92 protein-coding genes, 3 tRNA genes and 1 riboswitch (1 of these 96 running past the window's edge) are annotated in these 115,343 nt (G+C 38.9%); of the genes, 17 read left to right on the plus strand and 78 right to left on the minus strand.

The features are described 5' to 3' along the window. Window positions 1-49 precede the first annotated feature (49 nt). The 3 genes from PSH50_RS08850 to orn all read right to left on the minus strand — a co-directional run bounded on the left by PSH50_RS08850 (window position 50) and on the right by orn (window position 970). Window positions 50-125, minus strand: a tRNA-Gly gene (locus PSH50_RS08850). Between the two features lie 41 nt (window positions 126-166). Further along, window positions 167-242: transfer RNA gene (locus PSH50_RS08855), tRNA-Gly, on the minus strand. A 182-nt stretch (window positions 243-424) separates the two neighbouring features. After that, window positions 425-970: an oligoribonuclease gene (gene orn / locus PSH50_RS08860; protein WP_004589057.1), complete on the minus strand. Its 546-nt coding sequence runs from the start codon at window positions 968-970 to the stop codon at window positions 425-427. A gap of 125 nt (window positions 971-1,095) precedes the next feature. Between orn and rsgA the strand changes: the two genes are divergently transcribed. Beyond that, window positions 1,096-2,154 (plus strand): small ribosomal subunit biogenesis GTPase RsgA, encoded by a 1,059-nt coding sequence (gene rsgA, locus PSH50_RS08865; protein WP_004589056.1) that lies wholly within the window; start codon window positions 1,096-1,098, stop codon window positions 2,152-2,154. 15 nt (window positions 2,155-2,169) lie between these two features. Beyond that, complete coding sequence (gene asd / locus PSH50_RS08870; RefSeq protein ID WP_004589055.1) at window positions 2,170-3,048, plus strand: archaetidylserine decarboxylase; 879 nt, start codon at window positions 2,170-2,172, stop codon at window positions 3,046-3,048. A 270-nt stretch (window positions 3,049-3,318) separates the two neighbouring features. On the opposite strand, the gene PSH50_RS08875 is transcribed toward asd, so the two are convergent. The 8 genes from PSH50_RS08875 to PSH50_RS08910 form a co-directional block, all read right to left on the minus strand. Beyond that, window positions 3,319-4,068 (minus strand): HesA/MoeB/ThiF family protein, encoded by a 750-nt coding sequence (locus PSH50_RS08875; protein WP_273586724.1) that lies wholly within the window; start codon window positions 4,066-4,068, stop codon window positions 3,319-3,321. Next, window positions 4,061-5,587, minus strand: coding sequence for a thiamine phosphate synthase (thiE, locus tag PSH50_RS08880; RefSeq protein WP_273586723.1), 1,527 nt, complete (start codon window positions 5,585-5,587; stop codon window positions 4,061-4,063). The genes PSH50_RS08875 and thiE overlap by 8 nt, the downstream gene beginning before the upstream one ends. Before the next feature lie 13 nt (window positions 5,588-5,600). Next, entirely contained in the window at window positions 5,601-6,392 is a 792-nt protein-coding gene (locus tag PSH50_RS08885; protein ID WP_096041151.1) for a thiazole synthase, read from the minus strand. Between the two features lie 4 nt (window positions 6,393-6,396). Next, on the minus strand, window positions 6,397-6,591 hold the full coding sequence (gene thiS, locus PSH50_RS08890; RefSeq protein WP_054982299.1) for a sulfur carrier protein ThiS: 195 nt from the start codon (window positions 6,589-6,591) through the stop codon (window positions 6,397-6,399). A gap of 7 nt (window positions 6,592-6,598) precedes the next feature. After that, the gene (locus PSH50_RS08895) at window positions 6,599-7,600 is read right to left on the minus strand and encodes an FAD-dependent oxidoreductase (protein WP_273609520.1); all 1,002 of its coding nucleotides are present in this window, start codon (window positions 7,598-7,600) and stop codon (window positions 6,599-6,601) included. Window positions 7,601-7,655: 55 nt separating this feature from the next. Beyond that, window positions 7,656-9,608: a phosphomethylpyrimidine synthase ThiC gene (gene thiC, locus PSH50_RS08900; RefSeq protein WP_054982298.1), complete on the minus strand. Its 1,953-nt coding sequence runs from the start codon at window positions 9,606-9,608 to the stop codon at window positions 7,656-7,658. A 143-nt stretch (window positions 9,609-9,751) separates the two neighbouring features. Beyond that, window positions 9,752-9,857: riboswitch (TPP riboswitch) on the minus strand. Between the two features lie 94 nt (window positions 9,858-9,951). Continuing rightward, window positions 9,952-10,350 (minus strand): META domain-containing protein, encoded by a 399-nt coding sequence (locus PSH50_RS08905; protein ID WP_004589048.1) that lies wholly within the window; start codon window positions 10,348-10,350, stop codon window positions 9,952-9,954. Window positions 10,351-10,661: 311 nt separating this feature from the next. After that, entirely contained in the window at window positions 10,662-11,066 is a 405-nt protein-coding gene (locus PSH50_RS08910; protein WP_273586720.1) for a thioesterase family protein, read from the minus strand. Window positions 11,067-11,149: 83 nt separating this feature from the next. On the opposite strand from PSH50_RS08910, the gene PSH50_RS08915 reads away from it, so the two are divergent. Beyond that, window positions 11,150-13,267, plus strand: coding sequence for a TonB-dependent receptor (locus PSH50_RS08915; RefSeq protein ID WP_171038594.1), 2,118 nt, complete (start codon window positions 11,150-11,152; stop codon window positions 13,265-13,267). A 664-nt stretch (window positions 13,268-13,931) separates the two neighbouring features. Here PSH50_RS08915 and epmA read toward each other — a convergent pair. Together epmA and efp are read right to left on the minus strand one after the other, a co-directional pair. Continuing rightward, window positions 13,932-14,906 carry an elongation factor P--(R)-beta-lysine ligase gene (epmA, locus tag PSH50_RS08920; protein ID WP_273609521.1) on the minus strand — a complete coding sequence of 325 codons (975 nt, stop codon included), beginning with the start codon at window positions 14,904-14,906 and terminating at the stop codon, window positions 13,932-13,934. Between the two features lie 56 nt (window positions 14,907-14,962). Beyond that, window positions 14,963-15,529: an elongation factor P gene (gene efp, locus PSH50_RS08925; protein WP_004587956.1), complete on the minus strand. Its 567-nt coding sequence runs from the start codon at window positions 15,527-15,529 to the stop codon at window positions 14,963-14,965. Window positions 15,530-15,570: 41 nt separating this feature from the next. Between efp and epmB the strand changes: the two genes are divergently transcribed. Next, a complete protein-coding gene (gene epmB, locus PSH50_RS08930) occupies window positions 15,571-16,596 on the plus strand; it encodes an EF-P beta-lysylation protein EpmB (protein ID WP_273609522.1) in 1,026 nt (341 codons plus the stop codon). A 297-nt stretch (window positions 16,597-16,893) separates the two neighbouring features. On the opposite strand, the gene PSH50_RS08935 is transcribed toward epmB, so the two are convergent. Beyond that, window positions 16,894-17,103 carry a hypothetical protein gene (locus PSH50_RS08935; protein ID WP_024031488.1) on the minus strand — a complete coding sequence of 70 codons (210 nt, stop codon included), beginning with the start codon at window positions 17,101-17,103 and terminating at the stop codon, window positions 16,894-16,896. Window positions 17,104-17,185: 82 nt separating this feature from the next. On the opposite strand from PSH50_RS08935, the gene PSH50_RS08940 reads away from it, so the two are divergent. Next, the gene (locus tag PSH50_RS08940) at window positions 17,186-17,476 is read left to right on the plus strand and encodes a prephenate dehydrogenase (RefSeq protein WP_089346609.1); all 291 of its coding nucleotides are present in this window, start codon (window positions 17,186-17,188) and stop codon (window positions 17,474-17,476) included. A 37-nt stretch (window positions 17,477-17,513) separates the two neighbouring features. Here the strand turns inward: PSH50_RS08940 and PSH50_RS08945 are convergent, their stop codons facing one another. Beyond that, complete coding sequence (locus tag PSH50_RS08945; protein ID WP_248451360.1) at window positions 17,514-18,005, minus strand: DUF3016 domain-containing protein; 492 nt, start codon at window positions 18,003-18,005, stop codon at window positions 17,514-17,516. Window positions 18,006-18,192: 187 nt separating this feature from the next. Between PSH50_RS08945 and galE the strand changes: the two genes are divergently transcribed. Beyond that, entirely contained in the window at window positions 18,193-19,209 is a 1,017-nt protein-coding gene (gene galE / locus PSH50_RS08950; RefSeq protein WP_273609523.1) for a UDP-glucose 4-epimerase GalE, read from the plus strand. A 410-nt stretch (window positions 19,210-19,619) separates the two neighbouring features. Here the strand turns inward: galE and zapE are convergent, their stop codons facing one another. After that, the gene (gene zapE / locus PSH50_RS08955; protein WP_273609524.1) at window positions 19,620-20,729 is read right to left on the minus strand and encodes a cell division protein ZapE; all 1,110 of its coding nucleotides are present in this window, start codon (window positions 20,727-20,729) and stop codon (window positions 19,620-19,622) included. A 59-nt stretch (window positions 20,730-20,788) separates the two neighbouring features. On the opposite strand from zapE, the gene rsuA reads away from it, so the two are divergent. After that, window positions 20,789-21,487, plus strand: a complete 699-nt coding sequence (gene rsuA, locus PSH50_RS08960; RefSeq protein ID WP_273609525.1) for a 16S rRNA pseudouridine(516) synthase RsuA — start codon at window positions 20,789-20,791, stop codon at window positions 21,485-21,487. Between the two features lie 68 nt (window positions 21,488-21,555). Here the strand turns inward: rsuA and PSH50_RS08965 are convergent, their stop codons facing one another. Together PSH50_RS08965 and PSH50_RS08970 are read right to left on the minus strand one after the other, a co-directional pair. Next, window positions 21,556-21,909: a four helix bundle protein gene (locus tag PSH50_RS08965; RefSeq protein ID WP_024032429.1), complete on the minus strand. Its 354-nt coding sequence runs from the start codon at window positions 21,907-21,909 to the stop codon at window positions 21,556-21,558. Window positions 21,910-22,036: 127 nt separating this feature from the next. Then, window positions 22,037-22,810 (minus strand): YggN family protein, encoded by a 774-nt coding sequence (locus PSH50_RS08970; protein ID WP_024032430.1) that lies wholly within the window; start codon window positions 22,808-22,810, stop codon window positions 22,037-22,039. Window positions 22,811-23,830: 1,020 nt separating this feature from the next. Between PSH50_RS08970 and PSH50_RS08975 the strand changes: the two genes are divergently transcribed. Beyond that, window positions 23,831-25,282, plus strand: coding sequence for a capsule assembly Wzi family protein (locus tag PSH50_RS08975; RefSeq protein ID WP_273609526.1), 1,452 nt, complete (start codon window positions 23,831-23,833; stop codon window positions 25,280-25,282). Window positions 25,283-25,339: 57 nt separating this feature from the next. Here PSH50_RS08975 and PSH50_RS08980 read toward each other — a convergent pair whose 3' ends face one another. From PSH50_RS08980 to cysD, 8 genes are all read right to left on the minus strand, one after another. Next, window positions 25,340-26,506 (minus strand): nucleotide sugar dehydrogenase, encoded by a 1,167-nt coding sequence (locus PSH50_RS08980; RefSeq protein ID WP_273609527.1) that lies wholly within the window; start codon window positions 26,504-26,506, stop codon window positions 25,340-25,342. A 253-nt stretch (window positions 26,507-26,759) separates the two neighbouring features. After that, on the minus strand, window positions 26,760-27,680 hold the full coding sequence (gene galU / locus PSH50_RS08985) for a UTP--glucose-1-phosphate uridylyltransferase GalU (protein ID WP_273609528.1): 921 nt from the start codon (window positions 27,678-27,680) through the stop codon (window positions 26,760-26,762). 662 nt (window positions 27,681-28,342) lie between these two features. Further along, complete coding sequence (locus PSH50_RS08990; RefSeq protein ID WP_273609529.1) at window positions 28,343-29,299, minus strand: DHHA1 domain-containing protein; 957 nt, start codon at window positions 29,297-29,299, stop codon at window positions 28,343-28,345. A gap of 103 nt (window positions 29,300-29,402) precedes the next feature. After that, window positions 29,403-30,014 carry an adenylyl-sulfate kinase gene (gene cysC, locus PSH50_RS08995; protein WP_273609530.1) on the minus strand — a complete coding sequence of 204 codons (612 nt, stop codon included), beginning with the start codon at window positions 30,012-30,014 and terminating at the stop codon, window positions 29,403-29,405. A 343-nt stretch (window positions 30,015-30,357) separates the two neighbouring features. Continuing rightward, window positions 30,358-32,094 (minus strand): SLC13 family permease, encoded by a 1,737-nt coding sequence (locus PSH50_RS09000; RefSeq protein ID WP_273609603.1) that lies wholly within the window; start codon window positions 32,092-32,094, stop codon window positions 30,358-30,360. Window positions 32,095-32,360: 266 nt separating this feature from the next. Continuing rightward, window positions 32,361-33,773, minus strand: coding sequence for a sulfate adenylyltransferase subunit CysN (gene cysN, locus PSH50_RS09005; RefSeq protein WP_273609531.1), 1,413 nt, complete (start codon window positions 33,771-33,773; stop codon window positions 32,361-32,363). An 82-nt stretch (window positions 33,774-33,855) separates the two neighbouring features. After that, window positions 33,856-34,203 carry a four helix bundle protein gene (locus PSH50_RS09010; RefSeq protein WP_096739064.1) on the minus strand — a complete coding sequence of 116 codons (348 nt, stop codon included), beginning with the start codon at window positions 34,201-34,203 and terminating at the stop codon, window positions 33,856-33,858. A gap of 91 nt (window positions 34,204-34,294) precedes the next feature. Then, window positions 34,295-35,203 carry a sulfate adenylyltransferase subunit CysD gene (gene cysD / locus PSH50_RS09015; protein WP_273609533.1) on the minus strand — a complete coding sequence of 303 codons (909 nt, stop codon included), beginning with the start codon at window positions 35,201-35,203 and terminating at the stop codon, window positions 34,295-34,297. A gap of 143 nt (window positions 35,204-35,346) precedes the next feature. Between cysD and PSH50_RS09020 the strand changes: the two genes are divergently transcribed. Further along, entirely contained in the window at window positions 35,347-35,532 is a 186-nt protein-coding gene (locus PSH50_RS09020; protein ID WP_273609534.1) for a hypothetical protein, read from the plus strand. A gap of 594 nt (window positions 35,533-36,126) precedes the next feature. Here PSH50_RS09020 and PSH50_RS09025 read toward each other — a convergent pair. From PSH50_RS09025 to wecA, 29 genes are all read right to left on the minus strand, one after another. Continuing rightward, entirely contained in the window at window positions 36,127-36,996 is an 870-nt protein-coding gene (locus PSH50_RS09025) for a glycosyltransferase family 2 protein (RefSeq protein ID WP_273609535.1), read from the minus strand. Window positions 36,997-36,998: 2 nt separating this feature from the next. Further along, on the minus strand, window positions 36,999-37,904 hold the full coding sequence (locus PSH50_RS09030) for a glycosyltransferase (RefSeq protein WP_273609536.1): 906 nt from the start codon (window positions 37,902-37,904) through the stop codon (window positions 36,999-37,001). Between the two features lie 129 nt (window positions 37,905-38,033). Then, window positions 38,034-39,737, minus strand: coding sequence for a glycosyltransferase (locus tag PSH50_RS09035; RefSeq protein WP_273609537.1), 1,704 nt, complete (start codon window positions 39,735-39,737; stop codon window positions 38,034-38,036). A gap of 74 nt (window positions 39,738-39,811) precedes the next feature. After that, window positions 39,812-41,059, minus strand: coding sequence for a hypothetical protein (locus PSH50_RS09040; protein ID WP_273609538.1), 1,248 nt, complete (start codon window positions 41,057-41,059; stop codon window positions 39,812-39,814). Window positions 41,060-41,191: 132 nt separating this feature from the next. Next, the gene (locus PSH50_RS09045; RefSeq protein WP_273609539.1) at window positions 41,192-42,277 is read right to left on the minus strand and encodes a glycosyltransferase family 2 protein; all 1,086 of its coding nucleotides are present in this window, start codon (window positions 42,275-42,277) and stop codon (window positions 41,192-41,194) included. A gap of 15 nt (window positions 42,278-42,292) precedes the next feature. Beyond that, on the minus strand, window positions 42,293-43,177 hold the full coding sequence (locus tag PSH50_RS09050; protein WP_273609540.1) for a hypothetical protein: 885 nt from the start codon (window positions 43,175-43,177) through the stop codon (window positions 42,293-42,295). Window positions 43,178-43,182: 5 nt separating this feature from the next. Beyond that, a complete protein-coding gene (locus PSH50_RS09055) occupies window positions 43,183-45,201 on the minus strand; it encodes a rhamnan synthesis F family protein (RefSeq protein ID WP_273609541.1) in 2,019 nt (672 codons plus the stop codon). Next, entirely contained in the window at window positions 45,198-46,169 is a 972-nt protein-coding gene (locus PSH50_RS09060) for an HAD family hydrolase (RefSeq protein WP_273609542.1), read from the minus strand. The genes PSH50_RS09055 and PSH50_RS09060 overlap by 4 nt, the downstream gene beginning before the upstream one ends. A gap of 125 nt (window positions 46,170-46,294) precedes the next feature. Then, window positions 46,295-48,127, minus strand: a complete 1,833-nt coding sequence (locus PSH50_RS09065) for a hypothetical protein (protein ID WP_273609543.1) — start codon at window positions 48,125-48,127, stop codon at window positions 46,295-46,297. Window positions 48,128-48,227: 100 nt separating this feature from the next. After that, window positions 48,228-49,529, minus strand: a complete 1,302-nt coding sequence (locus PSH50_RS09070; protein WP_273609544.1) for a tetratricopeptide repeat protein — start codon at window positions 49,527-49,529, stop codon at window positions 48,228-48,230. A gap of 22 nt (window positions 49,530-49,551) precedes the next feature. Then, window positions 49,552-50,469: a hypothetical protein gene (locus PSH50_RS09075; RefSeq protein WP_273609545.1), complete on the minus strand. Its 918-nt coding sequence runs from the start codon at window positions 50,467-50,469 to the stop codon at window positions 49,552-49,554. A gap of 13 nt (window positions 50,470-50,482) precedes the next feature. Continuing rightward, the gene (locus PSH50_RS09080; protein ID WP_273609546.1) at window positions 50,483-51,613 is read right to left on the minus strand and encodes a hypothetical protein; all 1,131 of its coding nucleotides are present in this window, start codon (window positions 51,611-51,613) and stop codon (window positions 50,483-50,485) included. 59 nt (window positions 51,614-51,672) lie between these two features. Continuing rightward, window positions 51,673-52,413, minus strand: a complete 741-nt coding sequence (locus PSH50_RS09085) for a sulfotransferase (RefSeq protein WP_273609547.1) — start codon at window positions 52,411-52,413, stop codon at window positions 51,673-51,675. Window positions 52,414-52,421: 8 nt separating this feature from the next. Further along, window positions 52,422-53,480, minus strand: coding sequence for a glycosyltransferase (locus PSH50_RS09090; protein WP_273609548.1), 1,059 nt, complete (start codon window positions 53,478-53,480; stop codon window positions 52,422-52,424). A gap of 14 nt (window positions 53,481-53,494) precedes the next feature. Then, complete coding sequence (locus tag PSH50_RS09095) at window positions 53,495-55,978, minus strand: glycosyltransferase family 2 protein (RefSeq protein WP_273609549.1); 2,484 nt, start codon at window positions 55,976-55,978, stop codon at window positions 53,495-53,497. 102 nt (window positions 55,979-56,080) lie between these two features. Beyond that, window positions 56,081-57,199: a hypothetical protein gene (locus PSH50_RS09100; protein WP_273609550.1), complete on the minus strand. Its 1,119-nt coding sequence runs from the start codon at window positions 57,197-57,199 to the stop codon at window positions 56,081-56,083. Further along, the gene (locus PSH50_RS09105) at window positions 57,196-58,350 is read right to left on the minus strand and encodes a glycosyltransferase family 2 protein (RefSeq protein ID WP_273609551.1); all 1,155 of its coding nucleotides are present in this window, start codon (window positions 58,348-58,350) and stop codon (window positions 57,196-57,198) included. The genes PSH50_RS09100 and PSH50_RS09105 overlap by 4 nt, the downstream gene beginning before the upstream one ends. A 15-nt stretch (window positions 58,351-58,365) precedes the next feature. Next, entirely contained in the window at window positions 58,366-59,436 is a 1,071-nt protein-coding gene (locus PSH50_RS09110; RefSeq protein WP_273609552.1) for a hypothetical protein, read from the minus strand. Next, on the minus strand, window positions 59,429-62,248 hold the full coding sequence (locus tag PSH50_RS09115; protein WP_273609553.1) for a glycosyltransferase family 2 protein: 2,820 nt from the start codon (window positions 62,246-62,248) through the stop codon (window positions 59,429-59,431). Before PSH50_RS09115 ends, PSH50_RS09110 begins: the two co-directional genes overlap by 8 nt. Before the next feature lie 9 nt (window positions 62,249-62,257). After that, window positions 62,258-63,343 carry a dTDP-glucose 4,6-dehydratase gene (rfbB, locus tag PSH50_RS09120; RefSeq protein ID WP_273609554.1) on the minus strand — a complete coding sequence of 362 codons (1,086 nt, stop codon included), beginning with the start codon at window positions 63,341-63,343 and terminating at the stop codon, window positions 62,258-62,260. Between the two features lie 63 nt (window positions 63,344-63,406). Further along, on the minus strand, window positions 63,407-64,303 hold the full coding sequence (gene rfbD / locus PSH50_RS09125; RefSeq protein ID WP_273609555.1) for a dTDP-4-dehydrorhamnose reductase: 897 nt from the start codon (window positions 64,301-64,303) through the stop codon (window positions 63,407-63,409). A gap of 22 nt (window positions 64,304-64,325) precedes the next feature. Next, window positions 64,326-64,871, minus strand: a complete 546-nt coding sequence (rfbC, locus tag PSH50_RS09130; RefSeq protein WP_273609556.1) for a dTDP-4-dehydrorhamnose 3,5-epimerase — start codon at window positions 64,869-64,871, stop codon at window positions 64,326-64,328. Between the two features lie 12 nt (window positions 64,872-64,883). Then, window positions 64,884-65,795, minus strand: a complete 912-nt coding sequence (gene rfbA / locus PSH50_RS09135; RefSeq protein ID WP_273609557.1) for a glucose-1-phosphate thymidylyltransferase RfbA — start codon at window positions 65,793-65,795, stop codon at window positions 64,884-64,886. A gap of 54 nt (window positions 65,796-65,849) precedes the next feature. Beyond that, the gene (locus PSH50_RS09140) at window positions 65,850-67,283 is read right to left on the minus strand and encodes a lipopolysaccharide biosynthesis protein (RefSeq protein WP_273609558.1); all 1,434 of its coding nucleotides are present in this window, start codon (window positions 67,281-67,283) and stop codon (window positions 65,850-65,852) included. 2 nt (window positions 67,284-67,285) lie between these two features. Then, window positions 67,286-67,936 (minus strand): ABC transporter ATP-binding protein, encoded by a 651-nt coding sequence (locus tag PSH50_RS09145; RefSeq protein ID WP_273609559.1) that lies wholly within the window; start codon window positions 67,934-67,936, stop codon window positions 67,286-67,288. 21 nt (window positions 67,937-67,957) lie between these two features. Beyond that, window positions 67,958-68,743, minus strand: a complete 786-nt coding sequence (locus PSH50_RS09150) for an ABC transporter permease (RefSeq protein WP_004585804.1) — start codon at window positions 68,741-68,743, stop codon at window positions 67,958-67,960. Beyond that, window positions 68,744-70,471: a polysaccharide biosynthesis/export family protein gene (locus PSH50_RS09155; protein WP_273609560.1), complete on the minus strand. Its 1,728-nt coding sequence runs from the start codon at window positions 70,469-70,471 to the stop codon at window positions 68,744-68,746. An 8-nt stretch (window positions 70,472-70,479) separates the two neighbouring features. Further along, window positions 70,480-70,866: a DVU3141 family protein gene (locus PSH50_RS09160; RefSeq protein WP_273609561.1), complete on the minus strand. Its 387-nt coding sequence runs from the start codon at window positions 70,864-70,866 to the stop codon at window positions 70,480-70,482. Between the two features lie 47 nt (window positions 70,867-70,913). After that, complete coding sequence (gene wecA / locus PSH50_RS09165) at window positions 70,914-71,951, minus strand: UDP-N-acetylglucosamine--undecaprenyl-phosphate N-acetylglucosaminephosphotransferase (RefSeq protein ID WP_273609562.1); 1,038 nt, start codon at window positions 71,949-71,951, stop codon at window positions 70,914-70,916. 322 nt (window positions 71,952-72,273) lie between these two features. Between wecA and PSH50_RS09170 the strand changes: the two genes are divergently transcribed. Beyond that, window positions 72,274-73,653 carry an MBL fold metallo-hydrolase RNA specificity domain-containing protein gene (locus tag PSH50_RS09170; protein WP_273609563.1) on the plus strand — a complete coding sequence of 460 codons (1,380 nt, stop codon included), beginning with the start codon at window positions 72,274-72,276 and terminating at the stop codon, window positions 73,651-73,653. A 217-nt stretch (window positions 73,654-73,870) separates the two neighbouring features. On the opposite strand, the gene PSH50_RS09175 is transcribed toward PSH50_RS09170, so the two are convergent. The 15 genes from PSH50_RS09175 to PSH50_RS09245 form a co-directional block, all read right to left on the minus strand. After that, window positions 73,871-75,805 (minus strand): nucleoside-diphosphate sugar epimerase/dehydratase, encoded by a 1,935-nt coding sequence (locus PSH50_RS09175; protein ID WP_273609564.1) that lies wholly within the window; start codon window positions 75,803-75,805, stop codon window positions 73,871-73,873. A gap of 163 nt (window positions 75,806-75,968) precedes the next feature. After that, window positions 75,969-77,144 (minus strand): DegT/DnrJ/EryC1/StrS aminotransferase family protein, encoded by a 1,176-nt coding sequence (locus PSH50_RS09180; RefSeq protein WP_273609565.1) that lies wholly within the window; start codon window positions 77,142-77,144, stop codon window positions 75,969-75,971. 3 nt (window positions 77,145-77,147) lie between these two features. Further along, a complete protein-coding gene (locus PSH50_RS09185) occupies window positions 77,148-77,993 on the minus strand; it encodes a 3-hydroxyacyl-CoA dehydrogenase family protein (RefSeq protein ID WP_273609566.1) in 846 nt (281 codons plus the stop codon). Next, window positions 77,993-78,628 carry an acetyltransferase gene (locus PSH50_RS09190; protein WP_273609567.1) on the minus strand — a complete coding sequence of 212 codons (636 nt, stop codon included), beginning with the start codon at window positions 78,626-78,628 and terminating at the stop codon, window positions 77,993-77,995. The genes PSH50_RS09185 and PSH50_RS09190 overlap by 1 nt, the downstream gene beginning before the upstream one ends. After that, window positions 78,625-79,224 carry a sugar transferase gene (locus tag PSH50_RS09195; protein WP_273609568.1) on the minus strand — a complete coding sequence of 200 codons (600 nt, stop codon included), beginning with the start codon at window positions 79,222-79,224 and terminating at the stop codon, window positions 78,625-78,627. Before PSH50_RS09195 ends, PSH50_RS09190 begins: the two co-directional genes overlap by 4 nt. After that, window positions 79,217-80,443: a glycosyltransferase family 4 protein gene (locus PSH50_RS09200; protein ID WP_273609569.1), complete on the minus strand. Its 1,227-nt coding sequence runs from the start codon at window positions 80,441-80,443 to the stop codon at window positions 79,217-79,219. Before PSH50_RS09200 ends, PSH50_RS09195 begins: the two co-directional genes overlap by 8 nt. Continuing rightward, window positions 80,443-81,312 (minus strand): glycosyltransferase family 2 protein, encoded by an 870-nt coding sequence (locus tag PSH50_RS09205; protein WP_273609570.1) that lies wholly within the window; start codon window positions 81,310-81,312, stop codon window positions 80,443-80,445. The genes PSH50_RS09200 and PSH50_RS09205 overlap by 1 nt, the downstream gene beginning before the upstream one ends. Next, window positions 81,302-82,525: a hypothetical protein gene (locus PSH50_RS09210; protein ID WP_273609571.1), complete on the minus strand. Its 1,224-nt coding sequence runs from the start codon at window positions 82,523-82,525 to the stop codon at window positions 81,302-81,304. Before PSH50_RS09210 ends, PSH50_RS09205 begins: the two co-directional genes overlap by 11 nt. Next, window positions 82,522-83,637, minus strand: a complete 1,116-nt coding sequence (locus tag PSH50_RS09215; RefSeq protein ID WP_273609572.1) for a hypothetical protein — start codon at window positions 83,635-83,637, stop codon at window positions 82,522-82,524. The genes PSH50_RS09210 and PSH50_RS09215 overlap by 4 nt, the downstream gene beginning before the upstream one ends. Next, window positions 83,627-84,766: a glycosyltransferase gene (locus PSH50_RS09220; RefSeq protein ID WP_273609573.1), complete on the minus strand. Its 1,140-nt coding sequence runs from the start codon at window positions 84,764-84,766 to the stop codon at window positions 83,627-83,629. Before PSH50_RS09220 ends, PSH50_RS09215 begins: the two co-directional genes overlap by 11 nt. Beyond that, complete coding sequence (locus PSH50_RS09225) at window positions 84,767-86,185, minus strand: lipopolysaccharide biosynthesis protein (RefSeq protein ID WP_273609574.1); 1,419 nt, start codon at window positions 86,183-86,185, stop codon at window positions 84,767-84,769. A gap of 10 nt (window positions 86,186-86,195) precedes the next feature. Next, a complete protein-coding gene (locus tag PSH50_RS09230; protein ID WP_273609575.1) occupies window positions 86,196-87,128 on the minus strand; it encodes a Wzz/FepE/Etk N-terminal domain-containing protein in 933 nt (310 codons plus the stop codon). Between the two features lie 466 nt (window positions 87,129-87,594). After that, window positions 87,595-90,216, minus strand: a complete 2,622-nt coding sequence (locus PSH50_RS09235) for an SLBB domain-containing protein (RefSeq protein ID WP_273609576.1) — start codon at window positions 90,214-90,216, stop codon at window positions 87,595-87,597. Between the two features lie 178 nt (window positions 90,217-90,394). Continuing rightward, a complete protein-coding gene (locus PSH50_RS09240) occupies window positions 90,395-91,177 on the minus strand; it encodes a YdiY family protein (RefSeq protein WP_121636916.1) in 783 nt (260 codons plus the stop codon). A 190-nt stretch (window positions 91,178-91,367) separates the two neighbouring features. Then, window positions 91,368-92,186, minus strand: coding sequence for a mechanosensitive ion channel family protein (locus PSH50_RS09245; RefSeq protein WP_024032471.1), 819 nt, complete (start codon window positions 92,184-92,186; stop codon window positions 91,368-91,370). A gap of 263 nt (window positions 92,187-92,449) precedes the next feature. On the opposite strand from PSH50_RS09245, the gene PSH50_RS09250 reads away from it, so the two are divergent. The 7 genes from PSH50_RS09250 (at window position 92,450) to PSH50_RS09280 (ending at window position 108,099) form a co-directional block, all read left to right on the plus strand. Continuing rightward, window positions 92,450-92,525 (plus strand) — tRNA-His (locus tag PSH50_RS09250). Between the two features lie 234 nt (window positions 92,526-92,759). Next, the gene (locus PSH50_RS09255; RefSeq protein WP_273586681.1) at window positions 92,760-94,088 is read left to right on the plus strand and encodes a hypothetical protein; all 1,329 of its coding nucleotides are present in this window, start codon (window positions 92,760-92,762) and stop codon (window positions 94,086-94,088) included. Window positions 94,089-94,099: 11 nt separating this feature from the next. Then, window positions 94,100-95,230: a FecR family protein gene (locus tag PSH50_RS09260; RefSeq protein ID WP_273586680.1), complete on the plus strand. Its 1,131-nt coding sequence runs from the start codon at window positions 94,100-94,102 to the stop codon at window positions 95,228-95,230. Between the two features lie 86 nt (window positions 95,231-95,316). Further along, complete coding sequence (locus PSH50_RS09265) at window positions 95,317-103,386, plus strand: Ig-like domain-containing protein (RefSeq protein ID WP_273609577.1); 8,070 nt, start codon at window positions 95,317-95,319, stop codon at window positions 103,384-103,386. 3 nt (window positions 103,387-103,389) lie between these two features. Further along, on the plus strand, window positions 103,390-104,238 hold the full coding sequence (locus PSH50_RS09270; protein WP_273609578.1) for an MBL fold metallo-hydrolase: 849 nt from the start codon (window positions 103,390-103,392) through the stop codon (window positions 104,236-104,238). Window positions 104,239-104,297: 59 nt separating this feature from the next. After that, entirely contained in the window at window positions 104,298-106,466 is a 2,169-nt protein-coding gene (locus PSH50_RS09275) for a CHASE2 domain-containing protein (RefSeq protein WP_273609604.1), read from the plus strand. Beyond that, window positions 106,438-108,099 (plus strand): HD family phosphohydrolase, encoded by a 1,662-nt coding sequence (locus tag PSH50_RS09280; protein ID WP_273609579.1) that lies wholly within the window; start codon window positions 106,438-106,440, stop codon window positions 108,097-108,099. The genes PSH50_RS09275 and PSH50_RS09280 overlap by 29 nt, the downstream gene beginning before the upstream one ends. A 260-nt stretch (window positions 108,100-108,359) precedes the next feature. Here the strand turns inward: PSH50_RS09280 and PSH50_RS09285 are convergent, their stop codons facing one another. The 8 genes from PSH50_RS09285 to iscR all read right to left on the minus strand — a co-directional run. Continuing rightward, window positions 108,360-109,787, minus strand: a complete 1,428-nt coding sequence (locus tag PSH50_RS09285) for an NAD-dependent succinate-semialdehyde dehydrogenase (RefSeq protein ID WP_273609580.1) — start codon at window positions 109,785-109,787, stop codon at window positions 108,360-108,362. A gap of 227 nt (window positions 109,788-110,014) precedes the next feature. Further along, window positions 110,015-110,353: an ISC system 2Fe-2S type ferredoxin gene (gene fdx, locus PSH50_RS09290; protein ID WP_004585776.1), complete on the minus strand. Its 339-nt coding sequence runs from the start codon at window positions 110,351-110,353 to the stop codon at window positions 110,015-110,017. A 10-nt stretch (window positions 110,354-110,363) separates the two neighbouring features. Then, on the minus strand, window positions 110,364-112,226 hold the full coding sequence (gene hscA / locus PSH50_RS09295; RefSeq protein WP_273586676.1) for a Fe-S protein assembly chaperone HscA: 1,863 nt from the start codon (window positions 112,224-112,226) through the stop codon (window positions 110,364-110,366). Between the two features lie 41 nt (window positions 112,227-112,267). Continuing rightward, complete coding sequence (gene hscB, locus PSH50_RS09300; protein ID WP_273609581.1) at window positions 112,268-112,795, minus strand: co-chaperone HscB; 528 nt, start codon at window positions 112,793-112,795, stop codon at window positions 112,268-112,270. A 96-nt stretch (window positions 112,796-112,891) separates the two neighbouring features. Next, a complete protein-coding gene (gene iscA / locus PSH50_RS09305; protein WP_004585773.1) occupies window positions 112,892-113,215 on the minus strand; it encodes an iron-sulfur cluster assembly protein IscA in 324 nt (107 codons plus the stop codon). 9 nt (window positions 113,216-113,224) lie between these two features. After that, window positions 113,225-113,608, minus strand: coding sequence for a Fe-S cluster assembly scaffold IscU (iscU, locus tag PSH50_RS09310; protein ID WP_004585772.1), 384 nt, complete (start codon window positions 113,606-113,608; stop codon window positions 113,225-113,227). Between the two features lie 42 nt (window positions 113,609-113,650). Next, the gene (locus PSH50_RS09315) at window positions 113,651-114,868 is read right to left on the minus strand and encodes an IscS subfamily cysteine desulfurase (protein WP_004585771.1); all 1,218 of its coding nucleotides are present in this window, start codon (window positions 114,866-114,868) and stop codon (window positions 113,651-113,653) included. Between the two features lie 25 nt (window positions 114,869-114,893). Then, window positions 114,894-115,343, minus strand: the 3' portion of a protein-coding gene (gene iscR, locus PSH50_RS09320) for a Fe-S cluster assembly transcriptional regulator IscR (RefSeq protein ID WP_004585770.1). The gene runs 42 nt beyond the window's last position; 450 of the gene's 492 nt are visible here — the last part of the coding sequence; its start codon lies beyond the right edge, outside the window — the gene reads right to left on this strand; it ends in the stop codon at window positions 114,894-114,896.

Consider the following 115,343-nt stretch of genomic DNA (forward strand, 5'->3'; position numbering starts at 1 on the left):
AGTGCCGCTTTATATTTTATTCGATACTTCAATTTCTTTGGTGAGAAATTGGAGCGGCACACGAGGCTCGAACTCGTGACCTCGACCTTGGCAAGGTCGCGCTCTACCAACTGAGCTAGTGCCGCTTTATATTTTATTCGATACTTCAATTTCTTTGGTGAGAAATTGGAGCGGCACACGAGGCTCGAACTCGTGACCTCGACCTTGGCAAGGTCGCGCTCTACCAACTGAGCTAGTGCCGCTTCATATTTAGTCAGTAATTTGTCCGTTGGTGCGCGACAGGTCGCGTCCTACGTTCTGGCAACCAAGCTAGTGCCGCAATTACTGATGGTATTTAAACCACTCAAACACACCAACCCCGCGAGGGTTATCGTCTTGAGCGGGGCAGGATTCTACAATAATCTAATGTGTTTGCAAGTGTTTTTTACAAATTAAAGAATTTTTCTCTATACACCTTTAATTCCATAATAGAATCTTTAATGTCATCGAGAGCTAAATGAGAGCCTTTTTTATTTACCTGTTCTAGTACCTCAGGCTTCCAACGTCGGGCAAGCTCTTTAATTGTGCTTACATCTAAATTTCGATAATGAAAAAAGTCTTCAAGCTCGCGCATATACTTATTCATAAAGCGTCTGTCTTGACCTATTGAGTTACCACACATCGGTGATTTACCAGCAGGAACCCACTGCTTTAAAAAATTAAGCGTTTGTTCAACCGCATAAGCTTCATCATATGTACTGGCTTTACAACGGGCCGTCAAACCTGATTTCCCATGCTGTGTAGTACACCATTCGTCCATGCCATCTAACAACTCATCACTTTGATGAATAGCTATAGTAGGCCCTTCCGCGAGTATATTTAAATCGGCATCAGTTACTACTGTCGCAATTTCGAGTATTTTATCTGTGGCCGGCTCAAGTCCAGTCATTTCCAGATCAAGCCAAATTAAATTAGATTCATTAATAGTCATAGTAACCTTAAACAGTGCTTTTCTTTAGATCCAACGCATTTCGATATATCATATTAGCATCAACCGTCGAGCTAAAGCTTTTTTATACGCAAAGCCGACATTTAAACCAAGGTTATAGGCCAAAAGTGGCAAAACAGAAAAAATTAAGTAAAGGCCAATCTCGCAGGATCAAGGCTAATCATCAAAAGCGCTTAAATAATGCCGATACAAAATTGGCAAAAGGTGGCGCACAAGAGTGGCAAACAGATAATCTGGGCGCAACCGAAAACGCTGTCGTGATCAGCCGTTTTGGCCAACACGCCGATGTAGAAACACAAGAAGGTGACGTATTACGCTGTAATATTCGCCGTACCGTTACTAACTTAGTGTGTGGTGATGAAGTACTATTTCGCCGCGCAAAAGTAAGTGAAGGCGACTTAGCAGGCGTTATTGAAGCAACACAAGAGCGCCGCTCTCAGCTTACGCGTCCCGACTTTTACGATGGCGTAAAAGTAATCGCTGCAAATATTGACCAAATTTTAATGGTCTCAGCGGTACTGCCAGAGTTTACGCCCAGTATTATCGACCGTTACTTAATTGCCTGTGAAGACATGGGTATAGAACCTATTTTAGTACTTAATAAAATCGATTTAATCGACGACGAAGGCCTAAATGAAATTCAAAAAGTACTCGATATTTATCGAGGCCTTGGTTATCAGGTACTGCTTGTAAGTAGTGTAACCGGCGAAGGCATAGATGATTTAAAAAACGTACTGGTTGATAAAAATAATATTTTTGTTGGTCAAAGTGGCGTAGGTAAATCAACCTTAGTTAACACTGTGCTTCCTGATGCCGAAATATTAACTAAAGAAGTATCAGAAAACAGTGGCTTAGGGCAACATACCACCACTGTATCGCGCTTACATCACCTACCAAGTGGTGGTAACCTAATTGACTCACCGGGAATACGTGAGTTTGGTTTATGGCACTTAGATGTTGAACGGGTAACTTGGTGCTTTAAAGAATTTAGAGAGTTTATAGGTGGATGTCGTTTTAGAGACTGTAAGCATTTAAACGACCCTGGCTGTATAATTCAACAAGCGGTAGCCGATGGCGATATTTCGCAATTGCGATTCGACAGCTACCACCGTATTTTAGAAACAATGGCCGATGGCCGTGCTGGTGCACGCGCACCTCGCGTTTAATTTAGGAAACAATCTGTGAGCTTAGACAAATTTAAAATTGCAATGCAGTATGCAATGCCAAAGCACTTTATTTCACGCGTAGTAGGTAAATTAGCAGCAGCAAAAGCAGGTGCTTTAACTACAACGCTTATTAAACTATTTATTAAACAATATAAAGTAGACATGAACGAGGCTTTGTATGAAGACCCAGCGCACTACAAAACGTTTAATGAATTTTTTACTCGCCCATTAAAAGATGGTGTGCGTCCAATGGCGCAAGGCGAGAACGTAATTACTCACCCTGTTGATGGTGCTATTAGCCAACTGGGCGACATTGTTGATGGGCAGCTAATACAAGCAAAAGGTCATGACTACAGTCTACAAGCACTATTAGGTGGCTCTGAAGATGATACAACACCATTTTTAGGCGGAAAATTTGCTACCATTTATTTAGCGCCAAAAGACTACCACCGTATTCATATGCCTATAGACGGCACACTAAGTAAAATGATTTACGTACCGGGCGACTTATTTTCGGTAAACCCGCTTACAGCGCGCAATGTCCCTAATTTATTTGCTCGTAACGAACGTGTAGTGGCTATTTTTGAAACCGAAATTGGCCCACTTGCTATGGTACTAGTAGGCGCAACCATTGTAGCCAGCATAGAGACCGTTTGGGCAGGCACAGTAACACCACCAGCCGGTAGCGATGTGTTTAGCTGGAACTACCCTACTAAAGGCGAAAACGCCATTACCCTTAAAAAAGGTGAAGAAATGGGCCGCTTTAAACTAGGCTCAACAGTGGTACTAGCATGGGGTGCAGATAAAGCAGACATTTTAGACGACCAACTGCCTGAAACAGTAACGCGTTTAAACACCGCATTTGCAACAATTAAAGAAAGTGAAGAGCTGTAAGCTGTAAGCTGTAAGCTGTAAGTAAAAATAAATATTAAGCACCGCGTTTACCATAAACGCGGTGCTTTTTTATTGGTAGGCGTGAAGCTTGCTCACGCCAAAAATAAAAAGCGTAAATAGATTTTATATCAACGGGCCAGCAAGAAAGGCGCCTATAGATGAATTTAACTACGATGCGAATTTTAGCTGTAGACGTAGAGCTTGCTCACGTTAGAAGCGCAGCTTCTCATGGCTTAACTCCGAGTTTAGCCCCGCGAATTACCTCATACTTTATTCACCGCACTCTTTGCAGTTTATATCTTTAATCATTTTAAATTGCTGTTGCTTTAAGCTCAGCGCATCAAAGCTGATAAACACACTACCTTTAACATGCCCTAGCAGCATATTAAGCGTAAGCTGTGCCTGCATAGAGCCTATAATTCCTAACAGTGGGCTTATTACACCTGTATTACTACAATTTACAGCGGGTGCGGCGTCACTTTTTGCAAAAACACAGCCATAACATGGGCTATTGTTTTGCCTAAAATCAAAGCCCATAAGTTGCCCACGACTTGCAATCGCGGCACCTGCAATTAAAGGCAACTTAAGAGTAAAGCAATAACGGTTAACACTGTAACGTGCTGCAAAATTATCAGAGCAATCAAGTACTATGTCGGCATTTTTTAAAAGCTCCCCTGCGTTGTTATCATCGAGCTTTTTACAATGCATCACTATTTCTATTTGATTATTAAGGCTTGTTAATACTTTGCCAGCAGCGGTGACCTTGTTTTGCCCTAAGTGATTAACTTTATAAAGCACTTGGCGCTGCAAGTTAGAAAGCTCAACCGCATCATCATCTATTAAAATAAGTGTACCAATACCTGCCGCGGCTAAATACAAAAGTGCAGGGCTACCTAGCCCGCCAGCTCCCACTACTGCAACGGTGGCTGCTTTAAGTGCTAACTGCCCTTCTAACCCCACTTCTTTTAATAATAAGTGGCGACTATAACGCAGGGTTTCTTTATCACTAAGCTTATTCATTAGGCTGGTTTATAGCACTTTTTAGCGCACTAATTGCTGCAATATAATCATCCGCTTCACTAATCGCTCGTACAACCGCAACACTGCCTACTCCTGTATTTGCAACCTCGCTTGCGCGGGTTAAATCTATGCCGCCAATGGCAACTGTTGGGTAGTTTTGCATTAATGGCACACACTTTTTAAGTTTATCGAGACCTTGAATCTGGCCGCTCATATCTTTGGTTGTGGTTGGGTAAATAGCACCAAATGCCATATAACTTGGTCGGTAGTTGTGCGCACGTAACATTTCGTAAAAACCGTGGGTAGAAAGCCCAAGCCTTAAACCTGCTTCTCTAATCGCTGCTAAATTAGCGGTTTCTAAATCTTCTTGGCCTAAGTGTACGCCGTAGGCACCGTGCTTTATTGCCAACTGCCAGTAGTCGTTTATAAATACGTGAGCGCGGTACTTTTTACCCAGCTCTACGGCCTGCTTAATTAACTCATCAAGCTCAAGGTCGGTTTTATTTTTAACGCGAAGCTGCGCCGTAGTAATACCTTGCTGCAAACATTTATCTAGCCAATCTAGGCTATCGACCACAGCATACAAGCCCAGCTTTTTGCTCTCACAAGGTGCAAAATCAGCCGCCATATTAAATTCAAGCGGCACATCAAAATCAAGCTCATCGCCAAGCCAGCTGCCAGGCTCAATTACTTGCGGGTAGTCATCTAACTGTGTAGGAAAAGCAGTATGTGCAACAGGGCCTATTCCTTCGCCGTATCTAACCGACTGCTTTAAGCCCTGGTTTATATAAGCTTTAGCTAAAATAAAAGCATCTTTTAGAGGGTAGTCTTTTGCTAAACACGCGGCAATAACCGAGGCCATACTACAACCTGTACCATGACTATGAGGGCTTTGAATTTTTTTATTACCAAGCCAATACTCTTCGCCGTTTTGTGTGCAGTAATCAATACAATAACCTGTTGGGTAATCCCAGTGCCCGCCTTTAATAACAACCGCTTTTGCGCCCCAGTTTAATAGCTTTTTAGCAGCGTCTTTCACGGCGCTTGGGCCAATTAAATACACCCCTGTTAGCAATTGCGTTTCGTGCGTGTTAGGTGTTATTACATCCACCAGCGGCATTAAGCATTCTTTAATGGCACTTACGGTATCTTCTTCAGTTAATACATCACCACTTGAAGCAATTGCAACGGGGTCGTAAACAATCACAGGCGGTACAGGCCATTTAGCTTTGTAATGTGCTATATGCTCGCTTATTAATTGAATTTGCTGCACATTAGCCAGCATGCCAATTTTAATTACTTTGGCTTTCATATCGCTTTCGAGTGCGAGTAATTGCGATTCAATAATATCGGTAGATACCGCGTTAATGGCCTCTACACCTAAGCTATTTTGCGCCGTAAGCGCGGTAATTGCAGTACAACCATGCACGCCAAAACTTTGCATTGCTTTTATATCGGCTTGAATGCCTGCGCCACCACCTGAGTCTGAGCCTGCAATTGTCCACACTAAATTATTCATACTCTTTATTTCCTTACTGCTGATGCCAAAACGGCATACCCATTGTAGGGGTTGAGGGGGCTGCTAAGTCTTTTTCAGGCATTGCTTTGGCATTATACGCAAAGCGCCCAGCCTCTACCGCGGCTTTAAATGCACGGCTCATCGTAATTGGGCAGCCAGCCCCTGCTATCGCTGAATTTAATAATACCGCATCATACCCTAATTCAAGCGCTTGGCAGGCATGCGAAGGCAAACCAAGCCCTGCATCTACAATTAATGTTGTGTTTGGTAAGCGCTCACGAATTGTTTTTAAATTATAACTATTTAAAAGCCCCTTGCCGGTGCCAATAGGCGCGCCCCAAGGCATAAGCACCTCACACCCTAGCTCGTTTAAACGCTGGCATAGCACTAAATCATCAGTGCAATAAGGCAATACTTTAAAGCCATCATTAATTAATATTTTTGTGGCTTCTAACAATGCGAATGGGTCGGGTTGTAAGTTGTAGTCATCACCTATTAGTTCAAGCTTAATCCAATCGGTTGCAAATACTTCACGGCACATTTTAGCAAGTGTTACGGCTTCTTTTACACTGTGGCACCCTGCGGTATTAGGCAGTATTTTAAGGCCTGTGTTTTTTATAAGCTGCCAAAAGTCATCCCCTGCGGCAGCGCTTTGCTGGCGCCTTAATGACACCGTTACTATTTGCGCGCCAGAGGCTTTTATAGACTCTTCCATCACCGCTGGAGAGGGGTAAAGCGCCGAGCCTATTAATAAACGGCTATTTAGTTGCTCGCCATAAATAGTTAAGCAATCGTTACCTTGCATAATGCTACCCACCTTGAATAGGCGATAACAATTCAATGCTATCCCCTTCGTTAATTGTGGTGCTGGCGTGCAGACTTTGTGGAATAAATTCGCCATTTAGTGCCACCGCGAATGGAGGCTTTGCACCAAAATTTTGTAATACATCAACAAGCACTGCACTTTTAATAGTTAGCAGCTCACCATTAATTGTTATAGTCATTTATTACTCACCCTATTTGAGATAACGCATCAGCCACTAAGGCGGGCCCTAACATGTAGCCATGACGATATAAGCCATTAATGCTAATTACGTTACCTGTTTTTAAAACCGCAGGGCGGTTATCGCTAAATGCGGGGCGTAACCCGCTTTGAATATTTAACAGCCGTGCTTCGGCAAACCCGCTGTGCACAGTGTAAGCCGCCGAAAGTAGTTCAAGCGTGGAGCGTACTGTTGCAGGGCCGCTATCATCAGACTCTATTTCAGTTGCACCAATTACATATTCATTATTTGGTTTTGGCGCTATATAAATTGGGTAGCGCGGGTGCATTAAACGCACCGGCCGCGTTAAATTAACCTCAGGTGCATGTAACCTAGCCACTTCACCGCGTACGCCTCTAAGGGGTTTATCGCCTTTAGCACCTAAGCCACGACAGTCAATAATGTAATCAAACCCGCGGTTATTCACCTCGCCGTTTTGAATGCTAACGCGTTGGTTAAAAACAAACTTAACCTTACGTTTATTAAGCATGGTAAAGCTTGCTTTATAAAAGGCCTGGTTATCTATTTGCCCTTCGCAGGGTAAAAACACACCTTGGTTAAAACGATTAGCTAATTCGGGTTCTAACTGTGTTATTTGCTGAGCATTTAACGCCTGCGCGCTGTGCCCTGCTATTGGCTTTATTCGCTGACTAAAGCTTAGTAAGTCACCTTTATCTTGCTGGTGCGCCACGACCAGCGTGCCTTTTTGCTGATAAAAAACCTCGCCTTCAAGCTCGCTCACTATCTCTGGCCAGCGCTTGAGAGAATTTAGCCCCATGATGGCTAAATCCGTTTCACACAATACCGACTCAGCAAGCGGAGCAAGCATTGCCGCAGCCACCTTACCGGCACTATTTTGTGTGTGTTCGTCACTGGCTTCAAACACGGTTACATGATGCGACTTACTAAGCTCAAGGGCAGCTAAGCGCCCTGCTAAACCAAACCCCACAACAGCAATGTTGTAAAACATAAAACCTCCTTTTAATAACAGGCTAGCAGCCATAAGCCGCTAACCTGTTATTGGCTTATATTGCTTTGTGGTAAATTTCTGAGCCCGTTTGTTTAAACTCTTCAGATTTAGCTTTCATTTGCGCTTCTACATCAACCATTTTGATCTCAATTGCATCACCAACATTGTTAGGATCGATCCCGCGTGATTCGAGATCTTTGGCGTAATCGCGTACCTCTTGGGTAATTTTCATTGAGCAAAATTTAGGGCCGCACATAGAGCAAAAGTGCGCTACTTTGCCAGACTCTTGCGGTAGGGTTTCGTCGTGATATTCACGGGCACGCTCTGGGTCTAAACCAATGTTAAATTGGTCGTGCCATCTAAATTCAAAGCGCGCTTTAGATAACGCATTATCGCGCTCTTGCGCGCCGGGGTGGCCTTTGGCTAAGTCGGCCGCATGCGCTGCAATTTTGTAGGTAATTAGGCCCTCTTTTACATCTTCTTTATTGGGCAAACCTAAATGCTCTTTTGGTGTTACATAACACAGCATGGCACAGCCGTACCACGCTATTTGTGCAGCGCCTATACCCGATGTTATATGGTCGTACCCTGGTGCTATATCGGTCGTTAATGGGCCTAATGTGTAAAAAGGCGCTTCGCCACAATGCTCTAATTGTTCATCCATATTGGCTTTAATCATGTGCATTGGCACATGGCCTGGGCCTTCAATAAATACTTGTACATCGTGTTTCCACGCAATTTTTGTAAGCTCCCCTAACGTACGTAGCTCACTAAATTGCGCTTCGTCGTTGGCATCAGCAATCGAACCTGGACGAAGGCCATCTCCAAGCGAAAAACACACATCGTATTGTTTTAAAATTTCGCAAATATCTTCAAAGTGTGTATATAAAAAGTTTTCTTTATGATGCGCTAAACACCACTTAGCCATAATTGAGCCACCACGCGATACAATGCCGGTTACACGCTTTGCCGTCATTGGCACGTAACGCAGCAATACGCCGGCATGAATAGTAAAGTAATCAACACCCTGCTCGGCTTGTTCAATCAAGGTATCGCGAAATATCTCCCACGTTAGGTCTTCGGCCACTCCGTTTACTTTTTCAAGCGCTTGATAAATTGGTACAGTGCCAATGGGCACCGGCGAGTTACGTACTACCCATTCACGGGTTTCGTGAATGTAACGCCCGGTTGATAAATCCATTACGGTATCGGCGCCCCAACGGGTAGACCACACCATTTTTTCTACTTCTTCTTCGATTGATGAGCTTACCGATGAATTACCAATATTAGCGTTAACTTTAACTAAAAAGTTACGGCCAACTATCATGGGCTCGGTTTCGGGGTGGTTAATATTATTTGGTAAAATAGCGCGACCGCGGGCTATTTCGTCGCGAACAAATTCAGGGGTAATAAAATCGGGAATACTCGCCCCAAACGACTCGCCTTTATGCTGTGCTGCTAATAGCTCTTCTCTAATTTGTGCACGGCCCATGTTTTCGCGTATGGCTACGTATTCCATTTCAGGGGTAATAATGCCTTGGCGAGCATAATGCATTTGCGTCACGTTTTTGCCCGCTTTACCACGGCGAATTTTAGGTAAATGATCAAAGCGAATATGATCAAGGCCGTCATCGGCCATACGTTGCTGAGCAAATTGCGAAGTGACCGAGTCGAGCACTTCAGTGTCGTTGCGCTCTTTTATCCACTGCTCACGAAATTTAGGTAATCCCTTACGTACGTCTAATTCAAAGTTAGGGTCGGTATACGGGCCTGATGTATCGTAAACACGCAGTGGATCGTTTGGCTCATACACAGGGTTTTGCTCATCGCCACCAATAAACGTATCGCTTAATGTAATTTCGCGCATACCCACGCGTACACCGCTTTGGCTGCCCTCAACATACACTTTTTGTGAGCTTGGAAATGGCTGACCCGTTAAATTATAAATATAATCTGACGCAGCAGCGCGCGTTTCTCGACGTGTAGACTTATTTGTAGTGTTTGACATGACTTACCTCATTGCTAAAGGGTTGTCTTGTCAGATATTCCATAAGGAATAGAGAAAGATCGTAAAGCAGTGGTTACGCTGCTTTGCGGCCTAAAATGGCTAGTTATTTTGTTGCGCGCATAAAAAAAGACGCACAAGCGTCCCATTTTAGGCAGCTTGTTCCCTACGCAGGTTTTAACCTGATCAGGTTCACGGATCCCGCTTTCGCGATCTCAGCCTTAATTATTTAAGGCACTCCGACAAGTAAAATTATGTTCGTTGATTTGCTATTTTGATCAAATCAGCGTTGAGTGTACGCCAGTTAAAAATTGCCTGCAAGGGGCAGTTTTAAATACTCATGCCACTACTTTGCAATAAACAAAAAAGTTTGATCGCCCTGCATAACTAACTGTGAGCCTTGCATGGTAAGCGTTGCACCTTCTCGTAGCGCTTGTAAAAACTGCTGCTCTAGCTCATCAACGTCTGCTCCGCACGACTTACGCGTCATGCCAAGTTTATTAACGCTAATACTGCTGTCTTTAAGCTCGCCTTCACCAAAAAACTTATTACATCCTGCAAACCCGTTTACTTGCAACGCTTCAATAAAGCTCATTGATGCACTGTAAGAGGCCGGCACAGCTAAACCATCAACCTTTGATAGTTGCCATTGTGTATACTTTAGCTGCTCAGTGGTCACCGTCCCTGTGGCTGTACAACCAATACATAAACCGATTAAAAGCATCGGTAGTGCTGCTAATTTCATGCTATTTCTAACTAAATATTTAATTACCGTAATAGTAACAATTTTTATGCGGTTTATCCGTTAAAAATGCATGTTTTAAATGTAAATTTTTGTTCTATGATAGTTTAGAGAGTGTTGAACTTTGCAGATTAAAACGTGTTCACAGTAAGGGGGCTTTAATCGCTTTGCTTGGTTTGTAACTTAGTGGGCTCGATAACAGCACCTACGCTACCCGCTATTTACGATAAACAACCCCACTGCCTAGGCGCTGCTATAAAACAAACTAGGTTAAATTTAATCCCAAAGGTCACAGCCCCTTAAAATTATACGCGCTAATCTTGGGTGTAATTTTTAAATAAATTATCTATTTCGGGAGGTAAAAAAGGGCGCCCTTTTTCATTAACCGAAGTGCCTATAACCTTGGCTTGTAGCATTACTTTATTGTCGTGTTTACGTACTAAGGTTTGCTTAAACGCAAACTTTATACGGCTTATACGCTCAGGTTCAACTGCTATATAAAATTCATCATCTGGTACAAGCGAATGTTTATAATCAACCTCACTGCGTATCACCACTAAATTAACTTTTTGCTTTGCTAGTAGTGCAAAATCAATCCCATTTGCAAATAAAAACTCATGGCGAGCATGCTCTAAATAATTAAAGTACACACTGTTATTTACAATTCCTTGTAGGTCACATTCGTAATGGCGCACTTTAAAATCAACTTTAAAGGTCATATTAGTAATCCTGATTATTTAACGTATAATCGCTGCGTTATAACACAAGTATTAAAATAATTGCTACCATACGAGTCCCCAAAATGGAGTTAAGTAACCTAATGAACTTACGTTTGTCTTTAATTACTGCGGCGTTATTACCGCTAATTAGTACACCACTTATAGCAAACGCTGATGACAGCGACCTAGAACGAATTGTTGTTACAGGCGACTTTCAACGTGAAAGCATTCAAACATTAAGCGCTAGCGCTAGCCTATTTAGCAAAGATGAAATTAATCAACGTGGTGCAAGTTACTTAGACGAAATGCTAGGTAGTACAGCCAACGTAAACTTTACATCTGGTGCCTCTCGTGGTCGTTATATTCAAATTCGTGGAGTGGGACTTCGTTCACAATTTGTAGATCCAATTAACCCATCGGTTGGCTTAGTTATTGACGGCATTAACTACTCGGGTTTAGGTGGCAGCTCATTATTATTTGATATAGACCAGGTAGAAATTTACCGCGGCCCACAAGGCACTCGCTTTGGTGCAGACGGCATGGCCGGTATGATCCAAATGGAATCAGCTCAGGCAACTGCCGATCCTAGCTTAAAATTACAAGTGGGTATGGGTACTTATAACTCGCGCGAAGCAGGCCTTGCAGCAAGTACCGGCTTAACCGACGACACAAGTGCCCGCGTAAGCTACTTCCGTAGAAAATCAGATGGCTACGTAGATAACCTATATTTAAACGACGAAACTCAACAACAAGATGAGCAAGTAGCCCGCTTTAAATTAAACAGCCAACTTACTGAGCATTTAAACACAGAGTTAAACCTGCACTACATAGATATAAACAACGGCTACGATGCGTTCACGCTTGATAACAGCCGTAATAGTGTAGCCGACGAGCCAGGCCAAGATAATCAACAAAGCTACGCCATTGGTATTAATAATACCTACACAGGCTTTGATGCCTTTGATGTAAGCTTAAACCTTTCAGCCATTGATACAGAGCTACTTTACAGCTTTGATGAAGACTGGGTATGTAACGATGCAAGCGAGCCACAATTATGTGCAGCTGGCCTACACCCTTGGGGTTATAGCTCAACCGATGTCTACACGCGTGATCGCGATGATCAATCGGCTAATTTACAGTTTAATTCTAAAACAGGTAACTGGGTTGCCGGTGTTTACTATCAAAACCGCGACGTAGATTTAGAGCGCGAATACACTTGGCTTGCAAGTCCATTTGCATCAACCTACGAAACCAGTAACGTAGCTGTTTACGGCCAAGTAGCCACACCTATCGGCCCTAAAACCACGCTCATTACCGGTTTACGTGTAGAGCAATACCAAGGTGATTACACCGACAGCAACGGCTTTATTGAAGAGACTGACGACGTAATGGTTGGCGGTAAAATAGCACTTGAATACCAAGTGATTGATCGTACTATGATCTACACCAGCATTACCCGTGGTTATAAAGCTGGCGGTATTAATTCAGAAGCATTAGCAAAAGCTAAGGATGAAGGCTTAAACCTAGATGCTGATTTTTTCCAGCAGCATACAAGCTTTGACCCAGAATACCTTTGGAGCGGCGAGTTTGGCGTTAAGGGTTCATCGCTTGATGATAAATTTACCCTTCGTTTAGCAGCATTTTATATGCACCGCGACAACATACAGCTAAAAGCATGGCAAGTAGAAGGTCAGCAATTTACAGGCTACGTTGATAACGCAAGCTCTGGTAGCAACTACGGGCTAGAAGTTGAAGGTAGTTACCAACTTACCGAAGATTTATTCTTAACAGGTAGTGCCGGTTACTTAAACACAGAAATTGACGACTTTGTAACGCAATCTGGCTTAAATCAAGACGGTCGTGAGCAAGCGCAATCACCTAAATACCAATACGCATTTAGCGCACGTTACAACTTTACTAATGAGCTGTACGGTATGATTGGTGTTGAAGGTAAGGACGATTATTACTTCTCAGATAGCCATAATTCAAAAGCACCCAGCAGCAATTTAGTAAACCTAAGTTTAGGCTACGAAGCCGACATGTGGGCAGTGCGCGCATGGGCACGTAACGTATTTGACGAAGAAGTACCAACCCGCGGCTTTGAGTTTGGTAACGACCCACTTGATGGTTACGCTACACACACCTACGTGCAATTAGGTGAGCCAAGAGTAGCGGGTATAACGTTTACGTTAGAGCTTTAAGGTGTTAGCTGTAAGCTGTTAGCTGTTAGCTGTTAGCTGTTAGCTGTTAGAAAAAATAAATATTAAGCACCGCGTTTACAATAAACGCGGTGCTTTTTTATTGGTAGGCGTGAAGCTTGCTCACGCAAAAAAGCAAAAGCGTAAATAAATTTTATTTCAACGCACCAGTAAGCAAGGCGTTTATAATTAATTATTACTTCTTCACTACTGCATGTTTTCTGTGGTGATAAAATTTCTTTAGTTTTTACTTAAAACCACCGAGGGCGCAGCGCGCTACACTGAGACGTTGTTTGCTCTTCTCCTTCACTTCTCCGTGTTCTCTGTGGTGATAATAATTTCTTAATTACTGATGCACTAGAACAAAACGCTTTTACCACCGAGAACACCGAGGCACTGCCACTACACTGAGAAACACACAAATAGCAGCGAGTTTATCTCGCGTCTGGCATTTAATACAAAATACGCGGCATAAAGCCGCGACTACAACATGACCCTCTAAAGCGCAGCGCCTCCTAACCTCTTTGTGAAGAAATAACTTAACCCCTATTGCACAAAGAGAATAAAAAGAGGAGTAAATGAGAAAACATACAAGTAGCAGCGAGTTTACCTCGCGTCTGGGTTTATTGTTTTAACGCGGCATAAAGCCACGCCTGCAGGTAAAGCGTTACGCCCTATCTACATCAAACGCGATGACTTCTTTTATTGTATCTTTAGCGGTGGCTAGCATAACTAATCTGTCTATCCCCATAGCAACGCCTGCACATTGCGGTAAGCCGTGCTCAAGAGCGTCGATTAAGCGGGTATCCATAGGCACGTGGTTTAGCCCATTGGCAGCGCGATAGGCGTTATCTTCATCAAAGCGCTTTGCCTGCTCTTTAGCATTAGTTAACTCATTAAAGCCGTTCGCTAATTCCATATTTTTATAATAAAGCTCAAAGCGCCCTGCTACGCGGTTATCATGCTCACAAATTTGTGCCAATGCCGCTTGCGATGCCGGAAAGTGATACACAAAACACGGCTTATTTTGCCCAATAGTTGGCTCTACTTTCATACAAAATAACAGCTGCAGCAAGGTATCTTTATTGGTTTCGTTTTCGGCTATATCGGCAAAGCCGTGATCGCAGGCAAGTGTTTGCAATTGTCTAAGCGTAGCTGTTAATGGGTCAAGCGCTAACACTTGCTCAAATGCTTGCTGGTAAGTCAGTCGCACTGCAGGCTCTACATTTAAAATGAGCTGCATTAGCTCATCCATTTCATCCATTAATGCAAACTCATCAAACCCAGGGCGATACCACTCAAGCATGGTAAACTCGGGGTTATGATGGCGCCCCGCTTCTTCGTTTCTAAATGCCTTACAAAGCTGAAATATGGGCCCTGAGCCTGCTGCTAGCAAACGCTTCATTGCAAATTCAGGCGATGTTTGTAAATAAAGCGGCAAGCCACCCGCGTGGCCTGGGCCTACAAACTGCGTATTAAAACTTGCTAAATGCACATCGGTTACACTGGCACTGCTTAAGCTCGGTGTTTCTACTTCCATTACATTACGCGTATAAAAAAACTCACGAATGATTCTAAGTATGGCTGCACGCTGCTTAAGGGTGTTTATGCTTGCACTAGGTGCCCAAGGTGTTGCTGACATATTTTCTCCAAAAAAAATCCCAGCTTAAGCCGGGATTTTATAAACCGTACTCAAGCTTACTTAACACGGCCTACGTATTCACCGCTACGGGTGTCTACTTTAATTACTTCACCAATTTGTACGAATAATGGAACGCGTACTACTGCACCAGTGCTAAGCGTTGCAGGTTTACCGCCTGTGCCCGCTGTATCGCCTTTAAGGCCTGGATCAGTTTCAGTGATCTCAAGCTCAACAAAGTTAGGTGGAGTAACCGCGATTGGGCTACCGTTCCATAATGTAATAGTACATACATCGTTTTCAACTAACCATTTAACGGCATCGCCAAGTGCTTTTTCGTCAGCGGCAATTTGTTCAAATGTTTCGTTGTTCATAAAATGCCAAAACTCACCGTCTGTGTATAGGTACGCTAAGTCGGTATCCATAACATCGGCGCCTTCAACTGATTCACCCGATTTAAAGGTTTTTTCAAGCACCTTACCAGAGATAAGTTTGCGGATACGAACACGGTTAAACGCTTGGCCTTTACCAGGTTTTACCATTTCATTTTCTAAAATACTGCAAGGTTCGCCGTCCATCATAATTTTTAGGCCGCCCTTGAACTCGTTGGTGCTATAATTCGCCATCGTTTCCTCTATTTAATTTTTTTCGAGTAATCTACGTGCCAATGATACAAAGAAATGAAGCAAATTTGCATAAAAACTGGCAAAAAGAATTAGCAAATGTAGTTACCTGCCCAAAAACCTTGCTTGAAATGGTCGGTTTATCGAGCCAAGCCCATGAAAACGACCTAAAAGCCCGCAGTTTATTTCCGGTACGCGTGCCAGTCCCTTTTATAAAAAAAATACGCAAGGGCGATGCAAACGACCCCTTATTGCTACAAGTTATGCCACGCCACCAAGAATTTTTAACCAAAACAGGTTTTAATAAAGACCCTTTACTAGAGCAAGACAACGAACAGCCTGGGCTTTTACATAAATATAAATCCCGTGTTTTAATTATGTTTAAAACTGGCTGTGCAGTAAATTGCCGTTACTGCTTTAGACGCCACTTCCCGTATCAAGAAAACCAGCTTAATAAAAAAAGCCTGCTTGAAGCGCTGAGCTATATAAAATCAGATGCCAACATAAACGAAGTGATTTTAAGTGGTGGCGACCCACTTATGGCCAAAGACGATGCCATTAGCTGGTTTTTAGATGAGCTTGAACAATTACCTCAAATTAAACGCATGCGAATACACAGCCGTTTACCTGTGGTAATACCTGCGCGAATTACCGATGAGCTGTGCGCGAGGCTAAAGCAATCACCGCTAAAAATTATATTTATTAACCATATAAATCATGCCAACGAAATAGACGACGAGTTTAAAGCCGCCATGCAAAAGCTAAAGCAAGCAGGTGTAACGTTATTAAACCAAGCAGTTATTTTAAAAGAGGTGAACGACACCGTTGAGGCACAAATAAATTTAAGTGAGACGTTATTTGATGCAGACGTACTGCCATACTATTTATATTTGCTAGATAAGGTTGAAGGCGCAAGCCACTTTGATATTAACGAAGAGCAAGCAGTAGAAATAATGGCAGAACTATTAAAAGCCCTGCCTGGATTTTTAGTGCCTAAATTAGTAAGAGAAATAGGCGGTCAAAAAAGCAAAACACCTATCGACCTTAAGTTAGGGCGTGTTAACCATTGATGGTTGAATTTGCAGCAGTATGTTTGGCTTTTAGGCAAGGCTGAGCCTGTGTAGTGTGGTTATTCCCCATAAATAGGCGATAACGCAGCATAAATGCCAAACATGCGCTGCCCTTCGGGTTCTTCCTAGGGGCGATGAACTCTTTGTTGCCTACATGGATGTAGGTAAGGGGCGTGAGCAGGACGCGGAAGCTTTACTCGGTTTTTACTTAGCCCACTAGGTTACAAACCTCGCGCCGCGATTTAATCGCCCCTAGATTGAACAAATTTCAATCCGCAAAGATCAACACGCCCTAGTTTAAACGTATATATTTACATTGTTACCCAGTGTTGCAGTGACCGACTGAGCCGGTGATTGCGCACTTGTTGGCTGGGCAGCACCTTCAATTAGTGCAAGTGCTGCTGCGCCATCTGCTAATTGCTGCTTTTTAGACAAAGCAGCGGTATATACTTCACCACCTTGGCCAGAGCTAGACATAGCGGGTAGATTTCCACCTGATATATTCATCGTTATAAGCCTTAATCAACCTGACATTTAAATGTAATCCAAGTACTATATCGGCAATGCAGTACAAAGCTTTAGGAAAACCATGGATTCTATAATTGAACAACTCAACGCTAACTTAAAAATTGTTTATCGCCAAGCACTTGATGCCGACAAAAAACTAGATGAGCTACAGCAACAAGGCCACGGTAAATTTAAAGCCTTGTTCCCAGCTGATGCCGGATTTAGTTTTGAAGCTAAACGCTTTAAGCCATACGTACTTGATGTAGCAGCCGATGTAGAAAGCTTAAGCACAGATGGTTTTGATGAAGAAAAGCTTAAAACAACAGTACTTAAATTACAGCAGTTACTTACGCTGTTAGCAACGTTTAAGTAAAGCGTAAAACAAATGCCGCAATTTAGCGGCATTTTGTTTAATCTAAATTTGCTAAAATTTGCTCGCCAAACCATTCGGTTATTAAGCGTTTTTCATAAAAAAACGGCTCGTCGCGACCCATTTTAATTTTATCCATAAAGCCCATGTCTTTGAGCTCTACATCGTCCTCTTCACTCACTACGCTCCCTTTATTATCGCTTAGCGAGTAATTGAGCTTAATGCGCGGAAAATAAATAGGTTTTACTACGCGTATTTCATCCATACCGCCATAGCGTACGTCCCCTGCTAAATCGATATCGGTTATTTCTAAATTTAGCTTGTAGCCTTTTGGCAATTGCTCGGCCAGTTTAGAAAAATGTTTTTCGAACTGAGTAGCAATTTGTTTATGGTACGACGCTTTACCCTGGCTAGAAGCGCGCACATCGCGGTAGTCTTTAAAATCTTGCCACTTAACTACAGATTCTCCAGCGTGTGCAAATGCAGGTAATGTAATACACATTGCCATAGCGATTGTTTTAACTGAATTCATAGCATTCTCCAAAGGGGCAGTACTAATTATTTAGACTTAGCCCAGTAATAGACCATACAAGTTTAACACTAGTTTATTAACCATTACTTAATTAACCTATTTTAATACGCTTTTAAAATAAAGCATGTAAATAGTAAGAATATATGATGAAATTAAGATAATTGAAAAAGGTATCCACGGAGCATTCATGGCAATTTTAGTAACAGGTGGCGCAGGCTACATAGGCTCACACACCGTTTTAGAACTTTTACAGCAAGGCAGCGAAGTTGTTGTTGTTGATAACTTAAGTAACGCATCAAAAGAGTCGCTTGCACGCGTAAAGCAAATCACAGGCAAAGAAGCCACGTTTTACCAAGGCGACATTCTTGATAAAGTTTTTTTAGATGCCATTTTTGCAAGGCACACCATTGAGAGCGTTATTCATTTTGCTGGCTTAAAGTCGGTTGGTGAGTCGGTCGCTAAACCTGTTGAGTACTATCAAACAAACGTACAAGGTACGCTAACACTTGTAGATGCCATGCGTGATGCAGGCGTATTTAAATTAGTATTTAGCTCATCAGCCACAGTTTACGGCGACCCTGCAAGCTTACCGATTAAAGAAGACTTCCCGGTAGGTGGCACAACTAATCCGTACGGCACATCAAAACTGATGGTTGAGATGATGCTGCAAGATATTGCTAAATCAGATGAGCGTTTTGCATTTGCTATTTTGCGTTACTTTAACCCAGTGGGCGCACATGAGTCAGGCTTAATTGGCGAAGATCCAAATGGTATTCCTAATAACTTATTACCATTTATTGCCCAAGTTGCAGTAGGTAAATTAAAGCAGCTTGCTGTATTTGGTGATGACTACGACACCGTTGATGGCACTGGTGTGCGCGACTATATTCACGTTGTAGATTTAGCAATAGGGCACTTAAAAGCGCTTGATAAAATTGCCAACAATACCGGCGCACTTGTATATAATCTTGGCACAGGCAATGGTTACTCTGTACTGCAAATGGTTAACGCCTTTATAAAAGCCAGCGGCCAAGACGTTCCTTATCAAGTATCGCCTCGTCGCCCTGGCGATATTGCTGCATGTTACGCCGCGCCAGAAAAAGCACTTAATGAGCTAGGCTGGGAAGCGGTGCGTGGAATAGATGCCATGATGGAAGACACATGGCGTTGGCAATCAAATAACCCTAATGGTTATAAAAGCTAATTAAAAAATACTTTATAAATTTTGCCTGTTTCACAAGCAGGCAAATCACCTATAAACAATTTTGCTACCGCGCTAATTTTTTAATGGAGACGTAGAGCTTGCTCACGTTAGAAGCGAAGCTTCTCATAGCTTTATCAAAGGGGTTTAACACAACGTAAAAGCGCTGCTTTTAAACGCCAGCAAGCTGCGCATCTACAACTAATTATTACTTTTTCACTGCTGCATGTTTTCTGTGGTGATAAAACCACTTTAGGTGTTTGTTAAAAAATTTACCACCGAGGGCACTGAGGCGCTACGCGCTGCACTGAGAAAAAGCTCTTCTCGTTCACTTCTCTGGGTTCTCAGTGGTGACGTAATCGCTTTTAAAACGCCAGCAAGTCGCGCGCTAACAATGTAATATTGAAAAGGTGTTACCAATTTTGCATTTCGACAATACGCGACTGCGTTCGCGCATATTCAAAGCTCAGCTTTTGCCCCTGATACAAATACTCAACGTGCGCGTGGGCGTTAATAACTAATAACTTGTGGCAATCGTAAAACTCGTCCACCAATGCAATAAAGCGCCGCGCTTCGTCATCTAAATAATGCTCATTTAGAATTTGTTTTTCGCGTTGATAACTGTCTTCAATACCATGCACTATTACTTTACCTGTTGCGCCTACACCCATTTTTGGCACATTTTCTATATATAAAATATCAAACTGCTTGGCTAAAAACATATAATCGTAAGCGCTACGCGCTCCTGAGCAAAGCGCCATAAAATCGATCATTAATGCATTATCTGCGGTTAATAAACACGGTAAGCTGCGGGAGTGTACCTGTAAAATTTGATTTTCCTTTGCTTGTGGATACTGAGATAAAAACTGCTTTTTAAACTCGCTTATAGGTAAATTAATAAAATAGTGGCGGCTATTTTTACCATACCTAAAGCGATGGTCATCCTGCCCTTCAACACTAATTACATGGCAATAACGGTTAATTAAATCGATTGTGGGTAAAAACCGCGCGCGCTGTAGGCCATTGCGATAAAGCTGCTCAGGTTTTGCGTTAGAAGTTGCCACCAGCACTACCCCACTATCAAACAAGGCATTAAATAACCTTGCCATAATCATTGCATCGCCAATGTCGCTAACAAAAAACTCATCAAAACACAGCACTTTTATATCTTTCGCCCATTGTTTAGCAATTAACGTGAGAGGGTTTTTATGACCTTGCAGCTGGGCAAGTTGCGTGTGTATTTGCGCCATAAAGTGATGGAAATGCAGCCGCTGCTTACGCTCAGTGGGTAAATTTTTATAAAATAAATCCATTAGCATGGATTTACCCCGTCCCACCGGCCCATGCAAATAAACCCCTTTAATCAACGGCACTTTTTTCCACCAAGGTGTTTTTGTGTGTAACTGTATACTCAGGTTATTTAACGCATTTACCGCATTTTGCTGAGCGCTATCAACACACAGTTCACCCGCATCTATTTTTGCTTGGTAAAGCCTTAAAATTTGTGGGCAGTTTACTGACATGGGGTTTCACTATCGGCTATAATCGCCGCCATTGTAGCCGACTAAAAATGTGAACCAAAATGAAATTCCCTTGCCGCTTAGATAAATTTATTAGCCACCTAGCCGAGCTACCACGCTCAAAAGCTCGCGCGGGTATTAAACGCCAAGAAGTGCAAGTAAATGGGGAAGTTGTTAGCGCGTTCGATTTTCAAGTAACCCAGCAAGATGAAGTAACATTTGCTGGTGAGCCTATGGTATTTTTAGGTAAACGCTACTTTATGCTACACAAACCTGTAGGCTACGTGTGTGCCAATGTAGATGAACTACACCCCACCGTATTTGATTTGCTCGATGAGCCAAATATGGCCGACTTTCATGTAGCAGGTCGCCTTGATATAGACACCACCGGCTTAGTACTTATTACTAACGATGGCGATTGGTCGCACCGAATTACCTCGCCAAAGCACAACAAATTAAAAACCTACTTACTAGAAACACAAGAGCCTATAACCGAAGAAGCATTAGAGCAACTACGCAGCGGCGTACAACTTCACAACGAAAAAGATCTCACCCGTCCAGCGAAAGCAGAAGCACTTGCCACCTACAGCTTACGTTTATCAATCAGCGAAGGTAAATACCACCAAGTTAAACGCATGTTAGCCGCGGTAGGTAACAAAGTGGTAGAGCTACACCGCGAGCAAATAGGTAATATTATACTGGACGAAAACTTAGCAAGTGGAGAGTATAGGGAGTTAAAAGAGGGAGAGGTAAAACTATAGAGCGGTCAGCGGTCAGCGGTCAGCGGTCAGCGGTCAGCGGTCAGCGGTCAGCGGTCAGCGGTCAGCGGTCAGCGGTCAGCGGTCATTTTTAATGTTGCGATTAAACTAGTCAACATTTTTGAAAGCGCTACGGTTTCATCAAGCCACTTTCGACCAACGGACTTATCTATATAACAAATATCTATTCCAATATAAATTTGCGTTCTTGCTTCAGCTATTGATGAGCGAGCGATATCTAAAAACCTCACTTTTTCTTTATTGCTGTCTCTTGTCATTCCCTCGGCTATATTACTAGGAACAGACAAACCAGAGCGCGTTAATTGATCTCTAAATCCGTAATCTTTTATAGTGCTAGTCGCTTTATAAATATCAGCACTTAAGCGAGCAGATCGTTTCCATACTTCCAAGTTCTCAAAGTTCATGGGCTAAGTCCTAGCTATTTACTTTTAGCTTAGAAGTATTTGAAGAAATAGAAACCCTAAACGCAATTAAAGCCTAAAACTGACAGCTAAAAGCTAATAACTAACAGCTTATAACTCCCCACTTTCCTTACGATTTTATCTGTACTAAATCAAAGTCAGCCATGCCTGGGACAATCGCTTGTAAGCGTGATTCGGTCACATCGAGTGCGTTTAAACATTCACAGTATTCAGAGGCTTTAAGCTCAAGTTGCTGAGCCTTTTTTTGCAGTGATTTATCTATTTCTTTAGAGATAATATCCATACGTTGGCCCATGTCATTAATGCGGTCTTCAATATTACCTTCACGTGATTTAAACGCATCACCAAGCGACATTAAAATAGCCCCTAACGAACCATGTACGGCAGAGTGTATTTGCTGGCTAATTTCTTTAGTGAAAAAATCATCTATTTGCGAAAGCGACTGTGGCGCGATAAAAAAGAAGTCATCACCGCGCTTAAATTTGTCCATAAGCGCACGCTCTACGTACTGGAGCTGGGTTTTTAGCACCTCTGGCTCTTTATCAGACATCCCCTCGACTACATGTTCAATGGCGCTTAAACCTAAGTTAACACCATCGGTAGCCAAATTAACAAGCTCCGGTACCGTATGGCGAATACCATTGCTAAATTGCTCAAGCACTTTGCTTTCTTCAGTGCTTAAATCAACCCAGTAACCTCGAATAAAAAGCTGGTTGTTATTATTAATTTGTACGCGTGTTTGGCCTTTATCAAGAATACGTATAACGTCGTCGGTGATAATTAAGCCATGACTAAGCTCAACATCACACTGTGACTGAGCTAAAACTGCAGAGCTTGAAAGTGCTAAACACAACGCCAATATCGAACGAGATAACAACGCCATATACACCTCAACAAGCTAAAAAAGGAAGGCAAGTAGGTTAACAAAAAACCAACTTTATGCAAGAAAAATAGCTGTTAGCTGTTAGCTGTTAGCTGTTAGCTGTTAGCTGTTAGCTGTTAGCTGTTAGCTGTTAGCTGTTAGCTGTTAGCCAAAATAAATTATTAATCACTGTGTTTACAATAAACGCAGTGCTTTTTTATTGGTAGGCGTGAAGCTTGCTCACGCAAAAAAATAAAACACCTCTATTTTAACCAAGCGCCAGCAAGCAAGGCGCCTACAACACTCCCCTCTAAAGCGCAGCGTCTCTTAACCTCTTTGTGAATAAATCACTTAATATTTTGCACAAAGAGAAGCAAATGAGAAAACATACAAGTAGCAGCGATTTCACCTCGCTTCAGACATTTTGCATTTATAAATATACGCATAATAATTACCAAACGCGCCAGCAAGCAAGGCGCCTACAACGCTCCCCTCTAAAGCGCAGCGTCTCTTAACCTCTTTGTGAATTAGTATTTTTATTTTTTCATAAAGAGAAGTAAGTGAGAAGCAAATGAGAAAACATACAAGTAGCAGCGAGTTTACCTCGCGTCAGACATTTTGCATTAATAAATATACGCATAATAATTACCAAACGCGCCAGCAAGCAAGGCGCCTACAACGTTATCCTCTAGAGCGCAGCGTCTCTTAACCTCTTTGTGAATTAGTATTTTTATTTTTTCACAAAGAGAAGTAAGTGAGAAGCAAATGAGAAAACATACAAGTAGCAGCGAGTTTACCTCGCTTCAGACATTTTGCATTAATAAATATACGCATAATAAATTCCAAATATTCCAGCAAGCTACGCCTCCACAAAATAAAACTTAACTTCAAAGCTCATTTGGGCTAAAAATGTAGATCTTACCCATACTAAATAACGACTAATCTACGCGGGTTTGAGTCTTTTTCTTTCTTACTTAGTTATTTATTGCTAACCTCGCATTAACGTTTTTACTTAAACAATTTTTTGCTAACGGAATAATTATGCTAAAAAAAATAACGCTACTTGTCGGGATGGCAATCAGTGCAAACGTAATGGCTAAAGGCGGAGTTTCACCTTATTTACCTTTAAATCAAGTTCCCGAACTTGAGCATAATATTCAACGCCTTTTAGCTGTAAGTAAAAACACCCACTTAATGAGTAAGCCCTATAAAGCTCACGATATTTACAACGTACTGCAAAAAATTAGATTCACACACCCTGATCTATACCACACGCTTACTTACCAAACAAATCCGTACATTCAAGCAGGGGCGCTTACTTTTGTTAAAGGCACAGCATCTGTAGGAACAAACAATAAAAACTTGCCTAATCAACGAGGGCAGACCACAAAAACAAATTTAATTATCGAAGGTGGCGCTAATTTAAGTTTGGGCGACTATTTCGGTGCAAGCGCCGTAGGGATTATAAATGAAGATGGAATTATCCCAACCCAAAGCATTGTTTATATGGGGTTTAAATACGCTCAGCTAGATATTGGCTACCGCGAACACTGGTACTCTCCTTTTAACAGTAGTGCTATGTTACTAAGCACCCAAGCCGAAACAACCCCATCTATAACTTTAAGTAATGTCGAGCCAATCACAGATTTTAAGATACGCTACGACATGTTCATCAGCCAAATGACAGAGCAAAGAGGGATTTTAAAAAACCAAAGGGTCGAAAATCCCGAGGACCGAGAGTACGAGCCTGGTAAACCTTACTTATTTGGCTTACACACCAGCTTTTCTGTCACAGACAATTTAACGATAAGTTTAAGCCGCCTAATGCAGTTTGGCGGAGGCCCGCGAAGCGTAACTTTAAAAGATTTCGCCGAGGGCTTTTTCAGCCCTGGTAGTAAAGATAATGTAGGCGAAGACGATACTGACGACGCTAACTTCGAATTAGGTGACCAATTGGGTGCAGTCGCTTTTAGCTATTCAAATACATTAAATAACCTAGCCTACGAACTTTATGCAGAGGTAGCCCTTGAAGATACCTTAGGCGGCGGTGGCGGCGGCAGAAATAATGCTTATAGCTTCGGCCTATTTATTCCATTTATTAATAAAAATCATAGCATTCGATTTGAGCATAGTAATTGGCAAGCGCTTTGGTACGCAAATGGTATATACTTAGATGGCAATAGAAATCATGGTAATGTGATAGGCCATTGGGCTGGTGATGAACATGAATACGAAGACTACGTAGCAGCAAAAGCAATAAGCTTAGATTGGAACTGGCAATTAAATCGAAAAGAGTATTTACAAACTACCTTTCGCGGCTTAAAAAACGCAGGCGACAACTACAAAACAAGTTATGAAATGCAAATAGCCTATAATAATAAGCTAGCGAGGCCTATGTGGGGAGCTAAAAGCTGGGGTGTTGAATTATATACGGGTAAAGATGTATATGGGGACGCATTTTCAAAATTAGCATTTACGGCTAGCTTTAACTAGTTAAAAAGCCTACACCGTTTTTAAACGCTGTAGGCGACGCTTTTTAAACGTTACTTATTAATCACTACCAAATAAATCACGTGTATACACTTTATCTGCAATGTCGCTAAGCTCCTCAACCATACGGTTAGAAACGACTACATCAGATATCTGCTTAAACTCGTTTAAGTCTTTTATTACGCGTGAGTGGTAAAACTCATTTTCTTCAAGCACAGGTTCAAATACAACAACCTCAATACCTTTGGCTTTAATACGCTTCATAATGCCTTGAATAGCAGAGGCTCTAAAGTTATCAGAACCTGTTTTCATTACTAAACGGTACACACCTACAATTTTAGGGCTACGTTTAATAATTGAGTCGGCAATAAAGTCTTTACGTGTTGTATTGGCATCTACAATAGCGCCAATAATATTGTTTGGCACATTTTGGTAATTAGCTCGTAGCTGCTTGGTATCTTTTGGTAAACAGTAGCCACCGTAACCAAACGATGGGTTGTTGTAATGGTTACCAATACGAGGGTCTAGGCCTACACCTTGTATAATTTGCTTAGAGTTTAAGCCATGTGCTTCTGCGTAGCTATCTAGCTCATTAAAATAAGCAACTCGCATTGCAAGGTAAGTGTTAGAAAATAACTTAATCGCTTCCGCTTCTGTTGAGTCAGTAAATAGCACTTCAACATCTTGCTTAATTGCACCTTGCTTAAGTAAGTTAGCAAAAATAGTTGCGCGCTCGCTTTGCTCACCTACAACAATACGTGACGGGTGTAAGTTATCGTAAAGCGCTTTGCCTTCACGTAAAAACTCAGGAGAGAATATTAAGTTTTCAGCATTCAGTTGCTTTTTAATATCAGCCGTAAAGCCTACCGGAATAGTCGACTTAATCACCATAACCGCATTAGGGTTATGCGCCATTGTGTCTTTAATTACGGCTTCAACAGAGCTAGTATTAAAGTAGTTGTTTTCAACATCGTAGTCAGTGGGTGTAGCTATAATTACGTAATCAGCGTCTTTATAAGCGGCTACCTTGTCAGTAGTGGCTGTAAAATTTAAGTCATCACGCGTTAAAAACTCACTAATTTCTGTATCAACAATTGGTGACTGCTTATCGTTTAAAAGAGCTATTTTTTTCTCGTCAATATCAAGTGCAACCACTTCGTTAAGTTGCGACAAAAGCATAGCGTTGGAAAGGCCTACATAGCCTGTACCTACCACGGCAATTTTCATGTTATTCCCTTAATGTTTTCATTGGTAATTAATAAGTATAATTTTATCAGAATTGCACAATATCAGCTATTAAAACGATACAAGGTTAGCGGCAAAAGTAAAGCATCACACACTTATAGCCAATAAACAAATTCACAATAAACGCATTTTCATGTACTTCATTTGTATAACAAATAAAAAACGCGACATTAAGCCGCGTTCGTTTAATTTTTACGATGCAATTAATTCAAGTTGAACCAATAAGCATTATTACTTATAAGTTTACAACATTGTCAGATTGCAAATTCGACTCATCGTTAACCAGTGTAGTTAAGTACTGTCCAAAATCGTCGCCAAGCTTAGTATCACGCATGCCGTATTCAACAATCGCTTTTAAGTAACCTAGCTTATCGCCACAGTCGTGCGAGCGGCCACTCATATGAAATGCTTCAACGGTTTCTTGAGTCATTAACGCATCAATAGAGTCTGTTAATTGTATTTCACCACCAGCGCCTACCGGCGTTTTAGCAAGTAGCGGCCAAATATTCTTACTTAATACATAACGGCCAACAACAGCAAGGTTTGATGGTGCTTTATCGGCGTCCGGTTTTTCAACCATTGTTTTAATTGCCGCACTGTTACCTGGCGTTAACTGCACGCCGTTTATATCAGCAATACCGTATTTGCTTACATCTTCTTGTGCTACTGGCTCTAGCATAATTTGACTTGCTTTAGTCTCGTTAAAGCGTTTGATCATCGCGGCTAGGTTTTCAGTTTTTTGATCGGCAGTATAGGCATCAAGTATTACATCAGGGAGTAATACTATAAAGTCGTCATCGCCCACTATTGACTTTGCACACAAAATAGCGTGCCCTAGGCCTTTAGCTTCACCTTGGCGTACACTCATTACCGTTACATCAGCAGGGCAAATAGAGCGTACTTCTTCAAGTAAAGCACGCTTAACACGCTTTTCTAAAGTAGCTTCTAGCTCGTAGCTGGTATCAAAGTGGTTTTCTATGGCGTTTTTAGAGCTATGCGTTACTAGTACAATGTCTTTAATACCGGCAGCTACACACTCACTCACTATGTATTGAATAAGTGGTTTATCTACAATCGGTAGCATTTCTTTAGGAATTGCTTTAGTCATAGGTAACATGCGAGTGCCAAGGCCAGCAACAGGAATCACAGCTTTCATGGGTAGTCCTTTAATTTGAAATAAAAATTTATATGTTGATCTTAACTTAGCAACTTTAAAGTAGATACAACCTGAATATATTTAATAATGCGCTTATTTATTGAGAGCTCCGCAAATCAAGGCTATAAACACCGTAAAGGCACTGCCTTTAAACGCCAGCTAGCTGCGCCTCTACAAAAATTTAATCACCGCGCTAATTTTGACTGCAGACGTAGAGCTTGCTTACGCAAATTTTAAAAACTAAGTGCCATTAAAAATATACACACTCACAAAAAACGCGGCATAAAGCCGCTGCTACAACACCCCGTTTTAGTTAACAAATCACTAAATATTTTGCACAAACAGAAGTGAAATAAGAGTAAATGAAAAGACATAAAACAAGCACTTATTTTAAGCTTATTGCTTCTTCTAAAGCGCAGCGCCCTCTTGGCCTCTTTGTGAAGTAAATGAGATAAAAAATAATTTATAAGTTTAACTTGTGCCGCCAACAAGCAAACTCAACCATCGAGCCAATCTTCAGCTGTAGACGTAGAGCTTGCTCACGTTAGAAGCAAAGCTTCTCGCGTTTTTAAATATAATAACCACTGTAAAAGCGCGGCTTTTAAACGCCAGTAAGCTGCACGTATACAATAAAACTTAATATAGTTCAGCTCTTGGTCTAACTATGTGTAATATTCTACTAACTCTTTAATAAAGTGTTCAACTTGCGCTTTAGGTAACTCATTAATGCCAGCAGCGGCAGCACGACCACCGCCCGTATCAAACTTACTACATATATCAACAGCGCCTTGCTTGTTAGTTAGGGGGGCTCTAACGCTCACTAAGTAACTGCCTTTGTTATTAAACGTAAATACTGCATGGGCTTTATTTGGTGACTGATTAGCAAGGTCATTACCTAAAACGCCGCTTACTCGGCGAGCCCAAGCGGCATCCTCTAATAAAATTACTTTAGCTGTATCGCAATCATGAAGTATTTGCGCATTAGCGGCTTTTTCCATATCAGCTTTATAAGCTTGCTCAAGAGTATAATAAACTGACCTTTTATCGTTAATTGCATCAAAAGGCGACTTATACTGCAAAAGCAGCTCGAATAATTCTTCTGGAGCAAAGTGTAAATCAGCCACTTCACTTCCGTAGCCGTTATAATTTATGTAAGTACCAAATGCTTTCAACTGTGACTTTTGAAGTTCAGTTAATCCAAGCTTATCGGCCTCGCTATCAGCCTTAGCAAATAAGTTATCACCATAGGCAGCAGTAATTGCCCATAAATGAAATTGTTTATCTATTAAATCACTGACAATTAAACTGGTACACATATTCGCATCTAAATCTATGTGTGCAAATAAATTAGCATGATTAGGTATATCGCCAGCTTTATGGTGATCTACATACATAACACGCGCCCCAACACACAAAGCATCGTGCAGAGCCGGCATATTTTTTTCCATCGAAATATCCAATACCCTAATACAGTCCCCTTCTTGCGGAGTGATTTTTTGCATTAATTGAATATCGCGTTTAACACCCGTTACCTTTATGGTATCTGTCGGGTTTGCTAATTGCAGCTGTAATAAGGCAATAATGCCGTCGGCATCACCATTAAAAATGTCGTATTTCATAATATTCTCAAATACATAAACAAAAAAAGATGCCAATATAACTAAAGGGCACGTAAAAACCGCAGCCTATTGCCACTAACTCGCTTTCCTTAGTTGGTAACTTTTAGCTATTAGCATTTACAATCTTGTTATTAATTAAATAATCTACAATTTGGTCTGCACATTGCTCAATAGTTTGTTCAGCCGTTTTTACATGTATTTCTGGAGCTAAAGGTACATCAAACGATGAGCTAATACCTGTAAAATTAGGTATTTCGCCCGCACGCGCTTTTTTGTACAAGCCCTTTGGATCGCGGCTTTCGCAAACAGCAAGCGGTGTATCTATGAACACTTCTATAAATTCACCTTCATTTACTATACTTCGAGCCTGAGCGCGATCAGCTTTAAATGGCGAAATAAACGCTGTAGATACAATAAGGCCTGCATCTACAAATAATTTAGCAACTTCACTAATACGACGAATATTTTCAACACGGTCTTCGTCACTAAAGGTTAAGCCCTTATTTAGACCCATACGAACGTTATCGCCATCAAGTAAATAGGTATGGCAGCCTAATGAAAATAACTTTGCTTCTACTGCATTTGCTACAGTAGATTTACCTGAACCACTTAAGCCAGTATACCAAAGTAACACAGGCTTATGACCTTTATGTTGTTGTTTTTGCTCTCGCGACACGGTTTGAGCGTGCCATACAATGTTTTCATCTTGGCTCATTAAAGCACCTTTATTTTAAATTATTTGAAGCCTGAAACTTATAACGCTCTATATTATATTGTTTAGAGCTTGCTCACGTTAGAAGCAAAGCTTCTCATCGCCTGAAAATGTAATAACCAATGTAAAAGCACGGCTTTTAAACGCCAGCAAGCTGTGCGTCTACAACCCCCTCTAAAGCGCAGCGTCTCTAAACCTCTTTGTGAATAAATTACTTAAAACCCTATTGAACAAAGAGAAGCAAAAGAGAAAAAAATGAGAAAACATACAAGTAGCAACGAGTTTACTGCGCGTCTATAAAGTCGCAACCTTCAACGCAGGCGCTAAGCTCTTAACTCAATGTTTTTCAGCTAACACTAAACGGAAAAAACACAGGTACAAATATCAACACAACAACTGCATACACTATGCTAATAGGTAAGCCTATTTTCACAAAGTCGTTTAACCTGTAATTACCTGCATTAAATACCATCAAGTTAGTTTGATAACCATACGGGCTAATAAAACTTCCGCTTGCCGCAAACGCTACCGCCATTACAAAAGGCAATACATCTACACCAAACCCTAAAGCCACGGTATAGCCTATAGGAAACATCAATGCGGCAGCAGCATTGTTTGTTACAAACTCAGTCATTAGCCATGTTACTACGTAAACTAAAACAAATGCGGTGTACACATACCGAGGATCGTCAAATTGACCTATCAATCCGCCAAGCGATTCAACCACACCAGAGTTAACCAACCCGTTCGAAAGTAAAATAGCCGAGGATACCACCAGCCATATATCTATCGGAAATCGCCTTACAATTTCGTTGGTAGTTAAGCAGCGGGTAAATAATAGGCCACCTAGCAGTAAAACCAACCCCTCAAGCAAATCCAAAACGCCAATAGCTGCTAAAGCAATAGTTGTTATAAAACCACCTATAGAAAGCCAGGCTCGCCAGCCATTAATTCTACTTTCAGGCTCTACACCGGATAATGTTAAAAAATTCTTATTTATATTTGTTCTAGATTTATAGTCACTACCAACCGCTAATACTAAAAAGTCACCAGAGCGTATAACCACATCACCTAATTTACCCGAAACCTGCTCGCCATCGCGCCTTATTGCAACGACTGCGGCATCAAATAACGCTCTAAATCCTGTCGTTTTTAAAGTACGCCCTACAATTATACTCTCAGGCCTTACCACCACCTCAGTAAGGTTACTGTTTAAGGTCCCATTTTTTTCAGCAAAAATTTCTAAGCCCGAAAACTGCCCAAGTTGCAGCAGCTTAGTTATATCACCACAAAAAATAAGTCGATCCGAAGAATGTATAACCTCAGATGGAGAAACAGGGCTAATAAGTCTACCAGCGCGAACAATTTCAACTAAAAATAACGACTCTAAATGTCTAAGTCCGTTAGCTTCAACCGTACGCCCTACCAGCTCAGAATCAGTAGACACTTTAGCATCTATAAAGTAGCCCTCTGAAGTTGCTTTATTTTGTTCGATACTAGGCAACATACGAGTGCATAAAAACATTGCCAAACCGCAGCAAACAACCAATAGAGCACCCACAGCCGTAAACGAAAAAAACGATAACGACTTACCCGACGCCTCAATGTACATAGAGTTAACGATTAAATTAGTAGAGGTACCTATAAGTGTAAGCGTTCCTCCTAAAATAGAGGCATACGATAAAGGTAATAGTAATTTGCTGGCAAAATGATGAGGATTATTACGGATAGGCGAAAGCAGCGTAGCCACTACCGCAGTATTATTTAACATAGAAGAAAAAAACGTAGTAATACCAAACAACCTAAACCAAGTAGAAAAATAGCTATCTACAATCGTTTTTGAGGCAATAACTCTTAACAGGCGAGTTTTCTCTAGCGCTAGCGAGCACAACACCAATAAAATTAAGGTCACAAGCCCAGGGTTTGCAATACTTGTTAAAAACTGTTCCTTGGTCACTAAGTCACATGCAATTAAAGCAACAAGTGTTGCGCCAAAAACAGCAACAGGGCGTGTTTGTAAAACAATTAAACCTAAAATTGTTAAAGCAAAAATACAAAGCGTTAGATATGCATCTAATGGCATGGTTAAAGTAGCCATCCTTAGTTAACCTGAACCCTGGATAATAAACCAATCTCTAGCAGCTATTTTCAGCTCTAACTGCGTTAAACTTACTTGCAATAGGCCAGCTATTGACGCGTAAATTTGCCTTGTTTTCATTGAAAGTCTCTGGCTAGAGAAAATAAATTTACATATCACTATAATTCAATATTTTTGTAAGCCTCTTAAACAGAGTTCAGGTTAGTTAATAAAATACGGGCTCACAAAGAGCCCGCGATAACTTGAGTAATCTAACGAATTACTTTTGCATCCCAATGCGGGAAGTGCTTACGTACAAGCGCATTAAACTCAACTTCAAATGCAGAATGTTCGCTTTTAGGTTTACTTCCTTTTGCATCCAACGGTCTGCGTATCATACCTGCGCCAACAGTAACGTTAGTTAAACGGTCAATTACAATAAATGCACCAGTATGTTTATTTACATCATAGGCATCAAATTGCACAGGCGCGGTTAATGCAAATTGGCAATTACCAATTTCATTTAAGCTAAGTTGCGACGCCTCTTGCTGCTCTAAAGTATTTACATCAACTTTATAATTAATCGCCTCAGCAAAACCATAAACTGATTTACTTCCTACTTTAATTTCGTATTCACGGTCAACGTGTAAAGGCTCTTCAGTCATCCACACAACATCAGCTTCAAAGCTATCTGCTGAGTGAGGTTTTTGATGAGGGCGTACAAGCATATCACCACGGCTTACATCAATTTCATCTTCAAGCGTTAAGGTAATAGCCATACCAGCAGAGGCTTTTTCAAGATCGCCATCAAAAGTAACGATTGACTTAACTTTACTCTCTTTACCAGATGGTAGTGAAGCAACCGTATCACCTACTCTTATATCGCCTGCTGCAATTGTGCCGCTAAAGCCTCTAAAGTCTAAATTCGGGCGATTAACGTATTGCACCTGTAGCCTAAATTCATCGTTTTTCGCATGATTAACTTGTACAGTATTTAACAGCTTCATTAAAGTAGAACCAGGATACCAGCTCATAGCTTCGCTTTCGTTTACTACATTATCACCACGTAGCGCCGAAATTGGCACAAAACGGACATCATCAAACGAAAGATCCTGCGCAAACTCGCGGTAATCTTTTTTAATGTTTTGGTAAACAGATTGCTCGTAGCCTACTGCATCCATTTTATTAATGGCTACAACCACATTTTTAATACCTAATAATGAGCAAATATAGCTATGACGACGAGTTTGAACCTGCACACCGTGGCGCGCATCAATCAAAATAATCGCTAAATCACACGTAGAGGCACCTGTTGCCATATTACGTGTGTATTGTTCATGCCCTGGGGTGTCGGCAATAATAAATTTACGTTGGTCTGTTGCAAAATAACGGTAAGCAACATCAATAGTAATACCTTGTTCACGCTCAGATTGCAGGCCATCTACTAAAAGAGATAAGTCGAAATCGTTATCTGTGGTATTAAAACGTTTTGAATCCTTTTCAATGGCAGCCATCTGATCTTCAAAAATCATTTTGCTATCGTAAAGCAAGCGGCCAATTAATGTAGATTTACCATCATCCACGCTACCACATGTTAAAATACGTAGCATGTCTTTGTTTTCGTGTACTTTTAAATAAGCTTCAATATCTGTAGCAAGTAAGTTTGGTTGTGTTTGTTCGGTCATTTTAAGTCCTTTATAAGCTGTAAGCGACGAGCTGCTGGCGTCGAGCTACGTGCTTAAATTTGTTTATGTTGCGAGCTACGAGCTACGAGCAACTTTTAATTGTTCTAATCAGACTACCTAGCATTTTCCCAATTAATTCACATTCACTAATAATCGATAAGCTATTTTCTTTTGAAATATAAGCTAGTTCAGTTGCAATCATTAACTGCGTTTTTAATTCGCCTAAAGAGCCCTTTGCTATAACTAAAAAGCGAGCTTTTTCTCTATCGGACTCTCTTTCAAAGCCTTCTGCAATATTGCTAGGAACAGAAACGCCGGCTCTACACATTTGATCTTTTAAGCCAAAGTCTTTTAGCTGCTCAAATGTTTTATAAATTTTTATACTTAGGCGAAAACTACGCTGCCAAACCTCTAAATTTTCGTATCTCATAAGCATCCTTGTTTATTACTTTTGGCTACTTACTGAGAGCTAATAGTTGCATATTTAAGCTCGCAGCTCATAGCTAGAGGCCCTAAGCGCTTTAGAAGTAACCTTCCATTTTTTTCTTCTCCATAGAACCCGCAGAGTCATTATCAATTACTCGCCCTTGACGCTCAGAGGTAGTACATAGCAACATTTCTTGGATTATTTCTGGAAGTGTTTGTGCAACAGACTCAACTGCCCCCGTTAGCGGGTAACAACCAAGCGTTCTAAAACGAACCATTTTGTTTTCAGCCTGCTCACCATCTTTTAGTTCCATACGGTCATCATCAACCATAATCAATGTACCGTCGCGCTCAACTACAGGGCGCTCTTTAGCAAAGTACAATGATGGAATTTCAATACCTTCAAGGTAAATGTACTGCCAAATATCTAGCTCGGTCCAGTTACTAAGGGGGAACACACGAATGCTCTCACCTTTATCTACTTTGCTGTTATAAACATTCCACAATTCTGGGCGTTGGTTTTTAGGATCCCAGCGGTGGTTTTTGTCACGGAAAGAATAAACACGCTCTTTAGCACGTGATTTTTCTTCGTCGCGTCGGGCACCACCAAAAGCAGCATCAAACTTGTGCATATCAAGTGCTTGTTTAAGACCTTGTGTTTTCATCACATCAGTATGCTTAGCACTACCATGAACAAACGGGCTCATACCCATTGCCATACCTTCAGGGTTTTTATGAACAATTAGATCAAAGTCATACTTTTCGGCCATTTTGTCTCTAAACTGGATCATTTCTTTAAATTTCCAGTTAGTATCAACATGCATCAGCGGAAAAGGGATTTTTCCAGGGTAAAAAGCTTTACGTGCTAAGTGTAATAAAACCGACGAGTCTTTACCTACAGAGTAAAGCATTACCGGATTATCAAACTCAGCAGCCACCTCTCGCATAATATGAATCGACTCAGCTTCGAGCGCCTTTAGATGAGTTAACTTTTCTTCGTTCATAATGTTTGTTTATATCCTAAATTGTCAAAATCCATTCTAGCCAATGCCGATACCTTTATTGACTACTTAAAACTGCTATTCGCTAGTCTAAATTTAATTAAAAGCGCATGCAATGTGTATACATTTAATCACAGCACCAATTTTTGGCGCTGCTTTTAAACGCCAGCAATCAAGGCTCCTATAAAAACTTAACCACCACGCCTATTTTCAACGTAGACGAAGAGCTTGCTCACTTTAGAAGCGCAACGTCTCATGGTTTAAATGTAATAACCACAGTAAAAGCGTTGCTTTTAAACGCCAACAAGCTGCGCGTCTACAACATCCTCTAAAGCGCAGCGTCTCTAAACCTCTTTGTGAATAAATTACTTAAAACCCTATTGCACAAAGATAAGCAAAAGAGAAAAAATGAGAAAACATACAAGTAGTAGCGAGTTTACCTCGCATCTAAATTTATTGTTTTAACTGGGCATAAAGCCTAAGTGCGCCAGCAAGCTGCGCGTCTACAACATCCTCTAAAGCGCAGCGTCTCTAAACCTCTTTGTAAATAAATTACTTAAACCCCTTTTGCACAAAGAGAAACAAAAGAGAAAAATGAGAAAACATACAAGTAGCAGCGAGTTTACCTCGCGTCTAAATTTATTGTTTTAACTGGGCATAAAGCCTAAGTGCGCCAGCAAGCTGCGCGTCTACAACATCCTCTAAAGCGCAGCGTCTCTAAACCTCTTTGTGAATAAATTACTTAAACCCCTTTTGCACAAAGAGAAGCAAAAGAGAAAAAATGAGAAAACATACAAGTAGCAACGAGTTTACCTCGCGTCTAAATTTATTGTTTTAACTGGGCTAGGCATAAAGCCTAAGTGCGCCAGCAAGCTGCGCGTCTACAAACACAAATTTATTTGCTATCTAAACCTACAATCTTTCGCTCACTTCCAATGTGACTTATACGGGCCTTTTTTACCTAAAACCCCATCAAAAATTCCCTTAAGCATAAAACCTAAACGCTTACGCTTATTTTTTTGCATTACCGAATTTAAAAATAGCCTTATAGGCATAAAAAATAAGCACCGTACTTTCCAATAGGTGGGTACATAAGGACGGCGGCTTAACAGTAAAATATTTCTAAATTGATAATAAAGCCTAATAGGCGCACCTACTTTATAAGTAACACCAACAAACTTACTACGCGAGTCACCTAAACGATGCACCATTTCTACATTTTTAGCTTTAGCTATATCAAAGCCCATATTACGGGCACGCCAACACCACTCATGGTCTACCCCGTCAATAAACAACGACTCATCTTTTAAGCCTATTTGGTCAAGCGCACTTAAATCTATCATCATGCCAGAGGCAATTATTTGTGTTACCCCTACTAAGTCCTCGTATTCAAAAATCTCTTTTTGAATCTTAGGATTTACTTTTTCATCTGAAAAGCTACACCTAATGCGCGGGCCAATAGCCACAATGTTTTGCTTAATTTTGCTAGATGCTTTAAGTAAGCTACTCAAATTAAACACCATATCAGTAGGTATTAAACTGTCTTGATCGAGTAAAATGGCATATTCGCAACCTGCTTTTAATAAATACAGTAACCCCGCATTATGCGCATGGGCTATACCCGAATTATCGGCAAGGTGAATATAATGGTAATGGCTAATTACTTTAGTAAAATCGTGGGGGGTAGGGCTATTATCAACAATAACCACTTCTTCTGTTTGCCCGTACAAACGAGTAAGCAAGCGCTCAGTTAGCGCTAAATCAGGCTTATAAACAACTAATACTGCACCAATCATAATTAATTGTGTTTATTTAAGCCCAATATAAAACGATCGGCTTTATATGCAACTTTTATAATCCATGAGGGCATCATTCGTAAAACTAGTACAAACAACGCATAACAATAATTTTGTAACGACTTCTGCTCAAGCGAATCCATAGCTAACAGTCTCGCTTTAAATTCATTTACCGACTTCCCCCTACCTCGGCGCTTATAAAAGCCGTTAATGCGCCTAAAATGAAGTAAAGGCTCTTTTACATTGGCAAACTTACAACCATCTTTAGCCAATGCAATCCATAAAAAGTAATCTTGCGTATTGCGAATGTTAGGCAAATACCTATGTCCTCGCGCAAATACACTATACCGAATAGCCACAGTAGGATGATTAATAGGGCAACGACGCGAAAACGCATAAAGCAATTTAGAATGAGTAAGGGGTAATCTACGAATACCAGCCCTATTGCCTTGTTCGTCTACCTCCCATAAGGCAGAGCCAAGCACGTCAACATCCTCATGCTTATTAAGTAACGTCACTTGTTTTTCAAAACGATGAGGAACACAAATATCATCGGCATCCATTCTAAAAAAATACTGCGGATTTAAAGGCAAGGTAGCATCAATTATATAATTCATACATACACTTAAACCTTGATTTTTTGTGCCGTGCACTAGTGCAAGGTTTGCGTGGTTTTTTTCTACTTGAGTTAAATAAATAGCTATATCGTCAGCTACTTCACCATCAAGTACAATCATAAATAAATCTGCTGGCAAGGTCTGATTTATAACACTTTCAACCGCTTGCTTTACCCATTCTAGTCGATCGTTAATATAAACAGACATACCACATACTATGCTAACACTACTTGCAATAGGGTAAGTAGATTGCAAAATAAACTGATTATTAGTTGCCGATATTGGGATCATACTCTCTCTATAAAAAGATAAAACAACCAAAAAAACAGTTATCTACATAGTAAACACAGTGTAGCGTAATTTAATAATTGATTCAAAAAACGTACATTCAATAATAGCGCTGGTTTACATATTTTTTAACTACCTAAAAGACTTAATTGCAAAGTTTTCTCTTTTTAACGTTAAATTGGGATTATATGCTGGATCGGCAGCAATTACGTCAGCCCATGTAGCTTGTAAATAAGCAAGTTCAGCATTAAAGCGTTCTACTTTTTGTGGCGTATCTTCATGCCCGCGCGAAACCGACTCATGATGATACAACGCAGCCTCAGCACAGTATAAATTACGTTTACCTAACGCCCTTACTTTTAAACATAAATCAACATCGTTAAATGCAATAGCCAGCTTTTCAGCATTAAGGCCACCAACAGCCCAATAGTCTTTGGTTTTAATAAGTAAACATGCAGCTGTTACTGCACTGTAATTTTGTGTAGAAATCAAGCGGTTCATATAACCCAAATGATCACTAGGAAAATACTTATGGCCATGCCCTGCACCGCCGCCATAGCCCATAACCACACCCGCATGTTGAATCCGGTTGTCTGAATACAAAAGCTTTGCGCCTACACAACCTATGTCGTCTCGCATAACATGGCTAACCATATTTGTAAGCCAGTTAGGTTCAATAACCTCAATATCGTTATTAACTAATGCCAGCACATCGCCATCGGCTTTTTTAGCTGCAAAATTATTTATAGCCGAATAGTTAAATTCGCCCGCGTAATTAAACACCTTTATTTTTGAATGCAGGCTTAACTCGTTAAAGTATTCAATACAATCCAGGTCGTCAGAGCCATTATCAATGAGTAATATTTCATAATTGTTGTAAGTTGTTTTATTTAAAATAGACTCTATGCAGCCTTTTACCAACGCTAAACCATTTCGTGTAGGAATAATAATTGAAACTAATGGCTGCGTATTTAAATGCCAACGTAAGTAAACACTGGGTAAAGCCGACTCCATTACACTCGCAAATGGCGAATATAAAGTACTTAACTGGTTTATAGCATTGCTAAACGTAGGTAAATTAGATGGTCGAGAAAGTAAAACTTGCGATATATGCTCAACGTGTACGTTAGGGTTAGTTATATATTGAGTACACATAAATACACTTAACATAAATTCGTTAAGAGGCAGCTTTAAAGCACTAAAGTCACCTACGCTTTTAACCCAAACACCTGAGCTAATATAGCCATTTGTTAGCTGTAAATCGGGGTTCCAACTAGGTTTAAAGTCGGGAAACTCTTTTTGTTGGCTTTTTTCATTTAAAAAATCGGTATCAACATAGGCAAGCTTAGATGAACTTGGTAACTCAGTAGCTAACACAAACCCCAAATACGGGTGTAATACATCACCAGCGAATACAAAAAAACACGGGCTATTAACCACCTCTGGGGGTAAGCATTCTGTATTTAAGCTAGTAACTACCTTAAAACTTAAAGCACTGTGTAACAATAAAAATTCATTTATTTTAACTATATTGTTTGCCGAGCAATAAATAACTAAATTTGAAAAAGCAGCCTGTTGCTCTTTAATACTTTTAAGCGTAGCCAGTAAACTATTAGTGTTGTAATCAGTAACGCACACAATTAATGAGCAATCAATATTACCCACCTCGTCAAAGCGTGAAACCTGCTCATCAAGATAGTTGTTATGGGCATGTATATAATCAGCGTAAGAGCGCTTAAGCTCATCAAGGGTTTGTAGCTGATATAGCAAACCACTCTTATGCAAATTACGACTATACGCAGCAACCAGTCTAGGGTTTTGCTTTACTCTATCCACAAGGCTCTTAGGCAATATACTTAAAAGCGCTTTGATTATTTTTACTGATACTTTTCTAAAAAATTTCAATTACTTCACGCCTTTAAGCTAAGTAGTATCAAGCGTACCTTTAAATATGAAACTAAGCTAAATCGCTTTCTAAGAAGCCTATTAACACTAACTCTAAATTTACGGTTGTCCTGCGTGTAATTTAAATCATCAAAGCTCTCTATTTTGAAACTATAGCTATTTACAAACGCACGCTTAGTGTATTGCAATAAGTTCGGCACTGCAGCTCTTGGGGGCACAAGCTGAAATAAAACATCCGTAAAAGGAGCTTTATCTTCAACGTTGGGCTGAGCATAAACGCAAAGCGCCAAATTAGTTAGCAAAGCAGTATTCTCTTTAGCAATATACATAAGTACAGAGTCGCATTGCTGCATACTTATTTCTTGTTTATAAAAATTTTGATGTGCTTGATCATGCACAGCTTTTATTAATTTATCGCCATTTGCAAAAGGAGCTTGTTCATTTAACTGCCTTAACCACTTTAAAGATTGCCTTTTATAATCATTAAACTGGTGCTTACCAACAAAAGTAAAACGCGTAACGCCATTACTATATGACTGCAAAATACGGTCTAAAAGGTTTGAATTACTCCCTAACTCGTACCTATTAAACCAACGTTTAACTTCTAAAGCCTCAAGCGTATAGCTAGTATTAATACGTTTAGTACAGCTTATATTAGCCACTTCTTTTGCCGGCAAATTTATAGCCGTTAAAAAATCATTAACAATACTATTATTTAAAAATAAATCTTCATGATAAGCGCGTAAAATAAGCCTATCACCAAGTTTACTAGCATAATCACCGAGTACTTTTAAAGCGTTCATGGGTAACGAATCTGCTCGTCTTATAGTGGCTACATTACCATGTCTTTTAACGGACTGGTTGTAATGAGATTCATGCAATTCTGCAGGGTTTCTTACATAAGCAATACAGCGCACATCGGGCAGGTTATTTACTAAAGGCAATAATCGATGGAAAAAAAACTCCGAACTCAATAATAGAGTATGACAGTTATTTGCAGCCGTTTTATTTTTAAGCTCTTCTATACGCTTTAGGTTTAACTTGTAATCACCTTTAAGAGGGTCAAATACAGATAAAAAATTGCCAGAACTAATACCGTTGCTATCTTCTGTGTGCTGCGGGTAAAAAATTCCATGCGCTTTTAAAAAGTCAGTATTATCTTTTAACCACTTTTGTATAGCCGATGTACCTGTTTTTGGTGGGCCAATATGTATAATTAAATTAACTGTGTTTATAAAGACCTCCAAACACATAGTTGCAAGAGTAGCGCAATATACGAAGCTTTTATTTAAAGTCTATAGTTTAACTTAAACCTATAAATTTATTATCTCAGCAGCCGACTCTTGCCAAATCTTAAATAACTAAGCCTAATGTACACCGCAATTTTAAAACTTAAAGCACTTTAAAATGCGGTTTTTCAAGCCCCTAGGTTTAGCAGCCTGAGTAGCTTTACAGACCTGGCTGTGCTTGTAATGAACACTTAAAATTTCACTTATTTTTTTGTCTTTTAAGTTACCTAGCACTTTTGCCACAGCCTGTGGTTTTTTAGCAAGTAAATTAGGCAGCATTAACTTTAATTGCTCTGCGTTTTTTTCAATTGTATTCTGTGCGTCCAAAATATATTTACTAATATTACATTCTTTTAAAAACTGTTTTTTATTTTCAATATATTCTGCGTAAAGTTGCTGTTCAAAACTACAACTTTTAAGGTTTTCATTATTAATGTAGCCATACCCATTTCGGTTTAACTTAATAGGAAAACCCTCTTCTGGGTTACCACGATACAACGCAGCTAAATACTCCACCTCAGATTTAAACATTCTATGAAAAATAAACGTATGCTTAAATGAATTAATACTCACAGCTACATGCTGAGGCAAATTTGGCTGGCATTTAAACGCAGTTCCATCAACTAACTCTATATTACTTAGCGCTTTCATTACCGGCACATGTAAACGTATTTGTTCTATATTATTTATAGAAGAAACATTAATCATGCTTTTACCCAAAGCATGTACTTTGCCCGTTAATGTTTGTGGCAACGCTAAAAATGATCTAGCTACAGCGCCTTCATTAAGCCACTCAAACACTGTTACATCTTGGCCTTTATCACAGCTTTTTAAAAAATCATTTATGCAAGTGTAACGCTGTGAAACCCAATACTCATCAATATCTAAAAATAGTACATGCGTAATCTCAGGCTCAATAGAACTAAGCGCCTGCATATAACATATGTGTTGTAAGTTTTTCCTAGATGGCGGGGGAAGCTGATCAATCCAGTCAGCATCGCTAAAAGTAACATTATCATATAATTGACTAATGCTATCTAACACCTTAGCAGAGTCATCACTTGTTCGGTTTACATACACATGTATTGCGGCAAAGCCAAAAAACAAGTGGTGCTGAACCCAATCAGCTAAATAAGCAGACTCGTCTTTTGCTACCGCAACTAGCTTAACTTTATGGTGCATATTAATTTAAAAGCCCTAGTAAGCAGGAATATCTTTGTATACTTTATCAGTAAACAATTTATCTTGAGATAAAAATTCCTTTGCAACACGCTTGTTTGGCCTATTAAAGTTATTATCAATTGCCCTAAGCTCACCTGCAGTTAAAAACACGCGCTTTGGCTTGTCATCAATAGCCTTGTTGCTTACTTCACTAATTAGATTGTCACGTATATGAGTATACTGAGGTACGTCGTTTACCTGTACAGTTCGCTCTTGCATTAGCATTAATGCGCTTGTTGGCAGTGAGGGGTTAACAACAACGTTATCATGTGTACTTTTAAGGCTTAAATTAAATAGCGCTAAAAAGTCATCCACAATAGTATCGCTATAGGGCACTACTAAAATATTCTCCTTACCTACTTTAGGCACCCACCTATTAAGTTGCTGAAAGTAATTTAACTTAGGAAAATTATTTAACGCCATTTGAAAAAAGCGCCCTTTAAACCTAACGTTAGGATCTTTTACTAGCTGGTTAAATAGTGAGAGTAGTAAATCTGATTGGCGCCTTACAGTGCCAATCACCACCACTTTTTTAAACTTTTTAACCCACTCCTGAAAACGCGGGTTATTAAAATAAAAAGGCGAAAGTTCGCTCGAAACCAGTGCCGAATGGCAACCTTCACTTAGCATTTCCTGTTCAAGCATTTCAAGCACTTCTGGTATTTTGTATTTAGCAGGGTAACCGTGTATTGGCGCAAATGCTAACGCAAAATGATGATGCGCTTGGTCGTTCATTTGCAAAGTTTTAGAATATAAAACCCCTTGCGCTTTTAGCTCACTTTGCTGTAAATCAAGCTGGTACTGAATTGCCGATGTGCCAGTTTTAGACCAGCCAACGTGCAAATATAAAGTTTCAAACATTAATACTACTCACCTAAAAATCCAAATCGGCCAAAGTCGCTTATCAGCGGGCCCCATTTTAATATTTGTGCCTCATTTAAACATTGCTCACCCACAAAGGGGTTAACAAAGCCACCGGCCTGCCATTTATCAAGTGGGTTTAAAATGTGCAAATTTTGCAAACCAAAGTCACCAGGTATTTGTGCATCAGCCACGGCGTTATCGCCAACATGTATAAAGCTTTGCCCCTCGAGTAGGTTCTCTTTTATGTGTTGCCATAGCGTGCCACTGTCTTTACGTTTGCTCAAATCGCTAGATACAAGTAAATCAAACCCCACACTAATGCCCACTTTAGCCAGCATAAGCGTAACCTGATCTTTTGTATAATAGGTGTCGGATGCAACCGTTACTTGTTTACCCGCTAAAATAAGCTCGTTAAAAATATCGACCATTTCATCTTTTGGTAAAATCATTTGTAAGTCGTAAGCAAACTCTTGTTCTGCATAGCTATGAGCTTGCTCACTACTCCAACCTAGCTGCTTAGCTAAATAGTCGTAGGTTTCAAAAATAGTTACATCACCAACAAAGTTTTTAGCTTTACGTACCTCAAACTCAGCGGTGTTACGCATTTTAACAAATTCCTGGGCATCACTAAAAACCCCAGTTTCAACCAGAGCTTTACCTAATAACAATTTAGCGTAATCTGGCGCAAAATATTCACGCCTTACTAAGGTATCAAATACATCAAAACTTATATGCTCAAAATTATTTAGCTGATTTTTAAGCCCTTCGGCTGTATTAACATATTGCGCTAAAATATAGCTTGTATCGTGTGTAAATTGGCCAGTTTTAGGGTAATAAAATAGCTGCTTGTAGCCATTTTTTTCAACAAGTAACCCAAGCATACGTTCAAGGGCATGTAGCTCAGAGCCATCGTTAGGCAAAGGCTCACCGGGGAATTCATCGTAATTATATTCTTTATTTAAAAGCTGCTTTAGCGCCTCAGGCCTTGCCCAAAACATACCACCAGCAGGGTAAGCTAAAAAATCGTCTTTTAATTCAATGTTCCACTCTTTAGCAAATTTTTGTGCCGCGGGTTTATTTTTAAGCCAGTGGTTTACCCAATCGGGCATCATCCAAAACGAGGTGGGGTAATACATACCGCTTTTAGGGTTATTGTTAAAATGATTAAGCACTTGCTTAATAACGTGCTGGTCATTTAATAAATACTCCCCCAAGTAATCAGCCCACTGGGTTTGTGCTCGGCCTGAATAAAGTGATTTTTTAGAATGCATATGGCAAAATAAATCATAGTTTTGCAAGTCACTTGCAAACTCAACAAGCATAGGCCCAAAGTTTCGGCCATGGTTGGGCACTACCTTTACTACAACCTTGTTTACCTTTGAACACGCTTTAAAATCGTGTATTGCTTTTTTAGCAAGCTCATCACTAGCAACACTTACAAATACATCAACCGATTGCGAAAACTTAGCTAACGCTTTGCAGTAATAATCTATAAATTCGCCATAAAACACATGAAAACACATCGCTAATTTAAGTGATGTTGGTTCACCGTTGGCACTACTTGCTATAGCTTGTGGGTGCCACTTAGCTTTAGCTGGCAAAGCTAAACGCCCTTCTTCTTTACCGTGCGCCAAATAGTGCACTAATGCGTGTTCACCGCTTAAATAAATATCGGTGTTACATTTGTAGTAAAGCTCTGTATCAAAATTAGCGCTTGGGTTTACGCAGCTAAAAGCACCTTTGTGTAAGTAATCTTCAAATGCTTCTTGCTCACAGCTAAATGTCCGGCTCTGTTGTACTGAGTAATATTTTGCATCAAATAGCTTCAATAACTTAGCTTTTCTAAGTAGCTTGCTCGCTTTTTTAGAAGAGTAAGCCGTTTTCTTCGAGCGCAAAGCAAAATACCTAAGCTTAATTAAGCGCCGCTCTAATGCTTTAGTAGCTCTAAATAAAATAGGGGTGTTTTTAAAAAAGCTAAATACCTTAGGAAATGTGCGCTTTGTATATTTTTTTATTGTCACTTATTTAAACCAAAAAACTGTAATGCGTTAACCGTACCGTTGCCCGTTACATCGTCATCAATATCAAAAATATGTGCTATAGAGTGCGGTATCATGTGGGATTTGCTTAAATAGCTAGTTAATAGCATTTCGAGCTCGCTTTTTGTAAACGTAATATTGTGCTTTGCTGTGTGCTCAACATAATCAAGGGCTCCTGCCATTACTTGCTCTAAAATATAAAAATACTTTTGAGATGCCACCTTACGCCCGTAATAAAAATCAAATTGCTTTAAACTATCGGCCCCCTTGTTAAGCGTGTTAAAGCGTATATCTCTAAACTGCCCTGTGGGCGCGGTTAACAACGACTCTAAAAACATAGAGCGATCAAGAGGCATGTAACCGTCGCCTATTTTTACCCCTTCTTTTAAGTAGCCTTTCATTGTCGCTGTACAGCCTTCAATGGTATGCACTCCAGGGTTAGACGCTATCAAATAATGTCCATAGGTATTTTTATTAAGGAGTATACATAGCAAACTTTGAATAGTACCTGAGTAACCTAAATCAACTATATGTAGGGTTTGTTGCTTAGTAACACCAAGCTTCTCCAAATACGCTAAGTACGCTTTTTTAGTGGGTGCGAGTAATAGTGAAAGTTCTGCTTTATGGGCATTTAATATATCAATTACACTTTGCTTATCGGTTTTTAAATCAATAATTTCAGCTAAAATTGCTGGCGAAAAAATACGGGTTATTTCATCGTGATTTAAAATAAAACGGCTTTGTAATAATTCGCTAAAAGTGCCTTTAAAGGCACTCTTAAGCGAATACGCAAAGCTACGATCATCATCGAGTAAAACCTTAAATAAAAAAGCACGTGAGGCTAATAAGTACTCACTTTTTGCTTTTATATTAGCACCACTACAAAAACGTTTGAAAGCACGCTCGAGCCAATAGCCCTCACGGGCTAAAAAGAATAAGGGCGAATCCACATTACGGCTATTAGATAAAGATAACTGAAAAAAACTACATACTGGGCCTAAAAAAGATATATGTGTACTCTCATGTGTAAAATAAAAACTTCTGTTTAACATTCAGCTCTCAAAACAATTTTAGGTTAATTCATAACATCAGGTAATTTGAATGTGTTCTCAACTTCAATAATTTCAAAGTCTCCTTTTTTAGGAAATTTAAATAGCTCCCCAAATTGCCAATGCTCTAACTGATGCAAAACCTCGTTCATAAACTCAACTTTATGGGCATTGGATGAATTTCTTAATTTCGACTTAAAATTATCCGCACGAATAAAATTCATATGGTGCATAACTAATGTATGCTCCTCAAATAACTTAAAATTACCTTCTTTGTTAATAACTCTTCTTGTAGGATCAACATTATCAACCGGAAAGTACCCACCCCTTTTAAACTCAGTATTGCTATCTAGCCTACAAATAAAGCTGACATTAGTCTTGTCTTTTAGCAAAGAACGATAAGTTGGCTTTTTTAAATAAAAGTAACTTGGGCATGCTGAATATGAAATGTCATGTTTTAAAATATACCGTTTGGCAGCATTAAATTTATTACGCTCATAAAATTCGTCTGTATCCATTATCAAAAAGTGAGTGCAATTATTATTTCGTGCTAACCTTTCTCCTAGCTTTCTCTTTTTGAATTCATTCTCACTAGGGGAAAGAGCAAAATCAGGCGTGTACAAACTTACATCATCAACTAAACCATTTTGAATAATTTTATTAAGTATACTTTTAGCTTTAGGGGATATCTCATTACCATGATTAGATATATCTTGATATACAATCGAAATGTGCTCAGCCACTTTCCTCATGTTAAATACATTTTGATAGAAATATTCTTCACCGTTAAAAAAATTAAATGAGATAGAAAGTTTCATTTCATTTTTTTTGCTATTATCAAACGTACTTTTATAATTCAGTTTGTCAGTAAGATTTTTAACTTTATCGCTAAGCATTTTATTTTTTATTAACAGCTTCTCGTATATTGCGGCATCTTGAAAAAAGTTAACTGCGCATTCTGAGTTATAATCTTCTATATCTTCAACTCTTTTTAAAAGCTGATTTAAGTTTTTATTTAAAGAATATTTATTATTTGCTAATTCTTTAAAAAACTCTATATCGTATTGCGCATAACCACTCTGTATTTCCTTTACTATTTCTTCTGCAGTCAACTGACGTCGACTTGCTCGACCAGAGTAATTAAATCGCTCTTCCGCCAAGTAGTTATCTTTATTTAAAAACCCGCAACCCCCAAACTTATCATACAAAAAAACTGGTACCCCTAAAGCCATACAATGTTGTACCGTTCTTCCCATGGTAACTACAACATCAAAACCTAATAAAAGCTGAGGAGTAACCAGCCTAGAATTACCAAACTCTGTACGCCCCAAAAAAGTCACGCTAATCTCATTTAAACTTAAAAGCTTTTTAAGCTCTGTATGCAATGAACTCGAATGGTTCGTTATTATTGCAACTTTACTAATTTTAGTAGGTAAAGCCTTAGTAGGTACATCACAAAAAAAACTGTCGGCTACTGAGTTAGGGAAAATCAAACTGTCATCCTTACAGACATAACCGTGATTAAAATAATGTTCTAGAGTCTCGTGTGAGTTAAAGCAACCCAGCCCAAAAACCCCCTTATTTATAACTGGTGGTGTCTCAAACGGTTCCGAAGGGCCAAGAGAAAAGTAAATCAACTTTTTTGGTTTAAAGCCATCTTGTAGTAACGCTTTAATTGTAAAAGGATGAAATGCTATAGCTAAATCAATCGTTTCATAAAGTTCATGCGGTAAGCTCCCAACAAATACTTTTACGTCTAACCCACTAAAGCAGCTCTGTATAGGATAAGAATACTCTCTAGTTACGATGACTATTTCGTGACTTTGTTTTATTAGCTCTTGAGTAAAATCAAGTACCATACATTCCGATCCGGAGAACCTTACTAAGCTATAACAAGATAAAAGAACTTTCAAAGCAACTCTCTTAAGCTAATGATAATATTATTGAGTAATATAACCATTAGCTAGTATACAAATAATTATATAGGCTTTCAGCATCATTAACTTCGTCAAGCATAACTACTTGAGCCTTACTGCCGTACAACTCGCTTATAGTTTTTTTCAATTTGGAGATATCATCAAGAAAATAAAACTCATTATCTATCTGCATGTATTTATAGTTTTGTGTATTACCAATGACAAACAAAATTCGCTCTGCCTTATTACATAAAGTCATCATACGCTTTATTCTTTTAGTTAATACAGCATTTACTTCAGATAAATTAGTATTCACATCATAAACACCTTTGGATTTTTCTACACTTGCTTTTCTATGCCAATTATAATGCGCAAGTACAAACCCATTTTCATTATCTAAAGTATAATACCCATAAGTACTATCTAAATACCGACCCAGATTACTTCCTTGTTCAACAGCTTTATTAATTTCATTATAACTAGACACAGCGAACTTAATACCTTGCCCATACTTAGCACTTAAATACTTCTCATCTTTTATGCATACATTGTGGCTTTTAACGTTTAAATTAACTTCACCTTTTATTAAAACATTAGCTACTGAATCAGGCGGGAAAAAACCACTATCAAAAGGCATGCTTGGCTGGCTAAACTTTAGACTTTTATACAAAATACCCTTTGTATAGCATCTAAAACCAGCAGGTATAAGCGCAAGCTCTCCGGAGAATAATGCAGACCGAATTAACACTTCTTTCTCTGAGAAGTTAAATTTGCAATTATCTTCATCTAAAAGTAGGTGCTTTATTCTTAACGCATTATTTGCGTCGCCTAGTTTTATATATAGTTCACTAAGCTGAAAGAAATACATAGAATTGTCGCTATCAATATTGATAGCAACTACGATATGATGTATGGCTTTATCAATTAAACCTTGAACTTCAAATAACTTACTTAACCTAAAGTTACATCTATGTGAAGTATTATCAATTTTCAAGCTAAATTTATATTCTTCTTCAGCTTTATCATAGAGCTTGTCTCTAAAGTAAAAATTGCCTAATAACTCGTGATACTTAGGATTTTGTGAGTCAGACTCTAGAGCACTATTAATACAATCAAGACTCTCTTTAAGCTTCCTTTCTTTGTTTAACAATAGAGCAAGACGATAATATGCCTCTCCATACTTTGGAGAAATAGAGATGGCCTTATGAAAATACTTAATAGCTTCACTATCAATTTTCTCCTTTTGATATATGACGCCTAGCTGGAAATAGGTTTTACCTAGGTTTTTGCTACACTTTATGTCTTCTTCTAATTTTTTTACTTTTAGTAAAACATCTGCATTCATGGGTAACGAACCTTAGTAAAACTCAACAAAATTGCATTAATTTGACAAGCAATACTTCATTTAGAGCCTTATTATTCTCGACTATCTTTGGAATAGACTCTTTAAACTCAACCGGATATTTTCTATTGTTTAGACTTGTTAAGATATTTCTTATAGTAATTTGGCTAACTTTATAATCTGTTGCAATTAATTTATATTGAAATTTCTCATAATCATTTAAAGAAAGGTATTCTAGGCCTTCAACCCAAACTCTATCTACCTCTTTTAAGATACAGTCCATAGGTACATGTTCTATGCAAAACTTGTTAAAAAAATGTTTTATTCCATATATAGTATTAAATGCAGAAATACTTCCATGCCCAGAATACTTCAAATCACATGGAATAAGAGATGTATTTTCGAGAATCACTTTTGCATGCTTTCCATCTATATGATCACTATCAAAAAAGATAATACCGGCTTGATTTTGCAAGTTACCTTTTAAAATCTCACTTTTAAAAGGTAAGAGAAGTTTCGACTCACCCTGCCAACGCGTGTCGTTAATCTGGCTCATAAAACAAGTGTCTAAAGAGGCTTGAGGTGAAAAAGAAAATGCATAAGAAGCATTTAAATGATTTGCAAAATTTAAAGCTGCAAACCCTCCCATTGAGGAGCCATACGTGAAGACTAAACCTTTCATGCGTTTTAAAACTACATTTAGTCTTGTAATGGCTAACCTACTTACACCTTGATACCAATCATTTTTATTACTTACAAAAGATATATAATTAAAATCTAACTTCTGAAAAGCATTTTTGCCAAATTCTCGATTAAAATTTCGTACAGTACTATATGATTCTTCTCTATTAGAAAAAGCCACAAGCGTTGGGAAGTTAATATTTTTATAATAAAGTTTAATGCAATAGTTATTATCTTTAAATACTTCTTCGTACTCTTCCATACATCAGTTGCCTTTAAGGATTTAAGATCATATTGTACTGCTTCGCTATAGTGTAAATTGAATTATGATGCTTCAAAGCATTTGTTAGCTCCAAAGCATGCAACAGACACTCCTGCCCCATGATTTCATCCTCTAATTTCAAATACCCCTCACCTAAAAGAAGATAAGCATTAAAATCTTCAGGCCAAACATTAACTACATTATGTAGGCACTGTATAGCTTCATCTATACACCCTTTGTCTAACTTATTTCTAGCGGCAGTAATTAGCTCCTCTCTCTTCCCTCCTTTAATTTTAGAAGATAGCCTTTTATCTACTAAAAAACTTGCTGCGACTCGGTGCAATCTTTTTTCTTCTTGTTTAGCTACTGCTTCGATCACCATTAATAAGGCTCTATACTCAAAGCTAAAATAAAAAAAGATACCACTGAACTTTTTATGCTCGATTAGCTTTAAAAATCTATCTTTATAACGATTAACACCCCAGTTAAAAGTATCACCAATAAGATATTCATCTCCTCTATTTACACTATACCTTCCAACTGAATCACGATTTAAAGAAATATGAATACCACACAATGGTCTATGCCTAAATTGAGTAGGTACCATAAAACCTTTACGTGTCATTATTTCATAAAGTACATTTTCATCGTTTCTTGCATTTAGGTTAATATCTTTTAAATCAGGTAGAGGATACATTTTTTCAAATGGGCAAAAGTGTAGTCCGGTTAAGCGAGGAAATTGCGTACTCTCAGTACCTTTTCGTATAATGTTACTAAATGGTAGGTTATGTTCATCCATAAACCCTTTGTGTAACTCTAAAATATCCTCAAAGATTAGGACATCAATGTCACCTATATACACGTAATCAGATTCTGTAACAGGTTCCTCAATGAAACGCACAACATGTGGTTTACATTTCACTTTGTTTTTAACAGTTAACGATTGTCTAAACACGACTTGTCCTGGAAAAGCCTCTTCAAGAGCCTTAATTCCATCACCGTATTCATCTATAAATAGCTCTAAGTCTTCTAGAATTATTTCTACCTTAGAGTTCGGGTTTGCATTTAAGGCAAAAAAAGCGTAAGGAAGAGCAAATAAGCTATATGCATTATTTGCATATGTAAAAAAAAGTAATCTAGGCATACTATTCTCATTTTAAAGGCGGTTGATATAAACGCATTAAATAAAGCTTTTTAAAAACGCTATAAATTAAATAGTTCAAAGTATAGTGATTTATTAGCTTTTTCTTTAATATACTGCTCTTGTCCTTCAAAAATAAGTTTGCTTTTATTTTTAATATGACTTACGTACTTTTCTTGTAATTTTTTATGCTCAAGTATCAACTCTTCATTATCAGATAAATCTAAATATCTAATGATCTTTAGCATTTCCTCATCACATGCATAGGACTCGGAGTCAAAAAGTTTGCTATAACTAACTATACAAATATTTTTGTTTTCACTTTTCGCTTTTGCAGCAATTAATAAAGATTGATTCCATATTTCTACCGCTTTTTTATAATTATTCTCTTCTGGCCACTTATCCTTTGGATTACTCGCCCTAACATTAAATGATGATGCCACATCCTCTATATCCCTCATTATAAATAAAAACCGACCATCCTCACCAAAGTTTTCAAAAAGTGATGGCCAAAATTTATATAGTTGAGGATATTTATCGCCAACAATGGAGCTACCATCAAATTTATTTGATAACTTTTGATAAAAATCGACATACTTGCCATTTTTATCATCTATATTAGTTTGAGTGGAATCAAATCTAAAAAAATTATCTTTGGTAAACATTTCTTTTGTTACAGAATTTTTACTATAACAAAACTTAAACCTTTCCATCCCTATTGCTACTCGTTCATGTGTTGAAAGTAGCTCTGTGAGAGCAGACGTTCCCGAGCGAGGGGCACCACCGATAAACAAATATTTCATAACTAACCTTATATAGAACTAAACAATTTAACTTCTGAAATTGCAGCTTTTCTAACCGAAAAATTTTGTGAACGATCTATAGCTTGTTGCTGCAAATCAACTTTTTGGTCTACTGGTAAATCGATAAACTTGGAAATGGTATTATAAATTTCCACTTCATCTCGTGGGTCCACAGCAAAGCCATTTTCATTATGCTTTATGTACTCATCAGTACCACCAAACACTGGAACTAATGATACACAGCCACACGCCATGGCTTCTAGGCCGGTACGCCCGAATGCCTGATAGTCAGATAAATCTATGAATAAATGGCTTTTTCGTAGCAAGCCCGATACTTGGTTTCTTGTTAGTACACCATGATTGTAATATTCAAAGTCACTCGTAAGGTTATTTTCAAAAATAGCCTCGTCGGTACAGCCAAATACATTAATGTTTACTTGATGTCCGAATTGCTCTTTTATATTTTTTAAAACTCGCATTGTTCGCTCTGGTGCACGGCGCGGCGTACTAGGGCGTACCATTGCTGAAATCCATATTTGTGATTCTGACTTATTTAAGCCTGGGTAATACACATCATGATCTATGCTTGGCGCTACTTTTTTTACCTCTATGCCATGGTTTTCAGTTATAACATTGCGGATCCAGTCTGTTTTTGCAAATACAGTCATATTTGGCAACATTGTATAACTTGCATGGGCCTCAGCCCACAATGGGTTATCTGGCAACACAAATAAGGGCTCGTAATCTTGTGCGTAATAGGCTACACGCGGTTTGTTTTTAACTTTTTCGAGTGCATTTTTTACTAAGCGGACAGAAGTAAAAATAGTACATACTACAGTTGTTGCGTTCGCTATATGGTCGGCGAGACTCTGCTCGTCAAAAAACTCAACAACATTACGGCTAACATTTGGCATATCACTGTAGCAGGTTAAAAAGCTAGGGTAGTTTTCACGGTTAACCGCTATTTTAGTTTCAATTCCCATTTTATTTAATTCGTTTACTTCTTGTGCTACTGAGTGCGCACCGCCGCCGCCGCCTTTAACAGGTAATACGTATAATAATTTCATAGTTTTCTCCTAATTTACTCTGCTAATGACACTGCAAGTTGCTTACGTAGCTCTACTAAGCTTGGGTGCTCAAAAATACGCTTAGTTACATCACCCCAATCAACATCTGGGTGTTTTTTCTTTAGGGCTGCACTGCCTTGTTTAGCTAATTCTTTACGTTTAGTGTGACCAAAACTTTTTGATTTAGCATGAAATACGTATGTATCATCTGCTATTAATAATGTGTATCCGCCTTTTACAGCCCTAGCACACATATCGTTCTCTTCCCCATAACCTATAGGAAAAGCCACATCGTCTAGTAAACCAATATTGTCAAGCATCCGGGTATTTATTAGTTGGCAAAAACCATTTATTACACCAACTTCTGGGTAATCACGCTGCGAAAGTTCAGCTATTTTGTTGGCTACATCGTCAATTGTCATATTTTTTGGTAATGGGTTTAGGTGCCAATCACCACTAGCATCGTGCACTTTAGGGACAGACTGCCAGCTTGCAGCGTTACTTAAAGCACCAACCATGCCAACATTATCTTGGCTTAGCGCGCAATTCATTAACTTGCCTAGCCACCCTTCACTAACAATAGTGTCGCTATTAAGCACAACCACCCAGTCAGCATTAGAATGTCCAATTCCTTTATTTACCGAACGGGTATAGCCAATATTTTCAGGGTTTGTAATCACCTCTAAATGATTATAACTACTATTAAAAGCGTCAAGCATAATTGCTGTTCTTTCATCCTGGCCATCATTAATTACTATTACCCTATGCAGTAAATCTGTTTTTTCTATTAATGAGGATAAGCAAAGTAATACATCGTCACATGCATTATAAACAGGCACTATAATATCTACGAATGGAAACTCTCTTGATGGTCTTGTTAATTTATGAGGTGTTAACGCGCTAATATGGGCGACAAACTCATTATTACTTTTAAGTGTAATTTCATTATCGTGTTTTATTAGATTTTGTTTATTTTCAGGTTTTATTGCTTTTTCCGATGACCAAGCATCTAATCCTTTTAATACACTTAACTGTGCTGTGATACTCTTATCTTCAAAACGTAAGCTACTAGGAGTTATTGACTCAGTTTCTACTAGCTGAGATTTTTCATTATTAGACTTAGCGATTAAAGAAACGCCATATACACTTATATCGTTATCATTAGGTAAATCGATTGCTAAAGTTAAAGAAGGCATTGCAAGAGAGCTGTTAAGCATTTTATTTATCTCTATAGCATCAATATTTAAGCTAATTTTTTCTCGGTTGCTAACTACTCTTTTGCGGACAATGTTATATATCACTGCATCATTATGTGCATCGCGTGCAATTATATATATTCTGGGTAAAGTTACCTTTTTCCCTAAGCCTGTTGCTTCAATATCCAGCTCGAATTGGTAGTTAATCTCATTTAAACTTTGTTTCGCAAATGGAATAATTAACCGTGCGTATCCATCAAGCTCTTTAGAGCGGACTCTTAGCCCAAATTGAGATGTAATTGTGGCACCTAAAGGATCATTTTGACTATTATCACTAATAGCAGCAACTGCAACCTTGCCTTGATTAGCCTTATTCATTTCTAAAAGCCAATTTTCGGCTAATTCTTGGCCTCGTTTTAATTGATTAAAAACAATTCCATTAGGCCAACTTTTTAAGTCACCATTTTTTATAATATTATTTGTAGTAAAGTCTGTTTCTTCAGGAGTTGCTGTTTGTTCAATTGGCTCTAACAATTGTTCAGATAACTGAATCATTGCTATATCTATAAACCTACGGCCATGATGCTTTATTGTAAAAGATAAATCTAATTCTGCGCTTAATAACCCTTCGACATACTCTTCTTCTAACTCAACCACTAAATGTTGCCACTTGTGAGTCAAAAGAATCGGCTCATTAAGAACCCTTTGACCGCTTTTATCTGTAAGAACAAGGTGTAAGTGGCTATCATGCGAAGCCTTACCAACTACAGCGAGTTTGAGCGTTTTAGCTTGGCAGTTATCAAAATTTAATGAAGGCGTTAAAAATAATTGATGGCGTGTATTGTTAATGTCTCCAAATGAAAAGCGCGTATAATAACCGCTGGCGTGTTTTATTCCCTTAGGTGCAATAAAGTTTGCTAAAGAAAGGCCAACCCGATGATTAGTTGCAATACTCCAATCTGTAATCGAATTTTGATCTTGGAGTGCGAGGTAATCATTTTTTATAATATTAACTTTGCTAGGAATATAAGCTTCGTATGAGGCTATTATTAAGTCCCCTTGAGCTAATTTTATCGTAATACTACCCACTTTAGAGTTTAAAAACTCTGTTACATCAATGCTAAAACCTGCGGCCTTGTCTGTGATTCCTAAATCTAAAATATCTTGCCTTAAAAATAGTTCATTAATATCAGTTACAGTATCACCATCAATGACAATACTTACAGGCTTCTCGTTATCAGTTACTAGCCAACCATTTACGATTCCATTGGAGTAAGAATCAATACATCCTTTGATATGCATATTATTTATCTCTTGTAATTAACGTACTTTACAGCGGTGTGTAAAACAAAGTTTTTATTATCAATATTATGAAGCTGAACCTAATGATTAGGCAATCGCATATTAACCTACAATATTTAGCTTATCTTTATACTCAGCCAACTTATGCTTAATTACTGGACCCTGCGGCCTTAGGGTATAAGCTCTTTTCATTAAATAGTAAGCCATTGTAAGGTCTTCCTTTTCAAGACTAATTGCTTCATCACGTAACTTGTTGACGTATTCACTATCTTTCGTTTTTTGAGCCTCTTTTATTCCATTAAAAATAGAGGTAATAGCTTTATTTGCAGTTAACTCATCCCAAGTATTGTTACCTTGTTCCGGGTAGTCATCAAAATCATCTTTAAACAAACCACCTTGAGCAATTTCAAACTCATTATTCAATTTTTGATTACTAGCAATGAACTGCTTGTAAAAGCTTTCCGCCGCTGATTTAGGAGGTAGTAATTTACCTTCATTAGAAAGGTTCTCTCTTATTTTTTTTACTAAACTATCATCATTTAAATTGCTTAAGTTGATTAATTGGCCAACTTTTGTAGCCTCAAAGCCTAAAGATTCATTTACTCGGACAGAGTTAACACCCGATAAACCTACTAAATTACAAAAATCGGCGACCACATCCTTTTTTACTAACTTTTCAGGTTCGAAAATCCGAACTTTTATATTCTGTTTACCAAACGCTTCAGCCCAAACCACACTTCGTTGGTAGTAATTTAAATACTCGCTATTTTTTATATCGAAAGGACAAATAGCAGCGCCGTAATATGCTGTTGAGGGTTTGTTTTTGCCTTTAGAGCCCTCTTGATGATAAGAAACCATTTGTTTATCCTGCCGCCTGATATAGGTTATGACATCTACATCAAACCCTTTTAGAGCACGCGCAACACTCTCAACAGCTTCTTGTGTGTAAAACCATGCAAGTGCTTCTATTGAAATTATTATTTTATCTTGCTGTACCTTTTTTAAAAGTTGATTTAATTTAACTTCATCTTTAATTGTTGGGTTTTTAAACCCCCTTAAATCAACCCACTTTTGGGGTAGCGGCCTCTCAACTCCATCAAAGTCTTGACAAAAATAGAAAAAACCCTGCTCTTCTATTTTACCTTTTGCATCAAAAAGTGATTGCTGAATAGAAGAGGAGCCTGTTTTATGAATACCGATATGGAGATAGATTTTTTTCATTTATTTAACTCTTTTAAATACTGCGCTATTTTTCTTTTTATTGTTTGCCCTTCAGGGCGTAATACCTCAGCAGCCTTCATTAACTTAAGGCTTAACTCTAAGTTAATTTTTTCTAAGCTAATAGCTGTATCTCTTAAAGAACTATAAGAGGTACACTCATGGCTATATATATGTATAACCTCTGGTAAAAGAGCTGTTCCTTTCAATACTTGTATGTATTTACTGATGTGTTCAACAATAATATTTTTATCAGCTTTAAGTATTTTTTGCGCATTATTTAGAGCTTCACTTTTGGCCAATTCAATATAAGCTTCAACTGGCTTTCTATGTTTTTCTAAGTAATCAAAGTAGCTTTTGATTTTAATAGCATCAAGCTCAATTATTTGCTGATAATCTTTGTGAAAACCCCAGCGATTATCCTTAATTGGGAGGGTACTTGATGGCCTCTGCCTTGTAAGTAGAGCTAAATACTCTTGCTCTGAACGTAACATACGGTGAAGAATCAATGAAGATTGCGAACTTGTGTTTATTTTAATTCTTTGTGTTTTATCATCTATGCGCTGTGCTACTTCCCCATTAGCATCTAAGTGGATTACATTACTCTTATTGACCTCTGGTATATGTAATAAATATTTCCCGATATTTTCGACCGCACTTCGAGAAAGAATACTTTTAACATTTTCTTTTACAGTAATATTAATATTCTTAAACGGGAGTTCGAAGGGCTTATCATCACCTGACTGTGCTGCCCAGGGGACTGATAGTATATCAAAGCTACCTTTGGAACTAAGATACTCATTTATGGTTTCACCAAAATTATACGAGAACCAAAACTCATCCGCATCTAAAGGAAAAAAGTGGGTTATCTTTTCATTATAACTAGCTTCATTTAATAAAAAGCAGAATGAATAATACTGTAAATACATATTGATCCCATCTTTATTTGGGAACATATCTAACCAAGTTGTATCAAATACTTTTATATTTTTATTATTAACAGAAAGTGCCTCTACAACTTTTTTAGTATCATCGCATGAACGATTAATAGCTATATATACTTCTCCAAACCCCATAAAAAAGCAGTGATTAATCCAGTCTGTAATATATGGCGCTTCATCTTTTATAACTGTTAATGCTGCTACATTTACCATAATAACTTCTCTTATTTATCTTCTATTTATTAAATGTTGATAAATTTCTAAATCTTTATCAATCAAAGGGTATAAACTTTTTTTAATATCATCCCTATTAGGATCAAGCCCAAATTTAGTATTTAGAACATTATCACGGCTATTTTCGCTTTTAACTTTAAAGCCATAAAAGTCTACAAGTTGATTGAGAAAGCCATCTATATCATCATCAAGTCCTACAAAGCGGAAATTTTTTAAGTTATGAATGGCATCAACAATATCCTCAACATCAACTTTAGGCTTTTGAATATTTTTGCGTATATATCGAGTTTGCGTATTATCGAACAGTAAAAATTCTGGCCCTTCAAAAGAGCTAATTAACTTACTAAGGCTATTTGCGCAACTGAAATCGCAATCGCTAAGTTTCTGGCTTAGGTTTTGTATATATTCCGGGTGATTTAAAAAGCGCTCGCGATTTTCAGGTAAAGCTAACGCTTTAACCCACGCTAAATGTGAAATAACATGGGAGTATGGCTCTCTGAAGGTAATTGCTTTCTCAAAATGCTTTAATAAGTTAACTTTATTAAACTGCGTAAGTGGCATATGTCCAGAAATGTAATTTACATCTAGTGCTTCAACTTTACTCCCCCAATCAGCTACAGATTCAACGTGCACTAAACTAGACTCAGCACCAAATGCATTAGTTAAAAAGTTATTTACTGTAGAACCCGCCGTTTTTGCGATATGCACAAACAGTAGTGGGCTGTAGGACATAATTGCGGCTACTGGATAGAGCTTATTATTAAGCTCAATACAAAGCTTATACTTAAATGGCTTCTCCATATCTAAATCGATAGGGATTTCAAATCCACAATTATTAGCATTCTTTACATTTGGATAAAGGCTTGGCAGGTTTGGCCTTAAATGATCACATGTAATAGCATGCTGCTCGTTAGTGGATGTATCAATAAATAATAATTTACAAGGTAAATTACTTTTATTGATAACCCAACCCTTTATCTTAGAGCTATTAACTTGGTACTCATCAAGATGAAAGTGAAACTCATCACTATTCCATTTTGTTGTATCGTAAATATATTTAAGCATTTATAGAAAAGTCTTCTCTTGCCAGTGTTAAATTAGGGCTATAGCTAGGATCTGTACTTTGGTCGGTCCCCCATGTAGCTTTCATATATTCCACTTCTTTATTAAAGCGCGCTACTTTTTCAGGATTATCTTCGGCACCACGGCTTATTGATTCATAATGGTATAGCTCTGCATATGGAGTCCATAAATTACGGTAGCCTGCGGCTTGTACTTTTAAGCAAAAGTCTACATCGTTAAAGGCAACGGTTAAGTCTTCTTCGTTTAAGCCTTTTACCTCATCAAACACTGTTTTGCGAACAAGTAAGCATGCAGCTGTCACTGCCGATAAGTTTTGTACAACATTTAATCGGCTAAAGTGTCCATGTTCATTTTTTTTATAATGCTTATGCGAATGCCCTGCCACCCCTCCAATCCCTATAATTACTCCTGCATGTTGGATAGTGTCATTATGAAAATACAACATTGCACCTACACAGCCTATATCTTCACGCAGCGCATGGGAGGTCATTTCAGTTAACCATTCTGGGTTTATGACTTCTACATCATTATTTATTAAGCCAATTACCTCACCTTTAGCGTGCTTAGCAGCAAAGTTATTAATAGCAGAGTAATTAAATGGGTAAGGGTAACGTAAAACCGTTACTTTTTCGTACTTACCTAGTTCTTCAAAATATTCAAGGGCTGTAGGGTCGTTTGAATTGTTATCAACCAATAAAATTTCATAATTTTGGTAGGTAGTTTTGTCCAAAATTGAATCTATTGCTTGTTTGGTAATTTCGTAGCCATTATAGGTAGGTATAATTAATGACACTAGTGGCTCATCACCATTTTCGTTAATAGCAGGCCAATTAACTTTATATATATTGGCATGCTTACCTTGCTCAACAGTGACCGGTTTATCTAGCACTTTAAAGTAATCTTCAAGTGCTTTTATGCCTGCCTCTGTGGTGTATGATTTTTCACCATGCCCTAAAGCAGTTGAGCCTTCCACAATTCTCCAGTGGTAAAGTACTTTAGGTATATGCACAATTTTTTTATGGTCTATTTCACGCGAGTAACGTAGTAGTAAGTCATAATCTTGGCTGCCTTCGTAGCCTTCTCTAAAACCACCAATTTTATTTACTATATCTGTTTTATACACACCTAAATGTGATACATAATTTTGGCTATATAGTAAATCTAGATTCCAGCTTGATTTAAAGTGAGGGTCGCATCGATTGCCCTGTTCATTAATTTTATCTTCATCGCTGTAGATAAATGAAGTTTCTGGCTCTTCGTTAAGTACCTTCACAATTTCATACAATGCATGCTGGCTCAGTTCGTCATCGTGATCGAGTAATGCAATCCACTCACCGGTTGCTACTTCAAGTGCACTGTTACTCGCCTGAGAAATATGGCCATTTTGCTCTCTAAAAACCACACTAATTTTTGAGTCTAAGCTTTGGTAATATTCTAGAACTTCTCTAACGTGCTCATGCGGTGAGCAGTCATCAGCTAAACACAGTTGCCAATTTGTATACGACTGCTTACGTACTGACTCTATACATTCAATAAGTAACTCTTTATCAGGATTATAAACAGGTACTACTATCGAAATAGTTGGCTGATGTTTAAACTGCTCTAAGTTGCTTTGAATTTCTAAAAAATTATCTTTTTCATTGTTCAAGCGCCACGCTTGATAAGGGTCAGCATTGAATTGTTCTGCTTTAGGTTGCCCATATTCGTTATAAACTCGCCCTTCTCTAAGCCCTGTAAATAACAAATGAGATAATAAAGGACCGCTCCACTTAGTTAGATCGGGGTTCTGTTCCAAATATAATGATGGGTTAAAATACGGAGAAGGTTTACGCCCCTCTTGCTCGCCATATTTCAAATAATGGTAAAAGGGATTAATACCTGTTGTGGCAATATCGTGATTGTTAGCTAAATAATAGCTTGAGTCAAAGTGTGGGTTTGGACTCTTTCTTTTAGCTGCACCTTTTATAATATAGTCAGCGATCAAACTTGTGTGGGTTAGCTCATCGCTTTCTAATTGCCCTAAATAGTAACTTTCATCCCATAAGCTAGAATCGGCTATAACCTTTTCAACATCCTCAAGTAATACCCCATCAACTAAGCCAATAGATTCAAGTAAGTCTTGACTACTAATTTCTAAAATATCTTCTTGAACAGTTTTCCCTTTATCACCTTTGGTTATAACTTTTAACGTCAAAGTATTCACTGAAAACCAGTGAGGCTGCAAGTCTCGTACATCGAGTAAATACTGAAACCCACAATTAGTATTGTTTACAATTTCTTGTAAATCACCTCTAGGTATATTACAGGTGGAACTCGTTATTTTAACGTTATTGATATAAATATCGGCCTTACTTGCCCCTTCACACCAGCCTGAGATTGAGTTTTCAACTAAGCCATCAAAGCAACAAGCAGTCTGCCTCTTTAGTAATTTAAAGTTTAATTCTTTACTTAATTGTTCCATGCTTAAAGGACATAGAGCCTCGTCTTCAATACTTTTCTTATAGACAAACTGCACCTTCATAGTAATTGAAGTTAGAGCGCACCATTCTTGCTTAATTTCGGATGCTTTTAATTTATAACTAAAACTAGCATTAGCGTTTTCTAATACACCTTGTAGGTCACTTCTGTGTTCATTACATGGTACTTCAGCTATCTTAACATCACCTAACCATATGATGGCTTTATCTGCACGTTGAGACCAACCACGTAAATAGCCTTCAACACATCCGTCTAAAAAAAATTTTGGCAGACTTGTATTTAACGGCACTTCTGTTTTTTTATATCGTTTAAACATGGCGTTCCTTTATTTAGCTAAAAGCGGCGTCCACCAAGCTTCGTTATCTAAATACCAATTTAGTGTTTTAGCAAAGCCGGTTTCAAAGCTTTCTGCTGGTACATAACCAAGCTCATTATTTGTTTTGGTTGCATCAATTGCATAGCGTCGGTCGTGCCCGGCACGGTCTTCAACATAGGTAATTAGTTGCTCTACGTTATTTTCTATTGCTGATTTTGCATTGGGGAAGCGCTTTGCAAGCTCTGGGTTTGTAGCAAACTTTTCACCCATTACTTTACATACTAATTTAACTATATCTATATTAGCCCATTCGTTATTGCCACCAATGTTGTAATTTTCACCAATGCGGCCTTTTTTAAGTACTAGCTCTATACCACGGGCGTGGTCTTCTACGTAAAGCCAGTCGCGAATTTGTTTGCCATCGCCATAAACAGGTAATGGTTTATCGTTTAAAATATTAGTAACAATGAGTGGTATTAACTTTTCAGGGAAGTGGTATGGCCCATAGTTGTTTGAACAGTTTGACGTAGTTACCTCAAGCCCATACGTATGGTGGTACGCACGTACTAAATGATCGCTCGCCGCTTTAGATGCAGAATAAGGTGAGTTTGGCGCATAGGCGGTGTTTTCGGTAAAGGCGGGGTCTGTTGCGCTTAATGTACCGTAAACTTCGTCGGTACTCACGTGATGAAAACGATGCGTTAAAGGCTTATTACCCGCCGCTTTGAGCTCGTCTATCCACTTTTTTTTAGCTGCTTTTAATAAGCTGTATGTACCTAGTATATTTGTTTCTATAAAGGCGTCTGGCCCTGTTATTGAGCGATCAACATGTGACTCGGCAGCAAAATGCACTATGGTGTTTAATTGGTGCGTATCTATTAGGTTTTCAATTAGGGCTGTATCGCAAATATCGCCATGCACAAAGGTCATGCTAGGGTTGTTTGCTACTAGGTCTAGGTTGGCTTTATTACCTGCGTAAGTAAGTGCATCTAGCACAATTACTTTGTCTTGCGGGTTTTGTGCTAGCCAATAATGTACAAAGTTAGCGCCTATAAACCCTGCGCCACCGGTTACTAATAGATTTTTTACTGTCATTTTTTTATTCCGTTTATAAATTTTGTTAAAGCTGTGAGCTACGAGCTAACGAGCTACGAGCTGCTAGTTATTAGCAAACTCTTTTAGCATTGTTTTTAATTGTGCTCGCCAGTGCACTGTTTTTACACCCGTTAGCTCTTCAGCCTGTGCTTTATTTAACACGCTAAATGCGGGGCGTTTAGCCGGTGTTGGGTAGCTTGCTGCCGGTATTGCACTAATAGGTATTGCTTTAGTTAATAACCCTTGCTCTATTGCTAGTTCTTGTATTGCAACTGCAAAATCGTACCACGATGCAACGCCTGCATCGGTCCAATTTAAAATAGTGGCTTTATTTACATTATTAGCTTGTGGTCCATTATTATTTTTAGTTACTAATGCCCATAGCATATTAGCAAGTCCTGCTGCCCAGGTTGGCGTGCCTACTTGGTCGCCTACTATACCTAATTGTTCTTTTTCGTTCATTAGGCGCAACATAGTTTTTACAAAATTATTACCAAATACCGAGTACACCCAAGCGGTGCGCACTATTGTTGCGTGCGCCCCTAATATATTGTTAATTTGCTGCTCGCCAGCTAGCTTTGATGCACCATACACCCCTAATGGATTGGTGGTATCGGTAGCGGTATAAGGAGTGGTATTTGTGCCATCAAACACAAAATCGGTCGATACATGTATTAACTTAGCGTTTATGTGCTTGCATACAGTCGCTAAATTAGCTGCACCTTGCTCATTTACTGCATAGGCGTTATCTACGTCGGTTTCGGCTTTATCTACTGCGGTATACGCTGCTGCGTTAATCACTATATCGGGTGAGTGACTAATTAAAAGCTCGTTTACCTGCTCTGCATTCGCTATGTTTAGCTCTTGGCTAGCAAAACATATTAGCTCTATATTATTTGGGCAGCTTTTTTGTAGCTCTGAGCCTAGTTGGCCATTTTTACCTGTTACTAATACTTTCATAATGACTACTTAACTGGTTAACTTAAAATGTTGGCGCATTTGTGAACGCAAGGCCTGCTTCGTCTTTTGCCGAAAGCTGCGGTAATTTACCTTCAACCAGTGGCCATTCTATATTAAGTGCTGGGTCGTCCCATTTAATTGATACCTCTGCATTTGGGTTATATACATCGGTACATTTGTAAACAAATTCAGCGCTTTCGGTCGTTACATAAAACCCATGGGCAAACCCTTCTGGCACCCATAATTGGCGTTTGTTTTCGGCCGAAAGTAATACCCCTACCCATTGCCCAAATGTCGGCGAGTCTTTACGCATATCTACCGCTACGTCATACACTTCGCCTTGGGTAACACGTACTAGCTTGCCTTGGGTATTTTGTGTTTGGTAGTGCAGGCCTCGTAGTATACCGTGCGCCGATTTGCTATGATTTTCTTGCACAAAGGTGCGCTCGCCACAGTGCTCGTTAAATAACTCTGTACGAAAAGTTTCCATAAAAAAGCCGCGCTCGTCGCCAAAAACTTGTGGCTCTATTATTTTTACGTCGGGTATTTTTGTTTGTGTAAATTTCATTGTTATTACCTATTAAAAAACGGTTTGATCTAAAAGCCCTAGCAGGTATTTACCGTAACCCGACTTTTTAAGTGGTTTAGCTAACTTTTTAAGTTGCTCTGCGTTTATGTAACCCATTCGGTAGGCTATTTCTTCTGGGCAGTTAATTTTTAAGCCTTGGCGTTTTTCTATTGCGCGAATAAAATTAGCGGCATCAAGTAAATCATCTAACGTGCCGGTATCTAACCAAGCGGTACCACGGCCCATTATTTCTACGTTAAGCTCTTTTTTTTCTAAATACTGCTCAATCACATCGGTAATTTCTAACTCGCCTCGCTCTGAGGGTTTTACGTTTTTAGCATATTCAACCACGCGGCTATCAAAAAAGTATAAACCTGGTACAGCGTAGTTAGACTTAGGTTTGTCGGGCTTTTCTTCTATTGATATAGCTTTGCCGTTTTGGTCAAACTCTACCACTCCGTACGATTTAGGGTTAGCAACGTGGTAGCCAAATACTGTTGCGCCTTGCTCACATGTTGTTGCATTTTGCAGCGATATTGATAAGTCGTGGCCATAAAAAAGGTTATCACCCAATACTAAGGCCGCGCATTGCCCTTGTAAAAAGTCTTCGGCTAACAAAAAGGCTTGTGCTAGGCCATCGGGGCTAGGTTGCTCTTTGTATTCAAAGCTAATGCCCCACGCGCTGCCATCACCCAGTAGCTCTTTAAAGCGCGGTAGCTCTGCTGGGGTAGATATAATGAGTATTTCGGTTATGCCCGCCATCATTAAGGTAGACACCGGGTAAAAAATCATGGGTTTGTCGTACACAGGCATTAGTTGCTTACTTACCACTTTTGTAAGCGGGTATAAACGTGTGCCCGAGCCGCCCGCTAATATAATGCCCTTACGGGCCGACTTGTGCTGTGGCTTTGTTAAAGAATGCATATAGATTCCTGTCTATCTAATTATTTAATTATTATTTGCGCGCTAAGCATTTTGCTACCTGAGCTCTTTTACTGTTGCTAAAATTATTCTACCTATGCCAAATAGCATTAATTGCAGCACTGCAAATAGCAAAATATTGTAAAACGTGTTTGGGTATTGGTGGTCTTGCGGTGTTGTTGCCGATTCAACCACTACTAAATATTTAAGCTGCCTGTAGGCTTCTATTCTGGCTTTATCAAGCGATACCTCAGATGCGGTATAACCCTTTAAGGCAAGCTCAAGCTCTATTTTTAAATCAGAAAACTGGGCTAACACTTGGCTTACCGCTCTGTTATTAGCTGTTGTATTGCTAGGCTCCGAACCTTGTTGCGAAAGCCTTTCGCGCTCAAGCTCTAACTGCGTTTTTAAAGCGCTTAGCTCTGCCTCAAGCATTACTACTTGCGGGGCTCTGTCGGTCATGGTTGAGCGCAGGCCTTTTAGCTGCGCACTTTTAGTGGCTATTTGCCCCTCAAGCCCGTAGGTAATTTGTTGCAGTGCTAGGCCTTCGGCCTCTGGGTCTAGCAGGTTATTTTTTTGCTGAAAGGCAAGTATATTTTTTTGCGCATCGCGCAGGCGCTGCTCTACCTTTGCGTGCTCTAAGCGTATAAATTGTAATTGTGCCTCTGCTAACTGATGGCCTATAGAATTTATATACCATTCTGCACGGTTAACTATTATTTGCGTAAGTGTGTTTGCAAACTCTGGGGTAAAACCTTGGGCTAATATTTTTAATACACCTGAGTCTTCATCAATTTCAATAGTGGTGTGGTCAATGTAGTAATTTAATAGTTCTTCGCTACTCGCGTTGCTACTCAACCCTGTAAAAATATCGCCATGTTTTTGATAGTGATCTTTTAAATTACTGTGCTGCTGCAGGTAGTTAAGCATATCTTGTGAGTGTATATAGGCTTTTGCTATTTCGCTATCGGCTGTTGAGCTACCACCCACGCCTAAACCGCTTAAAAGCGCCATAGAAGGGTCCATTGTGCTCATGCCGTCGGGTTGCTGAATTATTAACTGCGCTCGGCTCTCATACCTTGGGGCTGCTAAAACAAGCTGGTAAAAAGCAAATAATACAAAAGGTACAAGCAACAGCATAAACCACGGTTTGGTTAATAAATTTAGGCCCCGCTTATTGTTTAATTTTGCAATAGCAGTTTGCTTTATGTTTGGTTTTACCTTTTGCTCACTAGAGGTACTTGTTTGTGTTTGTTTTGCTTTATTATTTATTTTATTAGTAAGCCTAGCTAGCTCTTTGTTTATTTGCTCGCTTTTTGGGTTTAAATTGCGCGCGCGCTGCATTACACGCCTTGCGAGGTATACATCGGTTGGCTCTACTTGCTGGGCAAGCCCAATAAGCTTTTCGCCATTATCCCAAATGGCTTTATCGGTTTTTAAGCCTAGCTCCGTAAAGCGTTGCTCTATTTTTTTTACCGCTTGTTGACTCATAGTTATAATGCCTGGTAATGAGCAATTCCTTGCTCTAAATCGTTGTAAAAAGTAAGCTCGCCTTTATGCAATACTATGGCACTATCGCAAAAATGGCGTAGTTCGTCCATTTCGTGGCTAACCATAATAACATTGGCATTTTTACTTTTTTGTGTAAGCGCTTGGCGGGTTTTTTTTCTAAAGTTTGCATCGCCTACCGAGGTAACCTCATCTATTAGGTATACGTCAAAGTCTATACCTATTGAGCATGCAAAGGCTAAGCGGGGTTTCATACCGCTTGAATAAGTATTTACAGGTAAATCAAACTTTGGGCCTAGCTCTGCAAATTGGCGTACACGGCGCACGTATAAATCTAGGTCGGCTACGCCGTTTATCATGCCTATAAAGCGGGCGTTTTCGGCGCCACTCATTTGCGGGTGAATCCCTGTGGTAAGTGCAACCGGCCACGACAAATGTAGGTCGGTAATAATTTTACCTTTATTTGGGTACTCGCTACCTGCAAGCATTTTAAACAAGGTAGATTTACCCGCCCCATTTGAGCCTAAAATAGCAATATTATGGCCACTGGGTATTTCAAAACTTACATTTTTAAAAATGTATTGTTTACCTATTGCCGAGGGGTAATATTTAGTAATATTTTGCAGCTTAATCATATTATTTCCTGCTTCATAACATTACCTACTCACGGCCTGTTTCCAAGTAGCTTGGTAAACACACAAAGAAAAAAACAAACAAGTAAAAGCGCTTGAGAATAAATAAAATTCGCTAACTCCCTCATTCCCATAAGTAGGGTAAGCTGCATAGCGTGTTAACTCTATGGCATGCAAAATAGGGTTCCAATCTAGGTATGGCCAATATTCTTTAGGCACGTCTTGCAACGAAAAGAATACGCCTGATATAAAAAATAAAGGTCTTGTTAATATTCCTTGTACCTTCGAAAACTCTGGTATGTAACATTGTACAATCGCAAATAGTAACCCAAATGACATTGAAAATACCCATAATGCAAATATATTAAGAATCATAAAAAGAGGATCGCTTAGCTTTACTTCCAAGCCTATAAAATACATAAATATGAAAATACATACGAATACAGATATCTTAACTAAAAAATTAAAAAAGCCTGTAGCAAACACACTACTAATGGGCTGTACCTGTCTAAAAGCAAATAGCGATTTATTCTTTTTGATGGAAGAGGAGCAACTAGAGAGCGTTCCTAAAAACAACTGAATTAGTAGTAAACCATACATCATAAAATCAAATGTAGGGACAGTGTGCGTTTCGCCACCATCCATCCGCCCACGAATATAAGAAAGCATAATAATAAAACTTAACGGCTGTACAACTGCCCAAGCGAGCCCTAATTTATCGTTAAAGCCTGTGCGGATTTCGCGTACAAATAGGGCAAATATAACGTCGCGCCATATTGCCCAGTTATTACGTTTTAATACTGTGGTCATTTAGGTGGCCACATTTGCCGCAATAGCAATTTGATAAATTATTTGCGTTATGTCTTTAACCGATTGCAAAAATTTGGTGTCGACTTTTGGCAGCACCAAAATTTGGTCACCCGGCTTTAAGGTGCCGTAAGCATCAAGATCTATCATGCCGTTAGGGTGTATAACCATTATTTGGTCGTAATTGGCGCGCTCACTGTAGCCACCGGCCCATGCTATGTAGTCGTTTATTGTGGCATTGGGGTTGTACACTAATGCCTGTGGCATGAGTACTTCACCGCCTATGTGTATTAAATCTGTTTTTGCTGGTATGTGTATTACATCGCCTTGTTCTAGCCTAATATTGGCAACGTGACCTTGGTCGGCAATTACCACTTTACCTAGCGGTACAATTTTACGTGCACGCTCGGTAAATTCTAAAATCATTTTACCTTCTTCAGCGCGAATTTTTGCTTCACCATCTGATGAGGCTGGCGCTGTAAATACACTGCGTTCTAGTCGCTCAAGCGATTGGTCTATCATTTCTTTTTGTTTTTTAGCAACGCTTTTACGTTGTATGTAAATAGATTGGTAGTCGGCAAGTGATTTATCTATTTGTATATGCGCTAGTAGGTCGTGTAAGCGGGTATTTTTATTAACTGCAAAATACGAAGGCCCTAAGTAACTCCCCTCGACTTGTATATCGATAACTTGAGCACGTATGTCGTCGTTAAAAATTAGGCGGTCGCCATCTTTAAGCTCAAAGTTTTTAAATTCGTTATAGGGTAAGTAAACCGAAAATGGGCCATCTGCTCTGTCGCCTACTATGCCTACATGGCTTGCTTTTGCCAGCGGTAAAGCAAATTTTGCCAATTGTTCGCCGGTTGCTTGATTATTTAAAAACTCAAACCTAAATGGTGCACGTACACTACCCGACACAACCACAGTTGCCTTTTGGCGCTCGACTAATATTACGTCGTTATCTTTAAAATTAAATTTTGGTAGGTAGCCGGTAAGTATAAAGTCGTAAAGGTCTATATTTTGAATTACTTTATTGTTACGTAATACTTTTATTGAGCGGTAGCTACCACGCTCTGAATCTATTCCGCCTGCGCGTTTTAAGTAGTATAAAATGCTGTCGGAGGCTATACCTGCATATTGCCCTGGGCGTATTACGCTGCCACTTATATATACACTTACTGGTGTGGCAGTAAGTAGGTTTACATATATTTGTACGCTTTTTTTGTATACCTCTTTAATTTTATTACTTACGTAGGTATTTAGCTGACTTGCTTTTACATCGGCCACATATACAGGGCCAACATTGGTAATAAATAGGTTACCCTGATTATCTACGGTTACTACTTCCGATTGGTTAATTGCACCCCATAACCAAATTGATACTTTGTCACCTGGGGCTACTGTGTAGTCGTCGTTTAGCCCATCTAGGCGCTCGCTTTCGTATCCGCCGGCAAATAAATTAGCACCATACGGCGGTGGCAACCCCTGCTCTGAGCTAGGTAAAAGCTCCGCTGCTGACATTTCACCTGGTAATAATGTACCCGAGCGACCTTGCTTGCTAAATGTGCCATTTTGCAGCTCTGCATTAGGTAATTGCGTTTGTGTTGTGCCTGCGTTTTCGAGCTGTGTTAGCGACATTTGCTCGGCAGCGTTTGCGTTAATCGCTACAATAAACACTGAACTAATAATTATGTTTAAAACATATTTAAAGCTTTGGTTAAGGTTTTTCATAAATAGGCTTAGGCTCCAAAACTTATAGCGTTATTTTTATTTTTAATGACTTGTGGTGCCATTAGCCATTGTTCTGTTTGACTATTTTTACACATAGCTTGGCGGGTTTGCCCTGAGTTTTGGTCTTGTTTTAAAAACAGTTCGCGGCATTGCTCGCCTAGCGCTGAGGTATATTTTTTACCTAGAGTAAACTCAATACTTTTATAACGCCCTTGGTAACCTATGGGCTTTGTTTGAATTAATTGCGTAAACTCTAAGGGCACAACATTTGAGTTTATTTGTTGCACAGGCTCGTTTATTAGGGCACGAGTAGCATGAAGAACAGGAGGAGAAGATGTGCAACCAAGTAAAAATAAAATTGGCATTAATGATGTAAGAGCTAAATTTATTTTCATAATTTTTTTAGTCTGCTTTTATAAAACACGTAAATATTCCTTTGATATTACTGACATTGAGCACTGATTTTTTTCCATTCTTGCCCTGTAAATAGAACATAGAAAAAAAACACTAACAGGAATACCAGTAACATAATCCATTCTGCTACGGAGTAAACTTCCGCCATGCAGCCTACCATCGCTAGTATACTTGCAGCAATCGAAATAACAATAAGCGCTTGCTTTGTGCTGTAGCCTTTTGCTTCTAAAAGGTGATGTAGGTGTTGCCTATCAGCTAAAAAGGGTGACTTTTTTGCTTTTACTCTTCTTATAATTACCGCAGCCATATCAATTAAAGGGATTGCAATAATATATAGTGCCGTAACCGGTTTTAAGGCCGGTGTACTAAGCTGGGTGCCAATTACCATAAGCCAGATAAGCGTTAAACCAATAAGCATATTACCTGAGTCGCCCATAAATATTTTAGACACTGAACTGTGTAACTTTAAGTTAAATATTAAGTAGCCAAGTAAAGCTGCTATAAATAGTATGGGTAGCAAAAACCATGAGCTGGTTACTCTGCTCAATAAAAACCCTAGCGCAGTAAAGGCAATTAAACTGAGTAAACCTGCTAAGCCGTCCATTCCATCTATCATGTTTATTGCATTAATACCTGCAATAATGGCAACTATGGTTACAACAATACCTAACACACCTAACTTAATTTCTATATTACCTAGCAAGGCACCTAGGCTTGTAAGGTATATTTCTGTACCAAATATAATTAACGATGCAACCAGTATTTGCGCAATCAAACGTACTCTTACAGATAGCCTGTAGCGATCGTCGAGTGCGCCTAAAAATAATACTAGTGCCGAGGCTACAAGGTATAAATTTAAATCTCTGCTGTGGTTAATAAATAAAACAGAGGTTATTAAAACTGAGAGGTATATTGCAATGCCGCCAACTAGGGGAATGTTTCCATCGTGAACTTTTCTGTCGCACGGAAAATCAACTAAGCCGGTTTTAATTGCTATTGGATTGATCACTTTTATTGCTACAAGCGAAACTACAAAGGTAATAAACAATGGGAACCAAAAATCCATTAACTATCCCGTAAATAAAGGTTATGGCTTGCACTCATAAATACTGCAACACTTATTAACTACATAAAAGCTAAACAATTTATAGACCATAAATTACGTAAAGTCATGCTAAACATGTATTTAGACTGTTTCGTTTTAAGCTTTTTATATTTTTTATTATGTAAGCTATTAATAATTTAAGAGAGTTAACTCTTTAATAATATTTACAGGAGTTAAGTTACCACTTTATGACTTAAGCAACAACAAACTGCTAGGTACTTTATAGGCGGCTATTTTAGTTCTACTCTATTAATACAGGATTAACAAAACTCGGTAAGTTAATATGAAAATACTTCACCACGGAGCGGTAAATGGCGTTACAGGCTCGTGCCATGAGCTAGTTATTAACAATAAAACTAGCGTACTAATAGACTGCGGGCTTTTTCAGGGGGAAGATGCAAAAGATGATTTATCAATAGAGTTTAATATTGAACACATTACTGCGCTTATTGTTACGCACTGCCATATTGACCACGTGGGGCGCATTCCGTATTTATTAGCAGCGGGTTTTAAAGGCCCCATTTATACTACGCCTGCCTCGGCTAGTTTTCTGCCACTGGTGATTGAAGATGCGTTAAAGGTGGGCGTTACCCGCGATACAAAAATTATAAATGCGTGCTTAAGTTTGTTAAACAAGCGCATTGTTGCCGTTAATTTTAATACTTGGTTTGTGCTACCTTGCGCTAACGAGCAAATAGCTAAGGCGCGATTTCAGCGTGCTGGGCATATATTAGGCTCAGCTTATGTGGAAATAGATATTGGCATTAATACAAAAAATAATAAAAGCCATAGAGTTGTGTTTTCGGGTGATTTAGGTGCGCCATACACGCCGCTCTTACCGGCTCCAAAGCCTCCTTATAAAGCCGACACATTAGTTATAGAATCAACCTACGGCGATAAAAACCATCAAGGCCGTAAAGAGCGCACCCAAACACTAAAAAATGTAATTGAACGCGCAGTAGCAGATAACGGCGTGGTATTAGTACCGGCATTTAGTATTGGCCGCACACAAGAGCTACTTTACGAGCTAGAGCAGCTAATACATCAATCAGCTAAAGGATCGCCTTGGCGAAGTATTCATGTAATTTTAGACTCCCCCATGGCTGCCAATTTTACAGAGCAATATATTAAGTTTAAACATTTATGGGATGCAGAAGCCAAACGTAAAGTAGCCAAAGGCCGCCACCCGCTAGACTTTGAAAACCTAACCACGGTTGATACCCATAGCGAGCATATCGCTATTATTAATTATTTAGCCTCGCGCCAAACCCCTGCCATTATTTTAGCTGCCAGCGGTATGTGCAGTGGTGGGCGAATAGTTAATTACCTAGAACGTTTTTTACCCGACAAAACAACCGATGTATTGTTTGTTGGCTACCAGGGCCGCGGTACATTGGGCCGCGATATACAAAAATATGGCCCGCGCAATGGCTATGTATTTATAAACGATACGCGCATTACAATTAACGCACAGGTACACACCATTAGCGGCTACAGCGCACATGCCGATCAAAACGGGTTAGTTAAATTTGTAACCGGCATGCGTAAAAAGCCAAGCCATATAAAAATTGTGCACGGTGATGAAGATGCAAAGCGGGCATTAGCAAGTAAGTATAAAGAGGTGTTGGAGGAAGGTGTTAAAATTGAGATAGGTAAAAGGTAAATACAGAGCTTATTCAAAAAATATGTGTAAATACCTGCGTAGGCGTGAAGCTTGCTCACGCAATTTGGTAAATATGTAAAAGCGTTGCTTTTAATATGCCAGCAAGTAAGGTCTCTATAACACAATCGATATATACCGAATGTAAAAGTACATTTACTCGTTAGACTAGCTCAAACAAATAGGCTGCAAATTATTAAACTATTGCAGCCTAGCCATTTTAAGAGCCGCTTACGTTGGGTAAAGCGGTAACATTGGTTTGGCTATTTTGCTTTTCTTGCCAGTTAAGGTCACATATACCATCCGTTGGCGAAAAAGCGGTAGGCGCTTGAAGTAATAGCTTACGTATTTGAATATGATCAGATTCATCACATGCAGCTTTAAGCTTACTTAAAAGTGGCTCTAGCTCATGCCATGGCATTTTTATTTCTTGTGCACTTAAAATTCTTGGGTGATCGGTGCCAGTAACATTGTCGCCAATTAATAGCTCTTCAAAAAGTTTTTCGCCAGGGCGAAGGCCTGTACATTTTATTTCTATATCACCATTTGGGCGCTTTTCGTGCTTAACTTCCAGCCCCGATAAGTGAACCATTTTAGTTGCTAAATCTTTAATTTTTACTGGCTCACCCATATCAAGCACAAATACATCGCTACCTACCCCCATGGCACCTGCTTGAATAACAAGCTGAGCAGCTTCAGGTATGGTCATAAAGTAGCGTGTAATATCTTGGTGAGTTAATGTTATTGGGCCGCCTGCTTTAATTTGTTTTCTGAATAATGGCACAACAGAACCAGATGACCCTAATACATTACCAAAACGTACCATTGTAAAACGTGTAGTATTTTGAACCTCAGACAACCCTTGCAGCACAAGTTCAGCCATGCGCTTTGTAGTGCCCATAATATTTGTTGGGCGCACTGCTTTATCGGTTGATATTAAAACAAACGTGTCTACTTTTGCGTTTATTGCTGCCGTCGCTACATTGTAAGTGCCGTAAATATTATTGCGAACACCTTCTACTACGTTGTGCTCTACCAATGGTACATGCTTATATGCAGCTGCATGGTAAACAGTTTGCACATTAAAGGTAGAGAACGTTGATTCAACCAGTTTTTTATTTTGTATTGAGCCTAATATAGGCAGTACTTCTATGCTTAAGTTATTTACAGTACAGTACTCTGATAGCTCTTTTTCAATTGCATATAACGCAAACTCAGAAAGTTCAAAAAGTACTATTTTAATTGGGTTATTTTTAACTATTTGTCTACATAACTCTGAGCCTATAGAACCACCGGCACCTGTTACCATTACCACTTTATTTTCTATATTTGCCGACATTAAATCCTGACGAGGCTGCACAGAGTCTCTACCTAACAGGTCGTCTATCTCAACATCTTTAACTTCGTCGAGGTTAGTAGTACCCGATACAATATCGGCCATGCCCGGAATAGTCATTACCTGAAGCTTGTACTTTTCTATTGAGTTAAGAATTTCTTTACGGCGGCTTCTTGATGTACTTGGCAGTGCAAGTAAAATTTTATTTGTACATTTTTGTATTGCAATTTCAGATATTTGAGAAGGTGCATGTACGCAGACACCTTGAATTAACGATAAATGCTTTTTAGGATCATCATCAATAAAGGCAACCGGTGAGAACTCTGGACCATTAGCTAAGGCAGTTGCAAGTTGGCGGCCAGCTGACCCCGCGCCATATATAATAACGCCTTCTTTACGGCGCATTGTTATTTGCCCTACGACAGCTCTGACAGCTAAACGGGCACCACCTACAAATAGAATACAAAAACTAGCATATATAAATGGTACTGTTCTGGGGACGGGAGCGCCAATAAAAAAGGATAAAACTGTTAGATAAACAGTTGAAAGTATAACTCCTGCAACAATAGCCCACATAGCTTGGGTGTTCATATAGCGAAGAACTGCCCTGTATAAGCCAAGCTTTACAAAGCTAAGTAAGCTTAACGGAAGTACTATTGCCAGCAGTACCCATGTGTGTATATTTTTTAAAACAGCGGTACTGTCAAGCCTAAGTAAAAAAGCGAGCCAAAAAGCGGTAATAATAAAAATACTATCTATAACAAGAGAGACAACTCTTTTTTGAGGGCGAGGTAAATTAACTAAGAATTTTAAAAACACAATACATTTCCCTGAAGCTAGCAGCGATACTGCTATTATATTGGTTACAATTTTACTACAAGATGAACAACTATTGCACTTAATAGTTAAAGACTATATGCAAAAGATTATATAGTCTTTATGTATTTGGTTACTTATTGTAAATTTGTGTATGAGAGTTTGACTATAGTGAGGCGTTTTCTAAAACTTCTTTTATAGCTTTAGCTGTTAATTGTATCTCTTTTTTCGATAAAGTTGGATGTACTAGAAACATGAGAGCCGTTTCTCCTAACTCTACAGCATTCGGTAAGCGCTTTTTTGGGCGCCATGGGGTGTTGTCGAATGCTTTTTCAAGATAAACCTCTGAACAACTTCCCTGAAAACACGGAACACCACGTTCCGTAATTTCGTTTACTATACGGTCGCGATTCCAATCATTAGCCAAACACTCTGGTTTTAGAAATATATAGTGCTTATAGCGAGCATGTTCGATGTGTTCTGGCACTTTAACCAACCTTACGCACTCAAAACTCTCTGCAGCGCTATCGAGCAATTTACTATAAGCTTGACGTATTGCGGTCCATTTAGCCATACGCTTTAGCTGAATGCGACCTATAGCAGCTTGCATTTCGGTCATGCGCCAATTTGTACCAAAGCTTTCGTGTAACCATCTAAACCCAGGAGGGTGTTCACGGTTATAAATAGCATCAAAGCTTTTCCCGTGATCTTTATAGCTCCACATGGTTGACCATAGCTCTTTAGAGTTAGTTGTTACCATGCCACCTTCGCCGCCTGTAGTCATTATTTTATCTTGGCAGAAACTCCACGCACCTATGTGCCCTATGCTTCCAACAGAACGACCTTTATACTTAGCACCATGTGCTTGTGCACAGTCTTCAATTACATAAAAACCATGTTCTTTACTAAGCGCCATTATTTCATCCATTTCCGCTGGCATACCGGCTAAATGAACAACGATAACTGCTTTTGTTTTAGTAGTAAGCACAGATTTTATAGATTCAGCAGTAATAGCTTGACTATTTAGATCGACATCAGCAAATACAGGCGTTGCTCCAGCAGTTACAATACTGGAAGCTGATGCTAAAAAAGTACGGGGTGTTGTGATTATTTCATCGCCAGCACCTAATCCGAGCGCCTTTAAGGCTATGTCGAGCGCTAGTGTACCGTTACCTAGGGCAACTGCATATTCACTATCCGCCCAAGTAGCAAATTCTTTTTCAAACTTGCGGCCTTCGGTACCTGTCCAATAATTTACTTTGTTTGATAAAATAACGCGGCTAACTGCATCGGCTTCTTCTTGTGTAAAGCTAGGCCAAGGAGAGAATGGGGTGTTTAACATATATTAATACTCAAAAAAGCCTTTTTTAGTTTTACGACCTAAATGATTAGCTCGAACCATTTTTCTTAAAAGAGGATGAGCTCTATATTTTGGATCACCTGTTTCAGAGTAAAGTGTTTCCATTATAGAAAGATTTACATCATTACCAATTAAATCAGCAAGCGCTAATGGACCCATAGGGTGATGCGCACCTAATTTCATAGCCTTGTCAATATCTTCTGCGGAAGCTATACCTTCAGAAAAAATACTTACAGCTTCATTAATCATAGGGATTAGCATGCGATTAACAACAAATCCTGGTGCCTCTTGCACAACCACAGGTGATTTACCTAGCATGTATGTGAATGATTCTAATTTGTCTACGACAGAACTGGATGTTTCATGACCAACCACTATCTCGACTAATTCCATTACGGGCGCAGGGTTAAAAAAGTGCAGCCCTACAACATTCTTAGGGTTAAGTAGCACGCTAGCAAAAGCCGTAACTGATAAAGAAGAAGTATTAGTTGCTACAATTGCATTTTCATGAACTAAGCTCGATAGCTTAGAAAATAATTCCATTTTAACTATAAAGTCTTCAGCGACCGCTTCTATAATCAAATCTGAATTTCTAACTACTTCTAAATCTGTGCAGGCTTCTAACTTTTCAACAGCCTCAATGGCTTGTGCTTCGGTAAGCTTTGACTTACGCACGAGGCGTTTAATCCCTTTTTTACAAACCTCTATTACATTAACTGCCTTAGCTTCTGTACGTGCAACAATATTAACCTTAGTAATTTCATTGGAATTACAAATAACCTGTGTAATACCTGTTGCCATTGTGCCTGAACCGATGATTGATATTTCCATTACTCAACAATCTCCTTTAGTTTCTTTGCTGGGTTACCAGCAAAAATAAACCTTTCAGGTATATTCTTCGTTAAAACGCCACCCATACCTAGCATTGAACCGGTTTCCAAGGTTAGCCCCTGCCTAATAACGGCTCCTGTTCCAACTTCAACCAAAGTATTTAGCGTAACATTTCCCGAAATGGCAGCCATAGGAGCAATTGTGACAAAATCTTTGATATCACACTCATGACCAACGGTTACATTAAGATTTAAAATACAATGTTCACCTAATTCAATATCAGTTGTTAAAATTGCCCCTGCACAAATAATCGCCCCTTCAGAAATTTTGACGGTATTTGATAAATGTACGCTTGGGTGTATTAAACTGGTGTACTTTGGTTTACCTAAAAGCTTCATTTTATCAGTAACTAACTTACGTACACGAGGGTTACCAATCGCAATGATGAATTCACAATCAGATGCATATTTTTTCCATGAATCTATCTTGCCTAGAACCTTTGTCCCTTGGAGTTCAAGGCCATGCGTAGCTACATTATCATCTAAGACGCCTCTAACTTTACGATTGCAATCATCAGCTAACCAAATAACTTCTTTGGCAAATCCACCACCACCTACAACTATAATATCTTTCATTCTTTATTACTACCTTTGAAAAGAGGCATTGTTGCTACACCGTTAGCACTAATACCTTCGCGAACAAATACCTTTTTTACTGTTAAAAAAAGAATTTTTACATCGAGTAAAAAGCTCTGATTATCGACGTACCAAACGTCGAATTTAAATTTATCTTCCCAACTAATAGCGTTACGCCCATTCACTTGAGCCCACCCTGTTATGCCTGGGCGCACATTATGCCTGCGAGCTTGCTCTTTGTTATAAAGTGGTAAGTACTGAACAAGAAGAGGTCTTGGACCAACTAAACTCATATCACCTTTAAGTACGTTTAATAACCCTGGTAATTCATCCAAACTGGTTGAACGTAAAAAAGCACCAAATTTAGTAATCCTTTTATCATCAGGTAAAAAGCGGTTTTGGCTATCAGTACTATTTAACATGGTACGAAACTTCAGCATTTTAAACACTCTCCCATTAAGACCTGGGCGCTCCTGCGTAAACAGAATTGGGGAACCTATGTTAAACCTAACAAGCAAAGCTAAAAAGAACATGAGAGGTGAAAAAACTATCAAAGCAAATAAAGAAATAATAAAATCGAAAAGCCTCTTAGTCATTACATGCGTCCAATATTGTGCTTTCTAACTTTTCAGCCATAATATCCCTCGAAAAACGCTCATAAGAAAGTAGACGACAACTGTCTTTTGCTAAGCTATATGCTTGCGCATTGAATAAGAAATTTTTGATACTAGTCACTGAATCATTATAGTTTTCATAATCAAGAACAATGCCACATTTCGACTCAAGTATAAATTTCTTTTGCCATCCGCCGTAATTTATGGCAACTGGAGTTTGAGAAGCTAAAGAGTCAAAAAGTTTATTAGCCGAATTATTCCACATTTCCTTTATAGGTCCAAAAAGGGAAAGTGATAAGTCTGCTGCAGAAAGTATCTTGACTACCTCCGTTTTTGGTACAGCTGGTAAGATATATAAATTATTATTGAGCACTCCTGCAATTGTTGCTTGTTCAATTATTTCTTTTTTCTCCATACCATCACCTATCGCGACAAAGCATAACTCTGGCGCAATATTTACCGCCTCTTTAGCAATTTCTACAAGAAACCCCACATTATTGATTAAGCCAAAAGTGCCCGTATAAACAATTAACTTACGCCCATTTAGAAAATCAAAGTTAGAATTGATATAATTTTCACCAACTTTACTATCGACATCAAAAAGATCTGTATCACAGCTATTTGTAGCTAAAGTAATCTTGGTCCTTGATACCCCCTGCTTAGCAATGCCATCACACATGCCAGGAGAGAGGCCTACCAAACGAGTAGAGTTTCTATATGTATACTTTTCTAGCCACTTAGCAAAACTAATTACCAGTGGATTTTTTATTACCCCAGTTGCGACCGGAAGCTCAGGCCACAAATCTCTAACTTCAAATACCAGGGGCTTAGTCTTAAATTTTGAATAAACTAAGCCAGGGACAGCAATAGTAAGCGGAGTACTAGTAGCGAAAACAACATCAGATTTAATAGTTAGAGCCTTAAATGTCGAACGAATTGAAAAGTTAATAAATTTGAAAATTCGCTTTACAAAGCCATCATTATTTGAGTAATTGAGGTTTAAAACATGAAGTTTAATCCCTTCAAACTCTAAATAGTTCCACCCGCTAGTTAAGTTAAACTCATCAGACAAATACGCCGAAGATGTAACAAACGTCACATCGTGACCATTCTTAACAAACCTTTTCGACATTTCATAAGAACGGGTACCACTTTTAGATGAAGGAGTCGCAAAATATTGATGCAAATATAAAATCTTCATTAAACTAGTTTCCTTCGCTTAATAATACTAATAATATGAGACCAACTATAAAAAATCTTATACCCCTTATAGCGACAGTAAAAATATCGACTTAAAAACTTATAAAAGCCAAATTTATAAGCTGAAAACAGATGACCAGACATAGCAGCTAAATTATTATCTCCTTTGGATAACAAAAAATCATTGTATCGTGAAAGAGCCTCGAATCTTGAATCGATAACTTCTTCTGATAGTTGTTTTGTTAAACTTTTATTACTTTCAATAACACAATATATTTCATCCGTAGTAGCAGCTATTTTCTTAGCATAAAGTGAACACTTGAGAGAGAAATTAACATCATTTGAAGCAATAACTTCATCGAAAGATATGTTGTTATCGATTATTAACTCTCTACTTATCAGCTTACTCCAGGGAACATGAAATCTATATTTTATTGTGTTTTTATCAGCTTTTAGAAAATCTAATATAAGTTGTTTATAACTTAAGTGCCTTAATGAGCTATCTCCTGACTCGGTTTTACTTGTTGGTGTAAAAAAAACTAAGTCATTCGATTTGTGGCAATAGCTATAAACTTTCTCAAATGCTCCTTCTAAGAAGTAATCATCTGCGTCAGCAAAAAGAATAAATTGGCCCGTTGACTTTTTTAAACCTAGATTCCGTGCTGCTCCTGCCCAACGCCGCCCTTTTTCTTGCATAAACGTAGTAGAGCGTTTATGTTCAGCAATTATATCCTCGATATTGTCCGAGTGATCATTTACCACAATAACCTCCAACCAATTATACTCAGGGATTGAGGATAATAGTTTGGACAAACTAACTCTAGCGTTATAGTAGGGTATAATTAGTGAAACAAGAACTTTATTCGGCACTCAAACCTCTCAATTTTAAAATATAACCAACCATTAGAGCAGACATATAAGATAGCTTTGACATTTCTACCATTACTCCACTAAATTGTGTTAAAGGAAGAGTAAAAGCCCATAAGAATACCACAAGAGGGTAAATGAAGTCATCAGATTTACGCAATTCATACATTTTTATAAATGAAAATATTACAATGACTAAAACAATAAAATAATGAAAAAATATTGATAATAAACCATACCTAAAAAAGTATACTGCTGGAAGTGATTCAAGACTTTCATCCCTCCCTAAACCACTACCAAAAAATATACTCTTCTCATAGGCAGAGTTAAAAGCTGAAATTATTTGCTCAAACCTAACATTTAACGTTCCAGAATTTGAAGTATTCATTAATAGTGTATCTAGTGATTTTAGAGAACGAAGTTCTGTAGACAATAAAAGTTCAGAAATCAGCTCTTTATTAATGAAAAATAATGAGACTATAAAAAATGGAACAAAAAATAAAATAGACTTAACAGAAAGACTCTTAGATTTTAAAAAAATATAGAAGTATATACAGATGAATAAAGAGAAAATCATTGATTTACTTTGTGACAGTAAAACTAGAATTGAGGTTAATACCACCAAAAAAAAGCCTAATATTGTTTTTTGATACTTGTTGTAGTTAATTAGTGCTAAAAAGAAAAGAATTAAAAAAGCATAGCCTGAATAATAGCTAGTGCCAAAAAAGCTAACAGCATAGAATAGCAGTTCAAATCTAAACTCTCTTTTATAAAGGTCGAATACCAGCTCATGAAAATATGGTCGTGAGTTTAAAGCTAATTCAACAAAAACATATAAAGTGGAGATAATAACAATCAAAGCTAGCCGTTTATTACAGACAAAATCAGAGTTTTTGACTGCATCTATAGCTGCAATTGTCACGATTAATAACATTAATGGCCTTAAATAAGAAAATCCACTCCCGAAAGACACCTCTAAATTAGCTATATCAAATATAAAACTTACACTTAATAATAATAGCAGTGTAAGGTAATACCCAATCACATATTTATTACCTGTAAAATCAACTGAATTTTTATAATGTTTCAAGTAAAGTATTGATAATAAAAAAACCAAAATATTAATATGTACCTGAGAGTTAACCATTACTGTTGGAAATAATGGAAAAAAGAACACAGTAAAAAATATTATAAAGTTGACTTTATCTTTTGTCACTTAGCCACCATTCCTGTAGCTATTTCGATAGGTGTAGTTAAGTCGATATCTAATAAAGCAATTTCATATAATCTAGCGAAACTAGTATGGTGGTCATGAACACCAACTGTATTACTGATCCCTGTAATTGAAAAATGTCTTTCAAGCGCTTTTATTGCAGAGGCATTTTCTGAGGTAATATTCGACAAGGCTATAGCTTCTTCAATACCCGGCGGGTTATATTGATATGAATATTTAGATTTTTTTAGCGATTTTAAATATTTTTCAGTTTTGATTACGGAAATAATGTTTTTAAATTTATTACTACTAAAAAAAGTATGCTCTCTAAATTCAGAGTGCAAATAACTTAAAGCAACTAAATTAAATGAGTGGTAACCAACGGACTTAGAATAAAGAGAACTTTTAATCTTCGCTGTATATAACTTGTTAAATAAATAAGCGACTATAGAGCTAAACCCAAGGTTCTTTTCTGTCCTAAAATTATATATCGAAGATTTATGAAAAATCACTCCATCAGAATACAATTCAATATTATTTAATACATTATCCATAAAACTTAAACTTTGCTCTTTTGCTGTTTTACAATCTAATTTAGCAGCTATAGATGCAAACCAAAGTTGATGATTGAAAGTCTGATCGAAGTCTCCAAAAGACCCCTCCACATTCAGAACTCTCCAAAGACTTCGTCTACTGTCAAATGAATGCATCCTATAAAGTAAAGTCGCCTGTTTCATTAACTCAACATCATTGAAAACTTTTGACGAATAAATTAATGCTTCCATGATCCATGCCTGTCCCATGACACCATTTGAGAAATCTTTCATAGGATTTTTCCTACAATAAAATGCTGCTTTCATTGGGCGGAACTGCTCTGATAAGAGTAATTCTATAGCTTGATAAGTAAACTCTTTATATTTTTTTTCATTGGTTTCTTTATAAATACAGCTGAGAATTATTACCCAGTGGGCAACATTTCGAGCTTTTGTTTCTTTATCTCCATAGGGTCCATTATGTCCTGATTTTATAGCATCTAGTGAAAAATTAAGCTTATTAGAAGCCTTAATTAAGATATCTAATAATGTTATATGACTTGAACTAGTATCATTTTTCATCAATCTTTTCCACATACTGATTAAACACTGTTTCCAAATTAAAAACTTTTCGCGCTAATTTCTCATCATTTTTTATATCACTTTTTTCAAATGAATTATCAACCAAATAAAGGAACGTATTTTTCAAGCTTTCTACTGAAATATCTTTGCAAATCCACTGGGTTTTGAAACCTAACTGATTAAGGTAGTGATAATTATCTAGAGGCGAAAGTATATTTTTAATACCTCGTAAGAAGGCGTAAACTATACTTATTGTTAGTTGGTCTGTAGAACCAAAGCAAACATTATAATCCGCACTATCATATAGATTCATTAAATCTCTACCTTCGTACCATTTATCTATCTCAATTTTAATATTTTTACTATGGTTATATTCTGTAATAAGAGTATGTATTTTATTAAGCACTGTAGGATCGCAACCATATGCACCTACTACATGTAACCGGTGATTAGTATCGCTAGGAAAAGCTCTACAAAATGCCTCAACTACTAACTCTACATTATTATATGAATGGAGTGCTCTTGTAGATAAAAACACTTTGTTATCATTTTCACTTCGGGGTTTCATACCATATTTATACCAATCTAAATCAGCTCCCCATGGACAACAAATTACTTTATCACTGAACTGCGGGAACTCGTTTAAAAAGTCATATTTAGTTGTATGCCAATTACAATGAATTACATCTACTTTATTAAGGACCTGAACAAATTGTTTTAGCTCATTATTATTAAGCTCTTTCCTGAGGTATTTTCGATAGAAGTCACTACCATAAATATTCAAGATTGAAGTTTTATATGGTATCTTCATTAATACTTTCATATTACTTGTTGGTGTATAATTCCCTTGTAAGATTAATAAATCTTGTATACCTTTCCTTCTAAGAAAAGCTAAGTAGAGATCAAGTAGAAATAAGGAAGCAGCTTTATTTCTTAGCTTTTGAATTATTTTGGGTAACTTTTTGTACCCATAAGGAGAAAACACTTTAAACGAACACTTTAATGTACAAAGTGTTCTTGCCAAGAATGTAATATCGAGGTTTTTATTACTCTTAAATTTATTATTTAAGAAATTAAACCACAGTAATGCATTTCCACCTGTTGCTTGGCCAAAGAAAAAAACTTTCATTTAATCCCCTTTTCTTTTATGGTTATTGTTCTTTATAAGCGAAAACACGGTTAAGAAATCCTTATAGAAAAATATCATTACAAACAGTAATAAAGCTGACCAAATTAATATTATAAATAAGCTTGTTACAATCACTGTCACTATTGATGCTATCAAGAGAAGTAGGGTTAATATATATAGCCTAGTTCGTGGTATACTCTTCCAAAAATAACATGATAACTCAGTCCGTAGAACGAGGAAAATCCAAAAAGATACTGCTGTACTTATAGCAGCTCCATACGCACCATACATTTTCACCAAGAAGTAGTTACCGACCACGTTCATAATAAAGGCAAAAATAGAGGCTAACATTGAGTAATTAGTTTTTTTTACTATATTCAATCCGACCACAGTTGTTTCAGATAGTACATAAAATAATGGTGCTAACATACACGGCAGTACTAAATATTTAACTGAGGTATATTCTGATGGTAAAACATAATCAATTAGCCAGCTCCCCCCACCTAGCAACGACATTATGACCACAACAAATAAAACCACATATTTATTTATATTCCTAATTTCGCTATCATCATATCTATCATTTATTGTTTTATATACGTAAGGGGTCCATATTGTTGTAAATACCTTTTGAAATATTATAGCTGCAGTAGCAAAACTAATTGCCACTGAGTAAACCCCCAATTCGTTCAATGAAGAATAGGCTCTCAGAAAGAATTTATCTGCCGCTGTTAGCCCCCAATAAGCTAAAGCCCCTATACTTAAAGGTAATCCATAAACAAAGTATTCAGAAAAATCTTTAAGAGAGAATTTTGTTGATATTGCTTTATAAATCTCTTCTTTATTTTCATATAATAAATATAAAAACATTAAAAGGTTTGAAACTAACTGTCCTAATAGCAAATATAAGAAACCTGAAGCGCCTTCAAATGAGATTATTAATAAAAAATAAATTAAGAAGAATACCTTAGGTAAAAACTGGCTTAATGAGAACAGAAATGCATTTTCCTGCATTCGTATTATTAATGATAAAAACCGTTGCAAATAGGTGACTAAGATACATACTAATGTCAATGAAGTTAGTGTTGAATCTTGAATACCAAATAATATAAAAGATAGTAATGTTGGATCAAATATATATAAAATTAGTGATATAGTTATAAATAAGGTTAGGCCAGGTGTAATACAGTCCTTAAATAATTGACCAACATTTTTTGAAGAGTAGTAATACCGAATGTATGATTGATCTAAACCTAACGAAAACAAAATCATAATAAAACTCTGAGCAATGAATAGCATACTGAGTCTGCCAACATCATCAGGACTGAAGTGCCATGTAATCATAGGTAAAGTTACAAAACCAAGTAAGGCTGAGCCTACTGGACCTAAGGAGTACTGAGTTATAGTTTTTAAGTTCACAAAAAAAGACTCACAACTTTGAATAGAAGCTTTTTATGCTTGAGAAGAAAAACATAATTAAAAGACTAAGTACGAAGCCCAGTATTGTACCAAAAATGCAAATTAAAGCCCTTTTAGGTTTAAATTTTTTCTCTGGGACTACTGCAGGATCTATCGTTTTAAATACATATTCGTCGCGTACATTAGCAAACATAATAGTTTTTGTCTGCTCTTCCACAAGTTTATATAAAACAGCACGTATATCAGCTATTTTAGTTTGCTCTAATTGCTTAGTTAAGAATTCAGTACTTTTGTTTGCCTCTTGCACTTCGCGCTGTTTCATAGTGGCATTTATATCTTGTATTAACCAATCTACCCAGTGTTTTGCAACATAAGGTGATACATGCTCTATGGTTATTTGAACCATACCAGTTTCTTTATCTTTATTTGCACTCACAATTTGACTAAATTCTTTATAAGCCTCTTGCATTGAGGGTTCTGGCGTAAATGGCAACTCAACCTCGCGAACCCATTTATTCTGTTCTGCCACGTAAAGCTCTTGGTCATACATAACTGTGTTAGTTTCGCGGTTCCATGTTTTTGCTGCCATTAAGTCGTGCAATATATTGTGTTTTTGGATAAACTCGCTGGTAAATTGGCGTGATTTTAATACTTCAAGGGCCATTTGCGTTTTATCAATCCCACCACTAGCGCCTAAGTTAACTCCCGCTAAACTTGCTAAACCACCAAACTGACCAGCTAATGCGCCTAAGCCACCTGCTTTGTCTTGTTCTGCAGGTGCAAGTAACGCCTCTGATTTATAAATATTAGGTTGGTTAATCGCATACAACACAGATGCCACAGCAAACAAAGAGGTTATAGCAATAACAATCCACTTACCTTGCCAAATAAAGGTAAAAATCTCTCGTAGGTTTATTTCGTCATTGTCGATGTTGTTTTTCATTTTTATCTCATAAGTTCTAGGTTCGTCAAAATTATAATTCAGCTCTGGTTCTTTAATATAACTTTCCTAATTTTGATTAATGCTGCAAGCATACTGGCACTTCTTTGGGTTCGTTAATCAACTTCAAACCCAATTTTCGCTTTATAAAACCTATTTCAATACCTGCGTTACAAGCTAGAGACTTGCCATAATATAAAAACCTAGCTTGATCGGCCTGAGAATCTCTTTCTGAGTTTTCAGCTATATAAGAAGGTACTGAAATAGCAGAAATGTAACCTTATCTTTAAAACCATAAACTTTACTTTTGGCTGTTACTTTATAAATATCACCCGCCAACCTTGAAGCTCTTTCCAAACCTTCAATTGTTAAAGCTCTATAGAGACTCCTTTTAAAGCTCTAGGTTTTCCTAGCGCTTCCAGCCTAAATCCTTAGAACAGAAGCGGGATAAAGCCACTGCTACATTATATTAAATACCGCTTATAGCTGCGACTGCCACACCTAGTTGGTACATAATCTGTGTAGCTGTACTCCAAAGCGTCAGCTTATCCATGTGGCTTGCATCCATTGGAATCACAATTGTATCACCTGGCTCTAATTGCTCTGAATTATTAGCTGCAAACCAGCCACCTGTATTTGGAATTTTAACCGAGCCATTTGCTTTAATTATGTAAATACTGTCTTCATCAGCGCGCTCTTTCAGCCCACCACTTAAATCAATATAATCGTCAACACTTACACCTGCTTTATATAAATGAGAGGTAGAGTAATTAACTTCACCTATTACACTAATCGAGTCACGCTTACTGGGCACATATAAAACATCACCGTCTTGCAGAACTAAGTTTTGTTTGTTTTCAACAATAAGTGGTAAGTCGATAACTAAACGCCCTACCGCTTCTACACTCGCTAAATCATTTAATAGCTTATTCATTTCATCATATGTAAGCGTGTTACTGCTTACTGAGTTTTGAAAGCTCTTTGATGCAATATCACGACGTAACTCAGTTGATAAGCGAGCTAGTTGTTCTTGCTCTTGCTCTTTAATTGAGGCACGGGTGAATACAGCTGCTTTTTGTTCAGCAAACTCCGAGAAGCCACCTGCACGCTCAAGTAACTCAGTTAGTGTTTCGCCGCGGCGAATTGTGTATGTACCAGGGAACCTTAGCTCACCTTTAAGCTCTACTTTTACGTTTTCTTGCCAATTTGGGATGGCGAATACGTTAATACTGTCTTTGCTCTGCAGTGTAATGTTGCTTTGTAAATCACCACGCATTGCACTTTCAAGGTCTAAACGTAAGTGTTCTATTTTAGACGCGTCGCTTGCAACAATACGCGTAATTTCGGCTTGTTTTACGTAGGCTGATTCTAGCAAGCCACCTGCAGCGGTTACTAAATCACGAACATCACCACCTACCATTAACGGGTAAACACCAGGAAATGTAACGTTACCGCTAATTTCTACAAGCTGAATAGCCTGATCAACAGAGGCCTGTTGCTTAAATTTAGCAATCAGTGGGGCTAGTAAGTTATGGCGGCTAAATAGAGCGTAATCTTCAGGCTTGAGCTCAAGCTCGGCTTCTTCTTTAGCTTTGCGTTTTGACATTTCAGCGAGCGTGAGGGCTTTATTTTCTTCAAAAATAAAATCCTCTTCTTCTTGGTTTATACCGATGTATTTTTCAAACTCTTTTTTCTGATATGTGTGCCATTGCTCAGCCTTTAGCTGCTGCTCTTGCTGCTCTTGGCTTAGTGCCATATTAGCAAGTGCTGATTTTTCAGCTTCTTTCTCTTCAAAACGACTAAATACTATGATTTTGTCATTAGCTTTTAATGCTAAATTGTTTTCAGGATTTTTAATAATGGCTTGTGCTACATCAAATTGATGCGCTTCTATATCACCATTTATGTTAATTTCGCGAATAACTAAGCCGTAGCTTAAATCTGCTTGTGGCAACAAATCGCCACGTACTGATTTTAAAACATCAGAAATACGCTTACCTTGATACCATTGATAATTCCCTGGGCGCGCTACAGCACCAATTAAGCTAATAGAGTTTTGGTATTGTGAGCTTACAGAATTAAAGCGTACACGGTCGCCATCTTGCGGGATGTAGTTAATTTGTGGCTTAGTAAAATCTACTGATAGCACTTCTTTGCGATCAAAATTGAAACGTTCTACCACTGCATTTTTAGCATAAGCACCCGGCTTTAGGCCCCCTGCCATAGTGAGTAAATGCTTAGCAGTTTCGCCTTTTTTAAGTTCAAATATTGCAGGGCGTTTAACTAAGCCGTCTACAGTAACTTGGGCACCTACTGGTGGTACAAAAACAACATCGCCAGGCTTTAGTACAATATCGTTGCTGCTATCGCCATTGATTAGTAAATCGTAAAGGTCGAAATTTGCTACTGTTTTACCAGCGCGTTTTACTTGTATGTTACGCAGTGAAGCAATTTCAGACACACCACCACTTACAAACAAAGCATGTGATACGGTTGTTAAAGACGATACGCTGTAGCTGCCTGGTTTGTAGGCCTCACCTAATACAAGTATGCGCATACTACGCAGTTGGCCCAGTGATACAAAGGCTTTTACGCCTATCACTTCTTGCTCAACTTTTACTTTTATTAGCTCTTTAATTTCGGCAAATGTTAAGCCTGCTACTTCTACAGGGCTTAAATCGGGAATGCTAATACGCCCTTCACGGTCAACAGTTACATCAAAACTATCGCTTTCTTTACCGTAAAAGTTAATTTTTAGTTGATCCCCAGGACCTACTATATAAGTGTCAGGTACGGCTGCATTTTCACTAGGCATAAATGTGGTGGGTTCACCTGCAAAAAGCTCGTAGCCGTAAGGCTTTAATTCTTCTGTTTTTGGCTTAAAACGCTCTTCGTCAGTTAAGTCTTCTTGTTCTTTTTCTGGGCGTTCGCCGATAGTTGACTGCTGCTCATTTGAGTTTTCGCCATTTGATTGATTAGCGCCGGTGATCGTAGAAATATCTACACCGTATTGTTTCGCTAGGGCTTCTTGCTGGGCTTTTGGCAATTTTTTAAATTGCTCAATTTGTGAGGCCGTTGGCGTAAAAGCCATGGTACTAAAACTACAAAGTAGAATAAAAGCACTAAAAAATTGTGTAAAAACTTTCACGAGTAGGTATATCCCTAGGTCTACAACCAAAATTGGTGGCTATAATACATTAAATCTAAACAAATAAAAAAGGGACTTTCGTCCCTTTTGTCACTTAAATGTCATTAAATACGGTTTTTGGTTAAAAACTGTAAACTAACGTTAATGACGTCTCTGTATCTGTGCTTTCTTCGTCATCAGCAACTTCTGAGTTGTTGGTAACATTAAAAGCGACTTTCATTTGCAGCGAGCCATTTATTTTTGCTAGCAATGCAGTTTCTGAACGCGTTTTGGTGTTTGAATCACCGTACTCAACTGACACAAGCTGAGTAAAACGTGCGCTATCTGAAATCTGCCAGTTGTAATCAAGTTTACCTAAAGCAATTACTTCACTGTCGCTTTCGCCTGCAAGTAGGTTACCGTCGTCATCAACTTGCGTGCTGTCGTCTGAGTATTCAAAAAATTTGTAACCCGGACCAAACTCTGCATTTAACCACATATCTGGTTGATCAATTAAACGTAAGCCGTAACCAGCAGAAATTACAGATTCAGTTCTATACGCGCCAAAGTAGTCTGAAACGTGTGAACCATAAATGAATAAATGAGAATTCTTTTCATTTAATTTGTAATTACCTTGCGCAGATGCAGAGTACTTTTCGTTCGTACGCTGTTTGTCTTTATCGCCGTTGTCATCTTCTACTTCATCTTCTTTATAGATGCCGTCGATTTTGTACTCGTTATTCCAGTTTTCTAGGTGATGTAATACCTTTAAACCGCCTTTTAACGTTGTAGTTTCAGTGTTACCACTAGTGACAATAGCACCTAGCTCGCTTGTTACTTCCCACGTTTTTTTCTCTGCGTCTTCAGCGAATGCGTTAGTTGCAGCAGATGCTGCAACTAAAAGTGTTAAAAGCTTTAATTTCATTAAAAATAACCTATTTAATCCTAAAAATTATACTAATTCGCTTAATTAAGTAATCTATTTTGAGGCTGGAAAAACGTGCTGATAGCCAGGCAAAAAATTCGCTATTTAGTTGTTCTAAATGAGAATTTTTTAACGCAGCTAGCGACACGTTTAATCCCGCAAAATGATTAAGTATTATTGCGGATTTGTATTAGTCTTGCTTGTGTAAATGTACATCCATTTGTGGAAATGGGATTGTAATGTCTGCATCATCTAATGCAATTTTAATGTTCTCTAATAATGCCCAGTACGTTGGCCAGTAATCACCAGAGTTTACCCAAGGACGCACAATAAAGTTTACGCTTGAGTCTGCAAGTTCAGAAACTGCAACAGTGTATGCTGGATCTTTAAGTAAACGAGTCTCTGCGTCAAGTACTGACTGTAATACTTCTTTTGTTTTACGTAAGTCAGCATCGTAACCTACACCAATTACTAAATCGATACGGCGTGTAGACTCACGCGAGAAGTTAGTAATAGCACCAGACATAATTTGTGAATTTGGTACGATAATTACTTTGTTATCTGGAGTGCGAAGCTCTGTAGAGAATATTTCAATTTTTTTAACTGTGCCCATTTTACCGCCAGCTTCAACAAACTCACCTGATTTAAATGGACGAAGTAATATAATAAGTACGCCAGATGCAAAGTTAGACAGCGAACCTTGCAGCGCTAAACCAACAGCTAGGCCAGCCGCACCTAAAATAGCAATAAACGAGGTTGTTTCTATACCGATTTGCGAAAGTGCCATTAAAATAGTGGCAGCAAATACGATGGCATAAACTATACTCGATACAAATGAGCCTACAGCTTTATCAACTTTCTTTTTATCGAATGTTTTTTCTGTTAAACCTGCACAAAACTTGGCAATACGGCTACCAAGTAAAAAGATAACAAGCGCAATAACTGCTTGAATACCGTAGTGTAAAATTAGGCCTGAGTTTTCGTTTAGCCAAGTAAGTATTGAATCCATAGTAACTCCAAATAGTTTTTATTAAGCAATTTCCCGCAAGTGAGTATACATTAATTTACATTTTATTCTCATTAAATAGTAAATTATCACTACAAAATAGTTTTTATTGTCAGCGCTATTACGCTACACACTCTTTATGAACCTTTACTGATAGTAGGCAATTTTATGAAATATTTATTTTTTTTGATTTTTTTTAATTTTAGGCTTCACAACATTTATAATATTATGTATTATGCGCGCCACACCAAACGAGGTGTGTAGTGGCGGTTGTAGCTCAGTTGGTAGAGCCCCGGATTGTGATTCCGGTTGTCGCGGGTTCAAGCCCCGTCAATCGCCCCATTCTTTTCCTTTTGTTCCTGTTTTATCCTCCATTCGTTTTTTCAATCTAAATTTACTCATCTATCTAATTCACCGAATATCATACTCGATCAGATACTAATTAGTTTGCTGTTTACAATCGCACAATAATGCACCAATATACTTTACATATAAACAGAAAGTGCTACCTTATTAACGTTTAATAGCATTTAGTATTAGCAAACCACCACTTCTTCTTGGGATATTCTAACGAGCATGATCAAACACGCTATTTTTATTTTATTACTTGGTTACCTTTCTTTTGCTAGTTTGAATGCAAAAGCCCAAAATAATATTTCCTATGTAAAGCTACTTGGTGAACTGCAATATTTAATTTCGCAAAAGCAATTTGATGAAGCATACAAAAGCAGTCAAAAACACTATAAATATTTGGGCGAACCTGATTTTGACTACTTGCTTGGGGTTTCAGCACTAAATTCTGGTCTTTCTGCTCCGGCGGTATTTGCTTTTGAGCGAGTAATAGAAGCAAAACCACAGTGGTATGAAGCACGTTTATATTTGGTAAAATCTTATATTGCTGCCAATAATTTACCTGCAGCTAACGCTCAAGCGACTTTATTAATTAATACTGATACTTCACCAGAGGGTGTAAAAAAATCGGCTCGTTCTTTATTAGCAACATCACAGCACAAGCAGCGCTTAACAGAGCGTTCATATGATCAGAGCATTGAACTTGCATATGGTGTAGATGGTAACGTTAATGCAGGCACCTCTGAGGATACAATTTTAATCCCTAATTTGGGTGAGTTTTTACTATCACCAGAAAGTAAAAGCACCGACGATAATTATATAAAGCTAAATTATAAAGGGCGGTACTTTCACCCCATTGACCAGCGAAGCTCTTTTGCTTTAGGTGTAAATACCGATTGGTACAAATTTAATGAGCTATCTGAATATGACCGTATTAATACCAATATATCAGGTCGATACCAACAAAAGTTAAATGATAAAACCCTGTGGTATTTGCAAGCTGGTATTACACCTTTACTGTTAGATGGTGAGCTATACAGAACCGAGTCATCATTAACAAGTGGAGCTAGTTACCAGTTTGATAAACAGTTAAGTGTATTTGGAGCCCTATCAATTGGCCTTATGAATAATACATTTGACGAGAAACTAGATAACTCCTTTTACACTCTTAATATGGGTGCAAGTTATCTGTCTCAAAAATGGTACCAAAGCGTTAGCGCAAACTTTAAAAATGAAAGCGCTAACATTGACGAAGGTGGGTTTAATGCAAGAAGCATTAGCGGAATTTATTACCAAATAAATGCATTACTTAGCCAACAATGGCAAGTCTCTGCACAAACAGGGTATCAATGGATTGAATATCAGGATGAGCACCCGCTATTTCTTCAAGAGCGAAGCGATAACCTATTGATACTTTCTAGCTCGTTACGCTACTTAGTTAATAAAAGTTTAGCGTTGCAATTAGCATTGAACTACCAAGACAAAACCAGTGATATTTCTTTGTTCGAATACGATCGCTTTGATACCAATATAAGCGCAAGTTACTCATTCTAATTAAGGTACTTATGAAACATTTAATTCCGGTATTAACCACCTTACTTTGTGTGAGTTTTTATTCTCAAGCGAGCACAACTGTTGCAGGAAAAACTATTTTAGCCCGAGGCGCTGTACTTGCTACAGATGCCGAATCCACCCAACAACGAACACTTAAGCGACGCGACACGGTATATGGCGTTGATAAAATAACGACTGGCGAAAAAAGCAAAGCGCAATTTTCAATGTCTGATGGCGGCTTAATTGCATTAAAAGAAAACTCTGAGCTAAATATTGCTAACTATGAATTTAATACAACGACTCAGCAAGGCTCTGCCTCTATTGAGCTAATAAAAGGCGGGCTGCGCTCTATTTCGGGTGTTATTAAAAAAAATGGTGGCGCGTACAGTGTTAAAACACCGGTCGGATCAATTGGTATTCGCGGTACCCATTTTGAACTACAGCTTATAGATGGTGATATGTATGTAGCTGTTTGGGATGGCGCAATAGATTTAACACTAGAAGATCAAAGCGTTGTATCCCTTGGTAGTAATGAGCCTTTTTCTTTTGCGCAGGTTACCTCATTAGGGCGCGTGATTAAAACAACTCAGGCACCTGCTGTTTTTACCCAAACCATAGCGACTATTAGTGATGACACAAGTGCTGAGCAACCAACAGAGCAGCAATCAATAGTACAAAACAATACTTCAGAAAAAACGACAGATGCCGATATATCAATAACTGATGTTTATGCTCAACAGCAATTTCAGGCGGTAAATGATGCAACCTTAATTGACCAAATCGCGCAGCGCCAAGGTGTTTTTAATTACCAAGCAACCAGCTTTGATGTGTCGTCTAGCCTAGGAGAAGTCAGTGATTTTTCTATGTCTATGTCGGTAGATTTTGATAACGGCACAGTTCCCGATGGTGAAATTAGCTTTAATGATGCTGGCGGTAACTGGTACGCAGCTTACAGCGGCTTAATTGATTTAACCAAACTAGATTTAGCCGTTACATTTGCTTCTCATAACAACAATAAAGCAACTGGCCAAATTGATGCTGTGTTTTTAAATGACATAGATACCATCACGGGTGATTTTAGCCTTAGTGAAATTAATAACCCTGCTGTAAATGCCGGTGGCGACTTTAGATTAGAACCTTAAGTAACCTGCACTGTGGGTAATAATTTTCTTAACTAGTATTCAGGTTAAGTAACTTGAATATAAAGCTTTTTATTGGAGTATGTAGAATGACAGCAAAGAACCTCTTTTTGCTCGGTTCAATGGTTTTTTTGCTTAGTGCGTGTGGAGGCTCCGATGAGACAGCTCAAGAAGACTCAGAACAGCTACCTGTAGAACAAGTTACACCCACCCCTTCTGCTACACCGATAAACCTTACAGGTATAACGGGTGACTCTGTTGTTACTAAAACACAGGTGTCGGGTGCTGTGGCCTCTAGCAGAGGGGTTATAGGCACAACGGTTGCAAACTCTCAAGCGACAATAACTCTTTCACAAACTAATGAAGTTATACAAGGCAATATCACTTTTTTACTTAGCGTATCTGATCCCGATGGCATTAGCGCTGTAAATTTAGTACTACCAAGTGTAAATAAAAGCCTAGCACTTTGCACACAAGCATGTGGAACAGATTTTGAGCAGTCGGTTATAGGGTTGAGCCCTTACTTTTATGGCGTTGATCCTGGTGATCTACGCTTAGAGATATGGATCACCGATAGCCTTAACAACCAGGTACTTGCAGACGCAGTGACGGCTAATTGGCAACCCTACCAAATAGAAGGCACAACAGCACAGCGAGACGGACAAACGATTAATTTAGCGTGGCAAGAAAACGAAAACTTAAACCGCTACAATATTTACTTAGCAACCGAAGCAGGCATTACCACCAGCAATATAAATACACTAGAAAATGGCCAGCAGTTTTTAAGTGTATCTGGCTCTAGTTTTAGTGTAGACAACCTATTAGCTGATAAAAGCTATCAAGTTTTAATAACTGGTGTAGATGGCAGTGGTGAAAGTGGCTTTGCAGAGTTAATTAACGTAGCACCGCAAGGAGGAGAGCTAAACTTTGCGCCAAAAGCGGTTAACGATCAATTTTTAGTTAATGAAGATCAAGCCTTGCAAGGCAACGTTTTAACTAACGACACTGATGAGTACCAAGGGGAGCTATATATAAACACAACCCCTTTAGTTACCCCTCAGCATGGCAGTATTTCACTCAGCGAAAGCGGTGATTTTACTTATACCCCGCGAGCTAACTTTAACGGCATTGATGCATTTAGTTACCAAGTAATTAATGAACTTGGGATGACAGATACCGGCATTGTAGAAATTACGATTAATGCTGTAAACGATGCCCCCATAGCCCTTAATAACACATACAATATAAGTGCTGACGGAACGTTATTAGTTGGCGCCCCCGGCTTATTAAATAACGACAGCGATATAGACCAAGATCTACTCACTCTAGATACAACGCCTGTTAGCCTACCGAGTAAGGGTACTCTCACACTTGTTGCTGATGGCAGCTTTGAATATGTAGGTAGTGCAAATATGCAAGGCACTGATAGTTTTCAGTACCGTATTTTTGATGCTCAAGGTGCTGAGGCTATTGCAAGTGTTACAATTAATGCACTGGATCAAAATAGCCCGCCTACTGCTGCAAACGATAGCTATAGTGTAGATGAAGATACCACACTTGTAGTTGATGCAAGCCAGGGTTTACTTGCTAACGACACAGACCCTAATAATGATACTTTCATCATTGATGATACTTATCTTATTTCACCTGCCCATGGGCAATTGCAATTAGCTACCGATGGTAGTTTTTCATATATTCCTGATGCTAACTACTACGGTATCGATGAATTTCAATACCAAGTAATCGACACTTTCGGTGCCACGGCCACTGCAACGGCAACACTCACAATAAATAGCACGCCTGATACCCCTAATGCTCAAAATGATGAATACCAATTTCAGTATAATCAAACACTGGTTATTTCAGCTGAAAATGGCTTACTTAAAAACGATGTAAACATAGAGCCAGGTAATCTCACCGTTAACACCACGCCCGTAGTTAACGTACAAAGCGGTACTTTGGCACTTAACGTTGATGGGTCATTTTCCTATCAACCCGATTCAGACCCATTAGATGTTGATAGTTTTACTTATTCAGTTTCAAATGAACAAGGGTTAACATCCTCAGCACAAGTTGTATTAAGTAAAACTGGGTCTAACTCCCCTGCTGAAGCTAATGACGATGAATATACGTTATTAGAAGACAGCCCAGCTACTTTGTTAAACGTATTAGAAAACGATACCGATGCCAACGGCGATACACTTACCCTTACTAATGTTACAAATACAATCGGCAGCGCACTCATTGTAAACAATAGAATTGAGTATACACCTGAGCCCAATTACTTTGGTGAAGTAACTCTAAACTATACGATTTCTGATGGCATTGCAGATGGCACGCCAGCTCAAAGTAGCGCAATAGCCACCCTCATTATTATACCGGTTAACGATGCCCCCATTGCGGTGGCTGATAGCGCCGCAATGCAAGAAGATGGATCGCCAATTTTAGTTGATGTGCTTGCCAACGACACTGATATAGACAGTGATAATTTAACTATAACAAGTGTTGGCACCGAATTTGGCTCAGCCAGTATTGTTGATAATAAAATTCAGTATAGCTCTGCACCTAACACTCATGGCGTGGCTATTGTATCGTACAGTGTATCCGATAATAACGGCGCAGAGGCAACGGCTAATTTACAAGTAACCATTTCGCCAGTTAATGATGTACCAATAGCAAATGCCGATAGCATTACCATTACAGAAGACGCTACTGCTACCTTAATAAATGTATTAAGTAACGACACAGACATAGATGGTGATACCTTAACTCTTAGCTCTGCTAGCAGTGATATTGGCAGTGTCTCAATTGTAAATTCTCAAATTCAATACACTCCCGCAGAAAACGATAATGGCACTGCAACAGTCAGCTATACAATAACCGATGGTACGAAAAGTGCTTCGGGGATACTTACAGTAACAATCACCTCTGTTAATGATACGCCGGTAGCAAACCCTGATACCGCAACCATTTTAGAAGATGCTGCGCCAACGAGTATTAACGTAATAGCTAACGACACAGATGTAGACAACGACTCCCTTGCTATTAGCACAGCAAGTGCAAGCACCGGCTCAGTATCGGTGTCTGGCAGTAACCTAGTTTACACACCTGAGGCAAACTTTAACGGCCAAGCCGTTGTAAATTACACACTTACTGACGGCACGACTACCGCCGCAGGTGTGCTTACGGTAACAGTAACAGCAGTTAACGATGCACCTGTTGCTAATCCCGACTCAGCGACTATTTTAGAAGATGCTGCAGCAACAAATATTAACGTACTTGGCAATGATACAGATGAAGAAAACGACGCTCTTTCTATTAGTGCGCTAACGACCACCTCAGGTGCAGTTACAAGTACAGGTAATGATGTAATCTTCACGTCTGAGGCCAACTTTAATGGCCAAGTAACGGTAAATTATACCCTAAGTGATGGTACTGATACGGCTATGGGCGTACTAACAATAACAGTAACGCCCGTTAACGATGCCCCAATTGCAAACCCTGATTCTGCCACTATTTTAGAAGATGCCGTAACAACAAACATTAATGTATTAAGTAACGACACAGACCCTGAAAATGACTCGCTCACGATAAGCGAGGCAAGTACCAATACTGGTAGTGTTTCGGTAGCCGGTAGCAACCTTGCTTATACTCCAGAAGCCGACTTCAACGGCCAAGCAGTTATAAATTACATCCTAAGTGATGGTACTGATACAGCCTCTGGGGTACTTAATATTACGGTTACACCTGTGAACGATGCGCCAGTTGCCAACCCTGATACAGCCACAATAAATGAAGACAGCTCTACTACTGTAAATGTAGTGGCTAATGATACTGACACTGAGGGCGACTCACTCACTATTACTACGGTTTCTGCTGACTCAGGAAGCGCAACCATTGTGGCTAATCAAATACAATATACACCGCAAGCTGATTATAACGGCACTGCAGTTGTTACCTATACAGTTAGTGATGGCGAAGCGGCTACATCAGCTACACTTAATATCACAATCAATTCACTGAACGATGCGCCGGTAGCAAACCCAGATACTGCCACTATTTTAGAAGATGCCGCAGCAACAAATATTAATGTGTTGGGCAACGACACTGATGTAGAAAACGATACACTTTCTATTAGTGCTGTAACTGCCACATCGGGCACAGCGACAAGCTCTGCAAGTGATGTAATTTATACTCCAGATGCAAACTTTAACGGTCAAGCCACTATAAATTACACCCTAACTGATGGCACTGATACAGCTAATGGCGTGTTAACTATTACGGTTACCCCAGTGAACGATGCGCCAGTTGCAAACCCTGATACAGCTACTATTTTAGAAGATGCCGCAGCAACAAATATTATTGTGTTGGGCAACGACACTGATGTAGAAAACGATACACTTTCTATTAGTGCTGTAACTGCCACATCGGGCACAGTAACAAGCTCCGCAGATGATGTAATTTATACTCCAGAGGCAAACTTTAGCGGCCAAGTTACTATAAATTACACCCTAAGTGATGGCACAGATACAGCCAATGGCGTGTTAACTATTACGGTTACCCCAGTGAATGATGCGCCAGTTGCCAACCCAGATACTGCCACTATTTTAGAAGATGCCTCAGCAACTAGTATAAATGTATTGAGCAACGATACGGATGAAGAAAACGATACACTTTCTATTAGTGCTGTAACTGCCACATCGGGCACAGTGACAAGCTCTGCAGGTGATGTAATTTATACCCCAGATGCAAACTTTAGCGGTCAAGCTACTATAAATTACACCCTAAGTGATGGCACCGATACAGCCAATGGCGTGTTAACTATTACGGTAACCTCAGTGAACGATGCACCTGTTGCAAACCCTGATTCTGCCACTATTTTAGAAGATGCCGCAGCAACAAATATAAATGTGCTGAGCAACGATACAGATATAGAAAACGATACTCTTTCTATTACTTCTGTAAATGCTGATGTTGGCGCCATTTCTAGCTCTGGTGCTAACGTTGTTTACACGCCAGAAGCTAACTTTAATGGCCAAGTAATCGTAAATTATATCCTAAGCGATGGTACAGACACTGCTGCGGGAACATTAACCATTAATGTAACCCCGGTAAATGATGCGCCTGTAGCGCAACCTGATACAGCAACAATCAATGAAGATGCTCCCGAAACAACCATTGACGTTATAAGCAACGACACCGATGCAGATGCAACCGATACCCTAGCTATAACAGCCGTTACAGCGGATATTGGTACAGCGAGCGTTGAAAATAATGAAATTAAATATACCCCCGCCTTAAACAACGAAAGCACAGCAACACTCACCTACACGTTAAGTGATGGTACTGATGAGGTACAAGGTAATTTAACCATTACAATTGTAGCAATTAACGATGCTCCAACGGCAGTAAACCAAACTTTTGCTATTGGTGAAAATGCCGCTGATGGAGAAACAATTGGTACTGTAACAGCGTCTGATATTGAAAATGATACCCTCACATTTAGCCTAAGCGGTGGCGAAACCTCATTATTTAATATTGATAGCAATAGCGGTTTGTTAACCGTAAATGGCAACAGTGCCTTTAATTTTGAAACAGCTACACAGCACACAGTTAATATAGATATTACCGATAACGGCTCTCCAAATGAAACCACTACAATAACCATTAATGTGAATATTACGGATGAAGAAGACCCATTAATTCCTGTAGAAGATGATACATTTGGACGAGCGATTAGCGAACAGTTAGATCTTTCGAACGTTTTTTCAAATGGTGAATTTAACGATAGCATTGAGCTTAACACTAACCTTTATTTTGTAGGTTACAATAACAACACAGATACAGATATCGTTGTTGTTTCTTATACCAATACGGGCGATTTAAACACTGCATTTAATAGCAGCGGCTTTAAAACGATAGATTTTGGTGAAGATGAAACAGGCACGGCTATTATCTCTGGTAATGGCGAGTTATTTATAGGTTATTCAAGCTTTAATGGCTCAGAAACTGAAGCATGTTTATTAAAAATGAGTGCTGCAGGCGTTATAAGTACTAACTCTGGCGACGCTAACAGCGGTACTAAATGTACAACACTGGCTAGTGAATCTGTAATAAACGACCTTGAGTTCACCGACAATAAAATACAAGGCGTTGGCTACTCGGTAAATGGTTCAGACAAAGACAGTTTATTCCTTAAATTTGATGTATCGACCCTCGCTTATGAATCAGGCAGCCCAGGTATAGTAGATGTAAGTGGCCAAAACCTGGATGATGAATCGCACGCTATTAAAAACTTTGGTAACTCTAATTTACTTGTAGTGGGAAGCAGCATAGGTGAAGAAGGTGATTTAGATGCAACCATCAGATACCTTATTCCTGATGGCAACAATAACGGAAGTTTTAACTCTGGCGATGCGCTTATATTAGATTTATCGGACGAAGAAGGTGACGATGAGCTACTTGCAGTTGGCGGAGTAGACGCAGCTAACTTTAATGCCTTTGTAGGTGGGTATATTACTCGCTCTTCAGGTGAGAAAGAGGCTGTAATGATCTCAATTGATAACAATGGCAATATTGATGAGAATATAGGGGATGAAGGAATCGCCGTTTACAATATTGATGAAAACTCGGGTTCTGCTAATGGCGGCGCACAAATAACGGGTGTGCAATACGCCCCTATGAGTAATCAACTAATCCTCTCAGGTACTACTGGTGTGGAAGCCTCTGATGATACTCAAAACGAGCAACTATTTTCGGCGCGAGTATCTATATCTGATGGCGCGCTTGACACTAGCTACGGCAATGCAGGCATAAACATCGTCTCTAACGTTATCAGTCATCAATCTGCTAATGCATCAACTATTGATGAAAATGACACTCTGTGGCTATCAGGCAGATTTAACGATTCATCTAATGAGCCTTTTGTAACGTCAATAACGAGTGATGCAAATTTAAACACCGACTTTGCAATAAATGGCTATACAAGTATAAATGACTTAAGTGTTAGCTCAGACGACTTATCGATGAATGTATTGCAGCTACAAAACGGCGTGCAAGCCAATAAATTTTTAAGTGCCTCTATTGCACAACTTAATACTAATAATAAGCTAGTGCTCACTCGCTATACCAGTGCAGGCATTATTGATACCAGCTTTAGCCTTGATGGTAGTAAAGCCTTAAATATTAATGTTGCGTTTAAAACCATTACTTTAAAAGAGCTTAGCGATGGCAGTATCATTATTGCGGGTACACTCATAAACGGTTTAAACGAAGAAGGCTTTATAGCTAAAGTAGACCAGGACGGTTACCTAGATGAAAGCTTTGCCAACGAAGGTATTTATACCACTGTAGATATATTAAATATCAATATTAACTTTGCAGATGTTGCAGTAGATAGCAGCGGCTATATTGTTGCTGTAGGATCTTCGACTAATGCTTTAAGCGTAACAAGATCGTTTGCAACGATGTTAAAAAGCGATGGTAAATTAGAAAATAGCTTTGCTACAAGCGGCGTGTATTACGGCAGCGTAAATGAGTTTTTTGAAACACTCTATATAGATGCAAATAAAGATATATATATTGCAGGCAAGCAAGTATCTGGCAGTGACTCGCAATTAATAATGTTGAAAATAGACGACGATGCTAACGCGCTATTTAGCTATACAGATAGCCGCTCTTCGACAGATATTAGTAATAGAGCAGCAAAAATACTCGCCGATAGCGCGGCAAATCTCTATTTAGTTGCTAATGAAGGCACCACGCCAAACCAAGCGGTGATCATCAAGTTACAACCAGATGGAACTGAAGATACAAGCTTTGCCACTAGTGGTGTGGGGCAATATCAATTAGCATCAAGTTCTGATACTAAAGTTACCGATGCGGCGATTGATACTACAGGTAATATAATTTTATCAGGCATGAGTGATTCTAAAGGGGTGATTGGCCGTATATTAGCTAATGGCACTATCGACACCTTATTTGGAGAAAATACGCTTGGTTATTATCAGGCTAATCAATGCGATGGCACACACCAGTTTACATCAATGCTTTTACAAACAGATACTCAAGTGGTACTTAGCAGTACATGCTTTGATAATGCCTCTAATAATGTCAGTTTATCTAAGTTTAACTTTTACCCTGATGGAGTTAAGCCCTAAATTATGAAAGTTAAATTTTATGGCGTAAGAGGCTCAATGCCATCTCCGGGTGAACATACGCACCAATTTGGTGGTAACACCTCATGTGTGTATGTTGAGCAAACGAATGGCAAAAGCCTGATACTCGACTCAGGAACGGGCATTGCACAGTTAGGTGAAAAGCTCATAGAGCACACGACCCCCATTGCAATTTTATTAACGCATAATCATTGGGATCATATTCAAGGCTTTCCTTTTTTTAAGCCTATTTACCAAGCCGATCGCGATATAACCATAGTTGTAGGTGATGTTGAAGACGAGCAAACTAAAAATGCGATTTTAATGCAAATGTCTGGCTCTTTTTTTCCGGTTAGCTACCAACACTTACCTGCAAACATTACATTAAACACTCAGCTTGCTTCTCAAAAAAACTTTACTCTAAATAGTTTTAACGTATTTACCGCGCCGTTAAATCACCCAGGCGGCGGCACAGCGTATTGTGTGCATGCTGAAGGCAAAAAAATTGCTTATATAACAGATAACGAATTGGCCCCACCCGGTGTTGTTAAAACCACAGTTACCCAGTGGGCTGATTTTATTAAAGGTGCTGACTTATTAATTCATGATGCACAGTTTACTACCGAAGAGCTCACGCTTAAGCACGGTTGGGGGCATAGTACATTTAAGCAAGTAGCTGAATTAGCAATGCAATCGTGTATTAAAAATTTAGCGATTATAAGCCACGACCCAGCAAGAACCGATGACGAGCTACTCGCAATAGAAACACATTTACAGGCAAATTATGGCGAGCATATTAATATTGAATGTGCCAGAGAAGGCCGAACTTTTGAGTTTACGCCAAGTAAGGATTAATAGTTATTTCTCGCGTTTATATTCCTAAAATTTACCGCCACCTATTTGTAGGCTTAGCCATTACGCTGCTTATAGCTGCTGTAGAATTATTCTCTAGTGGCGCATTAGCCAAGCTGCTCAATAGGGTCGAAGGTATTATTTACGACTCTAGGCTATTGCTAACTTTACCCGATACTCCCCGTCAGCTCGACGAAACCGTTGTTATTATCGACATAGATGAAAAAACGATGCAAGAGCAAGGGCGTTTCCCGTGGAGCCGGGCAAAAATGGCAGACCTGGTAAATAAACTCACAGAGGCCGGTGTTGTAGTTATTGCATTTGATATATTTTTTTCTGAACCGGAAACAAACCCTGTTAACCAAATTCAATCTAGAGCCCCTGATTTATTAAGTGCATACAAAGTAGCGTTAAATGATATTAAACATCAGGTAGATGCTGATACCACCTTTGCTAAAGCACTCAATAGTAACGATACCGTATTGGGTTTTTTATTAAACAACGATACCTACAAACAGCGTAACCCGTTGCCAGAAACAAGCGTACTATGGCCAAAGAGCGAGCAAAGTAACGCCCAAGTAACCCAGTTTTTAGGCGCTACTGTTAATATACCTATGCTGCAAAATAGTGCTACGGGCAACGGGTTTATCAATGCTCACAGCGAAAACGACGGATTTATCCGTAAAGCGGCACTGGTTAATAGAGTCGGTGATAAGCTCTATCCTTCTTTAGCACTTGAGGCAGCACGTTTATATACCTTAGCGGACAGTGTTGAAACACGTGCGAGTGCCCAAGGCGACCTGACTTTTTTTGAAGGGGTTAAATTTCATGAGCATTGGATTCAAACAGATGAGTACGGCCAAATTTTTATCCCGTACAAAGGCCGTGCTAAAAGTTTTCAATATTACTCTGCCACAGATGTATTAACCAAAAAAGTTGCCGAGCAGCAATTAGAAGGCAGCGTAGCATTTATTGGTACATCCGCAATTGGTTTAGCTGATTTAAGAGCAACACCAGTGGGTTTACAATACCCAGGGGTAGAAGTGCATGCCAATATTTTTGAAGGGCTACTCCATCCAGAAATTTTACCTTCTCAACCCACATGGGCTTTAGGGGCAACATTATTAATAATTACCTTTGTGGGCTGTTGCTTATCGTTTTTAAGTTTTCGTAAAAGCGCCCGCTTTATTGTCACACTTTCAGTGAGTATGGCTGGGCTAGTTATATTGCTTAATTTTTATTTATGGTCAGTACAAAAAATTAGTCTGCCGCTATTTATGCCGCTGTTACTTATTTCCCTATTAGCAGCCTACTTTGTTTTTATTGGCTCTATAGCAGAAATGAAGCACAGCCGAAAAATTAAATCGATGTTTAATCAGTATGTACCGCCTGACCATATTGAGCAGTTAATTCGCCAACGTAAACAGCTTACTCAGCAAAGTATAAAACGAAATATGACCGTATTATTTGCTGATATAAGAAGTTTTACTGCGCTGTCGGAAGGAATGAGCGCAAATCAATTAAGTGATTATTTAAATCAGTACTTATCGGCAACTACAAAAGTTATTTTTGATCACAGCGGCACAATAGACAAATACGTAGGCGATATGATTATGGCCTTTTGGAATGCCCCACTTGAAGATAGCGACCACGCAAAACACGGAGTTGAAGCAGCAATGGCAATGGTAGCAGGCCTTACAAGCCTTAATAAAGCATTTGCTAAGCAGCAGCTTCCTCCCATTAGCATTGGTGTGGGTATAAGCACTGGCGAAATGAATGTTGGCGATATGGGCTCGGTGTACAGAAAAGCCTATACAGTACTTGGAGATGCAGTTAATTTAGGCTCAAGAGTAGAAAGCTTGACCAAATTTTACGGGGTAGCTATTCTGGTTACAGAAGAGACAATGCTTGCTTGTCCACATATTGCATTTCGCTTAATTGATAAAGTACAGGTAGTGGGTAAAGTAAATGCAACTGAGCTATATGAACCTGTCAACTTTATAGCTGATATAAGCGAAAGCCAGCTATTTGAAATTAAAAAGTCGTTCACTGCTATGCAGCATTACAATAATAAAAATTGGCAACTCGCTCTATCGTTATTTGAAGAGCTAAGTGAAACTAGCTTATTGACTGACCACGTTTACCACATTTTTATTAACCGAATTAAAAATACCGATTTGCAAACTTTAGCACAGGATTGGAATGGCGCCTTTATTCACAAAACAAAGTAGTAATAATATGTCTGAGTACATTAAAGATAGAACAAATCTTCATCACTTTATTGATATTAGTATTAGGCTAACAACAGAAAAGGATGCGAGTAAACTTCTTGAAGAAATTCTACAAGTTGTTATGTCTATTTCTAACTCTGACGCAGGGACTATTTACTCTATTACAGATGACAAGCAGCTAAAGTTTGAAACAGTTATTAATAAATCTTTAGACCTCTATTTAGGGGGAGCTTCAGGGAAGCCCGTTGACTTTCCTAATATAGATTTGTTTATAGATGGCAAAGAAAACGAAACAGCTATTGTCGCTCATGCGGTTAACTCTGGTGAGATTATTAACATACCGGATGTATATGCGGCCCTGCCCTTTGATATGAGCGCTGCGCGTAATATGGATGCGCGTACGGGGTATCGTACTCAGTCTATGTTAACGATTCCGCTAAAAGATCATACCGATGATATTATTGGTGTGATCCAACTGATCAACGTAAAAAATCAACACGACAATATAATCACTTATAGTGACGAACTTGTCACATTGATACGATCATTTGCATCGTTAGGCGCTATATCACTGACAAACTCTACCCTTATTAAGGGAATGGAAGAGCTATTCTCTAAATTTGTAGAAACCATTGCTATGGCCATCGACGAAAAGTCCCCTCATACCGGCGGACACTGTAAGCGAGTTCCTGCGCTTACTTTAATGCTTGCTGATGCTGTGCATAAAATTGACCGTGGTCCCTTGGCTAACTTTTTAATGAGCGATGCAGACCGCCATGAGCTAGATATAGCTGGCTGGCTTCATGATTGCGGCAAAATAGCGACCCCCGATCACATCATGGAAAAGTCGACCAAGCTAGAAACTATTTTTGATCGTATTGAACACATTGAAGCTAAATTTGAAGTTATTAAACGTGATTTAGAAATAAGCTATCAAAAACAAATTATCTCTGCAATGAAGCTCAATAGGCCAATTGAGGTTTTACAATTTGAGCGCTTACTCGATACCGAATTAAAACAACTTTCTTTAGATCGCGCGTTTTTGCAAAGAGTTAATGTGGGTGGCGAATTTTTATCAGATGAAGATGTTGCGAATATTGACCGCATAGCATCTCACTATCATTTAACTATAAACGGCAAAGATACCCCGTTACTGAACGCAGATGAAGTAGAGAATTTACAAATACGCAGGGGCACACTAACGCTCGGCGAGCGCGACGTTATGAAGCGCCATATGGATGTGACTAAAAATATTTTAGACACACTGCCATTCCCTAAACATTTAAGTAATGTGTCTGAATATGCATTGGGCCACCACGAAAAACTAGATGGTACAGGCTACCCGCAAGGATTAACTAAAGAGCAAATGTCGATTCCGGCAAGGCTAATGGCCATTGCAGACATTTTTGAAGCCTTATCAGCAGTAGATAGGCCTTATAAAAAAGCAAAGCCTGTGAGTGAGTGTTTAGCTATTTTAGGAAAAATGGTAGAGAACAACCATTTAGACGCCGATATATTCGCGGTATTTGTAGAGAGTGAAGTGTATAAGCACTACATAAATGAGTACGCAATTGCAGAGCAATTAGACTTTGTTGATTTAACCACCCTACCGGGCTATTCACCTATAAAATAAGCCAGCTAAACTTACTCAAGCTATAAAAAATGCCACCTTGCGGTGGCATTTACACACGGGTTATTTCTACAAGTAGAAATTCTTTTTATTTTTGATTACTTTTAAACAAAAATTATGCCGTAAATGTAGCACTAAGGCCTATATCTAGCAATAAAAAGGTAACCTGTAGTTATAGATCACTTAATTAAGCAAATTGGTATTAGTAACCTAAACCGTGCTGGATAAACCAAATTTTCCATAGCTTAAGTTGTCATCATTTTTTAAACTTTGATACACACGTATTTTTCTTCAAGGTATTCATCAAGCCCTTGATGGCCGCCTTCTCGGCCTAAGCCTGATTGCTTAACTCCACCAAACGGTGCTACAGGGTTAGATATAACCCCTTCGTTAACACCAACCATGCCAAACTCAAGCCCTTCGCTAATACGATAAATCTGCTTGATATTTTGACTGTAAAAATAAGCCGCTAAGCCATATGGAACATCGTTAGCAAGGGCTAGTACTTCGCTTTCTTCATCAAAAGGAATAACAGTTAATACTGGGCCAAATACTTCTTCATGGTATATATCCATTTCGGTCGTTACGTTAGTAACAATAAGCGGATTTTGAAAGCTGCCACCTAAGTCGCCGTTATCCCCTATTAGGTCTGCGCCTTTATCAAGTGCATCTTGAACAAGCTGCTGTACTTTTTCTTTCGCTTTTGGGTAAATAAGGGGGCCAATGTCTACGTCCTCTTCAAACCCATTGGCTACTTTTAATGCGGCTACTTTAGGCGTAATTTTACTCAGCACTTCATCTAAAATACTGCGCTGAATAAAAATGCGGTTTGCGGCTACACATGCTTGGCCACTGTTTCTAAACTTAGCCGCCATGAGGCCGTCGATTGCTTCGTCTATATCGGCGTTATCAAAAATAATAAAGGGGGCGTTTCCGCCAAGTTCCATGGAGGTACGTTTAATCGTACCCGCACACTGAGAAAGTAACTGCTTGCCTACGCCTGTTGAACCTGTAAAAGTAAATTTGCGCACCACTTCTGAGTCTGTAAGTATTTGTCCGACTGTTTTTGCGTCTTGCGAAATCAGTACGTTAAAAGCCCCTTTTACAAACCCGGCTTGATCGGCAAGGTATGCTAACGCCAAAGCAGATAAAGGTGTATATTCAGAAGGTTTTAGCACAAAGCTACAGCCTGCAGCGTATGCTGGCGCCACTTTACGTGCCACCATAGCAACCGGAAAGTTCCAAGGAGTTATGCCAGCCACAACGCCTACAGGTTGTTTAAAGCTCGTTAATCTATGTGTATCGTCGGTTGGGGGGATCACATCGCCGTAACTGCGTTTAGCTTCTTCTGCAAACCATTTTATAAACCCAGCGCCATAGTCTATTTCACCTAACGACTCTTTAAGCGGCTTACCTTGCTCTTTTGTCATTAGCTCAGCAAGTGTTTGCTTGTGCTTTATTACCAGCTCATACCAACGCATTAGCGTATCACTTCGCTCAGTGGCATTGGTTGATTTTAACTTAACAAACGCACCTTGCGCTGCCTTTATTGCGCTATTAACGCCTTGCTCGTCTATATCACTTACTTCAACAATACTTTTTTCGGTCGCGGGGTCGTCAACGCTAAAACGTTTATTGGTTTTATAAAATTCACCATTAATAAACGAGTCACAAAAAATTAGATTACTCAAAATAGACCTCCGAAATAGTTTTATGGGTTAGGTAAAACGCGTAGCAGCGGGTTTAGCCAAGAGCGATAATTCCTTGACTGTAATTCGACCTGTAAAACGTGATCACTTTAGAACTAGGTCTATTTTAAAAACGCGACATAAAGTCGCTGCTACGTGCTTATACAATCTCTCAAACAAAAAAGCCGCTGTAAAACAGCGGCTTTTAAAAAATTCTCGTTAATTAAAAACTAGTGCTCTTCATTAACGATATTGAGATTGTACTTAGGTATTTCAACCACTAAGTCTTCATCTCTAATCACTGCTTGGCATCCTAAGCGAGATTCTGACTCTAAGCCCCATGCTTTATCTAGCATGTCGTCTTCTAGCTCATCGCTTTCATCTAGTGAGTCAAAGCCTTCGCGGATCACTAAATGGCATGTAGTACATGCACACGATTTTTCACATGCGTGTGGAATGCTAATGCCGTTTTTAAGGGCCACATCAAGGACTGTTTCGCCCGCAGGCGCTTCAAGTGCTGCACCGTCAGGACATAATTCCGGATGGGGAAGAAAAATAATTTGTGGCATTCTAACCTCTTTAAACGTTGTCTACTGACTGCCCTGTAAGGGCCTTTTTAATTGATGCATCCATTCTGCGCGAGGCAAAATCGCTGCTAGCGTTATCTACTTTTTCAATTGCGGCTTTAATATCACCTGGCTGCTGTGCGGTTTCGCGCACTTTAGCAAGCTCGCTTATTTCAGCTTTTAAATTAGCAAGTTGAATATCGTCGAGCAAGTCACCGTCGCTAGCAAGTGACGCCTCTAGTGCTTCTATAACACGTAGCGCTTCTACTTGTTGCTCTTTAAGCATACGTGCTTGCATGTCGTCTTTAGCGTTACTCATTGACTCTTTGAGCATGTTAGCTACTTGGTCATCAGATAAGCCAAACGATGGTTTAACTTGGATTTCAGCTTGCACACCAGTTGATTTTTCCATTGCTGATACACTTAACAAGCCATCGGCATCCACTTTAAAGGTAACACGAATATGTGCAGCACCTGCTGCCATAGCCGGTATGCCTTTTAAGCTAAATTTAGCCAGCGAGCGGCAATCGTCAACCAGTTCGCGCTCACCTTGTAGCACATGTAAAGACATTGCCGTTTGGCCGTCTTTAAAGGTAGTAAATTCTTGCGCACGAGCAACAGGAATAGTGGTATTACGCGGAATTATTTTTTCAACTAACCCACCCATCGTTTCAAGGCCAAGTGACAGTGGCAATACATCAAGTAATAGCATGTCAGAATCGGGCTTATTACCTACTAATACATCAGCTTGTAATGCGGCACCTAGTGCAACAACACGATCTGGGTCGATTGATGTTAGCGGCTCTTTTTCAAAAAATCCTTCAACTTGGCTGCGAACCAATGGCATGCGAGTTGAACCACCTACCATTACAACTTGCAGTACTTCTTCATTTTCGATGCCGGCATCTTTTACTGCACGACGACATGAACGAAGTGTTTTTTTAACAAGTGGCATAGCCAGCTCGTCAAAGGTTTCGCGTGTCACTTCCACGGTGTGTTTTTGCTCGTCAAATTCAAGCACTACATTTACTTTTGCGTACTGGCTTAGCGCTTCTTTACAGGCTTTTGCTTTATTAATAAATAAGCGAAGCACAGAAGGCGATAATGCCGAAATACCGGTTTGCTGCTTAAAGTAATCAACTAATAGCGAATCGAAATCATCGCCACCTAAGCTTGAATCACCGCCAGTTGCCATTACTTCAAACACACCTTGGTGTAAGCGAAGTATAGAAATATCAAAGGTGCCGCCGCCTAAATCGTAAACAGCAATGATACCTTCTTGGCCCGAGTCTAACCCGTAAGCGACTGCCGCAGCGGTTGGCTCGTTTAATAAACGTAATACGTTAATGCCAGCAAGTTCGGCTGCATCTTTAGTGCTTTGGCGCTGTGCGTCATCAAAGTACGCAGGCACAGTAATTACTGCTCCTAAAATCTCTTGATTACCAAAGCTTTGCTCTGCACGCGCTTTTAGAGCCGCTAAAATATGGCTAGAGGCTTTAACAGGGCTAATTTTTCCGGCATCGGTTTGAATGGCAAGCGAGCCGTTATCTTCACAAAACTGGTACGGTAATTGGCCGTAGCTTTGCTCTATTTCAGCTTGGGTTTTACCTAAAAAACGCTTAACTGAAATAAGGGTATTGGCTGGGTCTTGTGTTGCAGCTTGTGCAGCATCGGCGCCTACCGTGATGCCCCCAGCTTGGTAACGCACAACCGATGGCAACATGGCTGCACCAAGGTCATCTGTTAATGTGCGCGCTTCGCCACTTTGTACCGTTGCAACCAATGAATTAGTGGTACCTAGGTCAATACCTATTGCTAATTTGTGTTCATGTGGTGCCGCGCTCTGCCCCGGCTCAGCAATTTGCAATAATGCCATAATGCTCTTTAAACTCGTGTTGCTCGCTTTACAGCAAGTAATTAATCGTCAAATAAACTGTCTTCAATGCGCTCAAGTTCGTCTTCTAATTTATATACAAACTTTAATTTGCGAATGTTGTCAGCAGCTTGTTGATATTGCGTCTCGTCGTTACTTGCAAGTTGCTCGGCAAGTTCATTACTGTATTGGATTTTTAATTGCTTTATTTGTGATTCAAAATTGGCGATAGCGGCCTCAGGATTACTTGCTGAAGCGAGCTCTTCAAGCTCTTCACGCAGTTCCATTTGCTGCATTAAGAACATTGGATCTTGCAGTGTTTGTTGCTCAGCTCGAATATCAACACCTAGTTCGCTGAGCATATATTCAGCTCGTTTTACTGGGTGTTTTAGCGTTTGTAGCGCATCGTTAATTTCAGCGGTACTTTGTACGGCCATTAACTTATCACGGCTGCTCGCATTAGCGTGGCGATCGGGATGCACTGCGCGCTGCAGCTCTAGGTAATGCTTATTTATTGTTGCCAAGTCAATGTTGTAATCAACTGGTATTGCAAATAACTCAAAGTAACGCATAGCTTCAACCAATAAAATTTAGAAATACAAATTTCACAAATAACAAAGCCCTACAATTACTGGCAGGGCTTAAAAATACTACAAAGGTAGCTGAGCTTAAACAGTAAAGCTTTCGCCACAACCACACTCGTCGGCTTGGTTAGGGTTATTAAATTTAAACCCTTCATTTAAGCCTTCTTTGGTGTAGTCAAGCTCAGTGCCGTCAATGTAAACCAAGCTTTTAGCGTCAACAATTAAGGTAACGCCTTTAGCTTTAAAGGTTTCATCGTCTTCGTTAAGCTCATCAACAAACTCGAGTACATAAGCAAGACCTGAACAGCCCGTCGTTTTAATGCCAACGCGCAGGCCTAAACCTTTACCGCGGTTTGCTAAAAATGATTGTACGCGGTTTGCTGCCGCATCTGTCAATGTCACTGCCATGAATTTCTCTTACTTCGCTTGTTTGCTTTTGTAATCAGCAATTGCTGCTTGAATTGCATCTTCAGCTAAAATTGAACAGTGAATTTTCACTGGTGGTAATTCAAGCTCTGCACTGATATCAGTGTTTTTAATAGTTGATGCTTCGTCTAGTGTTTTGCCTTTCACCCACTCTGTTACAAGCGATGATGAAGCAATTGCACTGCCACAACCGTATGTTTTAAATTTTGCATCTTCAATAACGCCTTCAGACGATACTTTAATTTGCAATTTCATTACGTCACCACATGCTGGTGCGCCAACCATACCCGTTGCCACTGACGGATCATTTTTGTCTAAAACACCAACGTTACGTGGGTTTTCTACGTGGTCGATTACTTTATCACTATAAGCCATAATTCTATCCTCATTACCTGCTACGGTAGGTGCTCACTCGTATTAGTGGTGAGCCCATTCAACTGAATCTAAATCAACACCTTCTTGATGCATTTCCCATAAAGGAGACATCTCGCGTAGGCGACCGATAGAGTTTTTCATTAATTCAACGGTGTAATCAATTTCTTCTTCGGTAGTAAAACGGCCAATACTAAAACGAATTGAGCTATGTGCTAGTTCGTCGTTACGGCCAAGTGCGCGTAATACATATGAAGGCTCTAAGCTTGCTGATGTACACGCAGACCCTGATGATACCGCTATGTCTTTTACTGCCATAAGTAACGACTCACCTTCAACAAAGTTAAAGCTGATGTTTACAATACCTGGTACTGATTGGTCTTGTGCGCCGTTAAAGTATACTTCGTCCATATCAGCCATAATGCCGTCAATTAGGCGTTTACGTAATGCGCTGATGTGTGCGTGGTCTTTTTCAAAATCTTGCTTAGCAATTCTAAATGCTGCACCCATACCTACTAGCTGATGAGTTGCAAGTGTACCTGAACGCATACCACGTTCATGGCCGCCACCGTGCATTTGCGCTTCTAGGCGTGCACGTGGTTTACGACGAACGTAAAGTGCGCCAACACCTTTAGGGCCATATACTTTGTGGCCTGAGAACGACATAAAATCAACTTTAAGCTGTTGTACGTCGATTAGTACTTTACCTGCGCTTTGTGCTGCATCTACGTGGAACATAATTTTACGTTCGCGACACATTTCGCCAATAGTATTGATATCTTGAATTACACCTAGCTCGTTATTAACGTGCATAATGCTGACAAGAATAGTGTCGTCACGCATGGTTTCTTCAAGCTTTTTAAGATCTAATAGGCCGTTTTCTTCAACGTCCATGTAGGTTACTTCAAAGCCTTGGCGCTCAAGTTCACGACATGTATCGATTACTGCTTTGTGCTCAGTTTTAGCGGTAATAACGTGCTTACCTTTCTTTTTGTAAAACTGCGCTGCACCTTTAATTGCAAGGTTATTTGATTCTGTTGCGCCCGATGTGAAAACAATTTCACGCGGGTCGGCATTAATTAAATCGGCAATGTCTGTACGCGCTTGGTCAACTACTTCTTCAGCTTGCCAACCAAAACGGTGCGAACGTGACGCAGGATTACCAAAATTACCGTCCATTGTCAGGCATTGCATCATTTCTTTTGCAACACGCTCGTCAACAGGCGTGGTCGCTGCGTAATCTAAATAAATCGGTAACTTCATTTCTCTCTCCGCTGCAGGTCAACTTTTATAGTTGACAGCTTACTTGAATGTTTTCCAACTGCTTAATTGCATTATTGATGCTGTTATCTTGGCGAGATGCGATTTCTTTCACATCTGATTTTTCCACCAATTCAGCTAAGGTAATATTATTTAAAAACTCTTCGATACGTGCGCTTAAATCAGACCATAGGTTGTGAGTTAAACAACGCATACCGCTTTGACACCCGGTATCGGCACCTTGGCAACGTGTTGCATCTACCGATTCGTCTACGGCGCTAATAACATCGCCAACAGAGATAACCGCGGCTTCTCGGCCTAGCAAATAACCGCCGCCAGGACCACGAACCGAGCTCACTAAGCCATTTTTACGTAAACGGGCAAATAATTGCTCAAGGTAAGACAAAGAAATTTCTTGTCTTTGTGAAATATCAGCAAGGGCAACAGGACCTACACTCGCATGTAGTGCAACATCCAG

Source organism: Pseudoalteromonas sp. Angola-7 (genome assembly GCF_028599255.1).
In the GTDB taxonomy this organism is placed as follows: domain Bacteria; phylum Pseudomonadota; class Gammaproteobacteria; order Enterobacterales; family Alteromonadaceae; genus Pseudoalteromonas; species Pseudoalteromonas atlantica.

Coding starts and splice junctions, on each gene's coding strand:
- PSH50_RS09115 (WP_273609553.1), bottom strand. CDS start 62,248: ATGTTTAAACGATATAAAAAAACAGAAGTGCCGTTAAATACAAGTCTG.
- PSH50_RS09025 (WP_273609535.1), bottom strand. CDS start 36,996: ATGATTGGTGCAGTATTAGTTGTTTATAAGCCTGATTTAGCGCTAACT.
- galU (WP_273609528.1), bottom strand. CDS start 27,680: ATGAAAGCTGTGATTCCTGTTGCTGGCCTTGGCACTCGCATGTTACCT.
- PSH50_RS08905 (WP_004589048.1), bottom strand. CDS start 10,350: ATGAAATTAGCAGCACTACCGATGCTTTTAATCGGTTTATGTATTGGT.
- PSH50_RS09100 (WP_273609550.1), bottom strand. CDS start 57,199: ATGAAAAAAATCTATCTCCATATCGGTATTCATAAAACAGGCTCCTCT.
- PSH50_RS09265 (WP_273609577.1), top strand. CDS start 95,317: ATGACAGCAAAGAACCTCTTTTTGCTCGGTTCAATGGTTTTTTTGCTT.
- PSH50_RS08935 (WP_024031488.1), bottom strand. CDS start 17,103: ATGAATATATCAGGTGGAAATCTACCCGCTATGTCTAGCTCTGGCCAA.
- PSH50_RS09230 (WP_273609575.1), bottom strand. CDS start 87,128: ATGAAAAACAACATCGACAATGACGAAATAAACCTACGAGAGATTTTT.
- PSH50_RS08980 (WP_273609527.1), bottom strand. CDS start 26,506: ATGAAAATTGCCGTGGTAGGTACAGGCTATGTAGGCCTTTCCAACGCT.
- PSH50_RS09070 (WP_273609544.1), bottom strand. CDS start 49,529: ATGAATGCAGATGTTTTACTAAAAGTAAAAAAATTAGAAGAAGACATA.
- PSH50_RS08910 (WP_273586720.1), bottom strand. CDS start 11,066: ATGACCTTTAAAGTTGATTTTAAAGTGCGCCATTACGAATGTGACCTA.
- epmA (WP_273609521.1), bottom strand. CDS start 14,906: ATGTCAGCAACACCTTGGGCACCTAGTGCAAGCATAAACACCCTTAAG.
- PSH50_RS09110 (WP_273609552.1), bottom strand. CDS start 59,436: ATGCTTAAATATATTTACGATACAACAAAATGGAATAGTGATGAGTTT.
- epmB (WP_273609522.1), top strand. CDS start 15,571: ATGATACAAAGAAATGAAGCAAATTTGCATAAAAACTGGCAAAAAGAA.
- PSH50_RS09260 (WP_273586680.1), top strand. CDS start 94,100: ATGAAACATTTAATTCCGGTATTAACCACCTTACTTTGTGTGAGTTTT.
- PSH50_RS09240 (WP_121636916.1), bottom strand. CDS start 91,177: ATGAAATTAAAGCTTTTAACACTTTTAGTTGCAGCATCTGCTGCAACT.
- cysD (WP_273609533.1), bottom strand. CDS start 35,203: ATGAACGAAGAAAAGTTAACTCATCTAAAGGCGCTCGAAGCTGAGTCG.
- PSH50_RS08885 (WP_096041151.1), bottom strand. CDS start 6,392: ATGCAAGGTAACGATTGCTTAACTATTTATGGCGAGCAACTAAATAGC.
- PSH50_RS09235 (WP_273609576.1), bottom strand. CDS start 90,216: ATGGCTTTTACGCCAACGGCCTCACAAATTGAGCAATTTAAAAAATTG.
- PSH50_RS08915 (WP_171038594.1), top strand. CDS start 11,150: ATGGAGTTAAGTAACCTAATGAACTTACGTTTGTCTTTAATTACTGCG.
- rsuA (WP_273609525.1), top strand. CDS start 20,789: ATGAAATTCCCTTGCCGCTTAGATAAATTTATTAGCCACCTAGCCGAG.
- hscA (WP_273586676.1), bottom strand. CDS start 112,226: ATGGCATTATTGCAAATTGCTGAGCCGGGGCAGAGCGCGGCACCACAT.
- rfbA (WP_273609557.1), bottom strand. CDS start 65,795: ATGCATTCTTTAACAAAGCCACAGCACAAGTCGGCCCGTAAGGGCATT.
- PSH50_RS09045 (WP_273609539.1), bottom strand. CDS start 42,277: ATGCACCATAAAGTTAAGCTAGTTGCGGTAGCAAAAGACGAGTCTGCT.
- PSH50_RS09075 (WP_273609545.1), bottom strand. CDS start 50,469: ATGGAAGAGTACGAAGAAGTATTTAAAGATAATAACTATTGCATTAAA.
- PSH50_RS08975 (WP_273609526.1), top strand. CDS start 23,831: ATGCTAAAAAAAATAACGCTACTTGTCGGGATGGCAATCAGTGCAAAC.
- rfbB (WP_273609554.1), bottom strand. CDS start 63,343: ATGACAGTAAAAAATCTATTAGTAACCGGTGGCGCAGGGTTTATAGGC.
- PSH50_RS09080 (WP_273609546.1), bottom strand. CDS start 51,613: ATGCCTAGATTACTTTTTTTTACATATGCAAATAATGCATATAGCTTA.
- PSH50_RS09145 (WP_273609559.1), bottom strand. CDS start 67,936: ATGATTAAGCTGCAAAATATTACTAAATATTACCCCTCGGCAATAGGT.
- PSH50_RS09215 (WP_273609572.1), bottom strand. CDS start 83,637: ATGAAAAATGATACTAGTTCAAGTCATATAACATTATTAGATATCTTA.
- PSH50_RS09170 (WP_273609563.1), top strand. CDS start 72,274: ATGAAAATACTTCACCACGGAGCGGTAAATGGCGTTACAGGCTCGTGC.
- PSH50_RS09190 (WP_273609567.1), bottom strand. CDS start 78,628: ATGAAAGATATTATAGTTGTAGGTGGTGGTGGATTTGCCAAAGAAGTT.
- PSH50_RS09180 (WP_273609565.1), bottom strand. CDS start 77,144: ATGTTAAACACCCCATTCTCTCCTTGGCCTAGCTTTACACAAGAAGAA.
- PSH50_RS08970 (WP_024032430.1), bottom strand. CDS start 22,810: ATGGCGTTGTTATCTCGTTCGATATTGGCGTTGTGTTTAGCACTTTCA.
- PSH50_RS08940 (WP_089346609.1), top strand. CDS start 17,186: ATGGATTCTATAATTGAACAACTCAACGCTAACTTAAAAATTGTTTAT.
- PSH50_RS09200 (WP_273609569.1), bottom strand. CDS start 80,443: ATGAAGATTTTATATTTGCATCAATATTTTGCGACTCCTTCATCTAAA.
- PSH50_RS09150 (WP_004585804.1), bottom strand. CDS start 68,743: ATGACCACAGTATTAAAACGTAATAACTGGGCAATATGGCGCGACGTT.
- PSH50_RS08965 (WP_024032429.1), bottom strand. CDS start 21,909: ATGAACTTTGAGAACTTGGAAGTATGGAAACGATCTGCTCGCTTAAGT.
- PSH50_RS09185 (WP_273609566.1), bottom strand. CDS start 77,993: ATGGAAATATCAATCATCGGTTCAGGCACAATGGCAACAGGTATTACA.
- thiE (WP_273586723.1), bottom strand. CDS start 5,587: ATGAATAATTTAGTGTGGACAATTGCAGGCTCAGACTCAGGTGGTGGC.
- PSH50_RS09220 (WP_273609573.1), bottom strand. CDS start 84,766: ATGAAAGTTTTTTTCTTTGGCCAAGCAACAGGTGGAAATGCATTACTG.
- PSH50_RS09000 (WP_273609603.1), bottom strand. CDS start 32,094: ATGCCATTAGATGCATATCTAACGCTTTGTATTTTTGCTTTAACAATT.
- iscU (WP_004585772.1), bottom strand. CDS start 113,608: ATGGCTTATAGTGATAAAGTAATCGACCACGTAGAAAACCCACGTAAC.
- PSH50_RS08895 (WP_273609520.1), bottom strand. CDS start 7,600: ATGTTTTACAACATTGCTGTTGTGGGGTTTGGTTTAGCAGGGCGCTTA.
- PSH50_RS08990 (WP_273609529.1), bottom strand. CDS start 29,299: ATGAAATACGACATTTTTAATGGTGATGCCGACGGCATTATTGCCTTA.
- PSH50_RS09050 (WP_273609540.1), bottom strand. CDS start 43,177: ATGTTTGAAACTTTATATTTGCACGTTGGCTGGTCTAAAACTGGCACA.
- PSH50_RS09280 (WP_273609579.1), top strand. CDS start 106,438: ATGGCGCCTTTATTCACAAAACAAAGTAGTAATAATATGTCTGAGTAC.
- PSH50_RS09270 (WP_273609578.1), top strand. CDS start 103,390: ATGAAAGTTAAATTTTATGGCGTAAGAGGCTCAATGCCATCTCCGGGT.
- zapE (WP_273609524.1), bottom strand. CDS start 20,729: ATGTCAGTAAACTGCCCACAAATTTTAAGGCTTTACCAAGCAAAAATA.
- galE (WP_273609523.1), top strand. CDS start 18,193: ATGGCAATTTTAGTAACAGGTGGCGCAGGCTACATAGGCTCACACACC.
- PSH50_RS09095 (WP_273609549.1), bottom strand. CDS start 55,978: ATGCATATCAAAGGATGTATTGATTCTTACTCCAATGGAATCGTAAAT.
- PSH50_RS09090 (WP_273609548.1), bottom strand. CDS start 53,480: ATGAAATTATTATACGTATTACCTGTTAAAGGCGGCGGCGGCGGTGCG.
- PSH50_RS09105 (WP_273609551.1), bottom strand. CDS start 58,350: ATGGTAAATGTAGCAGCATTAACAGTTATAAAAGATGAAGCGCCATAT.
- thiC (WP_054982298.1), bottom strand. CDS start 9,608: ATGTCAAACACTACAAATAAGTCTACACGTCGAGAAACGCGCGCTGCT.
- rfbC (WP_273609556.1), bottom strand. CDS start 64,871: ATGAAATTTACACAAACAAAAATACCCGACGTAAAAATAATAGAGCCA.
- cysC (WP_273609530.1), bottom strand. CDS start 30,014: ATGAGCCAAGATGAAAACATTGTATGGCACGCTCAAACCGTGTCGCGA.
- PSH50_RS09010 (WP_096739064.1), bottom strand. CDS start 34,203: ATGAGATACGAAAATTTAGAGGTTTGGCAGCGTAGTTTTCGCCTAAGT.
- hscB (WP_273609581.1), bottom strand. CDS start 112,795: ATGCGTTACTTTGAGTTATTTGCAATACCAGTTGATTACAACATTGAC.
- iscA (WP_004585773.1), bottom strand. CDS start 113,215: ATGGCAGTGACATTGACAGATGCGGCAGCAAACCGCGTACAATCATTT.
- thiS (WP_054982299.1), bottom strand. CDS start 6,591: ATGACTATAACAATTAATGGTGAGCTGCTAACTATTAAAAGTGCAGTG.
- PSH50_RS09160 (WP_273609561.1), bottom strand. CDS start 70,866: ATGAAAATAAATTTAGCTCTTACATCATTAATGCCAATTTTATTTTTA.
- PSH50_RS08945 (WP_248451360.1), bottom strand. CDS start 18,005: ATGAATTCAGTTAAAACAATCGCTATGGCAATGTGTATTACATTACCT.
- PSH50_RS09140 (WP_273609558.1), bottom strand. CDS start 67,283: ATGAGTCAACAAGCGGTAAAAAAAATAGAGCAACGCTTTACGGAGCTA.
- PSH50_RS09085 (WP_273609547.1), bottom strand. CDS start 52,413: ATGAAATATTTGTTTATCGGTGGTGCCCCTCGCTCGGGAACGTCTGCT.
- PSH50_RS09255 (WP_273586681.1), top strand. CDS start 92,760: ATGATCAAACACGCTATTTTTATTTTATTACTTGGTTACCTTTCTTTT.
- PSH50_RS09030 (WP_273609536.1), bottom strand. CDS start 37,904: ATGATCCCAATATCGGCAACTAATAATCAGTTTATTTTGCAATCTACT.
- fdx (WP_004585776.1), bottom strand. CDS start 110,353: ATGCCACAAATTATTTTTCTTCCCCATCCGGAATTATGTCCTGACGGT.
- PSH50_RS09065 (WP_273609543.1), bottom strand. CDS start 48,127: ATGGTACTTGATTTTACTCAAGAGCTAATAAAACAAAGTCACGAAATA.
- orn (WP_004589057.1), bottom strand. CDS start 970: ATGACTATTAATGAATCTAATTTAATTTGGCTTGATCTGGAAATGACT.
- PSH50_RS09195 (WP_273609568.1), bottom strand. CDS start 79,224: ATGACTAAGAGGCTTTTCGATTTTATTATTTCTTTATTTGCTTTGATA.
- rfbD (WP_273609555.1), bottom strand. CDS start 64,303: ATGAAAGTATTAGTAACAGGTAAAAATGGCCAACTAGGCTCAGAGCTA.
- PSH50_RS09155 (WP_273609560.1), bottom strand. CDS start 70,471: ATGAAAAACCTTAACCAAAGCTTTAAATATGTTTTAAACATAATTATT.
- efp (WP_004587956.1), bottom strand. CDS start 15,529: ATGGCGAATTATAGCACCAACGAGTTCAAGGGCGGCCTAAAAATTATG.
- wecA (WP_273609562.1), bottom strand. CDS start 71,951: ATGGATTTTTGGTTCCCATTGTTTATTACCTTTGTAGTTTCGCTTGTA.
- cysN (WP_273609531.1), bottom strand. CDS start 33,773: ATGACCGAACAAACACAACCAAACTTACTTGCTACAGATATTGAAGCT.
- PSH50_RS09245 (WP_024032471.1), bottom strand. CDS start 92,186: ATGGATTCAATACTTACTTGGCTAAACGAAAACTCAGGCCTAATTTTA.
- PSH50_RS09315 (WP_004585771.1), bottom strand. CDS start 114,868: ATGAAGTTACCGATTTATTTAGATTACGCAGCGACCACGCCTGTTGAC.
- PSH50_RS08875 (WP_273586724.1), bottom strand. CDS start 4,068: ATGAATAAGCTTAGTGATAAAGAAACCCTGCGTTATAGTCGCCACTTA.
- PSH50_RS09040 (WP_273609538.1), bottom strand. CDS start 41,059: ATGTGTTTGGAGGTCTTTATAAACACAGTTAATTTAATTATACATATT.